The organism is Lactiplantibacillus sp. 7.2.4 (assembly GCF_018991185.1).
GTDB lineage: Bacteria > Bacillota > Bacilli > Lactobacillales > Lactobacillaceae > Lactiplantibacillus > Lactiplantibacillus pentosus.
This window is the reverse complement of the sequence record NZ_JAGYGS010000002.1, coordinates 57,672-150,182: the sequence shown is the minus strand read 5'-3', so window position 1 is coordinate 150,182 and position 92,511 is coordinate 57,672. Positions and strand designations below refer to the sequence as shown.

84 protein-coding genes, 1 tRNA gene and 2 pseudogenes (1 of these 87 cut by a window edge) are annotated in these 92,511 nt (G+C 47.3%); 57 read left to right on the top strand and 30 right to left on the bottom strand.

Annotation, left to right across the window (positions count from 1 at the left end; genetic code table 11):
* Window positions 1–99: 99 nt before the first annotated feature.
* Window positions 100–172, top strand: a tRNA-Thr gene (locus KGF70_RS01445).
* A gap of 331 nt (window positions 173–503) precedes the next feature.
* On the opposite strand, the gene KGF70_RS01440 is transcribed toward KGF70_RS01445, so the two are convergent.
* Window positions 504–1,400 (bottom strand): LysR family transcriptional regulator, encoded by an 897-nt coding sequence (locus KGF70_RS01440; protein ID WP_216767743.1) that lies wholly within the window; start codon window positions 1,398–1,400, stop codon window positions 504–506.
* 118 nt (window positions 1,401–1,518) lie between these two features.
* On the opposite strand from KGF70_RS01440, the gene KGF70_RS01435 reads away from it, so the two are divergent.
* Window positions 1,519–2,385, top strand: coding sequence for an aldo/keto reductase (locus KGF70_RS01435; protein WP_088770857.1), 867 nt, complete (start codon window positions 1,519–1,521; stop codon window positions 2,383–2,385).
* A 12-nt stretch (window positions 2,386–2,397) separates the two neighbouring features.
* Window positions 2,398–3,270: an aldo/keto reductase gene (locus KGF70_RS01430; RefSeq protein WP_120769143.1), complete on the top strand. Its 873-nt coding sequence runs from the start codon at window positions 2,398–2,400 to the stop codon at window positions 3,268–3,270.
* 179 nt (window positions 3,271–3,449) lie between these two features.
* On the opposite strand, the gene KGF70_RS01425 is transcribed toward KGF70_RS01430, so the two are convergent.
* Window positions 3,450–3,899 carry a MarR family winged helix-turn-helix transcriptional regulator gene (locus KGF70_RS01425; protein ID WP_050337678.1) on the bottom strand — a complete coding sequence of 150 codons (450 nt, stop codon included), beginning with the start codon at window positions 3,897–3,899 and terminating at the stop codon, window positions 3,450–3,452.
* Between the two features lie 329 nt (window positions 3,900–4,228).
* Window positions 4,229–5,662, bottom strand: a complete 1,434-nt coding sequence (locus KGF70_RS01420; protein ID WP_216767742.1) for an APC family permease — start codon at window positions 5,660–5,662, stop codon at window positions 4,229–4,231.
* Between the two features lie 196 nt (window positions 5,663–5,858).
* Between KGF70_RS01420 and KGF70_RS01415 the strand changes: the two genes are divergently transcribed.
* The 5 genes from KGF70_RS01415 to KGF70_RS01400 all read left to right on the top strand — a co-directional run bounded on the left by KGF70_RS01415 (window position 5,859) and on the right by KGF70_RS01400 (window position 13,625).
* Window positions 5,859–6,632 carry a type I 3-dehydroquinate dehydratase gene (locus KGF70_RS01415; protein WP_191982841.1) on the top strand — a complete coding sequence of 258 codons (774 nt, stop codon included), beginning with the start codon at window positions 5,859–5,861 and terminating at the stop codon, window positions 6,630–6,632.
* A 5-nt stretch (window positions 6,633–6,637) separates the two neighbouring features.
* Window positions 6,638–6,865: a hypothetical protein gene (locus KGF70_RS01410; protein ID WP_088770858.1), complete on the top strand. Its 228-nt coding sequence runs from the start codon at window positions 6,638–6,640 to the stop codon at window positions 6,863–6,865.
* Window positions 6,866–7,418: 553 nt separating this feature from the next.
* Window positions 7,419–8,492, top strand: coding sequence for a BspA family leucine-rich repeat surface protein (locus tag KGF70_RS17160; protein WP_253954697.1), 1,074 nt, complete (start codon window positions 7,419–7,421; stop codon window positions 8,490–8,492).
* Window positions 8,467–10,311, top strand: coding sequence for a bacterial Ig-like domain-containing protein (locus KGF70_RS17155; RefSeq protein WP_253954696.1), 1,845 nt, complete (start codon window positions 8,467–8,469; stop codon window positions 10,309–10,311). The genes KGF70_RS17160 and KGF70_RS17155 overlap by 26 nt, the downstream gene beginning before the upstream one ends.
* A gap of 23 nt (window positions 10,312–10,334) precedes the next feature.
* A complete protein-coding gene (locus tag KGF70_RS01400; protein ID WP_216767741.1) occupies window positions 10,335–13,625 on the top strand; it encodes a bacterial Ig-like domain-containing protein in 3,291 nt (1,096 codons plus the stop codon).
* Window positions 13,626–13,798: 173 nt separating this feature from the next.
* Here KGF70_RS01400 and KGF70_RS01395 read toward each other — a convergent pair whose 3' ends face one another.
* Window positions 13,799–14,245 (bottom strand): flavodoxin, encoded by a 447-nt coding sequence (locus KGF70_RS01395; protein ID WP_003639501.1) that lies wholly within the window; start codon window positions 14,243–14,245, stop codon window positions 13,799–13,801.
* A gap of 229 nt (window positions 14,246–14,474) precedes the next feature.
* Between KGF70_RS01395 and KGF70_RS01390 the strand changes: the two genes are divergently transcribed.
* The 3 genes from KGF70_RS01390 (at window position 14,475) to KGF70_RS01380 (ending at window position 19,190) form a co-directional block, all read left to right on the top strand.
* Window positions 14,475–16,922 carry a hypothetical protein gene (locus KGF70_RS01390; protein WP_253954695.1) on the top strand — a complete coding sequence of 816 codons (2,448 nt, stop codon included), beginning with the start codon at window positions 14,475–14,477 and terminating at the stop codon, window positions 16,920–16,922.
* Window positions 16,923–17,260: 338 nt separating this feature from the next.
* Window positions 17,261–17,833 (top strand): NADPH-dependent F420 reductase, encoded by a 573-nt coding sequence (locus KGF70_RS01385; protein WP_216767739.1) that lies wholly within the window; start codon window positions 17,261–17,263, stop codon window positions 17,831–17,833.
* A gap of 406 nt (window positions 17,834–18,239) precedes the next feature.
* On the top strand, window positions 18,240–19,190 hold the full coding sequence (locus tag KGF70_RS01380) for a phosphoglycerate dehydrogenase (protein WP_216767738.1): 951 nt from the start codon (window positions 18,240–18,242) through the stop codon (window positions 19,188–19,190).
* A gap of 136 nt (window positions 19,191–19,326) precedes the next feature.
* Here the strand turns inward: KGF70_RS01380 and KGF70_RS01375 are convergent.
* Together KGF70_RS01375 and KGF70_RS01370 are read right to left on the bottom strand one after the other, a co-directional pair.
* Window positions 19,327–20,183, bottom strand: a pseudogene (locus KGF70_RS01375) (DMT family transporter).
* Between the two features lie 429 nt (window positions 20,184–20,612).
* Window positions 20,613–21,632 (bottom strand): ketopantoate reductase family protein, encoded by a 1,020-nt coding sequence (locus KGF70_RS01370; RefSeq protein ID WP_105921555.1) that lies wholly within the window; start codon window positions 21,630–21,632, stop codon window positions 20,613–20,615.
* Window positions 21,633–22,337: 705 nt separating this feature from the next.
* Between KGF70_RS01370 and KGF70_RS01365 the strand changes: the two genes are divergently transcribed.
* Window positions 22,338–23,171, top strand: a complete 834-nt coding sequence (locus KGF70_RS01365) for an HAD family hydrolase (protein ID WP_216767737.1) — start codon at window positions 22,338–22,340, stop codon at window positions 23,169–23,171.
* 205 nt (window positions 23,172–23,376) lie between these two features.
* Window positions 23,377–23,859: a hypothetical protein gene (locus tag KGF70_RS01360; protein WP_216767736.1), complete on the top strand. Its 483-nt coding sequence runs from the start codon at window positions 23,377–23,379 to the stop codon at window positions 23,857–23,859.
* On the opposite strand, the gene KGF70_RS01355 is transcribed toward KGF70_RS01360, so the two are convergent.
* From KGF70_RS01355 to KGF70_RS01345, 3 genes are all read right to left on the bottom strand, one after another.
* The gene (locus KGF70_RS01355; RefSeq protein ID WP_050337660.1) at window positions 23,843–24,517 is read right to left on the bottom strand and encodes a histidine phosphatase family protein; all 675 of its coding nucleotides are present in this window, start codon (window positions 24,515–24,517) and stop codon (window positions 23,843–23,845) included. The genes KGF70_RS01360 and KGF70_RS01355 overlap by 17 nt on opposite strands.
* Before the next feature lie 1,133 nt (window positions 24,518–25,650).
* Window positions 25,651–26,385, bottom strand: coding sequence for a glycosyltransferase family A protein (locus KGF70_RS01350; RefSeq protein ID WP_050337658.1), 735 nt, complete (start codon window positions 26,383–26,385; stop codon window positions 25,651–25,653).
* Window positions 26,386–26,477: 92 nt separating this feature from the next.
* Entirely contained in the window at window positions 26,478–27,185 is a 708-nt protein-coding gene (locus tag KGF70_RS01345; protein WP_050337656.1) for a GntR family transcriptional regulator, read from the bottom strand.
* A gap of 191 nt (window positions 27,186–27,376) precedes the next feature.
* Here KGF70_RS01345 and KGF70_RS01340 point away from each other — a divergent pair, with 191 nt between their 5' ends.
* From KGF70_RS01340 to KGF70_RS01270, 15 genes are all read left to right on the top strand, one after another.
* Window positions 27,377–27,694, top strand: a complete 318-nt coding sequence (locus KGF70_RS01340; RefSeq protein ID WP_003639490.1) for a PTS sugar transporter subunit IIB — start codon at window positions 27,377–27,379, stop codon at window positions 27,692–27,694.
* 100 nt (window positions 27,695–27,794) lie between these two features.
* Window positions 27,795–28,142 (top strand): PTS lactose/cellobiose transporter subunit IIA, encoded by a 348-nt coding sequence (locus KGF70_RS01335; protein WP_003639489.1) that lies wholly within the window; start codon window positions 27,795–27,797, stop codon window positions 28,140–28,142.
* A 189-nt stretch (window positions 28,143–28,331) separates the two neighbouring features.
* Window positions 28,332–29,771 (top strand): 6-phospho-beta-glucosidase, encoded by a 1,440-nt coding sequence (locus tag KGF70_RS01330; RefSeq protein WP_216767735.1) that lies wholly within the window; start codon window positions 28,332–28,334, stop codon window positions 29,769–29,771.
* Window positions 29,772–29,788: 17 nt separating this feature from the next.
* The gene (locus KGF70_RS01325) at window positions 29,789–31,231 is read left to right on the top strand and encodes a 6-phospho-beta-glucosidase (protein WP_216767734.1); all 1,443 of its coding nucleotides are present in this window, start codon (window positions 29,789–29,791) and stop codon (window positions 31,229–31,231) included.
* A 1,290-nt stretch (window positions 31,232–32,521) separates the two neighbouring features.
* A complete protein-coding gene (locus KGF70_RS01320) occupies window positions 32,522–33,832 on the top strand; it encodes a D-serine ammonia-lyase (protein ID WP_216767733.1) in 1,311 nt (436 codons plus the stop codon).
* A gap of 261 nt (window positions 33,833–34,093) precedes the next feature.
* On the top strand, window positions 34,094–34,894 hold the full coding sequence (locus tag KGF70_RS01315) for an SDR family oxidoreductase (protein WP_050337647.1): 801 nt from the start codon (window positions 34,094–34,096) through the stop codon (window positions 34,892–34,894).
* A 17-nt stretch (window positions 34,895–34,911) separates the two neighbouring features.
* Window positions 34,912–36,777: an HTH domain-containing protein gene (locus KGF70_RS01310; RefSeq protein ID WP_216767732.1), complete on the top strand. Its 1,866-nt coding sequence runs from the start codon at window positions 34,912–34,914 to the stop codon at window positions 36,775–36,777.
* Window positions 36,777–37,274: a transcriptional regulator GutM gene (locus KGF70_RS01305; protein ID WP_050339746.1), complete on the top strand. Its 498-nt coding sequence runs from the start codon at window positions 36,777–36,779 to the stop codon at window positions 37,272–37,274. The genes KGF70_RS01310 and KGF70_RS01305 overlap by 1 nt, the downstream gene beginning before the upstream one ends.
* Before the next feature lie 10 nt (window positions 37,275–37,284).
* Complete coding sequence (locus tag KGF70_RS01300; protein WP_050339744.1) at window positions 37,285–37,836, top strand: PTS glucitol/sorbitol transporter subunit IIC; 552 nt, start codon at window positions 37,285–37,287, stop codon at window positions 37,834–37,836.
* A gap of 14 nt (window positions 37,837–37,850) precedes the next feature.
* Window positions 37,851–38,879 (top strand): PTS glucitol/sorbitol transporter subunit IIB, encoded by a 1,029-nt coding sequence (locus tag KGF70_RS01295; protein WP_216767731.1) that lies wholly within the window; start codon window positions 37,851–37,853, stop codon window positions 38,877–38,879.
* A gap of 23 nt (window positions 38,880–38,902) precedes the next feature.
* Window positions 38,903–39,280 carry a PTS glucitol/sorbitol transporter subunit IIA gene (locus KGF70_RS01290; protein WP_216767730.1) on the top strand — a complete coding sequence of 126 codons (378 nt, stop codon included), beginning with the start codon at window positions 38,903–38,905 and terminating at the stop codon, window positions 39,278–39,280.
* Window positions 39,281–39,652: 372 nt separating this feature from the next.
* Window positions 39,653–40,396: an ABC transporter ATP-binding protein gene (locus tag KGF70_RS01285; protein ID WP_216767729.1), complete on the top strand. Its 744-nt coding sequence runs from the start codon at window positions 39,653–39,655 to the stop codon at window positions 40,394–40,396.
* The gene (locus tag KGF70_RS01280) at window positions 40,374–41,621 is read left to right on the top strand and encodes an ABC transporter permease (protein WP_050339738.1); all 1,248 of its coding nucleotides are present in this window, start codon (window positions 40,374–40,376) and stop codon (window positions 41,619–41,621) included. The genes KGF70_RS01285 and KGF70_RS01280 overlap by 23 nt, the downstream gene beginning before the upstream one ends.
* A gap of 4 nt (window positions 41,622–41,625) precedes the next feature.
* Window positions 41,626–42,297, top strand: coding sequence for a TetR/AcrR family transcriptional regulator (locus KGF70_RS01275; protein ID WP_101873024.1), 672 nt, complete (start codon window positions 41,626–41,628; stop codon window positions 42,295–42,297).
* Window positions 42,298–42,591: 294 nt separating this feature from the next.
* On the top strand, window positions 42,592–43,812 hold the full coding sequence (locus KGF70_RS01270; protein ID WP_216767728.1) for an ATP/GTP-binding protein: 1,221 nt from the start codon (window positions 42,592–42,594) through the stop codon (window positions 43,810–43,812).
* Between the two features lie 292 nt (window positions 43,813–44,104).
* On the opposite strand, the gene KGF70_RS01265 is transcribed toward KGF70_RS01270, so the two are convergent.
* Window positions 44,105–45,541: a nicotinate phosphoribosyltransferase gene (locus KGF70_RS01265; RefSeq protein WP_216767744.1), complete on the bottom strand. Its 1,437-nt coding sequence runs from the start codon at window positions 45,539–45,541 to the stop codon at window positions 44,105–44,107.
* 142 nt (window positions 45,542–45,683) lie between these two features.
* Between KGF70_RS01265 and KGF70_RS01260 the strand changes: the two genes are divergently transcribed.
* Window positions 45,684–46,193, top strand: a complete 510-nt coding sequence (locus KGF70_RS01260) for a transcription repressor NadR (RefSeq protein ID WP_088770871.1) — start codon at window positions 45,684–45,686, stop codon at window positions 46,191–46,193.
* Between the two features lie 171 nt (window positions 46,194–46,364).
* On the opposite strand, the gene KGF70_RS01255 is transcribed toward KGF70_RS01260, so the two are convergent.
* The 4 genes from KGF70_RS01255 to KGF70_RS01240 all read right to left on the bottom strand — a co-directional run bounded on the left by KGF70_RS01255 (window position 46,365) and on the right by KGF70_RS01240 (window position 50,778).
* Window positions 46,365–46,757, bottom strand: a complete 393-nt coding sequence (locus KGF70_RS01255; protein WP_050339733.1) for a tautomerase family protein — start codon at window positions 46,755–46,757, stop codon at window positions 46,365–46,367.
* A gap of 125 nt (window positions 46,758–46,882) precedes the next feature.
* Window positions 46,883–48,184, bottom strand: coding sequence for an MFS transporter (locus tag KGF70_RS01250; protein WP_216767727.1), 1,302 nt, complete (start codon window positions 48,182–48,184; stop codon window positions 46,883–46,885).
* 279 nt (window positions 48,185–48,463) lie between these two features.
* Window positions 48,464–49,645, bottom strand: a complete 1,182-nt coding sequence (locus KGF70_RS01245; protein WP_216767726.1) for an enhanced intracellular survival protein Eis — start codon at window positions 49,643–49,645, stop codon at window positions 48,464–48,466.
* 41 nt (window positions 49,646–49,686) lie between these two features.
* The gene (locus tag KGF70_RS01240) at window positions 49,687–50,778 is read right to left on the bottom strand and encodes a DUF871 domain-containing protein (protein WP_216767725.1); all 1,092 of its coding nucleotides are present in this window, start codon (window positions 50,776–50,778) and stop codon (window positions 49,687–49,689) included.
* Between the two features lie 164 nt (window positions 50,779–50,942).
* Here KGF70_RS01240 and KGF70_RS01235 point away from each other — a divergent pair, with 164 nt between their 5' ends.
* The 5 genes from KGF70_RS01235 to KGF70_RS01215 all read left to right on the top strand — a co-directional run bounded on the left by KGF70_RS01235 (window position 50,943) and on the right by KGF70_RS01215 (window position 53,620).
* On the top strand, window positions 50,943–51,164 hold the full coding sequence (locus tag KGF70_RS01235) for a DUF2829 domain-containing protein (protein WP_003639475.1): 222 nt from the start codon (window positions 50,943–50,945) through the stop codon (window positions 51,162–51,164).
* Complete coding sequence (locus KGF70_RS01230) at window positions 51,164–51,910, top strand: 3-oxoacyl-ACP reductase (protein ID WP_216767724.1); 747 nt, start codon at window positions 51,164–51,166, stop codon at window positions 51,908–51,910. Before KGF70_RS01235 ends, KGF70_RS01230 begins: the two co-directional genes overlap by 1 nt.
* A gap of 12 nt (window positions 51,911–51,922) precedes the next feature.
* The gene (locus tag KGF70_RS01225) at window positions 51,923–52,282 is read left to right on the top strand and encodes an HIT family protein (RefSeq protein WP_088770876.1); all 360 of its coding nucleotides are present in this window, start codon (window positions 51,923–51,925) and stop codon (window positions 52,280–52,282) included.
* Between the two features lie 157 nt (window positions 52,283–52,439).
* Window positions 52,440–53,003, top strand: a complete 564-nt coding sequence (locus tag KGF70_RS01220; protein WP_050339727.1) for an NUDIX hydrolase — start codon at window positions 52,440–52,442, stop codon at window positions 53,001–53,003.
* Between the two features lie 14 nt (window positions 53,004–53,017).
* Window positions 53,018–53,620: a sugar O-acetyltransferase gene (locus KGF70_RS01215; protein WP_216767723.1), complete on the top strand. Its 603-nt coding sequence runs from the start codon at window positions 53,018–53,020 to the stop codon at window positions 53,618–53,620.
* A gap of 79 nt (window positions 53,621–53,699) precedes the next feature.
* On the opposite strand, the gene KGF70_RS01210 is transcribed toward KGF70_RS01215, so the two are convergent.
* From KGF70_RS01210 to thrC, 3 genes are all read right to left on the bottom strand, one after another.
* Complete coding sequence (locus KGF70_RS01210) at window positions 53,700–54,335, bottom strand: pentapeptide repeat-containing protein (protein ID WP_101873035.1); 636 nt, start codon at window positions 54,333–54,335, stop codon at window positions 53,700–53,702.
* Window positions 54,336–54,408: 73 nt separating this feature from the next.
* The gene (locus tag KGF70_RS01205; RefSeq protein WP_159258714.1) at window positions 54,409–55,206 is read right to left on the bottom strand and encodes a Cof-type HAD-IIB family hydrolase; all 798 of its coding nucleotides are present in this window, start codon (window positions 55,204–55,206) and stop codon (window positions 54,409–54,411) included.
* Between the two features lie 14 nt (window positions 55,207–55,220).
* Window positions 55,221–56,714 (bottom strand): threonine synthase, encoded by a 1,494-nt coding sequence (gene thrC, locus KGF70_RS01200; protein WP_216786385.1) that lies wholly within the window; start codon window positions 56,712–56,714, stop codon window positions 55,221–55,223.
* Between the two features lie 1,131 nt (window positions 56,715–57,845).
* Between thrC and KGF70_RS01195 the strand changes: the two genes are divergently transcribed.
* Window positions 57,846–59,570, top strand: a complete 1,725-nt coding sequence (locus KGF70_RS01195; protein WP_216767721.1) for a glycoside hydrolase family 13 protein — start codon at window positions 57,846–57,848, stop codon at window positions 59,568–59,570.
* A 374-nt stretch (window positions 59,571–59,944) separates the two neighbouring features.
* Here KGF70_RS01195 and KGF70_RS01190 read toward each other — a convergent pair whose 3' ends face one another.
* Window positions 59,945–60,262, bottom strand: coding sequence for a hypothetical protein (locus KGF70_RS01190; RefSeq protein ID WP_003639467.1), 318 nt, complete (start codon window positions 60,260–60,262; stop codon window positions 59,945–59,947).
* A 194-nt stretch (window positions 60,263–60,456) separates the two neighbouring features.
* Here KGF70_RS01190 and KGF70_RS01185 point away from each other — a divergent pair, with 194 nt between their 5' ends.
* The 3 genes from KGF70_RS01185 (at window position 60,457) to KGF70_RS01175 (ending at window position 63,330) form a co-directional block, all read left to right on the top strand.
* Window positions 60,457–61,095 (top strand): LVIS_2131 family protein, encoded by a 639-nt coding sequence (locus KGF70_RS01185; RefSeq protein WP_050339717.1) that lies wholly within the window; start codon window positions 60,457–60,459, stop codon window positions 61,093–61,095.
* A gap of 212 nt (window positions 61,096–61,307) precedes the next feature.
* Complete coding sequence (locus KGF70_RS01180) at window positions 61,308–61,820, top strand: hypothetical protein (protein ID WP_050339716.1); 513 nt, start codon at window positions 61,308–61,310, stop codon at window positions 61,818–61,820.
* Between the two features lie 325 nt (window positions 61,821–62,145).
* Window positions 62,146–63,330 (top strand): MalY/PatB family protein, encoded by a 1,185-nt coding sequence (locus tag KGF70_RS01175; protein WP_216767720.1) that lies wholly within the window; start codon window positions 62,146–62,148, stop codon window positions 63,328–63,330.
* A 42-nt stretch (window positions 63,331–63,372) separates the two neighbouring features.
* Here the strand turns inward: KGF70_RS01175 and KGF70_RS01170 are convergent, their stop codons facing one another.
* On the bottom strand, window positions 63,373–63,555 hold the full coding sequence (locus KGF70_RS01170; RefSeq protein WP_050339713.1) for a hypothetical protein: 183 nt from the start codon (window positions 63,553–63,555) through the stop codon (window positions 63,373–63,375).
* 238 nt (window positions 63,556–63,793) lie between these two features.
* On the bottom strand, window positions 63,794–64,120 hold the full coding sequence (locus KGF70_RS01165) for a hypothetical protein (protein ID WP_216767719.1): 327 nt from the start codon (window positions 64,118–64,120) through the stop codon (window positions 63,794–63,796).
* A gap of 170 nt (window positions 64,121–64,290) precedes the next feature.
* Here KGF70_RS01165 and KGF70_RS01160 point away from each other — a divergent pair, with 170 nt between their 5' ends.
* A complete protein-coding gene (locus KGF70_RS01160; RefSeq protein ID WP_225083285.1) occupies window positions 64,291–64,767 on the top strand; it encodes a hypothetical protein in 477 nt (158 codons plus the stop codon).
* 134 nt (window positions 64,768–64,901) lie between these two features.
* Here the strand turns inward: KGF70_RS01160 and KGF70_RS01155 are convergent, their stop codons facing one another.
* Both KGF70_RS01155 and KGF70_RS01150 read right to left on the bottom strand, forming a co-directional pair.
* Window positions 64,902–65,318 (bottom strand): GtrA family protein, encoded by a 417-nt coding sequence (locus KGF70_RS01155; protein ID WP_105921732.1) that lies wholly within the window; start codon window positions 65,316–65,318, stop codon window positions 64,902–64,904.
* A 78-nt stretch (window positions 65,319–65,396) separates the two neighbouring features.
* A complete protein-coding gene (locus KGF70_RS01150; protein WP_050339708.1) occupies window positions 65,397–65,633 on the bottom strand; it encodes a hypothetical protein in 237 nt (78 codons plus the stop codon).
* A gap of 582 nt (window positions 65,634–66,215) precedes the next feature.
* On the opposite strand from KGF70_RS01150, the gene KGF70_RS01145 reads away from it, so the two are divergent.
* Window positions 66,216–66,686 carry a universal stress protein gene (locus KGF70_RS01145; RefSeq protein ID WP_050339706.1) on the top strand — a complete coding sequence of 157 codons (471 nt, stop codon included), beginning with the start codon at window positions 66,216–66,218 and terminating at the stop codon, window positions 66,684–66,686.
* Window positions 66,687–66,814: 128 nt separating this feature from the next.
* Here the strand turns inward: KGF70_RS01145 and KGF70_RS01140 are convergent, their stop codons facing one another.
* The 6 genes from KGF70_RS01140 to KGF70_RS01115 are packed head-to-tail and all read right to left on the bottom strand — an operon-like array spanning window position 66,815 to window position 71,756.
* The gene (locus tag KGF70_RS01140; RefSeq protein WP_216767718.1) at window positions 66,815–67,624 is read right to left on the bottom strand and encodes an ABC transporter permease; all 810 of its coding nucleotides are present in this window, start codon (window positions 67,622–67,624) and stop codon (window positions 66,815–66,817) included.
* Window positions 67,614–68,492, bottom strand: coding sequence for an ABC transporter ATP-binding protein (locus KGF70_RS01135; protein ID WP_065674838.1), 879 nt, complete (start codon window positions 68,490–68,492; stop codon window positions 67,614–67,616). Before KGF70_RS01135 ends, KGF70_RS01140 begins: the two co-directional genes overlap by 11 nt.
* Entirely contained in the window at window positions 68,489–68,860 is a 372-nt protein-coding gene (locus KGF70_RS01130; RefSeq protein ID WP_003639455.1) for a GntR family transcriptional regulator, read from the bottom strand. The genes KGF70_RS01135 and KGF70_RS01130 overlap by 4 nt, the downstream gene beginning before the upstream one ends.
* Before the next feature lie 27 nt (window positions 68,861–68,887).
* Window positions 68,888–69,163, bottom strand: a complete 276-nt coding sequence (locus tag KGF70_RS01125; RefSeq protein ID WP_003639454.1) for a hypothetical protein — start codon at window positions 69,161–69,163, stop codon at window positions 68,888–68,890.
* 22 nt (window positions 69,164–69,185) lie between these two features.
* Entirely contained in the window at window positions 69,186–70,967 is a 1,782-nt protein-coding gene (locus KGF70_RS01120; protein WP_216767717.1) for an FtsX-like permease family protein, read from the bottom strand.
* A gap of 30 nt (window positions 70,968–70,997) precedes the next feature.
* The gene (locus tag KGF70_RS01115; protein ID WP_088770888.1) at window positions 70,998–71,756 is read right to left on the bottom strand and encodes an ABC transporter ATP-binding protein; all 759 of its coding nucleotides are present in this window, start codon (window positions 71,754–71,756) and stop codon (window positions 70,998–71,000) included.
* Window positions 71,757–72,193: 437 nt separating this feature from the next.
* Between KGF70_RS01115 and KGF70_RS01110 the strand changes: the two genes are divergently transcribed.
* Entirely contained in the window at window positions 72,194–73,168 is a 975-nt protein-coding gene (locus tag KGF70_RS01110; RefSeq protein WP_216767716.1) for an asparaginase, read from the top strand.
* A 1,210-nt stretch (window positions 73,169–74,378) separates the two neighbouring features.
* On the opposite strand, the gene KGF70_RS01105 is transcribed toward KGF70_RS01110, so the two are convergent.
* The gene (locus tag KGF70_RS01105) at window positions 74,379–75,188 is read right to left on the bottom strand and encodes an alpha/beta hydrolase (protein WP_105920722.1); all 810 of its coding nucleotides are present in this window, start codon (window positions 75,186–75,188) and stop codon (window positions 74,379–74,381) included.
* A 25-nt stretch (window positions 75,189–75,213) separates the two neighbouring features.
* The gene (locus KGF70_RS01100; protein WP_216767715.1) at window positions 75,214–75,849 is read right to left on the bottom strand and encodes a carbonic anhydrase family protein; all 636 of its coding nucleotides are present in this window, start codon (window positions 75,847–75,849) and stop codon (window positions 75,214–75,216) included.
* Window positions 75,850–76,107: 258 nt separating this feature from the next.
* Between KGF70_RS01100 and KGF70_RS01095 the strand changes: the two genes are divergently transcribed.
* From KGF70_RS01095 to KGF70_RS01020, 16 genes and pseudogenes are all read left to right on the top strand, one after another.
* Window positions 76,108–76,899, top strand: coding sequence for a tyrosine-protein phosphatase (locus KGF70_RS01095; RefSeq protein WP_003639448.1), 792 nt, complete (start codon window positions 76,108–76,110; stop codon window positions 76,897–76,899).
* 11 nt (window positions 76,900–76,910) lie between these two features.
* A pseudogene (locus tag KGF70_RS01090) lies at window positions 76,911–77,916 on the top strand (lipoate--protein ligase).
* Window positions 77,917–78,148: 232 nt separating this feature from the next.
* Entirely contained in the window at window positions 78,149–78,757 is a 609-nt protein-coding gene (locus tag KGF70_RS01085) for an NADPH-dependent FMN reductase (protein ID WP_050339692.1), read from the top strand.
* A 14-nt stretch (window positions 78,758–78,771) separates the two neighbouring features.
* Window positions 78,772–80,088 carry an NAD(P)H-dependent oxidoreductase gene (locus tag KGF70_RS01080; protein ID WP_050339690.1) on the top strand — a complete coding sequence of 439 codons (1,317 nt, stop codon included), beginning with the start codon at window positions 78,772–78,774 and terminating at the stop codon, window positions 80,086–80,088.
* 319 nt (window positions 80,089–80,407) lie between these two features.
* Window positions 80,408–80,890, top strand: a complete 483-nt coding sequence (gene purE / locus KGF70_RS01075; protein ID WP_216767714.1) for a 5-(carboxyamino)imidazole ribonucleotide mutase — start codon at window positions 80,408–80,410, stop codon at window positions 80,888–80,890.
* Window positions 80,874–82,004 (top strand): 5-(carboxyamino)imidazole ribonucleotide synthase, encoded by a 1,131-nt coding sequence (purK, locus tag KGF70_RS01070; RefSeq protein ID WP_216767713.1) that lies wholly within the window; start codon window positions 80,874–80,876, stop codon window positions 82,002–82,004. Before purE ends, purK begins: the two co-directional genes overlap by 17 nt.
* A gap of 2 nt (window positions 82,005–82,006) precedes the next feature.
* The gene (gene purC / locus KGF70_RS01065) at window positions 82,007–82,738 is read left to right on the top strand and encodes a phosphoribosylaminoimidazolesuccinocarboxamide synthase (protein ID WP_122211690.1); all 732 of its coding nucleotides are present in this window, start codon (window positions 82,007–82,009) and stop codon (window positions 82,736–82,738) included.
* A 1-nt stretch (window position 82,739) separates the two neighbouring features.
* Window positions 82,740–82,994, top strand: a complete 255-nt coding sequence (gene purS, locus KGF70_RS01060; RefSeq protein WP_021337683.1) for a phosphoribosylformylglycinamidine synthase subunit PurS — start codon at window positions 82,740–82,742, stop codon at window positions 82,992–82,994.
* Window positions 82,994–83,674 (top strand): phosphoribosylformylglycinamidine synthase subunit PurQ, encoded by a 681-nt coding sequence (gene purQ, locus KGF70_RS01055; protein WP_021337682.1) that lies wholly within the window; start codon window positions 82,994–82,996, stop codon window positions 83,672–83,674. The genes purS and purQ overlap by 1 nt, the downstream gene beginning before the upstream one ends.
* Window positions 83,667–85,886 carry a phosphoribosylformylglycinamidine synthase subunit PurL gene (gene purL, locus KGF70_RS01050; RefSeq protein WP_216767712.1) on the top strand — a complete coding sequence of 740 codons (2,220 nt, stop codon included), beginning with the start codon at window positions 83,667–83,669 and terminating at the stop codon, window positions 85,884–85,886. Before purQ ends, purL begins: the two co-directional genes overlap by 8 nt.
* Complete coding sequence (gene purF, locus KGF70_RS01045) at window positions 85,871–87,325, top strand: amidophosphoribosyltransferase (protein WP_050339682.1); 1,455 nt, start codon at window positions 85,871–85,873, stop codon at window positions 87,323–87,325. Before purL ends, purF begins: the two co-directional genes overlap by 16 nt.
* On the top strand, window positions 87,322–88,347 hold the full coding sequence (gene purM / locus KGF70_RS01040) for a phosphoribosylformylglycinamidine cyclo-ligase (RefSeq protein ID WP_216767711.1): 1,026 nt from the start codon (window positions 87,322–87,324) through the stop codon (window positions 88,345–88,347). Before purF ends, purM begins: the two co-directional genes overlap by 4 nt.
* Window positions 88,340–88,918, top strand: coding sequence for a phosphoribosylglycinamide formyltransferase (gene purN, locus KGF70_RS01035; protein WP_216767710.1), 579 nt, complete (start codon window positions 88,340–88,342; stop codon window positions 88,916–88,918). The genes purM and purN overlap by 8 nt, the downstream gene beginning before the upstream one ends.
* Before the next feature lies 1 nt (window position 88,919).
* Window positions 88,920–90,452, top strand: a complete 1,533-nt coding sequence (purH, locus tag KGF70_RS01030) for a bifunctional phosphoribosylaminoimidazolecarboxamide formyltransferase/IMP cyclohydrolase (protein WP_216767709.1) — start codon at window positions 88,920–88,922, stop codon at window positions 90,450–90,452.
* A gap of 17 nt (window positions 90,453–90,469) precedes the next feature.
* Window positions 90,470–91,711, top strand: coding sequence for a phosphoribosylamine--glycine ligase (purD, locus tag KGF70_RS01025; RefSeq protein ID WP_216767708.1), 1,242 nt, complete (start codon window positions 90,470–90,472; stop codon window positions 91,709–91,711).
* Window positions 91,712–91,885: 174 nt separating this feature from the next.
* Window positions 91,886–92,511 carry the 5' portion of a methionine synthase gene (locus KGF70_RS01020; RefSeq protein WP_122211696.1) on the top strand. It continues 40 nt past the right edge of the window, so 626 of the gene's 666 nt are visible here — the first part of the coding sequence; its start codon is at window positions 91,886–91,888; the stop codon falls past the right edge of the window.

The window sequence follows — 92,511 nt, the reverse complement described above, 5'->3', positions numbered from 1 at the left end:
GTGCAACCTAAGGAATCGTTAATTCGGTTCCTTTTTTTGTACCCAGAACCAAGGTTTGAATTTTGAATGGCTTTTGGTATACTGGAAAAGGTTCGTTATGCCGTTCTAGCTCAGCAGGTAGAGCACTTCCATGGTAAGGAAGAGGTCGGCAGTTCAAATCTGCTGAACGGCTTCAAGATATTTGTCGCCTGGCTAATCAAAAAGCGGAAGCACTGGTCGTTGCTGACTGAACAGCAACGCTCACAGTACTTCCGCTTTTTGAATTCATCATTTTTGACCACATTCTGAAGGCATCTGAAGACCCAGGTATACCAGACGTACACGGACTGGTGCAACGTTTATGGGGAACGGTGTATGGATCTTAGCCGTAACTAGCGACGTATAACTTGATCTTAGTAATCGTACAAGTTCATGTGTCGCCTTTTAACGAAGCACTGAAAACGGGTTAGTTATCATTTAACAGGGATGAGTGGTCTCCACCTGGACATACAGTCCTCGGCGCTTCATCGTTGTGGATGGCTGATGACAGCCGGCCAGGCCGCACTCAATTGGTTTAAGAGCGGTAACGCATTGGCACGTTGACTAGTCAAATAACTCACGTAGATTGGCATATGCGCGCTTGTGTCGCTGATGGGAATGCCGACGCGGTTGTCATCCTGTAAATCACGAACGGCAACGGTTGGATCCCACGGCGATAAATTCGTACTAAAATACGGGAAGTCTGAATATTTCGTAATTTCTGCAAACGCCATGCGTTCCGGTTGATATAGAAACTTGGCATTGGGAATGGCAGATTGAATCACTTGTTTCCAGGCGCCAATTGCACTTAGAACGATAAAGCTCATGCCTTCCAGTTCATGAAACGTGATGCGCGACTGATTGGCTTGATACATAAATTTTTGTAAGTTCACGATTAGATTTTCGGTACCAATAAAACGGGATTCAATGTCAGCGGTCAGCACTTCTTGATTAGAGAAAATCAGACTCGCTTGATGGTTGCGGAGATGGTCGGACAGTTGCGCCACCGTGATTAAATCTCGATTAACGGTTAAGTTGGCTGGCAATTGGTCGTTTAAGTGCGTCAGAAAAACCAGCGGGCCGGGGAGCGTCGTTTCAATCAGTAGGCGGTTCTGTGACTGTTCGTAATTCTGAATCTTGGTGATGAATGTTTGTTGATCCTGTAAGAGCTTTTCAGCTTCTTGCGCTGCCAGTTCGCCAGTTGCGGTGAGCGAGATGCGATTTGGCTGCCGAGCAAACAGTTGGACGTTTAAATCTTGTTCTAGCTTCTGCATGCCCCGGGTAATCGTCGGCTGAGTGACGTTCAATGCCGTTGCCGTTTTTGCTAAGGTCTGATGCTTAGCAAACGTGACGAGTTCTTCTAATAGAAAGGTTTCAATCATGGATTCAGGCCACCTTTAGTATACGCTACTTGTATACTAGTATGAATAAGTGGTAATTTTCAAGGATAATGTCTGCGTGTATGATAATTGATGTAATCAAGCGTAGAAAGGATGTATGATGATGATACCAACGACAACTTTGAATAACGGCGTTACAATGCCCCAACTAGGATTCGGTGTGTTTCAAGTGCCTGACTTAGACGACTGTGAAGCAGCAGTGACCGCTGCTTTGAAGGCCGGCTATCGACTGATTGATACAGCAACGGCTTATCAAAATGAAGAAGCAGTGGGACGAGCAATCAAAAAAAGTGGGCTCAAGCGCGAAGACCTGTTCATTACGTCCAAATTATGGGTTTCGGACTTCACTTATGAACGGGCGCAACGTGGGATTGACGCTTCACTAAAACGACTGGGGTTAGATTACATGGACCTCTATCTGCTACATCAACCCTATGGTGATACAATGGGGGCATGGCGGGCACTCGAAGAAGCTTATCATGCCGGTAAGATTCGTGCGATTGGTGTTTCTAATTTTTATGCCGACCAGCTCAAAAATCTTGAATTGACGATGACCGTCCAACCAGCGGTCAACCAAATTGAAGTTAACCCGTGGTATCAACAGACCGACGAAGTTAACTTTAATCAGCATGAACAAGTTCGCGTCGAAGCCTGGGCCCCGTTTGCAGAAGGTAAGCACGATATTTTCAACCAGCCAACCATTCAAGCTATTGCTGAAGCCCATCATAAGACGACGGGTCAAGTTATCTTGCGGTGGCTCTTACAACGGGGCATTACGGTGATTCCAAAGTCGGTGCATCCGGAGCGTATGGCTGAAAACATGGCCGTCTTTGATTTTGAACTATCAACTAGTGAAATGGCGACTTTGGCGAGTCTCGATAAGGGTGTCAGTCAATTCTTTGATCATCGGGATCCAGTGACAATTGAACAGATTTTTGGCGCTAGTCTCAAGCAATTACACGAATAGGAGTGTGGATTAATGACAACTGAACAAAACCCAACAATTAAGTTAAACGATGGACGGGCCATTCCTGCCATCGGATTTGGTACTTTTCAAATTCCGGACGACGGTTCAACTTATAATGCCGTCAAAGAGGCCCTCGAATTGGGCTACCGGCACATCGATACGGCCGTGGCTTACTTCAATGAAGATGAAGTTGGCCGCGCCATCAAGGATAGTGGGATTCCTCGTGATGAAATTTGGGTCACGAGTAAGCTATGGATTCAAGACTATGGCGAGGAGCCGGCTGCAAAAGCCATCGACCGGTCGCTTGAGAAATTAGGCTTGGATTATATCGACCTGTACTTGGTTCATCAACCTTATGGCGACGTTCCTGGCGCATGGCGGGCAATGGAAGCTGCCCAAAAAGCGGGTAAGTTGAAGTCGATTGGGGTTTCCAACATGACCCCCAAACTGTGGCAACAATTTGTCCCACAATTTGAGACGATTCCGGCGGTCAACCAAGTTGAATTTAACCCCTACACGCAGCAACGGCCGTTACGGGAATTATTGGCCAAACAAGATGTTAAAGTGGAAGCTTGGGCACCACTTGGTCAGGGAAATCAGGCGTTATTCAATGAACCAGTCATTCAACAGCTTGCACAGAAATACCACAAGGATGCTGGTCAAATTATTTTACGCTTTGAAAATCAAGAAGGCGTCATCGTCTTTCCGAAGTCTGTTCATGCAGCTCGTATTAAGAGCAATCGCGAGATCTTTGACTTTGAATTGACGGCTGCGGAGATGGATCAGTTGCGGGCGTTGGATACCGGCAAGGCCCAACATGACCCAGAGGCACCAGGTGTAGCAGAACGGTTGTTAGGAGCATTCGACGTGCACGCTGACGACTAACTCGAGCTAGTACCGATGACATCAAGATAAATGAATGGATGAGTCCTCATTTTCACGATGCTCGCAGGTTTAGCATTCTGTCTGAAAATCGTTTGAAAAGATAATTAATCAACAATCACTAAGCGGTGTCCACTGACTTTATTTCGAGTCAGTGGGCACCGCTTTAGTTGTGAGATTGCTTATTCGGTCGTGGCCTGATTGACGACCTGGTCATTGAAGTCTTCAAGAATGCCGAGCAGCGTCGTCACGCGCTGTGGTCCCAGCAGATTAGCCCATTGATTTGCGCTCTGACGCATCGTCGCGACGAGTTGTTGGTCGATTTCGCGACCACTGTCGGTGAGGAGGAGACTTTTCTGACGGCGGTCACTCGCATTGGCTTGCTGCTGAACGTAACCATAACTAAGTAACGCACTAATTTGGCGTGAGATGGCACTGCGTGAGACGTGGTGCCGGTGTGCAATATCCATTAAGAGCAGCGGCGCTTGGCTTTTGCCAATCTCATGCATAATTAAAAATGCGTCTAAGGTGAGGTGGTAGGTTGTCAGTAAAGCACTCAGCTCGGTGCTAAGGTAACGAGAAACGTTGGCGTAATCGCTGAGGAAGATGTCGAAAGAATCAGCGCTGGTCATCAATAAGGACCTCCTTTTGATCTGGATAATTGGTAAACGAAAATCAACTTGATGTCGTAATAATCATAACGCCAAATAGCCGAAAAGTGTTAAATTGTGAGCCGCAAATTGATTGGCACAAATTCAATTTGAGTTGTAATTGAAATTGGTTGCGTGGGGTGTCAGTTGATTGGTGGTGAACAGAAAATCCCAGTACTGGTCATTGTTGTGGACCATTACTGGGATTTTGATGGATTAATTATATGATGAAACGATGAATTACTGAGCATGTTAGTCGATAGAACGAGGCCTCATTTCGACCTGATAATCAATCAGATATTGACTGTCAGTTAAGCTTGGGTCCGGTGCCGCCGAGCAATCATCGGCAGGATCATGCCGAGCGCCACGAAGATGATTGGCGTCAAAATGTTGAGGGTCAACTGGAACAGCCAACTGCTGGGGTTGCTAGCATAGGAAGTCTTGGGAACCATCCCTAAGATACAAGCAAACGCGGTGAATAGGAAGCACCAGGCACCGACTAGTCTACCGGCAACCGGGTTCTTGAGAAACTTGTAGTCACTCTTGAACTTGCTCAATTGCTTGTTGAGCAACATGTAGGCCAGGAAGACCCACAGATAGCGCATTGGCATGACGACTGAGTTGAGGTTCAGTAGCCAGTTGAACAATTCGTTCATGTTACCGATACCCAGGGCTGGAATAATAATCAAAATGCTGACGAGGACCCCAGTTAGAATGTAACCATTGACTGGCACGTCCTTTTTATTCATTTTGCTCAATTTCTTGGGAATGAATTCTGGATCGGCATCACCAAGCAAAATCTTCAGTGGTGCGTCGATCGAGAAGGCTAACGCAGAAATCTGAGCCAGTACATTGGCAATCGCATAGAGAATCAAGAATAAGTTTCCAACGTGGTAGAAGGCACCCAACCGTTGAAAGGCGTAGTAGGCACCGTTGGCCATTAAGTCAGCTGGAATGTGCTTGGAGTTGAATAAAATCCCCATCGCAAACGACCCCAGTAGGGCACAAACGGCCACCATGCCAGCGAGCACTAACATACCGAGTGGAAATTCCCGTCCCGGATTTTTCGTCTTGTTGACGTAGGGTGAAATCTTTTCAGAACCCCCGACCGCAAAGACTAACATTGAAACGGTCGTGAAATACGTAAAGTCAAATTTAGGCAAGTAGGACTTGAATGAAAACATGTTTGGCGTTTGCACGGTTGCTTTGGTCATAAAGGGCGCTGACACGGCTAAAATAATGAACAGAATCGACATGATGAACATCCCGGTCCCAGCAACGCTCCCAATCCGTTTAAGCGTCGTTAAGCCTAATGAAGCAATCCATAGGAAGAATAAAAAGAGCACTAAACAGATGGCTTGAACGACTAACGCGGGTGTCGTATTGACAAAATTCCCGTTGCCACGGAATAGCCAGCTAAAGGCGATTAAGATGCCTTGGGGCTTTTGTGCCAAATATGGAATATGAACGATCCAATAGGTCCAGGCGGCATAGTACGCGAGCCGTTTGGTACTAGTCGCACGAATCCATGACGAAACGCCCCCCTCAGCGTCTTTGAAAGTTGAACCGAGTTGGCCCACAATCAGGGTATACGGAATAAAATAAATAATCATGATCAGAATCCAAGACGTGACGACTGAAAGTCCTTGTAAGGCGAAGTTATTGACAACGTTTCCAAGACCCCAGACCGCCACAAATGCAATTAGTGCAATGTTGGACCAACGAAGCTGTTTTTCATTTTCCATGATGAAACTCCTTTGCGGCTAAAGTATGCTTAATTGTAAGGCCAAATTGAAAACGATACCAGTATTAACAAGTTAATATTAAAAGCGCTTTACATTTTGGGATAAAAAATGAATTTTAGGTGTCAAAACGGGGAAAATTTGCTATTGTTAAGAGTGGATAATAAACTATTAACGACGGATGGCTCGAGCGGTCCGGATGATGATGAAAGCAGGAATAATCTTGAAAGAAGTTACGATTGGTGAGTTAGCGTTAACGACAGGCATGCCGAAAATTGGCGTAGTCCTGGCGGGTGCGACGCGGGAGGACTTGATTCGCAAGGCGGGGCAGATTTTGACGTCGGCCGCGCAAATCGTGGTGTGGCGATTGAATCCATATCAAGAGTTAGATAATCGTGCGGAACTCGTTAATACCGCCTCCCAGTTGCAACAAGTCTTAGGGACGATTCCACTAGTGGCGACGTTTACGATGGCAGCTGACGCGGATGAAATGGCTGAACATTATCAAACTTATCAAACGCTGGTCAATAATCGGAGCGTGGCAGCCGTTGACGTCGACATTGCAATGGTCAACCAACCTGATTTTATGACGCTGACTCAGCAGATGCGAGCCAATAAGATTCGCTTGATTACTAGCCAGACGGTAACGCGCGCATCGACTACGGAATTAGTGACGACTTATCAAACATTGGCGGCCACTGGTGCGGATGTCGTCCGCGTCACCGTTGAAAGTCAGGATGCGCAGGACGTTTTGGCTTTGATGGCAGCGACTGAACAAGCGCATCGCCAGTTGGCCGTACCCGTGATTGCCACGGCGAGCGGGAAAATGGGCCGTTACAACGGCATCTGTGGCCAGTTGACGGGTTCAGCGGTGACATTTGGACACGTCGGGCGCGTCGGTGACCAGAATCAGTTGACGGTCAGTCAAATCAAACAAGCATTACAGATACTAGTCCCAATTGAAGGAGCGTGAAAGGCATGCAGTGGCGGTCATTTTGGCGACATACGCGTACAATTGTTGAAACCTTACTGATTTATTTCTTATTGATTCAGGGGCCATATGATTTGTGGATCGGCAAAATTGGCTACCGGATTGGGTCTTATTTAATCGACATTGTCGGCATCACCGTGCTATTCATGGTGGTGGAACTCGGTTATAACGCGATTCGACAACACGTTTTGAAACGACGGTCGCAGAAGAAATAGCTGAGATTTGTGTTTAGTAGATGAAATAAACGTCGTCATCAGCAGGGAGCAAACTTGTTGGTGACGGCGTTTTTATGTGCCTTTTGACGGGTGACTAGCTGGGATTGCTGTGGGTGAAATCTAGGTCGATTGAGATGAGATGACGGCTTTTTGTTATGCAGTGGATGAGTGACACAAACGAATCGTTGCACGATGCAAAAATTGTTCAGGTGAACAAAATAGCGCCGATATGAGTGGTAGCGAGTGGAAAATCAGTGTGCGGCTGATTTTTAAGCCTGTCATTCTGTTGGTGAGATATTAAAATAGTTTTGCGATAAACAACAATATTAATCAAGTTAGTAACAGCTTAATTAGAAATCTAATAATTAGTTGAGCTTTCTGAGGACGCCATGCTATAGTTAAAAACCGTAAATCGTGTATTGATTAAACACGATAATTAAATACAGTAAAAACACTTTATTTAATGCGATTAATGGTTATGTCAGTCAGGTTTTTAACAGAGAAATGGGGAATTCCTATCAATCGTCGTGAAATGAAAGTTAGTCGTTATAAAATGTATAAAAGTGGTAAATTGTGGTTATTTGCTGGTGTGACCTTATTGGGTGTCAATATCCAGCTAGTCAGTGTCCATGCGGATGAGGCAGTTGTTCAGTCAACCACTGAACAGGTCACTACGGAAGTCGCGCACACTAATTCGAACGCTGAACAGCCGGCTTTAGCTGTGGTGAACCCCCAAGCGGCCAAAGATGATAACGCTGACATGCGCGTTAGCGAAGTCGCGGATGTCGAGGGCGGCACTGCAGATAATACCGCAGTTGTTGAGAACACAGCTGTGAATGACGAGGCGGATGTCAGCGCTTCTACTGATGTGGTGGCCAGTGCCGACAGTAGTGCCGAAAATGCCGCGACTAGCGAGTCAGACACCGACATTGTCGATAAGGCAGATGTGAATGGGACAGACAATATCAGTGATGCGGCTAGTGGCGACCTTGATGAAAATTCGGCTGCTGAGCGTGAACAGGTCGAAAACGTCCTGACTCCGGAAATAGATTCGCCGGTCAATCACCATCCTGAAGTGGTTGCTGAGACTGAACAAGTTCGAACGGACGCAGATGTCAACGATATGGCGACTGAACAACAAGCGGCGTTGACGATTGCCGATGCCGGACGAGCGGATAATCCAACGACTACCGGTAACTTTGGCGTCGATTGGGAGTTTGATGTGGCGACAGGCACGCTGACTCTGCACGGCGGCACGTTGAAGAACAGTTACGGTGACAATCCTTGGAAGCGCCAGACTTGGGCCTCGTCGATTAAAAAAATCTTCATTGCCGATCGGATTATCGCCGGAACGAATATGAATGGCCTGTTTTCGGAACTGACAACTGTTGAGAGCTATGAAGGTTTGGAAAAAATCGATACTAGTGCCGTGACAAATATGCAGTCGGTATTTAAGGGGAACTATGCAGTCAAATGGCTAGATCTCACTGCTTGGGATGTGAGCAATGTCACCACGATGGCCAACATGTTTATGGGTAGTTTCATGGGTACTGAACTTAATTATCTAAATTTAAGCGGTTGGCAGACCCATAACGTGACTGATGCGTCTAATCCACGGCTTAACTGATTGGGATACCAGTCAAGTTGTCACGATGACCAATATGTTCGCTCACAGCGGTGTTCAGCACTTGAATCTATCTAATTTTGATTCAAGCAGTCTGGTTGAAATGGATGGCGCTTTTGGACAAATGGCCAACTTAGAAAGTATCGAGTTCGGAAGTAAGTTCACCACTGAACACGTCACCGATATGAACGGGCTGTTTGCGGACGATGAAAAGCTCAAATCGTTGGACCTATCTTATTTTAATATGAAAAACGTCGAAGCTAATTGGCAAATGTTAGCTGGTTTGACAAGTTTACAAACACTGGTGCTCGGACCGGGACTTGATTTCAGTCGCCACGGCAATCAACCGCTCGTCGATTTACCGGATGTTCCCAAGAATAACACCTATACGGGAAAGTGGGTCAATATTGATGATCCATCGCAAACACTAACGAGTACTGAATTGTTGGCTTTGTACGCTGGTAAATCAGCGCCAAAAGCAACCTTTGTTTGGGAGACGAAATCCGCAGCGTCGATTACGGCCAAAGATAGCGAAATTTTTGTTAATCAGTCCTGGGACTGGTCGCAAAATGTGACACAGCTAATCGATGCGAATGGTCAAACTGTCGATGTTAGCACGTTATTTAGCACCAATCCACAGGCGGTGTCAGTCAGTGGCGATACCGTCGACACGAGCAAACCGGGGACTTATCAGGTGACGCTGACCTATGCTGGCCATCAAACGACTGTAACGGTCACCGTTAAAGAGAATCAAAGTCAACTGAATCTTCAAGCAAGTGACGTGACAGTTGAAATCGATTCGTCAACGGAAACCGCTGTGTGGCAACCACAAGATAATTTTACCAATGCCACCGATTCGGATGGCCAGTCGGTTGATTGGTCAGGCATCACGGTCATTGGAACCCCAGACCTAACCACAGCCGGCAGCTATGAAGTGATCTACCAATTCACGGATATGACTGGACAATTGGTCAGTGCCACGGTGACCGTGACGGTGGTTGAAAATGAGGCTGATACGGGTGATGGGGACGGCGAGGTGCCTGGTGAACCAGAAGTGCCAGGAGAACCCGAGGAACCGGAAGTACCTGGTGAACCCGAGGAGCCAGAAGTACCTGGTGAACCAGAAGTACTGGGAGAACCAGAAGAGCCAGAAACGCCGGGAGAACCGGAAGAGCCAGAAACGCCGGGAGAACCGGAAGAACCGGAAGTACCGGGGGAACCAGAAGAGCCAGAAACGCCGGGAGAACCTGGAGAACCAGAGCAACCAGGGCAACCGGAAGAACCGAAAGAACCGAAAGAACCGGAAGAGCCAGAAGTACCTGGAAAACCAGAGCAACCGGGAGAACCAGGAACACCAGAACATCCCGAAGCTCCGGAACACCCAGAAGTACCAGAGTGTCCTGAAATGCCAGAACATCCCGAAGTTCCAGAACGACCAGAAGCACCAAAGCAGCCGTCCCAACCAAGTGGCCCAACTGCTGACACCGATGCGGGACATCAAGAATCAATACGGCAACGACCGAGCGTTACTGGACCTAGTTTAACGACTGCAAGCAGTCTGAACCGGGATGCTAGTCAGAAGGTTTCGTCCGAACAAGTTGAACAGCAACGGACAAAATCTGCTTTGGTACGTTCAGACCAGGAGACTGCAGCCGTAATCCCGCTACAGGAACGGGTTACAACGGATGCAATTCGAACAACTGCGAGTGAAACCTTGCCGCAAACAGGTGAACAGTCTAACCACCTTGGATTGATGGGATTAATGATCTTGATGGCGACGGGTTTGGCGAGTGTACTGGGAATTAAACGTCGGCGAGGCTAATTAGATTAAGGAGTGGATGACAAATGAGAGAACAAGCAAAACGGTATAAAATGTACAAGAGTGGTAAAATTTGGGTATTTGCTGGAATAACGCTGATGACCTTAAACCTGACCATGATTAATGGGCGCGCGGATGACACTGATGCGGCCCCGGTGACGAATGCTGCAGCCCAAGTTTTACCAGCTAATCAGCAACCCGAGCTGACACTGAACAAGACTGAACAAATAGCTGGCGATAATGCAGCCAGAGCAGAAATCAGTGATGCACCGGCAAGTGCTGAAGCAGTGGTGGCGACCGATTCGCAAGCAGCGGACACTGTCCAAGAATCCACGGTGACAGCGCCCAATGAAAGTCATGCTGATTCTTCAGAGCAAGTTTCTACTGAACAACCAAATCAGTCAGTGGTTTCCGACCAAACCGCTGAAAGCCCGATTGCAGATGGGCAACTGCCTGTTGAGCCAGCGCCGGATGTTGTGGGCAATCATGATAGTTCATCAGTACACTCTGATTCAGAACAAGCTGCAGATCGTGAGGCTAATGAAATCACCGAAGCACCAGAAAGTTTGCTTGTCGGCCCTGATGTCAGCGGAACAGACACTGAACAACCTGTGCTAACGGAATCAAAAGACATGGTGCGCCGCCAGGAACTGCGTGCTAATGAATTAGGACGAGACGAGGAATACCCGCAGCGTACAGAAGTGACTGGTAATTTTGGTGTCGATTGGTGGTTTGATGCGCAGACTGGTACGTTATCTCTAGGTGGCGGTAATTTAGAAATGCAATGGGTTCCTGATCCATACTATAATCCATGGTGGAATTATATATGGATTGAGCAAGTTACTAAAGTTATGATCGTGGATAATATTTTTGTCGGAAAGAGAATGGATGGCCTCTTCGCAAATTTTAAAAATGTCGAACAATATATTGGCTTGGAGAAAATTGATACTAGCCAAGTACGGATGATGGACAGGGTCTTTTATAACAATATTAGTCTGACGACACTAGATCTTAGCGGCTGGGACACGAGCAGCGTTGTGTGGATGAATAATTTGTTTGGGGTAGCTGTACCGCTGTCTTCGAAACTGGTGACGTTAAATTTAAACGGATGGAATACTAGTAAAGTTACCGACATGACTAACATGTTTATCTATACTAGCAGTCTTAAAACAGTGATTGGGCTAGATAAATTTAATACAGAAAAAGTAACTCGCATGTTCAATATGTTTTGTGGCGCAGGTTTCACGGTTCTAGACATATCCAATTTTTCGAGTGCAAGTTTGGTCGACATGGGTGCGATGTTCGCTGTGATGCCTAATGTGACTAATATTATATTTGGGTCTCAGTTTGATACTAAACGAGTAGAAGAGTTTCGACTAGCCTTTGCGTATAGTCCCAAGTTAGAAACATTGGACTTATCTGGGTTTGATATGACATCCAACAAAAATGGCATTGCTGGGATGTTTTTCGGCGCAATTAATCTTAAAAAATTAACACTTGGTCCGCATGTCAATTTAGCTAAATTTCCGGACGAGCTTTCCCCAAGTGGTTTATCCGGTCCCTATCTGTCCGAAAAATATAGCGGCCGCTGGGTCAACCTTGACGACCCAAATGACACTTTGACCACTCAAGAGCTGATTGCGCGCTACTCCGGCAACGGTGCCGCTATGGCGACGTATATTTGGGAGGCCAATCAAGCCGTTATCGACTTACATGACGTGACTATCGATGCCGGTGACGACTGGAATTGGTCTCACAGTATCGACGGGCTAGTTGACCAGTTTGGCAATCCAGTCGATGTGCAAGCGTTATATGCCGCCAATCCCAAGGCGGTCAAACTGCGCGGGGACCGCGTGAATACGAAACGTCCAGGAACTTATCAAGTGACGTTTAAGTACGCGGGGAAAACGGTGACGGCTTTGGTGATCGTCAAAGCCGACCAGACTAGTCTGAACGTTCATGATACCGATTTGCACGCCGGTGGGACTTGGCAACCACAGGATGCGTTTGACGGCGCAACGGACAAGGATGGTCAGCCGATTGATTTTAGCAACGTCACGGTGACTGGCGACGTCAACCCGGCAGTACCCGGGGAGTATCAAGTGACCTACACGGTTGGCAATCAGAGTCAGACCATCACGGTGACAGTCAAAGAAAATCAGGCAAGTTTGAATCTTCACCAACACCACGTGACGGTGCATACTGATGGGCAGGGTGGCAGTACTTGGCAGCCACAAACCAACTTTCATAATGCGACGGATGTTGACGGACACCCCGTTGACTGGTCCGCAATCGAAGTTATCGGGATGCCTGATTGGACGACTGCTGGCGACTATCAAGTCACATATCAGTTTAAAAATCAGCATGGCAAATTAGTTGCGGCAACGGTAACGATTACCGTCGTGATTGAAGAAGATGATGAACAGGGCGAGTCACAGAGCGCACTCCAAGTTCAAGATTCAACGCTGCAAGTTGGCGATGCCTGGCAGCCGGAAGCAAACGTCGTCGTTGTGACGGACGTCAATGGCGACACCGTACCGTTTGATGAACTGCTGGTGACCGGAACCGTGGATACCACGAAGGCCGGCGTCTACGAAATCACCTACCAATATACCGATGCGAGCGGTAAAGTATTTACCGAAGTCGTGACGGTGACGGTCGTCGAGGCTGACGATGGTGATGCGAACGGTGAGCAGCCGGATGCCGGTGATGACACGGATGAAGCCGAACAACCTGGTGATGGATCGAATACTGAACAACCTGGCGACGGTGATGCCAACGAACCGGATGAATCGGAACAGCCGGATGCCGGAGAACAGCCAGCTCAGCCGGACGATGGTGATGATACTGACGGTTCTAATGAACAGGGACAATCTGGTAATGGCAGTCAGACTGAACAACCACAAACTGGTGACACGGGTAGCCATGGTAAGCCGGGCGTAGGTAATACCGGCAAACCGGGTACTTTAGGCGCTAACAATCAGGGGACTAATGGTAAGGTCCCAGGCGAAACTGGCGTCAATCATGGTTCAAACGATCATTCGAGTGATGTTAACGGGGTGACTCAAGCGGTTCTTGCTGATTTATCAACGGGGACGGATGGGCAATCGCGTGCTGGCCTGAATGCTAGCAACCAAACAGCGAAGCAACTTGGCCAAGCTTCACTATCCAGCTCTGTTCAGCCAGCTTCAGCCAAAATCGGGGCGACACACTTGCCACAAACGGGTGAACAAGCAAGTCATTCCGGTATCTTGGGTGCCTTGCTACTGGGCTTGACGGTATGTGGTGGCTGGTTGGGATTACGCCGCAAGCAGTAGGACGCATCACTAACTTGGCCGTAATCACGTTCGAATTTTCAAATGGGTCAGCTAGTAAGGGGACTAACTGTGCACGGACAGTCTTCGTGAGTACCAGGTGACAATTCCCAATCCACACAAAAACAGGTCGCAGTTTCCAATCGGAAGCTGCGGCCTGTTTCGTTTGTTAAAAATTATTGCACCTTGGCAACTAGTTGTTCAGTGAACGCATCCAGTGCCTTGACGTCATCCGCTTCAGGAGCAAGGTTAACGAACACATCCTTGGCCCCTTGAGTCGCGCCTGCTTTTTTGAACGCCTGACTGAAATCGGTGACAGCTTTACAGTAATCGTCATCGTAGAACGTATCTCCGGAACCAGCGCAACCGTAGATTTTACCGGTCAAATCGAGATCTTGTAAGTCTTCGTAGAAATCGAGCCCTTCTTCTGGGAGCGCACCTTCATCGTACGTATAAGGGACTACGACGCAAATATCGACATCGTTGAATTCCGTGGCGTCGGCTTGCGAGATTTCTTCTTTGGCAACATCGACTCCAAGTTTTTCAAATTTTTCAGTAATAATATCGGCAACGTCCTCATTATTACCGGTAATTGTGGCAAAAATAACTTTAGCAGTGGCCATGTGAACTCCTCGCTTTCAAATATCTTGATAAGCTGATTATAGCAGAGTTTTCATGTGAAATTAAGGTATTGCGGCGTTATTCACAAAACCAGTTGGTCGAGTGTTTCTCAGCAGTGAATTCCATGCTATAATTTAACTATTAATGGTTATTTTACCGAAAATAAATTAATTTTTGGTCGGCGCTTAACCAGAGACTGAATAAATTATAAATTGGCGAGGAGCGTTGGTTTTGTCTAAAAAGAAGAAAAAAGAAGGGTTGGGTAGACGGCTGTGGAATTCCATTACGAAGCCGATTCCTGACGACGATAACGATGAACAAGATAGTGAACAAATTCCTTTAGCCTACGATCTAAAGGATTCAGCGGCGGCAAAATCAGATGATCCCGAAGCAAAATCAACGGTCAATATCCCTCGTTCCAAGGCGGATGCCGAGGATAGTAAACAACCCGTTGATGCAGTGATCGAACCTGAAAAAGTGGCTAAAAAAGCACAGCAGCATGAGGACACTAAAGCGGCCGCTACAAACAAAGCAAGTTCGACAGCCGCTAAGTCAGACAAGGCCGACAAAGTGGACACGGCCAAGCATGCAGCAACTAGCGCGACCATGTCGAAGGATGCGCAACGGCGGGCACAAGCGGCCAAACAAGCTGCGAGTCAGACCAAGCAAGGCGCTAAATCAGCCGGATCAGCCAAAACAGCGGGTTCGGCTGCGAAGGCGACCACTAAACATGCTAAGGACGAAACGTCGCAAGCAACTAAGGCGACGCAATCGCAATCGGCTACAGCGAAGAATGCCCAATCAGCAAAAGCTGCCACTAGCCAGGCAACATCCGCGGACCAGCATTCGGCAGAACCGACGACCCGAACGGCTAAGCACGCGGCACAAGCCAAGTCTGCGGCTCAGGGGAGTCAATCAGCGGCTGCGGAGACACCAGCTAGCCAAGCAACGAATCAGCAAGCGACGGGCAGCCAATCAGGCTTACAAGCCGGCGATACGACGGCAGAACCGATGACCCGGACAGCTCGACATGCACGACAGGCTGCGGCTAAACGGAGCCAACAAAAGATAGAAAATTCGGCAACCAGCCAAGCTGTTACTAGTTCGGCAACCGCTAAGTCAACCAGTGACTCAGCAGCAACTTCTACGAACGCAACTAAGCAAAGCGCGAAGGCGGCTGCGGCTCAATCAGCCACTGCTCAGGGTGCTGCTGCCAAATCGGCTGCCAAATCAACTGCGGCCAAGGCGACTGGTTCACAGGCCCAGACTTCGGCGGCAACTAAGGCGAACTCGGCAGCTTCAGCCAAAGCCAAGGGGCAATCGTCCCAGGCGAACAAGGCTAAGTCGGCGGCAACGCAATCGACAACCGCTAACACGACACAAGCGAAGTCTGAAGCCCCACAACAGCCAAAAGTTGCACGGCGGATTCCTGCCGATCACATTCCACCGGTTGCGCGTAAGCAACAGCCGAAGATTGCGGTCAAGGGGACGGAACAGCCTGAAGATGAGGCACAACCAGAATTACCACTGTCACGTGAAGAATTATATGGGGACCAACAACCAAATGGCGGCAAGCAACCTAAAAAGACGAGTATGTCGCGGGTCGCTCGTCATGAAGAACGCGTCACGGCCGATGACTTGGAAGCTGAAGATCAGGACGCATCCAGACTTGAAAACGATGACCAAAATCCACATCTGAAGCGGAAATCCCGGCATTACAACTGGAAACTGATGCTGACCGGGGTGGCTATCTTAGTGGTCGCTGCAGGTGGTGCCTTATTCATGTGGAACCATGCGCAAACGACGCAGGCCGAAGCACGGACTAGTGCCGAACGGATCGTCGACCAAGTTTACACGTCATCAGCGCAACGCGATTTACGCAGTAGCGCAACGGGTGCGACATTGGCGAAGTTACAAACTAATATTGATAATATGAAGGATTCGAGCGAGAAGACGAGCTTGCAGAAGCAACATGACACTGCAGCCAAAATGCTCAAGGTCCGGACGAACTATCAAGATTTGCGTAATACTCAAGGGCGTATCAAGGCGGATGTCACCATGGATACGATCACCAAGAATCAGCAACGGTTAACCAGTACTGGTTTGACGACAAACAAGGCTTATTTTGCTAAGAAGTATGATAAGTTGTTTGAAAAGACCGGTAAGACCGTCAAAAAGGTGGTCAGCTATGACACGGCCTTCCAGAAACTCTATAACAAGAAGAACAAGTTGAAGGCCTCGACCCCGTCAACGACGGTTGATAAAGTGGCCGCAAACTTAAAGGCCTACCGCAAAAAATCACAGTTAGCCGAAAACGACTACGTGAAGTTAGTGGCTGATCGTAAGAAGTTGGCGAAGGCTAACAAGGCATCCGCATCATCTTCAAGCTCCAGCACCTATAGCTACAGTTACAGCGAACCAGAATCATCCTCGAGTTCTTCGTCGTCAGTTTATAGCGACAGTAGCTCATCGGACGATACTTATAGTTATAGTAATGATACGGATACGAGTTCGGCAACTTCCAGCTCAAAGGCTTCTAGTTATAGCTATAGTTATAGTGCGGCCGATAATAGCAGTTCGACGACTGACTATGGCACCACGTCGTCATCATCGACCACTACTGGAACGAGTTCAAGTACCGCTTCGACCACGTATGGTGATGGAACGGGCACTAATTAAGTTGACTAGTTCGATCCACAATTAAACACGCACGACTGAGACACTTGTCTTTAGTCATCAGTTACGTTGATTAAACGTCTCGTGACCACCCGTAAACAATTTTGTGATGGGCGGTCGCGAGGCGTTTTTGTTTTAATGATGACGACTGTTCATTTTGACTGCTGATACTTATCTGGGTGCGCAATGACGCCTGAACTACTGCAGAAATGATTCAACCAACTAAGCAGCTATCCAGGTGATTGGAACGGCAGAAGCATGATTCCCCTATCGGAAGATAATTAATGCTATGATAATCGTACTGAAATATTTATTAAAAATAATATTGGAGTGGATAGACGATGCAAATTACAATTTTTGGTAAGGGTAATATGGGACAAGCTATTGGGCACAACTTTGAAGCAGCTGGTCAAACGGTGACTTATTACAGTTCTAAAGATCAAGCGACGACATTTGGTGACCTGATCGTAATGGCAGTGCCATACCCAGCCCTAGCAGCCCTTGCAAAGCAGTATGCGACTGAATTGAAGGGTAAAATCGTCATTGATATTACGAATCCATTGAACTTTGATACTTGGGACAGCCTGGTGGTGCCTGCCGATAGTTCTGCGGCGCAGGAGCTACAGCAGCAATTACCTGAGAGCAAGGTGCTCAAAGCGTTCAACACGACCTTCGCTGCCACCTTGCAAAGTGGACAGGTCAATGGCAAAGAACCCACGACCGTGCTAGTTGCCGGTGATGATGACGATACCAAACACCAATTAGCACAAGCGTTAGCCGGAAGCCCGCTACAAGTCAAGGACGCCGGTAAGCTCAAGCGCGCTCGTGAATTGGAAGCAGTTGGCTTCTTACAGATGACGTTAGCAGCTAGTGAACAAATTGGCTGGGACGGTGGCTTGGCGGTCATCAAGTAGCATCAGTGCATCAGCGACGACCAGGTCGAACGGTGTTGGACGTGTTAAATCAGCCGTTCAGCTTTGGGCACGTGGTCTAAATGAGCTTTAAATTTGATTAGGTCAAGGGCTGACCTTTGAGATGCTTTAACAGGTAGTGGGGCGGTAATCCGGACCTAGCTACCTGTTTTTTGATGCTCAAAATGGTGGCGAAATTAGTGTGCTAGCCATGAATATGAGGCAAACACGGTATTAGATACAATAAGTCGTGTTCAGTTTGAACTACCGGGTGACTGAACAAAGCCACGGCACAACTGAACAAAACTGAACAGCCGACAGCTTGCTGCTTTAAGCGAATTAGGACGGTTTTCAGATCAAGTAGTGGTATCATTGAGCATGAGAATAAAGAAGAAATGGGGTCATGAGTATGCCAATCGTTTTAATGGCGCAGGCAACGAAACCAGAGCAACGGCAACAGTTACAGGAACAGTATCCGGGGTGGCAATTTAAGGATGCCGACGCGATAACGCCAGCGGACTATGATGAAGTGGAAGTGTTGTACGGCAATCACCCGCTACTCAAGACATTATTAGCGCGGCCCACCAATCAGCTGAAATTCGTGCAAGTGATTTCCGCTGGCGTGGACTACCTGCCACTGAAAGATTTACAAGCGGCCGGAGTCTTGGTTGCGAACACCAGCGGCATTCATGCGGATGCCATCAGTGAATCCGTTTTGGCAGCGATGCTAACAGTCGTTCGTGGCTACCATGCGGCCTGGCTGAATCAACAAGGGCAGCGTGCTTGGCAATTACCAATGACGACCTCGACATTGACTGGTCAACAGTTATTGATATATGGGACTGGTCAAATTGGACAATCCTTGGCAGCTAAGGCCAGTGCACTGGGTATGCATGTGATTGGCGTGAATACGACCGGTCATCCAGCTGAACATTTTCATGAAACGGTTGCTTTTACGGCGACGGAACCAGTGTTGGCGACGGCTAATTTTATCGTTAACGCCTTGCCATTGACGCCGACGACGCATCACCTATTTAATGCCGCGCTCTTTGCACAGACGAAACAGGCGCCGATGTTGATCAATATTGGTCGTGGACCCGCAGTCGATACGACTGATTTAATGGCGGCCTTGGACCAGCACCAGTTAAGCATGGCGGCCCTTGATGTGACGGAACCCGAACCATTACCGGCGGATCATCCGCTCTGGCAACGCGATGACGTGTTGGTTACACCACATATTTCCGGCCAGATTGCCCATTTTCGTGCGACAGTCTTTCCAATTTTTGCCGCAAACTTTGCGCAGTTCGTTAAGGATGGCACGCTTGTCCGCAACCAAGTTGATCTTGACCGTGGTTATTAGCCCAGTTATTGCTGGCTAGTCAGACGCAGGGCCATTACTGAACGGCGCGTTCAGTTTGAATGAAAAATGCAAAAAATCCGATAATACGCAATTCATTATTGAAATGCGCGTTATCGGATTTTTGAGCTTAAATAAGTCAGTGTTCAGATTCTTTGAAATTTTCAGCGGTACGGTCATTGGGACCCTGCCCAATTGCGAGAATGAAGACGGTGCTAATGATGAGTACGCTGCCAAGAATGTCGAGCCAGCCAAAGCTGACGCCCAGTAGGACGACGGCAATGACGGTCGCTGACAGTGGCTCGAAAGCATCAAGTAAACTCACGACGGTTGGTCGGATGTATTGCAGACTTTGCAGGAAGAATAGAAAAGCCAGCAACGTTCCAAACAAAATAACAAAGACCAGTTTACTGATGTTTAGCGCCGTCAACGGTATATGGATCGACCAGACTGGTTGAACGAGGTTAAATAGAATCCCGCCCAGTAGCATCGACCGGATAACAGCCCCCAAATCAAGGCCCAGACGGAGATGACCAGCGTGCCAGGATTGCCGTGGGTCACCAGTAAAAATGACCCTAATAAGGCGCAAATAATGGCGAGTCCCTCGGCACGGGTCGGCAATTGACGGTGCGCCACTAACATCCAGAGGGCGATGAATACTGGCCCCATGAACTGTAAAATGGTTCCCGTAGCGGCGTTACTCGCTTCGACCGCCAAGAAATACGTGAACTGTACTGGCATCAGCCCGAGCAACGTGTAAGCTGCGATTTGTAGCAAGTCACGGGGCTGTCGCCAAATTGACCACAAATCAACGTGTGTCACTAAACTGACGAGGAACAACGCAATTCCGGCTCCCAGCATGCGAATTCCAGTGAGCCAAATCGAGTTAATATCGGTCGTGTCGAAAAGGGTCTGCGCCACGGCACCAGAAACGCCCCAAAAGGTCGCGCTGATACTGGCCAGAAAAATCCCCTTAAATTCCCGACTGAACTGCATGATATACCGCCTCCCTGTATCAATCACTTAACTTCCATTGTACATGATTTTACCCTGAAAAGGGGCGGGGGAGTTTAGTTGTTCAGGAATTAGCATGCCGCTAGTAACTAAACGCGCGTGTTCAGCATGTCGCCAACTGCAATGCGGTTCTAGATTTTGGGTGGCCTGTTCACCAATACAGGTCATCTACGAATTAAGGATGACCAGTCTCACAAGATTCAAACAAAACGGCTTCCCGATACTTACGCGGTATTGACCATCGTGCGCAAGTGTTAGGAAGCCGAAGTAATCGAACCCTATTAATCACCAACAACCATTAGTCGCCAGCAACTATCAGCCACCGACAATCATTAATAATTGACCATCGTTAGGATCTGGGTATCAGCGGTAATCGGCCCTATTAGCGACGTTTGACGCCCTGACGACAGCTTAAGCGCTCGCTTGTTCTGTCGCTGAAGTTGTCGCCGTTGTGTTTGCCTGTTCAGTCGTTTGTTCAGTCTTTTCAGCTGCTTGACGCGTCGTTTCAGCCAAGTGAACGAGGTGAGTCAGGAATGCGTGGGTTTTGGCCTGATACTGGTGCTTTTGGCCTAATTTAACTAAGTAGCCATTGATGTAATCCACTTCGGTTGGCCGGTTGTGCGACATATCTTGGTACATCGATGGGTAGTGGAGCGGATTGGCGACTTTACTGACGTAGTTGACCGAGGCTAATTCTTCAGCCCGCGTATTGAGCATCGTAATGCCGTCGCGTTCACAGACATCGTACGCTTCATCGATGAGCTGGCGGCTAAGTTCATCGGCGCCAGGATAAGCGGCAAATTCGCCCATCGTGATTTCGAATAACGTGCAGAGGGTGTTGACTACGGAATTGAAGACAACTTTAGCCAAGAGGGTGCCGCGGAAATTAGTGGTTAAGTTCGGATGGAACTGACATTTGTCCAATTCAGCAACGATTTTGTGGGTCATCTCGTCTGGCTGTTCCGTATAATTAGCTAGATTCATCGTGCCAGCACCGCGCGCCCCAATAAAGTCGACGTCGCCAGGGCCGTTTAAGACCGTTGCGACTAATGCGGTTCCTGCTAATAATTTGTCAGGCTTGAAGTATTGTAATAATTTTTCAACGTGTCCCATGCCGTTCATACAAGTGAGGACGTACTGTTGGTCGTTGAACGCGTGAGCGGTGCGAGTCAAAAAGTCGGCAAGTTGCATCTGTTTAGTGAAAACGACCCAGACATCCGGATTATCATGATAGTCTTCTGGTGTCGAGACCTTAACGGGAACTAAGTGGCGATTTTGATGGTCGCGGGAGACGTACACGCCACCTTGCCGATGAATTTGATCCACATTTTTCTGCCAGGTATCCACAAAATCGACCTGATTGCCTGCTTCTTGTAATAACACACCGTAACGTAATCCCATGGCGCCTGCGCCGAGTACTGTAAAATGCATATGTATGACCATCCTTTAATATGATTTAATTAATAAATGAAAAATAAAACGTCCGACAGACTCGTAAGCCTGCCGGACGCAAATGCGTGTTACCACCGGTATTCATCAGCAATTCACATTCCTGACCTTCAGCACATCGTTGTCAATGTGCGACACGTTAATGAGTGTCAAACCAGCACGAGTTACTTCGATTCACTCGCACGCTCACAGTTGATGTTCATTGTCCGTTGACAGGTCTGCTTACACCATCTCAGACTCGCTTGGGCTGCATAACGGCAATTACTGGACTGTTCAAAGCTTTTATCATCGTTTATTAATTGTTCTCTAATTTAGTGGTTTGGCGGTAGAAAGTCAAGTGATGGTGGAAAGACTTTGGGATATTAGGTCATAGGTCGGAAAATAGGAACCATCCTGGTATCTAAACTTAAGATTATTTAGTCAGTTGAATCAGTCGCAACCCAAAAATGTTGGTGCTTAAGGCCGCGTATTGGCATTTCTAGCCCGAGAAGTGTTCCGGAATGGTGCAGAAGGAAAAATTTGGCGTGAATCATGGTGTCAGGTGAGACGTGTTGATGCGTCGGCAATGATTGAATCTGCTGTCTTAATCATGAAAATGCGGTATGTTCAGTAATTTTGAAAGCGATTTCCATTCTGTGAAAGAATAGCGTACAATTGTAAGTGTAAATTACGTAGGAGGAGTCACTTATGCCAAAATATTTAGTTTTTATGGATATTGACGGGACGCTCTTGACTGAACATCAATACGTTTCAGAGCGGACCAGAGCGACGATTGAACGCTTGCAGAAGCAGGACGTGCTATTTTATATTGCCACGGGGCGGATGTATGAATTGGCCAAAATCGTCCGTAACAAACTCAATCCGGATGTGCGGTTAGTTACCTCGAATGGGGCGGTCTTTGACGGTGCTCAGGGTCGTGAGCTGACTAAACTGGGGGGCGCTGCCGTGGAGTTGGCCTATCTGATTGCGCGGCGTGATAATTTGCCAATGATGTTATTTACACCTGATATGGCTTATTACACCGAACAGATTCCGCGGTTTGTTGCCCGCAACGCGGCCAATTTTGATGCGGATGAAGTTTCAATCGGCTATGAAGAAGTTAAGAGTTTTACACAACTGGCGACCATCGAGGACCAGATCACGAATGGCGTAATCCTCAGTCGCGAGGATATGTCACGTTTAGATTCTGCACGTGAAAAGTTGACCAACAGTAAGTTATTGCGGTTGTCCTCATCTAATCCGAATAACATTGAAATGATTCCGCTCAACACGGATAAGGGGACGGCCGTTAAACAAATCCAATGGGAACAGCACGTTGATGCCGCCCATACCTTCGTCTTTGGCGATGGGTTAAATGACGTGGGCATGATGGCCGAAGCTGATTTATCAGTCGCGATGGGCAACGCGTTACCACAAGTGAAAACCATTGCAAACTACGTGACGGATACCAACTATAACGATGGGTTGGCGCTGTTCCTAGAACGCTATTTTGCCGAGCATCCGTTAGCAGACGTTAAGTAAAGATAGTTTACAATCGGCCGGTTAGTGACCTAGTCGCAATGATTGATAGCGTCAAACGACATTCAAGGCGATCTCCAGAAATATCCCCGGAGGTCGCCTTTTTGTGGTAAGATTAATATTTCACAAAGACTCAAGTAGTGTTGTTTGACATTTGCGTCAAATTTGGCACACTTAGTAATGAAGTGTTTTTAGGAAGTGATAACTGTTGAAAATTGAAATTTTACCGACGACCACCGCGGAGATTCCGCTAGCCATTTTGTCGATGACCAACCTTGATAACCGTGAGCTGAACCCGGCAATTGAAAAACAATTAACGACTCAGCAGATTCCTGTCGCGCAACCACAGAGTGCCTTAGCCGACCTGATTCAAGTGATTCATGCGCATCATCCGGTGGCGATCAACGCGTGGGATATGAATGCGTTGGGCACTGATGAAGTGCAGCTACAAGTGACGGCGCAGGGGGCTCAGCTTGCCACGACGAGCGCGTTAGTACCCAATCTTGATAGTAAGAGTAGTCGAATTCTGGTCGTGATTGGTGATACGACGGCCAGTGCAGAATCGGTGCACGCGACCGGTCAAGAACTCCAACGTAAAATCAAGGCCTTCTTCGGCATTCAAGCTCGGTTGCAATTCCCAAGTTGTACTGCGGAACCGGTCAGCCTAGAAACGACTAGGCCCGCTTCTTAGGGGTGACGTTGATGTCGATTAAGTCAAACTGACGGTCTTGGTAGTCGACGCGACTTACGCTGGTGTTTTTGAGCAAGCGTGTCGGTAGTTCACCGGGACTGATTTGATATAAAAAGGCACTCAGGACGAGTCCGTGCGAGACGATTAAAATATTTTTATCGTGGTCGCCATGCTGTGATTCGTATAAACAAATGCGTCGCAGGGTCCGACTGATCCGGTCCGTAACACCGACGAGGGTCTCAGCTGCCCGTGTCTGGTCAAGAGAATTGAAGACCCAGAGCAGCGTCGCAAACCGTTCACGGCTCAGCATGAGCTTGATGAAGGTCCCAATGCCCAATTGTTTGCGGACTTGCTTAACGATCCACATGTTACGGGTGCCTTCTAGTCCACCAAAATTAAATTCGCGTAAGCCGACGTCGATCGTCGGCTTTTTAATTTCGGGATGGTGCGCCAGAATAATGCGACTGGTTTGTTGGGCTCGACCCAGATCACTCGTATAGGCGGCGTCAAAATGGGTATCGGCGAGCATCCGTGCTAACCGTTCTGCATCGCGCACGCCGTTATGTGTCAATTCTGAATCGTAAATGCCTTGTAGGCGGCCGGCCGCGTTGAGTTTTGTTTGGCCGTGTCGAACTAAGTATAAGTGAATCGTTGCCATTGCTGACCCTCCCTTGCAGTTTGATGAACATAATCCAATTGTAAGGCCTGGCCTAAGATTCAACAAGCCTTTAATTGTTAATGGAAACTTTATTTTGATACAAGCCGTGTACCAATCGAGCGATAAAGCTGTTGGCCCTGTCTTGACAACCTTTTGATTTCAAATCTAACGCGGCAGGTAACAAACATATTGTGTGAGTCAATTTGTCACGAATTATGATTAAATCATGCTATTTTTAAGTTCAAGAGCTGCCAGCTGAGACCCGCTGGAAACAGTGCGAGTTACCGTGAACTTGCTGTGGTGGATGCTTCCTAATCCGGCTTCCAGGCATTTCTGACAACGCTGGAACGCGATGGACATAGATTTAAGCCGAAAGCCCACGTCTTAAATACTGGTCTTCCACTAACCAAGCACACAACGCTTGCTAAGTGGAATTTCATCGCTGAGCATTGTCAGAAACACCTTCCAGCCGGGATGGTATTCGAAAGGCAGACATGTGCGGACCCAACTTTTTGTTGAATTGGTCGTTGGTTCATTGATCCACGAGAATTTTGATATTGAACCGTCAGACTGTTTTCTAACAATCGCTAACCTTTCTTACTCATATTTTCAGGACTCTGATAAGCGAAGGTCGTTTTATCGACTGAATACAAGACTAGTGTCCGTTGACATTGGTGAATTATATTCAGTAATCTTCTCAGTACTCAAATGTCATAAAGCATCAGCGATACCAATTCAAAGCTTGCTTGAAGGACAAGGCCCTAATATTCAGTGGTCAATTGCACCCAAATAGGTGGCCGTTCATCCGCCATTCGAACGGCTTCCCGACTGGAGGGGCTGGCTGACAATGCTCAAGGGCGAAGTTCTTCTTGTCCGGGCGGGTTTCCCGGGCTAGAAGAAGACTCGTATTTGAAATTGCGCAGTGGGGTTCTGCGTGAGTTCAAATCGATGTCCGCCCTGTTCCAGCGTTGTCAGCCAGCCCCGGAGGTCGGAATAGGGCGCGGCTCCGCTGACGAACAGTAATCCAACTTGGCATTTTTTAATCATGATTCATGCCAGAAAATAACGGCGATTATCATACATATAGTGATCAGCTAAAACAAAAGACGTCCCAAATAAGGGACGTCTTAAGCTTATTGATTATTCCAATCTTCATTCAGAACTTGCTTTTTTTCCTGCTTGAGAATCTTCATCATTTTGCGACGGGCAACGAAGAACGGAATGCCGATATGTGCGAGGTTGCTCCGGAAGCGCCAACGGTAATGGTAAGTCCGATCCGGTACGTATTCGGAGGACTGTACGTAGTTGGCGTAGCGGAAGGCAAACAGTTGGTCTTCCAGAAAGTTGATATCTTCGTTGAAGGTCAGGTGGTGGGTGGTAATAATCTCGCGAATGAATGCTTTATTCCACGAAAAACCGCCGACGGTCCCAAAATTGATGTTGGCAATCAAATCTTTTTGACTGTAAGTTTTAGCGGGACTAGGAACAGCTAAGTAACCATAGTGCCCACAGACAACGAGTTGCGTATTCGGGGCTGCTTGATAGGCGGCTAGGAAGGTGGCCAGAAAATCTGGTTCGACCCAGTCGTCGCCGTCAACAAAACAAAGGTACTTGCCCTTGGCAGCAGCCATACCGGAATTACGAGCTGCGGAGACGCCCCGGTTAGTCGTGTGGGTAATCACGTGGAACCGGTCATCACCTTTGATTAACGCGGCAATTTGTTCGCCAGTGTCGTCAGTCGAGCAATCATCAACCACGTAGACTTCGAAGTCGGTCAGGGTTTGGCGTTGCAGACTAGTCAAGCAGCTGTCTATAAATTTATGCTGGTTGTAAGCTGGTACAACCACTGAAAAAAGGGGTGCTGACACGCTAATTCCTCCATCGTAAATTTGAATACTATTACTAGTATACCCATAAATTGTGATGAATTTGTAGTGAAATCCCCTTTTTTAGCCATAAATTAATTATTTGCCAGATTGGTGGTATGGAAATAGAGCGCTAAGTCGGGATAAACGAAGACGGTGTGTGAGAAATCAAGCAATCCATTATTTTTATAATAATTGGATGAATCGAGGGCCAAATAAGTATCACCGTGCCCGAGGTCCATCAGCTCGGCCTCTTCCTTACTCAAGTTGGTGAGAGACAGGTAGTCATCACTATTGGCGATGCCGATGCCGTATGCTTCGTTGATGAAATCCCAAATCGAGCTATTGACGGCCTCCGTGGAGAGGTAGGGGACGACCGAACGTAGATAGTACGCTTTTTCCAGGCAGTAGAGTTGGTCGTGCCAGTAGCGCAGACGAATGATGCGATACAGTTCTTCGTCGATTGGAATTCCCAGTTGGTGACTCAATGCACTGTCACCCTTGACGGTATCAAAGGTGAGCACTTTGGACTTCAGGTTGCGTGGATGCAGATTACTATTGAAGAGTGAGCGAGCCGACAAGTTGACGACCGTTTTATGTTGTAACTGGATATTGGTAATGTAATAGCCACTCCCTTGAACCCGGCGGAGTAAGCCCTGTTGGTAGATTAAATCGATGGCTTTACGAATCGTATTCCGACTCGCATGGTAGCGTTCCATTAATTGTGCTTCGGTGGGTAATTTGACAGTAAAAACACCGTCTTGAATGGCGGCGACGAGCTTGGTCGCAATCTCACGATACATAGAAACCACTTCTTTCAAAGTTAATGTCATAGCATAATTTGTAGGTACAAATTAAATAAATTGCAGATATCTGATTAATAACGCTTGTCAAATTTGTACCCATGACTTATAATTCTAATTGTAATGAAAGCGGTTTATTAAAGCAACCGCTGTAACATATAAATTTAAAACGATCTAGGAGCGTGTTTATTATGGCTGAAAGAACAATTATGTTGGTATGTGCCGCTGGGATGTCAACGTCATTATTAGTATCCAAGATGCAAAAGGCTGCTGAAGCAGAAGGTATCGATGCAGATATTTTTGCAACCGCTGCCAGTGACGCTGATGCTAAGTTGGCTGAAAAAAATCCTGACATTTTAATGCTTGGACCACAAGTTCGTTACATGTTAAGTGATTTCCAGAAGCGCGTGGATATTCCAGTTGAAGTAATCAACATGCAAGACTACGGGATGATGAACGGCGAAAAAGTTTTGAAGGAAGCCGAAGCATCAATTGCAAAAGCTAACTAATCAATGAATTATCGATGCGACCATGCCACGGTAGTTTTACCGGGCGTGGTGGCATTTTGATTGTCACGCACACGAAAAAAACGCTAAAAGGATGAGGGCAATGGCAGAAGAACAAACTAAAGAAGTTGAAGCAAGTCTTGAAACTATCATGGGACTGATCGTTAATGGTGGTAATGCAAAGAGTTCCGCTTTCGAAGCAATTAAAGCTGCTAAGGAAGGCGATTTTGAAACTGCGGATGCGAAGTTGAAGGAAGCCGATAACTTCTTGACGGAAGCACACAATTCACAAACTTCGATGTTGACCGCAGAAGCACAGGGTGAACATACCCACGTCTCATTATTACTCGTACATTCACAAGATCATATCATGAATGCCATTACTTTCCGGGATTTAGCTGGTGAAGTCGTGGACGTTTATCGTCGCTTAGCTGCTGACGAAGCAAAGTAATTAATTAATTGGAGCCTAGGCAAATACCTGCTGGTGTTGGTCTGGGCTTGTTTTTTCATTCATGCCGTAGTCAAAGATGATGACGGGTGCTTAACGCGTGGACGTGGCGGTTACGCGGCCAATGTTTGTTAAGCTTACGAAGACTGTAACTCAGGCTAACTGAGCAGCATTAATGGAGGAAATTAGTTCATGACAAAAGGATACAAAATGCCGAAAGATTTTCTGTGGGGTGGCGCGGTCGCGGCCCATCAATTAGAGGGTGGCTGGCAAGCTGGCGGTAAAGGGGTCAGCATTGCTGATGTCATGACTGCTGGTCGCAATGGCGTTCCCCGCAAGGTCACGGATGGCGTCAAGGAAGGGGAAGTCTACCCGAACCATTGGGGCAATGACTTCTACCACCGTTACCCAGAAGATGACCAATTATTTGCCGAAATGGGTTTTAAATGTTTCCGGACATCGATTGCCTGGACCCGAATCTTCCCGAATGGTGATGAAGCTGAGCCAAATGAAGCAGGGTTGAAATTCTATGACGACTTATTTGATGACTTGCTCTCACATGGCATTCAGCCGGTCGTGACGCTATCCCACTTTGAAATGCCTTATCACCTCGTTAAGGCGTATGGTGGCTTTAGCAATCGGAAGATGATCGACTTCTTCTTGCACTTTGCGAAGGTCGTATTTGAACGTTATCAAGATAAGGTCAAGTATTGGATGACCTTTAATGAAATCAATAATCAGACGGCGTGGAGCGACCCCCATCCGTTATTACAAAACTCCGGGTTACAACTCGGTAAGGATGACAACTGGGAACAAGCGATGTATCAAGCTGCCCACTATGAACTCGTGGCGAGCGCGCTGGCCGTTCAGGCGGGACATGCGATTAATCCGGACTTCCAGATTGGTTGTATGGTGGCGATGTGCCCAATCTATCCACTGACGGCCAAACCAGCGGATATCATGATGGCCGAACGGGCAATGCAGAAACGTTACTGGTTCGGCGATGTCCACTGCTTAGGCGAGTATCCAAAGTGGTTACCGAAGTATTTTGAACGTAAAGGCTTTGATATGGATATTACGGCGGCTGATTTGGCAACGTTGAAAGCCGGCACGGTCGATTACGTTGGCTTCAGCTACTACATGTCGTTTGTGACCAAGGGCCATGATGGTGACTCGGACTACGACTTCAAGGAACCGGATGATTTTGTTGACAATCCGTACGTTGAAAAGTCGGACTGGGGCTGGCAGATCGACCCAACTGGGCTGCGCTACGCGATGAACTGGATGCAGGATCGTTGGCACTTGCCACAAGTCATCGTTGAAAATGGTTTTGGGGCATATGACAAGAAGGAAGCCGATGGCAGTGTCCACGATGATTATCGTATCAGCTACTTCCGTGACCACATTTTAGCGATGGAAGAAGCGGTTGCCTTAGACGGCGTCGACCTGATTGGTTACACGCCATGGGGCTGCATTGATTTGGTCTCGGCAAGTACCGGTGAAATGGCCAAACGCTATGGTTTCATCTACGTTGACGCGGATGACGATGGCCATGGTAGTTTTGACCGCTCGAAGAAGGACTCCTTTGACTGGTTCCAGAAGGTCATTGCGAGTGATGGTGAAGATTTATAGCGAAAGGATGAAGTAGTATGGCAGAGACAAGTGGATTACGTTCGGACTTTTTATGGGGTGGCGCGGTTGCCGCCCATCAATTAGAAGGCGGTTGGCAAGCTGGCGGTAAAGGGGTCAGTGTCGCTGACGTCATGACCGCTGGTGCCAATGGGGTGCCACGTGAAATTACTGATGGCGTGATTGCCGGTAAAAATTATCCCAACCATGAAGGCATTGATTTTTATCATCACTATAAGGAAGATATTAAGTTATTTGCCGAAATGGGCTTTAAGTGTTTCCGGACATCGATTGCCTGGACGCGGATTTTCCCGAATGGCGACGAAACGGAACCCAATGAGGAAGGTTTGAAGTTTTATGACGACATGTTTGATACTTGTCACCAATACGGCATCGAACCGGTCATCACCTTAGCGCACTTCGAAATGCCATACCACTTAGTCAAAAAATACGGTGGTTGGCGTTCGCGCAAGGTCATCGACTTCTTCGTACACTACGCTGAAACGGTCTTCAAGCGTTACAAGAACAAAGTGAAGTACTGGATGACGTTTAACGAAATCAACAATCAAACGACCTATACCAATCAATTCTTGATGGCAACTGACTCTGGTTTGGTCCTCAAACCAGATGACCCTGATGCAGAAGCGTTGATGTATCAAGCCGCCCATTACGAAGTGGTTGCGAGTGCCTTGGCAGTTAAAATCGGGCATGCAATCAACCCGGATTTCCAGATTGGGAACATGATCAACATGACGCCAATTTACCCGGCAACGGCTAAGCCACAAGATATCATGCAAGCTGAAAAAGCCATGCAACGGCGCTACTGGTTTGCGGATGTGCAATCATGGGGTTACTATCCAAATAACATGGAAGCCTACTTCAAGCGGACTGGCTTCCGGCCTGACATCACGGCTGAAGACCGGCAAGTCTTGAAGGAAGGCACCGTGGATTATATTGGGTTCAGTTACTACAACTCCAACACGGTCGCTGCTCAAGATGACAACCCAGATTATCGCTACGTCGGTCCAGAAGCAGTCGATAATCCATATCTGAAGACGAGTGAATGGGATTGGCCAATTGACCCAGAAGGCCTACGCTATTCCTTGAACTGGTTGCAAGACCGTTACAACAAGCCAATGATGATCGTTGAAAACGGGCTGGGTGCTCGCGATAAGGTCGAAGCCGATGGCAGTATCCACGATCCATACCGGATTGACTATCTACGCGCGCACATCAGTGAAATGATCAAAGCGGTCAATGAAGACGGTGTCGACCTGATTGGCTACACGCCATGGGGTTGCATTGACTTGGTCTCCGCTGGGACTGGTCAGATGTCGAAACGTTACGGCTTCATTTACGTCGACAAAGACGATGAAGGCCAGGGGACACTAGACCGTTCCAAGAAGGACTCATTCTACTGGTATCAAAAAGTCATCCGGACTAACGGCGCAGACTTGAAATAGGGTTCACGGATGCGGTGTCCCGGTTATACTCAACTGAGCAGTTAGTTTACCAAAGTTAACAATGAATCAGCAAACGGTGTTTAAAGCGAATGGGCTTTGAACGCCGTTTTTGAATTTGGGATTAAAAAGGATTAAGTACATGCCAATTTCTCGTTCAAAGAAAGCCAGCTAAGACCCGCTGGAAACAAAGCAAGTTAGTATAAAATTGCAGTGATAGACACATCCTACTACGGCTTCCAGGCATTCTGGACAATGGCCGTGACGTGGTGGACACAGATTTAAGCCGACAAACCACGTCTTAAATACTGGTCTTTCATGTTAACTGTGATATGGATAAAACGTGCTCGGGTCAGACTGGGACTTCCGGTTAGCTACGCCAGAACGCCAAGCGGAAGTTCACCGCTTAACGCTCCAGCTAGGCTAATCCTCAGTCCAAACCTGTCTGAACCTCACAGGCTGAAAGACACTGGGCCTTGCCCAGAATACCTTCCAGCCGGGATGGTATTCGAAAGGCAAATATATGCGAACTCAATATTTAATGGACTGATCGCTAAGTTTGAATTAACAGTCGTTTTGACATTCAACGTAAGCCTAGTTATTGGTAATATTTTAGCTACTTGCCCATATTTTGAGACTATGAATCATGAGCATCGGCGAACATTGGTGAATTTTCTCACGTCAACTCAGATACTAGAGCCTTGAATTTTACATGAATGGTAATTTTATCGTCTGTTCGTAAGCCTAAGAATCATACAATAATCATTAGGCAGTCTTGCCAGAGTACGAATACTATAGATGTTGATTCGCAGTTCGCATGAAGGGTCAGTCGCTTAATGTTTAGCGGTCAATTGCACCCAGATAGGTGGCCGGTCATCTGCCATTCGAGTGGCTTCCCGACTGTCCGGCCCGCCGGACAATGCTCAGTAGCCAAATTATTCTTAGTCGGAAGTGGTCTTCTTCCGGCTTAGAATAAGACTCGTATTTGAAATTGCGCAGTGATTTTCTGCGTGAGTTCAAATCGACGTCGGCTTACGTTCCAGCAATTGTCAGCCTGCCCTGGAAGTCGGAATAGGAAGCTCACCGGCTGACGAACAGGAATCCACTAACTAGCACAATGTGTATACGGTCATTCCTTTTGCAGGCTTCCCCGCATGTTGGGTCGCTCAACCAACAATTCAGGTGAATTTGGCGCCAAGGATTGTTAAAGCGGGCTAAGTGTGGTTAAATGATGAACGAAAGTGGTGTCATGTTATCTAACATGAATCAATTAAACGAAAAGGACCTGAAAGTATGGATACAACGGTAATGATTGAAAAGCACCCACAAATCAAGGATTTAATGGCAGAACGGCCAATCGTTTGGCGTAACCCGGATTATGGCGAATCGGCTGAGTTGCCATTGACGCGGGCAGATATTTTTGATGCGGTGGCGCGCTGGGAGCGTTTTGCACCTTTCTTAGCCGTCGCCTTTCCGGAAACAGCGGCGATGAATGGCGTGATTGAATCGCCACTATTGAAGCTCCAGCATATGCAACCGGCGTGGGAGGCCATTAATCATCAATCTTTGGCAGGGCAATTGTATCTCAAGGCGGACAGTCAGTTACCGATTTCAGGGTCGATCAAGTCACGTGGTGGTATTTATGAAGTGCTGAAATTCGCCGAACAGGTCGCCATGACGCATACTGATTTAACGTACATGGACGATTATAGCGTACTGGCCACGCCCAAGTATCATGACTTGTTCGCACAATATGGTGTGATTGTAGCGTCGACTGGTAATTTAGCACTCAGCGTGGGTATCATGGCCGCAACCTTTGGCTTTAAAACGACGGTGTACATGTCACACGACGCTCGGCAGTGGAAGAAAGATAAGTTACGTGCTAATGGCGTCACAGTTGAAGAACTGAACACGGACTTTTCCAGTGTGATTCCAGTTGCACGAGCGGCGGCAGCTAAAGATCCGCATACCCATTTTGTCGATGATGAGGGCTCCCGTGACCTGTTCTTAGGCTATGCGGTGGCCGGTGTGCGGTTGCAGCACCGATTAAAGACGCAGGGCATTCCGTTAGACGACCAACATCCAGCCGTCGTTTATCTGCCAGCCGGCGTCGGTGGTAGTCCGAGTGGCGTGGCGTTCGGGCTGAAGATGATTATGGGCGACGCCATCTATCCGGTCTTTTGCGAACCGACCCACGTCCCATCCGTCACCCTGGGCATGATGACCAAGCTCAATGAAAAAATCGCTGTTCAGGATATCGGCTTGGATGGCTTAACGGCAGCGGATGGGCTCGCGGTTAGTCGCCCATCCCGGTTAGCGGGCAAAATCATGCGGACCTTACTATTAGGAACCGCCACCTTTGAAGACAATGAGCTTTATAAGTATTTGACTAAGTTGTTGGACACGGAGCAAGTGATGGTCGAACCATCTGCAGCCGCTGGGTTTACCGCCATCGCACCCATCACTAATCAATTTCCTGAACTCGCTGGCAAAAATGTGACCCACATCGTCTGGGCAACTGGTGGCGATATGATGCCGGAATCCGAACGACAATTGGATTATGATTTAGGGCGGAAATTGCTGTTGGCGGTTGAGGGCGAGTAGGTAGTTCGTTATTACATGAAAATAGTAGAAACTAAATCGGCGGACAACATGTATTAATAATGTGCCTGTTAATAGAGATGTATTGAGACGCAGTAATCAAACGATGCTACGTCTTTTTTGTTGTGTAAGAATAGATTGAAACAATTAAGCTAATAATTTGAACTCAGTGGTCGTAAAATGTTGGCTTAATGGTGAATGCGCTTTCATCTATGATGTATTTGTAAACAAAAGCAAGTCACATTATACGAGGAGTGTCATTTTATGAATAATTGGATTAATTTAACTGGTCGCGTCTACGTGGTAACGGGTGGATCATCAGGTATCGGTGCAGCCATTGTGACGGAATTGTTGAATAACGAAGCAATTGTCTATGATGCTGATTTGAATCAGCCAGAATTAAATCATCCTAATTTACATTTTGTTGAAACGGATGTTACGAATCAGGATGCGGTGACATCACTAGTAAAACAGGTCGTCACGGATCAAGGTAAGCTCGATGGCTTGGTCAATAATGCCGGGATTAATTTACCACGGCTGTTGGCAGACGCGCAAGAACCGTTTGGAAAATATGAGTTTACCCAACAAGATTTTCAAAAAATGTTTGCGGTAAATGTGCAAAGCGTCTTTCTGATGTCACAAGCGGCAACGCATCAATTTGAGAAGCAACAGTATGGTGTCATCGTAAATATGTCCTCCGAAGCGGGACTTGAAGGTTCTCAGGGTCAAAGTGTATACTCTGCAACTAAGGGGGCTATTAATGGTTTCACGCGTTCATGGGCAAAAGAATTAGGTGAGCATCATATCAGAGTTGTTGGTGTGGCACCAGGTATCATGGAAGCAACGGGATTGCGCACCTCAAGTTATGAAGAAGCGCTGGCCTATACTCGGCACAAGACAGTGGCTGATATTCGGGCCGGCTACAAGAGTACAACAACGACGCCATTAGGACGTAGCGGCAAATTATCTGAAGTTGCAGATGCAGTTAATTACTTATTATCTGATCGGGCCAGCTACATTACAGGCGTTACAATCAATGTTGCGGGTGGAAAGAGCCGCGGCTAGAATAGCGTGGTGATAAAATGAACAGACAAAATTTTGAAATGCTAAATTTTTTTATCAATAATGATGCATTAACGCTCAGAGAAATTCGCAATCAGTTCGCGCTTTCGCGGTCAACAATCATTAAGAATGTTCGTGATATTAACGAGTATTTGAATGGGATTGCCAAAATAAATATGAACGGGTCAAAGTTTTATCTGATCATTAACAATTATGCCGAAGTCGCAAAAGTTCAAACCTTCTTTTTGAAGCGTGATTTGGATTTTAATGATCCAGATAAGCGGCAGGTGACTATTTTAAAAGAATTAATCAAACACTTATCAAACTATCTTGTGATTGACGATTTGGCAGATTCTTTGGCGGTTAGCCATGGAACATTGACCAATGACCTGAAAGAATTGAAAGCTAAACTAACGCCGTATGGTATTACGATTCAGGCCAAAACTAATCGGGGTATCCGGTTGGCGGCTGCTCGCGATTATGAATTAGCTGCTGTGACCAGAAATTTGGTTGGTAAGTACTATGAATTGGAGTTGACTTGGAAACAACAAACTGATGTGAAATTGGTTAACCTGATCAAGCAGCTTGATGCGAGTGACAATACGGTTAGTATGATTAAACGAAATATTGCGGTGGTCAAGTGGTTACAACAATGCGATATCCGTATTGATGATCAGATCAAACATTATACGGTGGTCGTTAATGATTCACAAACCCAACCGCTTCGTGAATTAGTAACGACGATTGTCGGACAGTCACTGACGACTACTGAATGGGCCTTTATCGCTTATCCGCTTAGTATTAAGAAGCTGGGGATTGATGATCCACAATTAATTACAAGTGGTCTCAGTCAAATAGGCACACTAATGCAAGCTATTTTTCCAAAAATAAAGGCTTATCTCGACGTTCAGCTAGATTTTCAACGATTATTGACCGAATTGCAATATCATTTACTGTTCTTAATCAATCGCGCGGTCTTCCATGTGGAAACTGAAAATTTCATTTCTAATGATATGCTGAATAAATATCCAGTTGCTGCTGAACTGGCTAGTGAGACTGTGGCCGCTTTATCGACGCGATTACAGTTACAAATTAAGCAACAAGAAGTCGGTTATCTAGCCGTCTACTTCCAAATGGAACTGGAAGAATATATGACGACACCAATTATTCATCGCATTGCGTTAGTGAAGCCTTTCAGTGAGAGCATGAAGAAGTTCTTGAGTGAGCAGTTGACTACCATTGTTGATGAAGACTTACAAATTGATGTTTTTAACTCTGAAGAAGCCTTACGGAAGAGTCCTGAAAAATATTTGCTGATTTTCTCCAATCAATTGATTACCGAAAATGAGTTGATCCAGCGTGCGCCGGTCATTCACTTTAATTCAATCCTTAATCAGGGGATTCTCAGACAGCGATTGCAGATTTCGTTGGTCGCAGATGCCATCAGTCAAGGATTATGTCAGTTCACAGTGACGCATTTTAACAAGGCAATCAAGTATATGAATGCCGTTGAACAACTCATTGAGACCGAAATTGATAAAGGCCAATTGCTGCATTCTTTTATTGCCGATTGGAAAGCTCGAGAGCGTAAGTCGAGTAACATTTTCGGTGATGGGGTTGCTTTACCACATGTTATTGATAACTCGGGCTTGAAACGAATTCTAGTGACAGTGGGACTATTCAAGATGCCAACGAGTTTTGATGGTCAGAAGGTTAGGGTTGTCTTTTTAGTCGCAATTCCGAAGCAACTGGATGCAAATTTGAGTCGCGTGTTGTCTCAAGTTTATGATTTAATAAGAAGTATTGCAGCGAATGGCAATATTTATAATAATTTGAAGAATTATGATAGTACGCGCTCAATTATTCAGTTAATGGAGGCAATATAATGTTAATTTATTTCGGGATATTATTAGTTGGGGCATTTTTATTGCAGGGATTGTTAGGATTACATCAGATTAATAGTTTTTCACGAACTTTTCACCACCTGCGAACCTTAGCACCGGTCGCAATTGGTAAAAAGCCCAAAAAGTTTCGTTCTGGCACATTGATCTTAATTGCTGTGAACTCACAAGGGACCATTTTGGAAGCGCAGATGATGAAGGGTGTGACTATTTTTGCCACGTTCAAAGAGATTAAATCTCTGAAAAATCAGAATTTAGCAGAAGTTGCGGCATCCTATTCAACATTACGTGAATTTGATAAATTGACTCGTGCTTGTATTTTAGATGCCTATAAGAATTTCATCAACTATCGGACGAAGCAATTGGCGCCAAGTGAATTCGATTCGTCAATCAAGATTTGGAGCCTACCAATGGTTGAAAAAGCGAAGTCGATTTTTTATAAACTGACGATGGCTCGTCGGCATAAACAAATGAATGATTGAGGTGAACATAATGAAAATAATTACTGATCTCGCATCCGGTTTTATGGGACTTTTTCAGAGTGGTGGTAAGACGTTCGTTGGCTGGATGTCCTCCATCATTCCAGTTGTCCTGTTACTGTTAGTCTTAATGAATGCCATCATTGCCTTCATCGGGGATAAACGAATGGCTAAGTTGGCGAAAGCGTCATCCAAGAATCCAGTGACACGATATTTGATTTTACCATTTGTTTCAGCGTTCATGTTAGGAAATCCAATGGCCCACTCAATGGGACGCTTCTTACCGGAATATTATAAGCCAAGTTGGTATGCAGCAATTGCGCAATTCTGTCATACCAGTAATGGTGTTTTTCCACACATTAATCCCTCAGAATATTTTATTTGGTTAGGAATTGCACAGGGGGTTCAAAAACTAGGCTTAAATACGATGGACTTAGCTGTTCGGTATTTGTTGGTCGGGCTTGTGATGAACTTTATTGGTGGATGGATCACCGACTTTACAACGGCCTATGTTTGTAAACAACAAGGGATTACACTGTCTAAGACTGTCGATTTAGATGGATAAGTGAGGGATAGATGATGAGTAAAGAATATCATAGCATTCGAGTTGTTAAAGGTGCAGGTGGCTGGGGCGGCCCACTTACGATCACACCAACTGCTGACAAAAACAAATTTATTTATGTTACCGGTGGTAATCGACCTGCAATCGTCGATAAAATTGCCAAATTGACTGGGATGGAAGCAATCGATGGCTTTAAAACGGCGATTCCAGATGAAGAGACCGCGCTGGCAATTGTTGATTGTGGTGGGACCCTGCGTTGTGGCATCTATCCTAAAAAAGGAATTCCGACGATCAACGTCTTACCAACTGGGAAAAGTGGCCCATTAGCACAGTTTATGCGTGAAGATAATTATGTTTCGAACGTGGACGTGGACCAAATCACGTTGTTAGGGACCGAAGATGATGTTCCGGTTCAAACCGTGAAATCAGCTGAACCTGTAGTTGCGGATACTGAGTCACAAACAGCAACAGAAGGTATTGATCAATCAAAAACGTTAACGCAACAGGCTCAGAATCCGGGAGTCTTAACTAAAATCGGGATTGGTGCTGGACGAGTGGTTTCGACGTTCAACCAAGCGGCTAAGGATGCGGTGCAGACCGTTATCAACACGATTATCCCGTTCATGGCGTTTGTGGCACTACTAGTTGGGATTATCAACGGTTCAGGTATTGGGAAAGTATTTGCCAAAGTGATGGAGCCGTTAGCAGGTAACGTGTGGGGCCTTATGATTTTAGGATTGATTTGTTCACTGCCATTCTTATCCCCACTATTAGGCCCTGGCGGCGTTATCGGACAAGTGGTCGGCACTTTGATTGGTGTTGAGATTGGAAAAGGTAATATTCCACCACAATATGCCTTGCCTGCATTGTTTGCGATTAATACTCAAAACGGTTGTGACTTTATTCCCGTTGGATTGGGGTTAGCTGAAGCGGATGCAAAGACGGTTGAAGTTGGGGTTCCATCAGTTTTGTATAGTCGGTTTATTAATGGGGTTCCACGGGTGTTTGTTGCTTGGATCGCTAGTTTTGGACTATATACAAAATAGTATTATTTTTTGAGGTGATTATCATGATGACGAAGAATCAAACGATTTTTGAGACACAAGTATTAGAAGTTGGTGCCGAGACACCAGATTTTAAATCGATTGGCATGGCAATTTTATTTGGTAATGAAGCACCGGACGCGTTGCGACCATCTTGCTTTATTATCAATGTCAAGCCCTTGCAAGACACGATTGAACCGGGCATGAGCTTGATAATCGATAATCAGACATATCAGATTACGGCGGTTGGTAATGAGGTCCAAACCAATCTTGGGCGTCTGGGACATACGGCGGTTTGTTTTACAGGTGAAACGGCTGCTAAACTGCCAGGCTCATTGTATGTTGAACAAGCAGACTATCCTGATATCAAGGTTGGCAGCCAAATCAAAATTGTGAAGGCTTAAATGATAGCGCTTGCTATGAGCGACCTATCAACTGTGAAAAAGTGTATTAGTTAGAAAAGACTTTGTCGGCAAGGCAGCTGCAAAGTCTTTTATGCTTTTCGTAATCATTGGATAGATCTGCTACTTCGGCATGCTTGACTTGTCATTCGCGCCTCTCAGCGGAAAGACGCGACCTCTAAAAATGGATAATAGTGGCTACAATTAATTTAGGAAACAAAAGCGTTTTTTCTAGTGAGATGAACTTAGAATGTTGTTGCGATACATAAAAATGAGTGTTCACTCATATTTTCATTGACAGCAAGCTTTAGCGGTTTTATACTAAAGTCAATAAATGAGTGAGTGAACACTCACTTTTGAAAGAAGGGGCTTGAGATGACAACGAATTATGTGGTTGCTGAGCAAGTTAGCAAGAGTTTTGGGCGACAACAAGTTTTGAATCAAATTGACTTAACACTGCCATCCGGGATGATTTACGGCTTGATTGGGCCATCTGGTGCTGGGAAGACAACCTTGATTAAAAGTATTTTAGGCATGGAAGCGGTGGATTCGGGCACCGTGGATGTGATGGGCACGCGGATGCCTAATCGGGCGGTGATGGCGCAAGTTGGTTATATGGCGCAAAGTGATGCGTTGTATGAAACGCTAACTGCCCGTGAGAATCTGAAGTTCTTCGGCCAGTTGATGTCAGTGCCTAAGCAGAAGTTAGTCCAAATGATTGATTATGCAGCAGGATTGGTCGATTTAACGAGCCAATTGGATCAGCGGGTCAGTGGTTATTCTGGTGGGATGAAACGCCGGTTATCATTAGCAATCGCACTGATTCAGGATCCGCGATTGCTGATTTTGGATGAACCGACCGTCGGAATCGATCCGGAATTACGGCAACAAATTTGGGCCGAACTGAATAAGTTAAAAGCTACGGGCAAGTCCATGTTGGTGACGACCCACGTAATGGATGAAGCGGAACGGTGCGACTATTTAATGTTGATTCGTGGTGGGATCGCGTTAGCTCAAGGGACGCCGCATGATTTGAAACAACAGTATGATGTGGGCACAATCGAACAAGTCTTTTTGAAAGCGGGGCGGATGCAAGATGCGAACAATGGCAATCGTTAGACGAGTTTTTAAGCAACTGTTACGAGATAAGCGGACGTTAGCCTTAATGTTTTTGGCACCATTACTGATTATGACACTGATGTATTTCTTATTTCAAAACAACACGACGCAAGTAGCGAGCTTGGGTGTTCATCATGTTGACCAATCCGTGGTTAACGTGATCGATACCAAAAACGTGACGATTCATCATTATGATAGTTCACAGGCACGGAAAATGATTAAGCAGCATGATTTAGATGGCTATCTGACTCAGAAAAATGGTCAATTGACGATTACTTATTCAAATAGCAATCCAACCAACACGTCTTTAATTAAAGCGAGTTTACAATCAGGATTAGTTAAGTTGAAAATGAAGACGCTGGTGACCGTTACTAAGAAACAGCGCGCGGCCCTCGAATCGCAACAAGCCGCTTTGAAGAAGCTGACAGCAGCTCAGACACAAGCAACGGTGACCAAGCTTAAAACTGCCATTGCACAAGCCCAGGCACGCGGTGACCAGGCAACTGCTGAGAAATTACAAAAGCAACTCAAGCAGGCCACAGCCACGACGTCTAGTTCGACTCAGTCAGCTAAAGCAACAAATTATACGACTAAGTCTCATTATATTTATGGCAGTAGTGATTCGACCTTTTTTGAAAATTTCCTCCCAATCTTTCTGGGGTTCTTCGTCTTCTTCTTTGTTTTCCTGATCTCGGGAATTTCGCTACTGAACGAACGGACTACTGGCACGCTCAGTCGGTTGTTAGCGACGCCAATTCGGCGCAGTGAGATTATTTGTGGCTATTTGATTGGTTACGGCTGTTTTGCCATCATCCAAACGCTAGTGACGGTCCTATTTGCCATCACGGTCTTTAAGATTCATCTAGTGGGGAGCCTGGGATTGGTCTTCCTGACGAATCTGTTGTTGGCGTTAGTCGCATTGACTTTGGGTATTTTTATTTCGACGTTTGCCAATTCAGAATTTCAGATGATTCAATTCATTCCGTTGGTGGTGGTCCCTCAGATTTTCTTTGCGGGATTAATTCCTGTTGACGGCATGGCCAACTGGTTACAAGTGATCGCCCACATTATGCCACTGTACTATGGCGCTGATGCGTTAACGGCAGTCGCAACTAAGGGGGCTGGATTTGCAGACATCGGCCTTGATTTGTTAGTATTAGTAGGATTCATGGTTGTTCTGACGATGTTAAATATCGTTGGAATGAAACGTTATCGAAAGGTGTGAGCGCATGGCACGACCACGGATACGAGATTATTTTCAACAAGACTTAGATCAAAATCAGAATATCACACCTAAGCAACGGGCCATCTTACAAGCTAGCCTGGACTTGTTTGCGGAAAAGGGCTTCGACCAGACGAGCACGAGTGACATCGCACAGCGAGCCGGCGTCGCAGAGGGAACGGTCTATCGCCGTTACAAAACGAAGGCGGCGTTGCGTGATGCGGTGTTAGCACCGATTGCAGCTAAGATTGTACCGATCTTGGCGAGTGATTTTTCTGAAGATGAATTGCATCGGCGCTATCCGAGCTTGCAGGCCTTTTTAACGGCAGTCGTCAACGACCGGATGCAGTTTGTCCAAAATAATCTTAAAGAACTAAAAGTGATTTTTGAGATGGCGGCGTTTGATGCGACACGGCGTGAGCGTATTTTAAGTCAGATTGCGCCGCAAATGGTCCAGCAAGTCGGCAGTGTGCTCGACCAACTCAAAGCTGACAAATTGATGGTTGATTGGCCTAACGACTTAATCATTCAAACACTATTGTCCCAGGTGTTTGGCTATATTGCACGGCTGATGATGGGGTTTCCTGGAACGTCTTTTGACCGCGAACGAACTTACTTGATTGCGGTGCTAACGAAAGTATTGACGCCTGGTGAAAACGACCAGTTAGAAATTGACTAGTGTTTTTGTAACCATCAGCAGATAAAAATTTGAACAAGCGTTGGCGTGCGGACTGTGTTCGAGCGCCAACGCTTGTTTTGTGCTGGTTGGGGTGACAGGTACTAGAGAAGAGGAAAGCATACTAAATGTTAGATTTAAACGTAACACACGTTTATAAAAACAGGGCCAAAAGATATGTTTTGAATAATTTCATATTTGAGGCCAATAGATTGTATTCACAAGACAAACAACATATAATTTAACCGTAGAATACGTTTATAAAATACTTGCAGTGTTTAAGGACGGAGGTGCTTTATGCGACTTTTAAGAATAAAAATCGAGGGACTAACGTTATTTACCAAATCTTTTGATTTTAGTTTAGTCACATCACAACGGATGACAGAGCGTAATGATGAGAGTGTGACCAGATTGTTTAATCGCATTTATATTAACAATGTGGTCGCCTTGGTCGGCAAAAATGCTTCAGGAAAAACGATGACTTTGAATTTAATTAATTTTGTGAATCACGTTTTTTTACAAAATGAACCGTTAAACCATGCGGAAGGCAGGATTGCACTAATCGGCCAGCAATTTAAATTCACAACGTATTATTATGATGAGCTCGAAAATCAGCTATACAGAGTTGTCTCGACCATTAATAAAAGCGCTGATCCGAAGGCGACCTTATCTTTCGGAGAAGAAGTGCTCTATGCTAAGCCGGTTACATTGGGAATTACTAGAAGCAATTTGTTTGATTTCTCAAATGCTGAATCCGTCGACAAACGGATTGATGATCCGTTGTTACCTGAAGATAATACGTATTTTCGCAAAGTGACCAAACGTAAGGCTGAGCCGCCAGTCATTGCGCCCATCAATGATTTTATTGCTTTTACTCGTAGTAATTTATTGATGGCACCACTGATGGACAAGTTCCCAGAACTTCAAGGTGCAATTATTGCTTACTTAGATCCAACAGTTGAGTATATTCGAACTAAGAAGGATTTGGATCCAGACACTGATAGTGATTTATTCATCCTCAAATTCAAGGGTAAGTCCAAAATTTTAGTGGTTAATGCCTATGAACTATTCAGCTATTTGTCTGCAGGAACAATCAAAGGCCTGAATCTATTTGCTTTTGTCTTTTCAACGTTAGCAACGGGCGGAACGTTCATCGTGGATGAAATCGAAAATCATTTTCACAGAGCAATCGTCCAGACGATCCTCTCCTTTTTCACTGATCCTGAAGTGAACACTAACCGCGCAACACTAATATTTACAACTCATTATCCACAACTATTGGATCAGTTCAGCCGAAGCGACGATATTTATTTTACAACCAGAAAGACTGACCTGATTGAATTGGAACGTTTTAGTAATCGGGTCAAACGTTCAGATATTAAGAAAAGTGATATTTACGAAAGCGATTTCTTGGATGGTACTGCTCCAGAATACGCGGCATATGACCAGTTACGTGGTTTGTTGGCGCAAGCAACGCTCACCCGGTCTGAAAAGTCGAATACAGCCAATGAGGTATAACGCACTGATTGCAGAGGGAACGGCTGAGCAGTCGATTTATAGCTTGATTAACCCAACAGCCCTTAAATGAATTTATGCAGGCTTACGGCTAGTCGTCAACGATATGCTCAATGGTCATAAAGTCTAATTGTTATTGGCCAACAATTTAAAATAGTGAGTATTGTTGATTCGAACAGTATTGCCATTACTTTATATTGTGAAGGACTATTAACAAAATCAACAGCCGAGATACTTCAGTTTTCCATACTGAAGTATCTCGGCTATTTTGAGCAAAAATATAAGCCGCAGTCCGCTAGTCCGAACCCACCGTCAATTGCGTCAACAACTCAGATTGTAAATGGCTGAGGGTCGTCGTCATGTAGACCGGATAAGTGTCCGGATTGACCAATCGCTGGGTCGCACGTGGTAGTTCGGCAAGTTGGGCCTGCATGTTTGCTTGAATGGTTTGGACTGAGACGGCCGATGTTGTCGTCAGGTCAACGGGTTCAAGCAACGGCCGAGCCTCGAAGTTAGTCAACTGTTGTTCACGTTCGACACTGACTGGGTCACTATTGACGACCGTTAGTTCAGTTTGTCCGACGATTGCTTCCGAAGTTAGGGCAATCAAGTCCGCGAAGGCTTGCTGGGTGCCACGATGGTAGAGTCGGTAGACTTGTTTTTGACCCGGAATCGTCAGCTTTTCACGACTGGCACTGACCTTGATTTTGGGTGCGATGTTGCCGTCCTGCTCGGTTGCAGCGAGTTTGTAAACACCGCTGAGCACGGGTGAGGAGGCGCTAGTAATCAGTTTTTCACCGATACCAAAATTATCGATTGGCGCACCTTCGTGTCGTAATGACGTCAGAATCGCTTCATCGAGGGCGTTAGAAATGGTGATTTTAGCGTCTGGAAAGCCCGCTTCATCTAATTGGGTGCGAGCAGCCTGAGAGAGTCTGGTGACATCACCAGAGTCGATTCGAATACCGACGGGTTCATGGCCAGCGGCACGGAGCTCTTTAAAGACGGTGATGGCGTTTGGAAGCCCGGAATTCAAGACATCGTAAGTATCGACGAGTAGCGCGCTATTATCTGGATAACGGTTGGCCCATTGCCGAAAAGCGGTCAATTCATCAGGAAAGGCTTCAATCCAACTATGCGCCATCGTACCGGCTACTGGAATGCCGAATTGTTTGGCGGCCAGAACGTTGGATGTACTACTGGCGCCACCAATCACAGCCGCACGTGTGCCATAAATGGCACTATCAGGGCCTTGTGCACGGCGGGCGCCGAATTCCATAATCGGTCGTCCGGCTGCTGCTTCGCTCAAACGACGGGCCTTGGTCGTAATCAAGGATTGGTGATTGACAATGTTGAGCAGTAAAGTCTCTAACAACTGGGCTTGATACAGTGGGCCGGTCACGGTGAGTAGTGGCTCGCGTGGAAAGACGGGTGTGCCTTCAGGTAACGCCTGTAGTTCGCAAGTCAGTTTGAAATTTGCTAATTCCGTTAAGAATTGCTCATCCCACAGGCCTAATTGGCGGAAGTAGGCTAAGTCAGCATCAGAAAATTGACCATTTTGAAGTGCCTCTATCACTTGCTGTAAGCCGGCAGCAATCACAAAACTACCGTTATCAGGCACCCGACGATAAAAGAGGTCGAAGGTGGCGTTGGTGGTTGGCAAATCGTGATAAAATCCATTGGCCATCGAAAACTCATATAAGTCAGTTAATAAAGATAAATTGCGCATTATGCATCGATCCCGTTGTTTGAATTTAGGTGTCTTGACACCTATGTGAAGTGAACCTAGTTTAGCATAGTTTGTTAATTGATGAAAGCTATTCTGCAAGTTTTCTGTTAGAATAAGCCTATCGAAATAGTGAGAAGGGTGAGTCATGACAGGAGCAGAACGGCGAGAACAAATTCGCGCAAAATTATCACAAGCACAGTCCCCAATCAGTGCCACGACGTTAGCAAAACAATTCGCAGTTAGCCGGCAGACAATCGTCGGGGATATTTCATTGTTACGGGCTCATGGTGCGGCAATTGCTGCAACCTTGCAGGGTTACCAGTTGGAAGCAACCAATCAGCCCACTGCCGTCCTCGTTTGTCGTCATTTTCCGAACGAGGCGACCAAAGAAATGGCACTGATTATTGAAGCCGGTGGCGTTATTAAAGACGTCGAAGTGGAACATCCGTTGTATGGTCGCTTACGGGGTGAATTAGAGATTCGTGAAATTGGCGACATTAATTTATTTATGGGGCGACTCAAACAACTACAGGGGCATTTACTGTCTGAATTGACGGATGGTGTGCACAGCCATACGGTTGCTTATCAGACCCCGGAACAGTTAGCGGCCATCAAAAAGGCGTTACGCGATGCTGGATATTTATATGAAAATTAATGTCAAGACAAGGTCGATATTACATTGATAATTAAGCTGCGGTGCTCAATTTATTTTTGCAAATAAGTCTGCCATTATTCAACTGGTTCTGACTCATGACAAAAGCCACCCTGGAAATTCAATTTTGAATTTCCAGGGTGGCTTTTTCGTATCCGCTAAGTGGCGTCGTAACTAAGCTAAATCGCCGTTGAGAAACTGAGCTTGACCATCGCCAAAGGACCAATCTTCATAGCTATTCGTTGTAATATTAATCATCACATCTGCTGGCGCAATCCCAAGTTGCTGGTGTAAGTCGTGAACCAGAAGTTGGTAAAACTGCTGCTTATCTTCCACCTTGCGCGGGCTAGAAGTGAGACTGAACATTAAGAAAGCCGAGGTTCGTTCAAAACCTAGGCCGACGTCTTCAATAATCATTTCATCTGGGTCATGTTGCGTGACGATTTGATAACGGTCACGGGGCCGTAAGTGAAGCGCGGTACTAGCTGCGTGGTAAGCAATATCTAAGATTTGTTTGATTTCAGACTGTGAGCGTCCGCGAATCATATCAATGCGCATTAAGGGCATGGTGAGACCTCCTAAAAGTTGATACATCAAGTATACTGCTGATTGGATCGCTGACGTAGTATCAAAGTGCGATTAGGACCATCTTGAATCACGATATCTGAACTGGGAACAGCCCAAGGCACGACTCAAATTGAGGATGATTGGTCAGTGCGAATCGCCTGATGCAATGGCTTTAGGAGTAGTAACGTGTATCCAATCAACAACATGCTATTGACGATGAGTACCAGTCCGCCGTGGTGGGTGTTTTGGAAAATAATGGTGAATAATAGCGTCCCAATTGGCATAATCGAGCTATTGACGGTTGTCATGGTTGCCACGACTCGACCCAAGAGCTGGGTAGGGACCGTTTGCTGTAAATAAACTTGAAAGGTGATGTTTAAAATCACGAGTGCTAAAGCTAAGATGCCCATGATGAGACTACCAATAATGGCATAGTTGGCCGCTGATTGTGACGTGCTGAATAGTAATCCTAGTAGACCGATTTGGATATCGATGACTAACACTGGCATCATTAACTTCCAAAAGAGCCGTTTTTGATTGCCCGTCGGAAATATGCTCAGCATCAAGCTGCCGAGTAGCATTCCAATGGCACTACCAGTCTCGAGAACACCCACGGGGCCGTTGCTGGTATGCAGTTGGGCTTTGAGAATATAGGGCGTCCCAATCGTGACAGCGGTATAAAAGAAGTTCAGGATAACGCTGAGCAGAATCGTGAGTTTGATCATGGTTCGTGATTGCATGTAGGTAATGCCTAAACGAAAGCTTTTCAGTTGATCATGGTGTGATTGCGGTGCGATTTGCTGATTACGTGGTTGATAGTGGAAATGCATCGTCAACATCACCCCGAAAGCTGCAATCGTTGCGATAATTTCCAAGCCAATAAATCCTGTAAAGCCAACGAAACTATACAGGCCGACGCCCAGCGCCGGTGAAAGAATTGAAGATAAAGAAATGGCGCTTTGTGTCAGTGAGCTCAGCCGCTGAACACTGTGGCGGTTCACAAGCTCGTGGATGGCAGCTGAGTAACACGTATCGTTGAGATTGGTCGAGATGGCGTCGACAATTAAGAATAAGACAATCGGAATTAATTTGCTATTTCCGATAAAAAAATTAATACTAATGGCAAATAAAAACAGTGCTGTGATGCGCGCCAACAAACTTCCCGTCAGCACCGCTTTATGTGGGTAGGTATCTACCAAGTTACCGATGGGCACTAGACAGAGTAGACCAATGATGGGGGTGATCAGCATGTTGAGACCGAAGCTGATGGCAGAGTGGGTCTCGTCAAGTAACATCAGTCCGAGGCCAAAGGAAAACATCTTACCACTCAAGGAGCTGATGAAATTACTGATAAAGGCTTTGATAATTTGGGCGTTAGATTGGCGATTACTAATCATTGGCACTGATTCGGGACTAGGATTAGACATAGGGACTTCCTTTCAGCCTATTGCGACAATTGCAGACCAGCAAGTTATAGTTTTAATCTAATTATAATGTTTTTAATCTGATTGCCAATTCTAGTCCTAAAGCGTCGTCCAATCAAAACAATCCGCAACAGTCAGAATACGAACTTCCGACTGTTGCGGATTGTGAATAAAGCTTATTGGATACCGTTTAGTTCAGTCTCACCTTGATGTAGTCATACGCTCCAGCAACAAACTAAGCAACGATGGCCGAGTTTCGCGCCAACAGCTCAGAACAGCTACCTAAAAGTAATCGATCAAAGCTGGTCGCGTCTTAACTAAGCTCGCGTCCAACCGGTCGATGGCGTTTAGGTCGCCCGTCAGTTGGCCATGCAGATAAGCCCGCCGCAGTGATTGCGACCCGAACAAGGCGGTGGTGAGTTGTTGAATTGAGAGTTTAATGTCAGCAGTTCCGGTCAGTTCAGTGCTGACGCGATTGAGCGTCACTTGGCCGTTTGCCCGTTGTAGTTCCCAGATGCCTTGATTAGCGGGCAACGTGGTGTCAGTTACGGCAAGGCGAATCAAGGATACGTCGGCGGTAAACGGATAGCGTTTGATGAAGTCATATAAATCAACGATTCGCGCCATCATGTAAGGCTTGATCGTGACCTGCAAGGTATAGGGGTCAGCCAACAAGTCGAGGCCGTTCGTCGCACTGGGATCGTCATAACTAAACGTTTCAAAAGTCGTACCGTGTTTCGTGATAAAGTCGGCGAGTCGCTCGAAAGCGGTGGGGGTACTCGTCGACCACTCCTGAATGGCGAAATTAGTGGCTTGGCGTTCGTAAATCAAATAACCCTCAATCTTGGCGTCGGCATTCCGGTAAATCGCGACTGACCAATCATGCTTCAAGGTCAGATAGTGTTGCCACCAAGTTGGACGAATCAAGCCCCCGCGCTGATTTTGCGCTTGGGCCGCGTAAAAATCATTAATTAAGGCGAGGCCGTCATTGCCGTAGCGCGTCACCGTACCGGTCCAGTCGGTCGGTTTGATACGCGGCAGGTCATGTGCGGCCATGACTTGGTGGGCGTGGTCGAAGACGTGCTCGTAGCCAAATCGGCGATAGTAGCCGTATGCGAACGGTGCCAAGTAGGACAGGGTCACGTGCTCAGCCGCCATTTCGTTTAACGCAGCGGTCAATAACTGGCCTGCGCCACCTTGCCCGGCGTATTCGGGGGCACTCATGACGTCGCCAATGCCATTCATCTTGTAGGTCACGCCATGAAAATTAACGGCGAGGGGCAAGCTGTATAAGCCACTGACCAGTTGTCCGTGGTCGTGACGGCCATAAATCCAGCCATGTTGATAACGATCCATGAAGAAGCGCCGCCGTTGTGGTGAATCTTGATTATTAAACGCATATTGATAAAGCTGGTAGAACGCTTCCCGGTCGGCATCACTTGTTAAACGGTAGTCAGTTGTCATTTGAGCACCTCCATCAAAGTTTACGCTAGTTTCAAAGTGGGCTATTCAGCTGCAACAAATTTGAAGTCCGCCCATGGTTGGAGCAACTTCAAACATGGTAAATCACTCGCAACGACGTGACCGACCACGTTGATACGGCCGGTATTTTCAAGGTCGCGACGGGCAATCTGTAATTCACCCTTGTATTGGCCGAATTCATCGTTGTCGATCAAGACGTCGCCGGCATGGATGGCTTCCAAATGATGAGCGGGGAAGTCTTCGTCTTTATAAATCACACGCGTTTGTGAAGACCGAATCACGTAATCTGAAAAGTCACCGCGATACGTTTGTGGTTGCGCAAAGAGCACTTTTTCTTCGACCGCTGATAAGTCGCTGACCGTATCGACGTGTAATAGTGGGTAAGGGCTGAAGAAGACTTCAGCTGCTGCTTTTAATTCGGCGTCGCTAGCGTAGGCGTTCCCAATCAAAACGTCGTCAATTAAGCCGGTCATCTTCAAATGTTGAACTTGAGCGGCAATGGGTAAGCCACGGTGGTCTTCAAGTGTGCACAGCCCATCTTGCATCGGCCATGGCCCATATGTGGCGGCATTCGATGAAACGAAGGCGGCGGTGTTCAGACCGTATTGCCGGTATTGTTCAGAAGTCTGAACAAAGTAATCGTAACCGAGGCCAGTATATTGTTGTGGATAGAAGTTGTGTGACCCCAATAAGTTATCTTTGGCTGGGGAGTAGTCCATAATCGTATCGACATAGTGTGTCCCCTTAGACATGTTCACTTCAATCTTGATGCCATATTCATTATGCGTCATCCGGGCTTCTTCTTGACCCGTAAAGCCGAGGTCGAGCCGGACGCCCCAAGCACCTAAGTCGTGGAAGAATGAGAGGTCATCATAGGAGACACCGAGTTGTTTGAACAAGTCGGGATTGACGTCGACCATCACTTGCAAGCCCAGTTGGTTCGCATAGGAAATCACTTTTTTGAAGTTGGCAACGACCGCGGCTTGATCCCCTTTGATTTCAAGTAGCGACGTGAAGACCCGCTGATAACCGTATTTAGCTGCCAAGTCCAGGTATGCGGCATCCTTTTCAAAAGTTGAACGTTCGGGATAAACCGAAACACCGAGTTTACTCATTTAAAATTCCTCCAAGTATTAATTAATTTCTGTATTCGCTTACATTATCGCACAAATAATTGGTCTGTACCATCAAAACAGACAATTTGTTGGTACCAATTTTTGCCTGTCACTTGCTGCGGGATTATGATACGATTTGGGTATTAATAATTGGAGGCAACATGATGACATTTGAAGCAATTTTACCAGAGTTAAAAGCGGGTAAACGGGCAGTACGGACAGGCTGGGAAGGCACGGAATTATTTGTTGAATTGCAAGCGACGACGACCTTTAAAGGCGATCCGTTGAATCCCTACTTTTTGATTAAAACGGCGGATGAAGCCTATAGTATGTGGTCACCAACGGATTGTGATATTTTGGCCACTGACTGGCAATTGGTCGACTAATGCAATTTGAAGAATACGTGGGGCAAACGGTCCTGGTGACGGGCGCGGCATCTGGCATCGGTCTCGCACAGACCCAAAGTTTTCTAGCGCAGGGCGCACGGGTGATTGCGATTGACCGCCAACCCCAGCCCGCAGCTTTAGCAACGACGACAGCCTTGCATTACCAAGTTGCTGACGTGACGGACGCTGACGGTTTGACGGCGGCGATTGCTGCTGGAATTCAAGCCTTGGGTACACCATCAATCGTTTGCAATACTGCCGGCAAGTTGGATGGTTATCAACCAACACTCGCGACGGATTTAGCGACCTGGCAAGAAATCATTGCCACCGACTTGACCAGTCAGTTCATTGTGACTAATGCGGTGTTACCGGAGATGTTGGCAAAGCACCACGGTGTCTTTGTGAACATGGCCTCGATTGCTGGTTTGGTCGGTGGTGGCGGTGGGGCAGCTTACACCGCTGCGAAACACGCCGTGATTGGCTACACCAAACAGCTCGATTTAGATTATGCGAGTCAGGGAATCCGGGCCAATTGTTTGGCACCAGGCGCCATTGAGACACCGATGAACGCTGCTGATTTTGCTGGTGATGGCAAGATGGCGAAGTGGGTGGCGGATGAGACCCCTGCCAAACGGTGGGCCCAGCCGCAAGAAGTTGCGGACTTAACGTTATTTTTAGCGAGTGCCCACGCCGATTATATTCACGGCACCGTCGTTCCGATTGACGGTGGGTGGCTCGCAAAGTAGGGGGTGAACGCGATGGCCTGTATTTTTTGTCAGCCACAACCGTATATCTTAGAAAATGACTTAGCGGCGGCCTTTTATGACCTGCATCCGGTGAGCCCGGGACACCTATTGATCATCCCTAAGGCGCACTACGCGACGTATTTTGATGTTCCTGAAACGACACGGACGGCGATGTTAACGTTACTCGACCAAGCGAAAGTCATGCTCGATGAAGCACGGCATCCGGATGGTTATAATATTGGCATCAATGTCGATGCGGCTGCTGGACAAACCGTGATGCACTGCCATATTCATTTGATTCCACGCTACCACGGTGACGTGCCGAATCCAGCTGGGGGCATTCGCAAGATGCTGCCTCACGAGGCGCAGTAACATTAAAACGCTGATTGGATTTTAGTCATTGGTGCGGATGCGGCCTGGTCAAAATTTATCATGAAGTAGCAAGTTTTCAATTAAGAAATTTTTGATTAAGAAGTTTCCAAATTAAGAAGTTTCCACTTTAAGAAGTCAAACAAAGGAGCCACAACAAATGGCAGATATATTTGAAAAGGTCGGTCGGCCCGGCAAAGTCTTGTCGACGACACCGGTCTATCATGGGCCAATTTTTGATTTGGTCAAACAGACGATTGAAACGCCGGATGGCTTGGAAGTCAAACGTGACTTGATTCAACACGGAAATGCCGTGACGATTTTGGCGATTACGGCGGATGACCAGGTCGTGTTAGGCTCAGAATACCGGGTTGGCCGCAACGCGGAGACGATTAGCTTGCCGGCTGGATTAATCAATCCGGGCGAAGATCCTTTAACGGCGGCGAAACGTGAGCTGCAGGAAGAGACGGGCTACGTGGCCCATGATCCGCAAGTGATGACCGAAATCAGTTCTTCAGAAGGCTTCACCAATGAGACGGTCAGTCTGATTTTGACCCACATCGACCCGAATGAACGGGCAGAACGGCATTTTGACGCGGATGAGTACGTCAACACGCAGCTCGTGCCACTGGACAAGGTCATTGACTTACTTCGGCAAGGTCAGATTCACTCGGCCCAAGGCATCTGTGCCTTGACTTGGTATTTGAACTTTATCCGTAAATAGGAGTGTGAACGCGCATGGACTTAGATGAAAAATTTGCTTATATGGCGACTGGCCAACCGTACCGGGATACCGATGATGAGTTGACGGCCATCCGCGACCAAGCGACCTTGACCACGAATGCGGTCAATGCGACGGCTGACTTAGCAACCAAAGAAACGCTGCTGCGCCAACTGGTCGGTTCGGCTGGCAAACGACCCTTCGTCAATCCTAATTTTCGGGTGGAGTTTGGGCGCAACATTCATTTAGGCGATGACTTCTACGCCAACTATGACTGTGTCATGCTGGATGGCGCACCGATTACGATTGGCGACCACGTCTTGTTGGGACCTAAAGTCGGGTTGTACACTAGTAACCATCTATTTGATGCGACAGAGCGGGTCAATGGCGGCTGCATCGCAAAGCCAATCACGATTGGCAATGATTGTTGGTTAGCCGCCAATGTGACCGTTTTACCAGGGGTCACGATTGGCGACCATACGATTATTGGTGGCGGTAGTGTGGTCACCCACGATATTCCAGCGAATGTGATTGCGGCCGGTAATCCGTGTCAGGTGATTCGTCCGATTACGGCCGCTGACAAGACCGGTTATACTGGGGAACAATTTAAATTATCATGATGAAGTCAAAAACAGCCACATTCTTAGGCATGTTCAATGCAGAGAATGGGGCTATTTTTATACAGCTATGACCATAAAATCAAGGCTTGACCTTAATCCCAATCAGAGCAGCGGCCAGATAAGCGGCTTGTGAAGAATTGACGATCATACCGCGGGCTGCGGCAGCGTCAAGTTCGAGACGCTCAAACTTGCAAGTGCTCAGATCGATATTTTTGAGGGCAGTATCGTTGAAGGCAACTTGGTCCAGGTCGCATTCGTTAAATTTGACGCTCGCCAACCGATTGTTCATAAAGCTGGTACCGTTCAGGCGACAGTTCGTAAAGGTCACGGTTTTGAACCGCATATCGCATAACATGGCTAAGTCGAGTTGGCAGTGGTCGAAGGTGACATTATTGAGTGCGGCCTCGTTCAAATCGATGCCGACTAGCTTGCAATCCTTGAACTGAACACGCAGCCAGCTCGCTTTTTCAAACTGACCATTAGAAAAGTCGCAGTTGGTAAAGATGGAATCAGTCAGGTCAAGCCGTTCAAAGCGGCTCGCCGTAAACCGAACTTTTTCAAAGCTGACATGGTCCAGCATCGGGTGCTCGATGCGCTGTTGGCTAACATCTTCTTCACTGACTTGAATATTGCTCAAGCTGCGGTCTTCATCTTGTAACAGATCAAAAAAGGAGCCACGCGTTAAGTCTGCTGGAATAATGCGGGGAGCTTGCATAAAGGACACCTCATTCGTTTGATTTTAGGTATTTTCGCTAAAAAAGAAGCCTGCAAGAGGCTCCTTTTGCGTGTTATTCAAAGTAGTTCTCGAGAAAGACAGCGACCCCGTCTTCGTCATTCGACAACGTGTCAAAATCAGTCGCAGCTTTGACTGCCGGAATTGCATTTGCCATCGCCACGCCAACTTTAGCAGCGGTTAGCATCCCTAAGTCGTTTTCTTCATCACCAAAAGCCATGAGATTATCATAGTTTTCATCAAAGTGACCAAGGAGCTGCTTCAACCCACTGGCTTTATCAGTATGTGGTGGCAGAAATTCCAACAACGTTCGCCGCGAAGGGACCACGTGGAAGAAGTCAGTGATTTGACTTGGCAATTGGGCTTGGACGGTTTTGGCATCCTTACCAGCGCTAACGACTTTGCCGAATAAATCATCATCGGGCAGGTCCGCAAAAGTAACGTTTTGAAACGGCATCAGGCCCTTCAAGAAGTCTTCGTACGGTGATTTACCGAGGTCGGTGATGGAATAGACTTGCTTTAAATCGATCACATCTAAGTAGAAATGGTCGCGTTGGGCTTGTTCAAACAGCGGTTGTAGGTCCTTCTTGGTAACGCTCGTCCGTGCCAACACATCGCCGGTCGTGTTCTGTTGCACGAGCCCACCATTAAAAGTGATGGCGTAGTCGCTCGGTTGCGTCAGTTCCAGTTGGGCCAAGTAGGGCTGAATCGCCTTAATTGGCCGGCCAGTACACAGTACGATGCGTTTGCCAGCCGTGTGGAGTTGTTTCAGGACGGCCTCGGTGCGTGGCGAAATCGTCTTGTCAGAAGTGAGCAACGTGTTATCTAAGTCTAAAGCAATTGTCGTAATCATTCTAGTCACACTTTCTAATTGAGATTTAAAATTGATTCGATTGTCGCACCCATTTTATCGACGGCAGCGACCCGATTATGACGAACGGGAGCCGTACGTAACGCGGTGACCGTTGGTGGAATCGGCGTTTGAATCAGGTCATGCAGTTGGTCGACCGCAGTCAGGCCATCGACCGTCGTGGGTTCTCCCGTAATCGCGGTCAAAACGGCCTGCGGGAACTTATACGGACTGGCCGTTGAAACGACCACCATTGGCCGCTGATCCTTAGTCGCATTGCGATACTGCTTGGCAACTGCGGAAGCGACGGCCGTGTGTGGGTCAATCGTATAGTGATGGGCGTGATTTAAGTGGTGAATTTCGTCCTGATCCTGATTTTCAGTTACGAAGCCTGCCCAGAAGTCGGCTAAGTTGGTGCGCATTTCCGGCGTAATCGTATAGCTGCCCTTAGTTTGTAAGTCTTGCATGAGTTGGGCCGTTGCCAGTGGATCCTCACCTGTCAGATAGAAAATCAAGCGTTCCAGATTACTGGAAACCAGGATGTCCATTGAAGGCGAACTCGTCAAATAAAACTCACGATTTTTATCATAAGTCCCGGTGTTGAAAAAGTCTGTCAGGACATTATTACGGTTTGAGGCACACACTAATTTGTGAATTGGCGTGCCCAGTTGTTTGGCATAGTAGCCAGCTAAAATGTCCCCAAAATTCCCAGTCGGTACACTGAAATTGACGGCGTCGCCATTTTTGATGTGTCCCTGGTGAATCAATTGGACGTAAGTGTAGACGTAGTACGCCACTTGCGGGAAGAGCCGGCCGATGTTGATCGAATTTGCACTAGAGAATTGATACTGTTGGTCGGCTAAACGTTGGCGTAATTGCGGGTCGTTCAGTAACTGTTTGACCGTCGTTTGCGCTTCATCAAAATTACCATTGATGGCAACAACGTTCGTATTGTCACCAGTTTGGGTAATCATTTGTTGCTTCTGAATCGCGCTGACCCCGTCCTTAGGATAGAAGACGATGATCTTCGTCTGGTCAACATCCGCAAAACCAGCCATGGCCGCTTTACCAGTATCCCCAGAAGTCGCTGCTAAAATAACGATTTCGGATTCCAAGTGGTTCTTTTTGACGGCAGTCGTCATTAAATGCGGTAAAATCTGCAGTGCCAGGTCCTTGAAGGCAATCGTTGGTCCATGAAACAATTCAAGGTAATACTGGTTGCCGTGCTTCGTGACCGGCGCGATGGCGGGGTCATCAAATTGATCGCCGTACGCAGCATCGATGCAGGCGTGCAGTTCTTCAGCGGTATAGTCGGTGAAAAAGAGCTTTAGGACCTCGTAAGCCACTTCTTGATAACTCATATTGGCAAGTTGCTCGAAGTCAAAGTCGGCGGTCGGAAGGGTGACCGGAACGAACAAACCACCATCTGGCGTGAGGCCTTGCAAGACGGCCTGTGATGACGTCATAGTGTGGCTTGCAGTTTCCCGGGTACTGCGATAAAGTGTGTTCATAGATAACGTCCTTTCAACTGATTTTGACTAAATCATACACTAAAAATACGACGAACGGGGACGTTTTCACCAAAATCATCAGGATAATTTTAGTGAATTGGTTACAAAATCAGACGTGTTGTGCTGGTTAACTTGTCATGAATTATGATTAAAACGTGCTATTTTACAAGTTCAAGTGCTGCCAGCTGGGACCCGCTGGAAACAGTGCGAGCTAGCGTAAATTTTCTGTTGTGGCTGCGTCCTATTCCGGCTTCCAGGCATTTCTGACAACGCTGGAACGCGATGGACACAGATTTAAGCCGACAACCCACGTCTTAAATGCTGGTCTTCCACTAACCAAGCCAAAGACGCTTGCTAAGTGGAATTTCATCGCTGAGCATTGTCAGAAACGCCTTCCAGCCGGGGATAGTATTCGAAAGGCAGACATGTGCGAAATCAACTTTTTGTCGAATTAGTCGTTGGTTCCTTGATACATGGAAATTTTGATATTCAACTGTTAGACTGGCTCTAACAATAACTAAACTTTTTACCAGCACTTAAAGACTTCCGACAAGCGGTTTTACTGAATTTACCAGTATCTTCTCTAGTCGTCTGAGATAACCAAGTCTTGAATTCTAAACGAAGGTATTTTGTCGACTAAGTTCAACACCAGTTGCCATTGAAACTAATATCGTTAAGCTAAGTGACTTATATTTAAGTAATCTTCACAGAATTCAACTGCCTTAAAGCATCAATGATACCGATTAAAAGTTTGTCTGAAGGACCAGGCGCCTAATATTCAGTGGTCAATTGCACCCAGATAGGTGGCCGTTCATCTGTCATTCGAGCGGGTTCCCGACTGGAGGGGCTGGCTGACAATGCTCAAGGGCGAAATTCTTCTTGTCCGGGTGGTCTTCCCGGGCTAGAAGAAGACTCGTATTTGAAATTGCGCAGTGCTTTTCTGCGTGAGTTCAAATCGATGTCCGCCCTGTTCCAGCGTTGTCAGCCAGCCCCGGAGGTCGTAATAGGGCGCGCCTCCGCCGACGAACAGCAATCCAACTTAGCACGTTTCAATCATCATTAATGCTAAAGAATAACCAACACAACGCGTAAAATAATGTAAACGATTACAGAAAAGGAGCTTTATTCAATATGCAACTAGCTGGAATTAGTCATCGTCCTGAAAGCGAAGATACCGCGGTACTGGCGGACCATCAGTTACAGGTCCGGATTCAAACGGCGCGTGATGACATCGCTCAGGTCGAACTTTTATTTGCGGATTCCTATTTATGGCAGGAAGGAACCACCGACTTGCAACGGGTGGCCTTAGCGCCTGGATTGGCAACGCAGAGCAATCAATATTGGCAAGCCACATTGACCGTTCCGACGAATCGGGTCGTGTATGCCTTCCTATTGACGGATACGGCCGGTCGGACAATCGGTTACGGGGAGGGCGGCTTCTTTGCGGATGATCCCACCAATTGGCAGACGGTCGCCAATTATTTCCACATGCCTTATTTACATGTGAGCGACGCGGAATTACCGCCTGCCTGGGTCAAGGATACTGTCTGGTACCAAATCTTTCCAGAACGCTTCGCGAATGGTGACGCCCACAATGATCCCGCTGGCGTTCAACCATGGGGCGCGGGGACGGTCAAACGGGACTCGTTTTACGGTGGCGACTTAGCCGGTATTATTGCACACTTGGATGATTTAGCCGCACTGGGTGTCAATGGCCTCTATTTATGCCCGATTTTTGCCTCACCGTCAAATCATAAGTACGATACGATCGACCACTTTGAAATCGACCCGCATTTTGGGACGAAGGCCGACTTTCAAGCACTGGTCGACGGGGCCCACGCCCGCGGTATGCGCGTGATGCTAGACGCCGTGTTCAATCATTTTGGCGAACAATCACCACAGTGGCAAGATGTCATCAAACACGGGCAACAGTCGCGCTTTGCTGACTGGTTCCATATTCATGGCTGGCCAGTGGGACGTGATCCGCAGACCCACCAATTGAATTATGAAACGTTTGCAACGGGTGCTGCCATGCCAAAGGTGAACACCCAAAATCCGGCCGTTCAGGCTTATCTAATTGATGTGACCAAGTACTGGGTCGAACAGTTTGGCATCGATGCTTGGCGCTTTGATGTCGCGGATGAGGTCGACCATGGCTTTTGGCGTCAACTGTGTGGGGCCTTACGGGCAGTCAAACCTGATATTTATCTCTTGGGCGAATCGTGGCACAGCAGTCAAGCGTTGGTCGGCAACGGTCAATTCAATGCGGTGATGAACTATCCGTTGACCCAGCCAATTTTGGCGCTATTTAATGGTAAGTTGAGCTTGGCGGACTATGTTGGCAAGACTAATCTGGAGCTGATGATGTATCGCCAACCCAACCAGCAAGCAATGTTCAACGCACTGGATACGCATGATACGCCGCGGTTGCTGACGACGTTACATGATGATCTCACGAAGTTTAAATCCGCATTGGCACTACTGATGTTATTGCCTGGGAGTCCCTGTGTCTATTATGGGACCGAAGTAGCAATGGCTGGTGGTGCTGATCCGGACAATCGGCGGTGCATGAACTGGCATCCGGATGACCAAGCGCAACAAGTTCGTGAGTTTGTGACCGCACTGATCAAGTTCCGGCGGCAACAGGCGGATTTTTTAGCAACTAGTACGTTAATCTGGTCGATTGAAGACCAGTGCTTGACGTTGACCCGCACGGACGCTGAACAAACGATTACCGGCCACTTTAATCTGGGCACAACGGCCGTGGCCGCAACCACGACGCCTGCATCACTAATGGCGGCGGGCGTCGTTGGTGGTCAGTTGACGGCAGGCGGATTTGAGCTGACTTTGGCCTAAGGTTTGGACTGAGTCGGCTGATTAAAAAACGAGTTGAAAATGGTTTTGTAGGCTGAATTAAGGGCCTCAAGACCATTTTTTTGCCTTCAACGAGGATAGTTAAGGCTTGGCGGGTGACTGCACTTTAAGACGTAATGGCGAAGCAGATGGTGCCTAATGTTGGGGTGTCACGCCCTTTGGTCAAGTTGACTAAAATTATCTGGTCAGTAGCATGAGCGGTTAAAGGCTGATTAGCACATTTTTGCACAAACCGGTCACTGAAGGGTACGTCTTGCTGATGAGCGCAAAATCGTGTTGAACCAGAGCGGGGTGGGGGTAAAAGTTGGCAATAAAAAACGCCTAGAATGACTTCTAGACGTGACCTGAGTTAACCTTTATTTGGCAGCTTCAGGCTTGATACCGCGGCCTTGAATGAACTCGATGACAATCAAGACCACGTAGCAGATTAAGACGATGCCTAACAGATTAGTCGTCTTAACGGTGCTGGATAACCAGTAATATTGCCAGTCTTGATTATTAAAGACCCACCAAACTAACAGCCCGGCTAAGGCACCTAAGGTATTCATAATTGCAATAAAGAAAATGTTGCCGTTTTGTTTTTGGCTTGCCCAGTAAGCGGAGAGGATGGCCATCCAGACACCCCAGACGATCAGACCAACCACAACGACCCAATAAATCAGTGATGCGATCATGTGTACGCCTTCTTTCTACAAGTTAATAACTTTATTTTACCATGAATCCGTTAACATTGGCACCGTTTCCAGTGATTATTTTCACAATCTACTCTGTGAAGATTAGGGGTGAATTTGTTGGATTACTTGTTATTTGGGAGCGGATTATTTACAATTAGAACATAATAATGTAATTGAGAAAGGGTTGGCAATCAATGACTTCTGCATGGAATTGGATTGGAATCATTGCTTGGATCATCGTGTTGGCGTTAGTTGTGTGGGTCTTTCACCATATTCGCGTCCGGCGCATCAAAATGATCGTAGAGCGTAAGCACACATTTGAATGGGGAAATCTTCTTATTACCGCTGTCGAATTAGTCGTCAGTCTAGGATTGCTAGTTGGGATGGGCTACGTGACGTTCAGTAATCAAGTCAACCTCACCGATTCAAAGGATGTCAAAGTTTCATATTCGGTCGAACCACTCGTGTTGCGTGTCGGGACAAACGGCTCGTATTACGTCACGGTTGACCGTGGCACGACCAAGAAGCCGGTTCATATTTACAATTACTGGGTCGATGGCGCCAAGTACACCGTTTCTAGCAATAAAGCAACGGTCGTGACGAATCTGTCACAGGTTAAAGTGGCCGATGCGGGGATTCCGTGGTCGCAGAAGCAATTGGCCAAAGAAGACCGGAAGCATGAAAAAGCCTATGCCATGAAATTGACGGCGACCTATCAACCGTCGTTCTGGAACGGTCTCGGCATGCACGTTGGCCATCAAGCCATGACGCGCTGGTTGATTCGAGTCCCTGCACAGTCGTTCATCAATACCGCGGATGTGCAAACTAATTAATAATCTGATTGAGAAAATGAATCGAACCTTGTGCTTTTTGGTAGCCAAGATTCGATTTTTTTCATACACTTATTAAAAGTTGTTAAATATTCACAACACCACGCTTTTTTTTGGATTCTTATCATAAATGTAGGGTAAAATGAAATTGTTATATTTTTATAGACTAATTAATTTATCTGCTTAATCATATGACTGAGAGAAGGAAAAATTTGATGATTAACGAACCAACAAGTAGTCCACTATTTGTTTGCGGTATTATTGGTGATTCAACGGCCATGGTTCTTAACAAATGCCTAACCGGACCGTTTAAAAATCGTTATGACCTGGTAACGGCGCCAGTGACGACGCGGGCCACATTGAGTGAGTCCGTTAGTCAAATCGCACAATTACAAACTGGATTAAAAACCATTATTTCCAAGCAATTGGGGACCATCCAATTGACGATTCCAGCACTCGCAGCATTAGAACTACCAACAAGCTTGATTAATATTTATTATTTACTAGAACCCGTGGGTGGGCAATTATTGACCAAACGGCCCGCTTATACCGAGGCTGTCTCGGACGGTGCAGTTCGCGTTCCCTTAACAGAATTGACTTGGGCGAATAGTTCGCCGCGGGTCATGCAAGCCAAGCGCTTTTTGCAAACGGGGGCGTTCCCAACTGCTGAACAGCGCTTGGATGGATACGAAGTTGCGAGTGAACCGCAGTTTGAAATCGTCGGTTGACATTTCAGTGGCGACGTTGTAATTTAGTACCAATGTAAAAATGAAATGTTGATGAGAAGAGTAGCCGGTCATGGATGTTCAGCGAGTCAAAGAAGTGGTGAGATTTGACGATCAGTGGCTGGTGAAGATGAACTCGGAGTTGGCTAGCGGTTGACGCTGTTAGTCCGGATTGACCACCGGTACCCTGGTTGAACGTGACGATTAAGTTGCGCGAGTGACAGGCAGCTGTAATGTAGGTGGTACCGCGGAGTATAAACTTCGTCCTTAGAAGATAAACTAAGGGCGAAGTTTTTTTGATGCATGTTAATGAAAGAAGGACGATGGAATGGATAAGACAGCATTTATTAAGCAATATGCAACGACTCGGCAACATACGGATTCACTCAAATGGGACGCGCTACAAACGCGTTATGGGGATGCGGATCTGTTACCAATGTGGGTCGCAGATATGGAGTTCAAGGTACCCGAAGCAGTCACGCAGGCCTTGCAGGAACGGGTCGCGCACGGTGTCTACGGGTACTCGATTACCCCGGATTCATATTATCAAGCCTTGATTGACTGGCAGAAGACCCGCCACGGCGTTACGCTCAAACGGGACTGGATCCGTTTCGGCAGTGGGGTCGTTAATTCACTGTATGCACTGGTCAATATCTTGACACAACCGGGTGATGGCGTCTTGATTTTGACGCCGGTCTACTATCCATTCTTCAACGCTGTCCGGGATAATCATCGTCAACTCGTCACGTCTGAATTACGCAATGACCAGGGCCATTACACGATTAATTTTGACGATGTGGAACGCAAAATCAAAGCCAATGAGGTCCGACTGTTTATTCAGTGCTCACCGCATAATCCGGTCGGCCGCATCTGGACGGAAGCGGAACAGACACGCTTGTTAGCGTTATGCGAACAATACCACGTCCTCGTCATTTCTGATGAGATTCATCAGGACTTAGAAATTGACCGGGCAGCCCATCCGTTCCAGTCGGCACTGTCCGTTGCGGATGGGCGCTTCAATGACCGGCTAATCGTGGTCAACGCGCCATCAAAGACGTTCAATATTGCGGCACTGTTAAACTCGCACATCATTATTCCAAATTCTGAGTTACGGCAGCGCTACGATGATCAGATTGGCCGTTTCAGTCAGACAGAAATTAGTGTGTTGGGGCAGGTCGCCGGTAAAGCCGCCTACCAGTCTGGCGCCGAGTGGCTAGACCAAGTGTTGGCCATCATCCGCGATAACTATCATTATTTGCAAACGACTTTTGCCGCTCAGGCGCCGAAGTTGGTATTGTCGGAGTTGCAAGGCACCTATCTGACGTGGCTGGATTTACGAGCTTATGTCCAGCCAGAAAATGCTAAAGCCTTTATTCAAGATCGATGTCATATCGCAGTTGATTTTGGGGAATGGTTCAGCCCAGCTGATAAAGGCTTTGTGCGGCTCAATCTGGCCACTGACCCTAAGAACGTTCAGGAAGCGGCCAAACGGATTGTTGCTTGTTTAGTTTAAAGCTTATCAAAAAAATTCCGACACCAGCGTGTTGGAATTTTTTTAGCGACTTTTATTAGTGACGGTACGTCGTTTGAGCAATCGGCGTCGATTGATTTCTCGGCGGATGAAGGAGTAAGCAATCAAGCCCAGTGCCAATACGCCGATAATAATTGCAGTCTTCACGAATCCGAAAATCCAGAAAAACACCGCAATAGCAAAGGTACAGTATACGATTAAGAACATGGGAGCCCTCCTTCGATCGAATGGTTAAGTTATTTTATAAAACCATTGTATCGAGAAAAAATAGCTATCCCGTGATTGAAATTTGAATTTTCTGTTAAGGATTGCAAGATTGTCCCTAAATTGGCTTGATTTGTGCTGACCATGAGTGATTAGTTAGAATTCTAGTCGAAATGTGAACAAGTCGAGCACACGTGAGCCAGTTAATTGGTCATGAATTATGACCGAGGTAAACCCATAATCAGTCCCGGAAGTGCCGATGCAGCCGCCGTTCGTTGGCCTGGGCTAATTGATCAGTCGTCAGTTGATAGGTGGTGGCAGCTTGAAGTTTTGCTAGGCCGACCTGAATTGCGCCTAACTGGGCGGTATCACTAGCTTGAGGGCCTAACTTTTCCGTGAGGGTCGATAATAGCGTCAGTTCAGGTTGGAGCGTTTCTGCAACTTGCTGGTCGTATTGCGATTGGCTCAGACTGTGGGTTTGCCAACGCGTCACCCGGCTCAGTAAGTTCAGCATTTGATTGGTTAGTAAGTTCAGTAAATAGTCCGTTTCTTGATTCGTTAGGGTCATCAGCAGGACCTCCAATAATAAAGTAAGCTCACTCAAATATTAGCATGAGTAAGGTCAATTTAATTACTATTTTAATAATTTCGGCCGAAATGTGCTGATTTTGAGTTTCAATCGTCTTTTAGTTTGTGAAGCGTGCTACATTATCAGTAATTGAATGAAAGGAGTGAACAATGATGATTGGGCATATTACAGCAATGCGACCCGATTATGATGTCGGCATCTTGACTGATTTTCACGGTCGGCACTTTAAATTTCGACTCACGGCGGTTCAACCCGCGAGCGCCTTGCATATTGGTGCGGAGTTTTTCTTTGATCCGCAGTTGACAGCAGCCGGTTTAGTTGCGGTGCAATTACGGTACCAGCACCACGATGGCACTTGCTTGTCAGTGCGGCCACCGACTGAAGTGGACCAGCCAGTCGTCGTCAGAATCGGTGAGTTAGTCTTGAACGTTGATGATATTCAGTACTATGCCTTGACGACTGATCAGGCTGAGATTCGAAACGGATACGCGTCATCTGCTCGGCATCTCGTCATCAAGATGCGGGGCGGCCGCCAATTCATCTTCTATAATTGGGATGGTGTCAATATTGATGATGTGGTCACAAAGCTAGCGACGTTACATACTGTGCAACGCCAATTTGGTTGAAAGGCAGAAATCAAAAAAGACGTCCGTTTCATACAGCCAGGGCTGGTGAAATGGGCGTCTTTTGGCGATTCAAGCGTCTCGGCTGCTGGCAACGGTGTGAGCAGTTGATTGCTAGCGAGCAAGACTTTAAACGGCTAATGTTGGCGGTCTTTAAAAATAAAGAGCTTGCTGAAGAACCAGTTGAGTAACACGATAATAATTTGGTCGATTAATTTCACAAGCAGACTGTTGCCGTGCAGGACGGAAATCCCGACGATCATAATTCCTTGGTCAACAAAGTAGCTGAGTAGCCGAAAGCCGAAAAACGAGGTCATTTCGGCTAATACCGCACGAAACGTAGGTGTGTGTGATTCAAAGACCCACCGTTTGTTGGTCACGTAGGCGAAGAGGACTGATAGTAACCAGGCAATCGTATTGGCAATCCAATACGGCCAGAATTGGTCGAAGATGCCAAACACGATAAAGTTGATAACGGTGGTTAAGCCCCCGAAAATTAAATAGGACAGCACACTTTGATAGCGCCGCCAGAGTTGTATGATAAATTGCACCACTAGTAAATTACCCTCACTTTAGCTAATTAATAACTAGCTACCATCCTATCATATAATCCGGTCTGGCGTTGGATAAATTTAGTGTTGAGTGAGCTGGTGGCAGCGCGCTTCAAAGGCGTCATGGGCGGCTGCGAAGTTCGTAAATTGAATCCGTTCAACCGTCAGTGTTCCTAGAGTGGTTGTGGCGCTGACTTTTAATAGAAATAAATGTTGACCAAAGCGCTGCTTGATCAGTTGTAGTTGATATGAAAGGTCATTATTGATCACGATCGTGTGATTTGCCATTAAACCTGGTTGCATTCCCAAAGCAATCATTCAACCCACCCCCAGTGATTAATTTTTATTGTAAGCAGCGATTGTAAATATCGAATGTTGTTGCTGTAAATTTTGTGTAAAGTTGGGGTGAGGGAATCAAAGGTTTCTCAGAGTGCGAGGTTCAGACGGGTTGGGACTGAGGATTAGCCTAGCTAGAGCGTTAAGCGGCGAACTTCCGCTTGGCGTTCTGGCGTAGCTAACCGGAAGTCCCAGTCTGACCCGAACACGTTTCATCCATATCGCAGGCAACGTGGAAGACCAGTATTTAAGACGCGGGGGTCTCGGCTTAAATCTGTGTCCACCATGTTCCGACCATTACCCAGAATACTTGCAAGCCGGAGTAGGATGTGACTAGCCATCAGTTTTATGCTAGCTCGCTTTGTTTTCAGCGGGTCTCGGCTGGCTGCTTTTGAACTTAAGAACTAGTGTGTTTTAATCATGATTCACGATAAATAATAACGAGCACAATGCGTAACCGATGAAAAAAACATAGCCAAACACCACCCGCTTTTGAAAATGACAACGCATTCAATGGCGATAAATGTTAAAATAAGGTTAGTAGATGGAAAGGGCGTGACGTAAATGTTACAAGAATATTCGAATATTTTAGTTCCCCTAGATGGTTCAGAGCAAGCGGAAATCGCACTGGATAAAGCGGTGGCGGTTGCTAAGCGGAATGACGCGCACATTGACGTGTTAGCTGTCATTGATCCTGGACAGTTTGGCTATAATTTGGCCGGGCTAGCTGATGGCGATATTACGTATCAGCTCGTCCAAGATTCAGAAGCCTATTTGAAAGAAACGGTCGGTCAAATTAAGAAGGATGGCTTCGATGACATTGACTTTCACATTCGGATGGGTAGCCCCAAGCCAATTATTTCACAGGACTTCGTCAAGGATCATCATAACGATTTGATTATGATGGGTGCGACTGGCCTGAACGCGGTTGAACGGGTGCTTGAAGGTTCTGTGACGACCTATGTGCAACGTAACGCACTGACTGACGTGATCGTCGTTAAAACGGATTTGGAAAACACGCAAGTTGAAAAGTAACCGCTACGTCAATCCGTCATCACTGACTGATAAATCAGCGGTTTACGACCAAAAACAATACTTTGAATAAATCAAAAAATACCTGAGCTGACTTTTAACAAGTCGTGCTCAGGTATTTTGCGTAGCATTTAGTTTCTAATCCGTAATTTACGATTGAACAGGTAAGCCAGTGTTCCGATAACGCCACAACCAACTAACATGGTAATCAATGGCATAACCGGGTTGAAATAGCCGGCGTCGGCTGGCCCATGACTGGGGTAACCCACTAGGAATTTCAGGAAGGCTTCTAAACCAGTGTAGCTAAAACTGGATTGACTGCGAACTATCACCACCGCGAGTAACCAAATTGCGATGACGCCTAGAATGGGCGCCCCAACAATCAAGATGGTTTTGGCCCATTTGCCGAATAGGGCGAGCAGGGTGCCACAAGCCATGCCGGTCAAACCAGTTCCAATGTAGAAAATCCAATTAAAGATGAGATTCAGGGCAACGTTAAGCGTGACATTGGATCCAAAAGCGTAGGCGTAAAGCGAGGTCCCCGTCTTTAATAGGGCCTGTTGCGTGCTCCAATGCATGTAAGGGGCGTGAATGGCGAAGTAATAAATTCCGCCGACAATCACGCACAGGGCACTGAATAAAATCAATGATAGCAGGCGCGCACTGAAGTACGTGCGCCGCGAAATCCCGTTTTGAATGAACAGCTTGAAGTTATCGTAGGTCAAAGCGCCGAAGATAAAAATCAATAGGAAGAATAGGGCCCCTGGATTCAGATTAGCAATATCTCGTAAGAACTGGTAATGACCAATATTACCGGTCAGCAAGGACACCAACAACGGAAGAACGATAAACAATCCAATCAGAGTGAGAATCGACCAACCAGCCAGTTTTAACTGGTCCAACAACAAATAACGGGTGGTCCGTTGTACTTTAGTTGACATGAGTGGCGGCCTCCTCCTTGGTGTTAGTCAGGTTGATAAAAAGTTTTTGCAGGTCGAGATGTTCAATCTTGACGGTGTCTGGAATTGGCCGATTATCATCTAAACCGCCATAGACATAGTGGGCCGTGATTCCACCCAGTGCGTCTTGACCGATAACGTTGAGGCCGTTCGTGTAGGCGACGACATCCGCCTGTGGCCCCGTGACGGCGTACGATTGCGCGAGGATATCGGAGACATCGCCATCAATCACGATCTGATGCTGGTCGAGCACGAAGACGTGTTCAACGATGTTGGCGATTTCGTCGATCAGATGGGTCGAAATGACGAAGGTCCGCGGATGCTCACTGTACGTTTCGATAAGTTCTTGGTAGAAGATCTCACGATGATTGGCATCCAGACCGAGGACGGGTTCGTCCAAGAAGATGTAGTCGGCCGGCACACAGAGCGCCACGATCAATTTAAAAATCGTACGGTATCCCGTCGACAATTTACCGAAGCGGGTGTTTAGGTCGAGTCCAAATGTCTGGGCTAATTTTTCAGCGTAGGCGAAATCAAAACTACCGTACAAATAAGCGGTCGTTTTGAAAAGTTGCTTGACGCGTGCTCGGTCAGAATAGAGGTTCACTTCACTCATCAAGTATAGTCTGCCCAAGGTCCGGTCGTTGTCCCGCATGGATTCGTCATCCATCGTCACGGTACCGCTATCGGCAAAGATGCGATTACTGATAATGTTCAGCAAGGTGCTTTTCCCCGCGCCATTGCGGCCCAACAGTCCGTAAATCGTGTTAGGTTCGATGGTCAGGTTAAGTTCATCCAGAACGACCTGACTGTGAAAGGCCTGTTTGACGGCCTGAACTTGAATACTCATGATTCAGAAAACCCCCGTTCAATTAATTTTGCTAGTTCAGTCTGAGTGATGTGCAATTTCTGCGCTTCACTGACTAATTTTTTGACGTAATCCGCATAAAATTGGTCGCGCCGTTTGTCAACAATGCGTTGTTGCGCACCACTGATGACGAACATCCCGACCCCCCGACGTTTTTCAATCAATTGGGCGTCGACTAGGATGTTCATGCCTTTTAAAACGGTCGCAGGATTGATATGAAATTCTTTAGAAATCTCGGTTGTCGAAGGAATTTGCTCACCTTCAGCGAAGGTTTCAGTAAAGATAGCTTCTTCAATTTGGTCGGCAACCTGCAAGTAAATTGGTTCCGTACTATTAAAGTTGAACTGCATTCTATTCACCTCATTGCAGTGATTGCCCTATTTCGTTGTGACCTTATGCTGCGGCTGGTGCAGTTGTCGTTCGGTACGGTCGATGCGAGCAGCGATCCAACTAGAACCTAGGAGGAGGGTGCCCAGAACGGCTAAGAGCACGTCTTGGTGTTCAAAGACGACCTGGGAGGCAAGTCCGAGGTTGACGCCCAGCCACAAGAGCGGCATGAGCGCGCCTAACCAGAATTGACGACGATTTGCGAGCGCGTAACGGTGTAATGGTGTAATAACGATTAATAAAGCGACTAATCCAAAGTATACCATGATTGTTCCCTCCTCTAAAAGGTTATTCTAAAACGATGCGCCGGTAGATGGTGATGGTTATCAGATAGTACAACAGGTACAGGCCAGCGAAGATTAAGAACGGTAGCCAGATGCCCGTGTAAGGTGACGTGACCATGATGACTTTAAACATTTGTAAGCCGAACAAGACGTGAACGATCCCCACGATACCGGGTAAGATGAACAGTACGGCGATTTCCTTGTTGATGGCATCGGTCAATTGACGACGGGTCGTACCGACTTTATCAAGCATGGCATACCGATGTTGGTCAGCGGCGGCCCCAGATAAAATTTTGAACATCAGACAACTAGCTAACATGGCTAAGAAGGCGATTCCGAGGAACATCCCTATGAATTCAAGGCCGGAATACATACTATTGACGAGTTGATACATCGCATAGCGACCACCGTATTGCTCAGGATTCGTGGTGTGGAAGTGTTCCTTTGCTAATTTGGCAAGTGCGCTGCGGTGTTCAAGGACACTGTTGGTCGTGAAAACGGTCAGGCGTTGTTCAGGCTGGGCGAGCTTCGCGTAAGCCGTTTCGGACAAGAAGACTGGTGTCGTTGCGGCCATGGTACCGCCTTGAAGCTGGGTCAGTTGATAGTTGTCAAACGACTTTTGTAACTTAGCGGCATTATTTTGAACTGGTTGGTAGTCCAATTGATGCTTGTTTTGCATTTTGATGGTCGTGAAGGGCTGTTGGTTGAATTCAGCCGCACGATAGTAAGTCACTTTTTTAGTCGCTTTAAAATGATAAGTGTGGGTCGTCTTTGGCTTCATAGCCGCGATTTGTTGACGCTCAGACTTGGTCGTGTTAACGAGGCCCATATCATAGGCGTTGTTGGCGTTGGCCATCAGTGGGATCTGGCTGTGAAAGCCCATCCCGACTGTGATGGCACCCAGTGCCAGTGCGAATAACATGGCGACGATCGATAGCATCTTAGTGTAATTACGGATGCGAAAACTCAGCTGAGAAAGCGTGAAGCCGTTTAAGCCCCGTTGTGCGAACTTGAACCGTTTCAGGGCGACCATTAGCCAAACGAAGATGGCGTTAAATAGCAGGTACGTGCCTAAAACGATGGTGACTAGGGCAATACCGATACCAGCCAGCACGAGTGTTTCCAAGTTAGCCATAGCCCAGTAACCAATCGCAATGGAAATCAAGCCTACGATGACTTCGAGCAATTGCCGCATTGGTTTGAGTTGCGGTCGGTTGGGTTGATCGTTACTATGGAGCAGCTTCAAAGCAGGGGTCCGAGTCAGGGCAATCAGGTTGAAGACGCCGGCAATCAGGAATAAACCGACGTACAAGAGAATCGTGACGAGTGCGGCGGGTGCGTACCAAGCGGCAAAGCGGTGTAGCGTCAGGCCTAAACTGTTGATTAGGATTTGACTTACGCCGGCAGTCAGGGCAGTTCCGACTAGGATACCGACAATTGTCGCAGTAACGCCGACCAGTAAGGTTTCCAACCAAATCAGCTGCCCAATTTTACTTTTACGCGCACCGACCATCATAAAGAGGCCGTAGTCGCGTTTGCGCATGCTGAGTAAAAATGAGTTGGCATAGCCGATATAGACTAACGTGATAATCGTCAGTAAGACTGAGCCGAATTGGAAGATAAAGCCGACCATACCGATGCTGGTGTTTTGTTTTAAGAACGCGTTGTTGGTGGCGAGGGCTTCAAACATGTAGAAGATAGCACTGGACATGATCAGTCCTGAAAATAGGACCAGATAATCGCGCCAGCGGTGTTTGAACCCGGTCATGGTAAGTTTAGTTAACATCGTGATAAAACTCCTTTTGATTAATTTCGCTTATTGTTCAAACGTCCCGAGGTTATCAAGCACTTGTTGATAAAAGTCGCTCCGACTGGCCGTTCCCCGTTTCAGTTCTTGTCCAATCTGTCCGTCTTTGATGAACAGGATCCGTTGGCAGAAGCTAGCTGAGAAGGGGTCGTGAGTTACCAACAGGATTGAGACGGCCCGTTCCTGGTTGATTTTGGTAAATAAATCAAGCAATTCCCGCGCGGACTTGGAATCTAGTGCGCCGGTCGGTTCATCACCAAAGAGAATTGCAGGATCATTGATGAGGGCCCGTGCCGCTGCGACCCGTTGCTTTTGACCACCAGAGAGTTCGTTTGGATAATTCGTGAGGAATTCTTGAATACCTAACTGTTGGGCTACTTTTTCGACGGCCGGTTTGATTTGCTTGCTAGGTGTATTTTGCAATGACAGCGGCAAGGCGATGTTTTCATAAGCCGTCATCGTTTCTAATAAGTTGAAGTCTTGGAAGATGAACCCAATCTCCTTGGCACGAAAATCGGCCAGTTGGTTGCCTTTTAAACGGGTGATGGGTTGCTGGCGAATCGTGACTTCACCACTAGTTGGTTGGTCTAAAGTGGCTAGCATGTTCAGTAGCGTGGTCTTCCCAGAACCAGAGGCCCCCATGATGCCGACAAATTCGCCGGGTTGGACATTGAAGTCGATGCCCTTCAAGGCTTCGTATTGTTTGCTGCCGGCCTTACCATACGTTTTGTGCAGGTCGTTGACAGTCATAATCGGTGTCGTTGTCATTTTGTAAAACTCCTTTTGGGTTGTTAGTTTGTTATTTGGTTAATTACTTATGTAACTAACTATAAAGGTGACTAGCTATTCTGTCAAACATAATTTGTCTTTTGATAGCCGCTTGCGGGTGAAAAGTCAGCTATGACGGGGGATTAGCACGATAAAATAATTAGCGGAATTTAGCGATTGGTTGATGATTTGGCCAACTTGAGGTTAGTTAGTTCGGTCAAAAGTGAGTCACCAAGTAACTAAGTAACTAACTGACTAACGAATCAGTGGCGATCTTTTTTAGGTGGTGTTCGTTGTGAGGATACGTTGTATGAGAATCTAAGGAAGTTGACATGAAGAAGCGGTGAGGGCGGATTGCAATTCTAAGATGGCAGGCCTAAAATAATTTTTACTGAAGATGCGGATGATCCGCACATGATAAGACAGGAGGAGCTAACGTGAAAAAGATTTTGGTACTACATACCGGTGGTACGATTGCCATGTCGGCGGATGAAGCTGGCAACGTGACGCCCGGTGCAGAAAATCCGTTGGACAATTATCAATCGTCATTCGGTGCCGATATTGAGTTGGAAACTGAAGATGTCTTCAATGTTCCTTCACCCCACATTACGCCTGAACGGATGTTGCAACTGAAGCAACGCATCGATAAAGCGGCCCACGAAGGTGTTGATGGCGTGGTGGTCACCCATGGAACGGATACATTAGAAGAAACGGCTTATTTTTTGGATTTAACGTTACCGAATGAGCTACCAGTCGTGATTACCGGTGCGATGCGCTCGGCCAATGAAATCGGGTCGGACGGGTTGCATAATTTAGAAACAGCGATTCAGACAGCTAGCACGCCAGATGCGGCCGAAAAGGGCGTGCTCGTCGTGATGAACGATGAGATTCACTCGGCCCGTTACGTGACGAAGACCCACACGACCAACGTGGCCACTTTCCGGACACCCACTTTTGGGCCAATCGGATTAGTTGCCAATAAAGGCGTGGTCTTCTTCGAATCACTACTGCGTTCAACGGTCTGCCCGATTCAAAGCGTCACTGACAATGTCTTCTTAATTAAAGCCTATGCCGGGATGGGGCCAGAATTATTTGATGCCATCGCACAATCAACGACGCACGGGGTCGTGATTGAGGCGCTAGGCGCGGGTAACTTACCACCGGCAACCTTGCCAGCGGTTCAAAAACTTTTGGATATGCAGATTCCAGTCGTGCTCGTTTCACGGTGCTTTAACGGAATTGCGCAAGACGTTTACGCTTATGAGGGTGGCGGTGTGCAATTGAAGCAGATGGGTGTGATTTTCTGCCAAGGCTTGAATGGTCAAAAAGCACGGATCAAACTACTAGTCGGCGTAAGTGCCGGCATGTCAACAGACGAACTAGCACGCTTTGTGGCGACGGCGAACTCTTAAATCGGGAGCTAGTGCCTTGAAGCGCGTTGTGCTAGTTATTCTTTAGCATCAAAGATGGTTAAATCATGACATTTCTTAAGTTCAAAAGCCGCCAGCCTAGACCCGCTGGAAACAGTGCGAGTTAGCGTGAACCTGCTGTTGTAGCGACGTCCTACGCCGGCTTCCAGGCATTCTAGGCAATGGCCGTGACGTGGTGGACACAGATTTAAGCCGACAAACCACGTCTTAAATACTGGTCTTTCACGCTGGCTGCGATATGGACGAAACGTGTTCAGGTCAGACTGGGACTTCCGGTTAGCTACGCCAGAACGCCAAGCGGAAATGCACCGCTTAACGCTCTAGCTAGGCTAATCCTCAGTCCCAACCCGTCTGAACCTCACACTCTGAGAAGCACTTGGCCTTGCCCAGAATACCTTCCAGCCGGGATGGTATTCGAAAGGCAGACATGTGCGAACTCAACTTTTTGTTGGATTAGTCGTTGGTTCCTTGGTACACGGGGACTTTGATATTGAACTGTCAGATTAGTTTCTAATGATAACTAAGCTTCCTAACCCATGCTTTAACTTTTCGAATCAACAGTTTCACTGAATTTGTCAAAACTTTCCCTAGTCGTTTGAGATAGCAAAGTTTCAAATTATAAACGAAGGTAATTTATCAACTAAATTCAAGACTAATGTCCGTTGAATCTTGCGAATAAAATTCAACTGTTTTTTCAATGATTAAGTGTGATAAAGCATTATTGAGGCCAATTAAAAGTTTGCCTGAAGGACCAGTCACTTAATATTCAGTGGTCAATTGTACCCAGATAGGTGGTCGTTCATCCGCCATTCGAACGGCTTCCCGACTGGAGGGGCTGGCTGACAATGCTCAAGGGCGAAATTCTTCTTGTCCGGGTGGGTTCCCCGGGCTAGAAGAAGACTCGTATTTGAAATTGCGCAGTGGGGTTCTGCGTGAGTTCAAATCGATGTCCGCCCTGTTCCAGCGTTGTCAGCCAGCCCCGGAGGTCGGACTAAGACGTCCATTGGCTGACGAACAGGACGCCAACTTGGTATGATTTAACCATGATTCATGACAAGTTACCTAGCACATGCGTAATAATGGTTGTGTCTCTAAAACAAAACAAGCCGAACATGGATGTCAACTTTAGCTGAAGTTGACTAACCGTGTTCGGCTTGTTTTTTAGTTGATACTGAATGTGATGAGCGACGATTTATTGGTTAATGAGGTTTTGCCGAATGAGACGCGCCACGTAGGCTTCATGTAATAAGTCGCCGTGACTGATGGATTTTTGGTTGACGGTCATGGCGGTGTAGCGCGTGACGTTATTCATGAACAACTTGCCACCCGCGTTAACACTGCTGAGTGGGACGATGTCGTCGTTGCCATCCCCAGTATCGCCAGCGACATTAATGACGGCGTGTAATTTTTTGAAGGCGGCTTTATGGTCGAGCAACGGGTCATACAGCGTTTTATCCGGATTTTCCGCATCGGTACCCAAAAACGGGGTGCCGATAACCATCAAGTCGTGTACGCTTAACGGATTATCAGTGCTCAACCCAGCGAGGTAGCGGCTCCAAATCAGGCCACCATTCGAGTAGCCCAGCGCATTGGCAGTCGTCAGGTGCTGGTGGCGCTTGAGGTAGCGGACTGCCTTAGCTAACCCCGTCGTTTGCGTTTTGATATTGTCGTTGGAATCGGTACTGTTCTCGAAAAAAATCACGATTAACGCATCGTTGATGGTCGTGTTTTTGACGCGGGTTTCGGTCACTTTCAGTTGTTGATCAGCAGTAATGGTTACCCGAATCAACGGATGCCGATCCGTTTTGTTGAGAGAACGAATAATGTCATCAAAATCCGTCAGGCTACTACTACTGCCGCCAATCATGATCAGCGGTCGTTTTTGTTTGGTCACCACGTGGTTCGTCTGATCCTGATGAATCTGGGTCGTCAAGCCTAACCCAATAATCATTAGCAGGAATAAGCCACAGGCAATTAATCCCCAGATTACCTTTTTTGGCATATGCTCACCCCATTAAGCATTTATTTTAGAAGCGTTCGGCAATAGTTGGTCGGTCATTGAGTGGTTGAACTGCCCGGTTATTTGCGGCAAATAGGTGTTGATAAACTGCCAGCTGTTTTTCACCAATCATGACCGTGTCGGCACAAACGTACCATTCGACCGTTTCGCTAAGTGGTGGTGTCGTCAATGAACCGAGGTAGTGATAGACCGTCCCGGTGTCTGGGAGTAGTTCGGTCAGATTGACTGGTTCAGTGAGGTCATGGCTTGCTTCAGGCGTAAATTGGTCTAATAAGCCCTGAAATGACTGGTTAGGCTTGCCAATGCGGCCAAAGACGGCGACCACGGCTAACTGACCGGTAGCGCTTCGGTGAACCAAATGCCATTCGATGGGCGCAGCTTGGCCGTCAATCAGGTGTTCGGCTGGCGTGTGGAAATGCAGCTGTTGGAAGGTGAAATCGCGGTCATTCAAGTAGGCCGCACCAATCCCGTGCGCTTTGAGTGTCGTTGCTTCGCCAGTAATCGATTGTGCTTGGTATAAACCACGCCAGCTAATGGCTGAAAGTTGTGAATCCTGCGTTTTGCTGGTTTGAATATCAATTGGTGATTGGTGCTGACCACTAGTCATCGGCCAGTCGGTTTGGTGTGCGTAGTCAAATGTCATCGTAAATCCTCCGTTAATAGAACCCGTGATAAATTTTAGCGCGCTGTGACCCGGTCTAACTTGAACCAAACAGCCACGAACGTCTGAATCTGTAAACATTATAACACCCAATCATAATCGGTGGTGAATCAGCTGCAACCTGCAAATTCAACCGCACATCGGGTGTTAAAAAACAACAATCAGACAATTGGCACCCGATTGAGGGGAAGACAATGTTAGAATAGAAGTTGAAATGACAACAGATAGGTGGCTTCAACAATGACAAATCAACGTGTATTAACGGTACCAGGTGGTATCAACTTTCGCGAACTCGGTGGTTACGCGACTAAAGACGGACGCACGGTCAAGTGGCATAAAGTGATTCGGACGGGTGGCCTCGACCAACTCACGCCGGCTGGCCAAGCGCAATTGGACGACTATGGTGTTCGCTATGACATCGACTTTCGTTCACCAAAAGAAGTATTAGATGCGCCTGACCGGGTGCCAGCTAATGCTAAGTACGTCTATGCACCGGTCTTTAACGTCGATGAGACGCGTAATTCAGATGGCACGGACAAGATGACTGCGAACTTGGAGAAACATCCGGATAGTGGCTTCAAACACATGCTCAAGGTTTATCGGATGGTCGCAGATGAACAGCACGCTAAGGATGAGTATCGCCGGTTCTTCGATAACTTACTAGCGAATGACCAACCTGATTCAACGCTGTTATTCCATTGTACAGCCGGTAAGGACCGGACTGGCATGGGCGCCGTGTACTTATTAACGGCGCTGGGTGTCGATTTCGCGACCATCAAACAAGATTATTTACTGACCAACCAAGCGTCGATTGGCCGAATCAACGGCGCGATGGCAGCTGCCAAGGCTCAAGGTGCTTCAGCGGAAACGATTGAAAGTATTCGTGCGCTGTGGTCAGTTGATCCGGCTTATTTAGATGCTGCAATGACCGAAATTAAGCGCCAATCTGGTAATTTGACGCACTATTTGCATACTGAGTTGAAGCTGACCAATAATGAAATCAAGGATTTGCAACGAATCTATTTGGAATAGGAAGTGTGACGATGCGCTATTTAGCAAGTTCTAGTCATGATATTCGGACGAATCTCGCGATTGAGACCTATTTGATGACTCACGCAGATTTGACCGAACCAATTCTGTATTTTTATATTAATTCGCCATGCATTATCGTGGGTCGATACCAAAACGTTGTTGCGGAGATCAATCAGGACTATGTGAAACAGCAGCATATTATTTTGACGCGCCGGACGTCTGGCGGTGGCGCGGTCTATGATGATTTAGGCAATGTTAGCTTTAGTTTTATTACCAAAGACGACGGTGACGGGTTCGGTAATTTCAAACGCTTTACCGCACCTCAACGCCTTGCACGCAATGGGGGCGACCGGTGCGACGATGAGCGGCCGCAATGACTTGTTGATTGACGGTAAGAAATTCTCTGGCAACGCGATGCACGTTGAAAATGGCCGGATGTTCTCACACGGCACATTGATGTATGATGTCGACCAAAGCCAGATTGCGAAGGCGCTGACGGTACCTAAGGACAAGCTCGCATCGAAAGGTATTAAGTCCGTTCGCAGTCGGGTCACTAATTTGAAGCCGTACATGGCACCCGAGTACCAGCAGCTGACCATCGAAGAATTCCGGGATACGCTGGCACGTGAAATCCTCGGGGTGACTGATTTGAAGCAGGCGAAGACCTACCAGCTTGATGATGAGGCTCGTGCGGGCATCGCTGAACTCAATCAGCAGTATTTCAAAAATTGGGACTGGATCTACGGGCAATCACCGGCCTTTACGATCAAACAACGGCGCCATTTTGATGCGGGGACGGTCGAGTTTCAACTCAACGTGGATGCGGGCCGAATCAAAACCGTCACGATTTACGGTGACTTCTTTGGTGCGCAACCGGTTGACCCCGTCATTGACCACCTAATTGGCGTCAAATACGAACGGCAGGCGATTGCGACCGCGCTGGCACCCCTCGATTTGAGCCAATATTTTGGTAACATTGACCGCGACCAATTGATTGACTTATTGGTTGCACCCTAATACTTTGTGAAAAATCCGGTTAAATGGCGATTTTTGTCAGCAGCCGCGTAGAAGACTGAATCGACTTAAACAAGCGCAAAGACTTGAGATAAGTTAATTCAGTTATTTATTAAATTTAACTGAAAGCGCTTAAAATTGTTTTGCTTTCTTTAGTGAAATCCATTACAATATAATTGTTAATTTAGAAAATATATAATATTTGACTATTTGAGTATAGAAGGAGTTGTTTTCGATGCATAAATTTATCGCAATGGTTGGTACCAATTCAGATGAATCGACGAACCGCAAGTTATTGCAATACATGCAGGCCCACTATGCGGATCAAGCAGAAATCGAATTAATGGAAATTAAGGGGCTACCGATTTTTAACAAGCCAGAGAACCGGCAGATTCCAGAACAAGCTCAGGGGATGGCCGCTAAAATCGACGCCGCTGATGGGGTTATCATCAGTACGCCTGAATATGACCATTCGGCACCAGCTGTGCTGTTAAATGCATTGGAATGGCTTTCATTCCATATTCAACCATTTGTGGACAAGCCAGTGATGATTCTAGGGGCTTCTTATGGGGCACTAGGGACTTCACGGGCGCAAGCGCATTTGCGGCAAGTGTTGGACTCACCTGAATTACGCGCGCGCATCATGCCAAGTTCTGAATTTATGCTCGGCCATTCATTACAAGCATTTGATGATGACGGCGACTTGGTAGATGACCAACAGGTGGCTAAGTTAGACGGGTTATTCGCTGACTTCCAGATGTTTGTCGAAATCACGAAAAAGCTTAAGAACGCGAACGCAACGACGTACCAAGAAGTTCGCGACATGGATTGGGAAAAACTATAGAGAGGGCGAGACGTATGAAATTAGTTGGAATTGCAGGGTCAATTGAAGATAAGTCTTATAATCGGTTATTGTTGAAGTTTATCGCTAATCATTTTAGTGACATGGTGGACGTTGAAATCTTGGACATTCAAGACGTGCCGATGTTTAACCAAAGTGATGACCAGACGGAAGGCGAAGCCGTTCAATATCTGAAGCGGAAAATTATGCAAGCAGATGGGGTCATTATTGCGACGCCTGAACACAACCACACGATTACCGCTGCCTTGAAGAGTGTCATCGAATGGTTATCATTCAAGATTCATCCAATGTCCGGCAAACCAGTCTTGATTGTGGGTGCTTCATATTATGACCAAGGCTCTTCACGGGCACAGTTGAACTTACGGCAGATCTTGGAATCTCCTGGTGTGGACGCAGTGGTCATGCCTGGTAATGAATTCTTGTTGGGTGAAGTCAAGCAAGCCTTTGATGATCAAAACAATTTGAAAGACGCCCGCACCGTTTCATTTTTACAAGAAACGTTAGGTAAGTTCCTCAAGTTTGTTAAGATGGTCAACGCGATGGACAAAGAAGCACATGCGGATGACTGGAAGAATGAAGACCTCGAAGCGAAGGGCGAAGTTGAGACGACCATTAAAGGCGTCAACATGCATGCCGCTGACTGGGTCGAACAAGCAGCAGCTAAGACCCACGCCGCTGAAGGTGACGACTACGTTAAGTTAGACCGTGGGGTATTGACGGTCAACCAGTTGAACTGGTTCTTAAACTCGATGCCGATGGAATTAACTTATGCCGATGCCAACAACCAGTTCCTCTACTATAACCACCAGATGGACGGCGACAAGATGTTAGCCTCACGGACGCCAGCACAAGCCGGTAACCCGTTAGCAGACTGTCATCCTAAGCGGGCCGTGCCTGGGGTTAAACGTGCGGTTCACATGCTGCGGACCGGTGAGACCGACCTCTTCAAGTTACCGGTACCCGGGATTCCAAATAAGTATGTCATGCATTACTATCAAGCCTTACATGACGACAAGGGCGAATACAAAGGCATCAACGAATTTGTCCTCGACTTATTACCAATCGTGAAGTATTACTTGAAGCAGACTGGACAGATGTTAGCACCTGATCCAGATGCGAAGACTGACGCGGTTTCTGGTGCTTCTTCTAAAGCCAAGGAAACTAAACCAGATGATGTATCCGGTGCTTCTGCGGATACGGAAGAACAACCCGCTGTCGATGACGTTTCCGGCGCTTCAGCCGATACGGCAGCAGAACCAACTAAGCCTGAAGAACCAGCCGTTGATGATGTATCCGGTGCTTCAGCCAAATAATCGAATGTGTTTTAAGAAGCTTTCAAGTCCACCAATGCTTGAAAGCTTCTTTTTTTGTGCAATCAGGGATTGTTCGGTAATTATAATATTAATATTATTATGGCGAGCCCTGAGAAGGGGTGGAAGATGATTCGCTAAAATAGCTGTAAATTAACTAAAATAGCGGTTTGTGTTGGAAAATGAAGAAATATTAGCAAAATTGTGTCGGATAATAACACGAACATTAAAACGTTAATTAATCAATAAAGTTAAGAAATTCGTTGACAGCGGACCGGCTGGTTGCTAAACTAATGGTGAAAACAGAGAAAGAGGGATCGTGATGGCAAAAGTTGGGTTAGTGATGGGATCAATTTCGGATTGGCCAACGATGCAATTGGCCGCCGAACGGTTAACAGCAATGGGTGTTTCGTACGAACGCCACGTCATTTCGGCACATCGGATGCCGCAGACGTTGCAGACGTATGGCGAACAGGCTGCTGAGCGGGGACTACAAGTCATTATTGCGGGTGCCGGTGGAGCGGCTCATCTTCCTGGAATGTTGGCTGCCAATACCGTCCTTCCAGTTATCGGGGTGCCAATTAAGACGAAGGCGTTGAGCGGGGTCGATTCATTACTCTCAATCGTTCAAATGCCAGCGGGGGTTCCCGTAGCCACGATGGCAATCGGAGAGGCTGGTGCCAAAAACGCCGCTTTGATGGCCGCTCAAATTATTGGGCTACGCGAGCCAGCAGTCCAACAAGCAATCAGTGATTTTCGAGACAAACAACGTCAGGAGGCTGAGCAAAGTGAACGCCAGTTTTAAACAGCCGATTTTACCACCAGCCACCATTGGCATCGTCGGTGGGGGGCAGCTTGGACAGATGATGACACTAAGCGCCAAAGCGATGGGCTATCAAGTTGGTGTCTTAGATCCGACGCCCAAAGCGCCAGCCGCTCAAGTCGCGGACTTTCAAATTGTTGCGGCTTATGATAACGAGGCCGCCTTACTCGATTTAGCGCGGCGGAGTGATGTGTTGACCTATGAATTCGAGAACGTTGATGAGACGGCCTTGAAGGCGGCTCAAGCATACGCCCAATTACCACAGGGAACCGAATTACTGCATGTTACGGGTGACCGGCTGAACGAAAAACAATTCTTACATGACCATGGCATTCCAGTCACACTATTTGCACCAGTCAATGACCGTCAATCCTTGAATTACGCGTTAAACCGGGTCGGCACCCCGGCCATCCTCAAAACGGCGGCGGGCGGTTACGACGGCCACGGCCAAGCTGATTTAGCATCAACGACCATTACGCCGGAAGCGGAAGCACTGCTCGCCCATCCTTGTATTTTGGAAGCACGCCAGGAATTTCAGACGGAAGTTTCGATGATGGTGACGCGCAGTGCAGCGGATGTCGTGACGACCTTCCCACTCGTTGAAAACCAACATCAACATCATATTCTGCACACCACGATTGCCCCGGCGAACGTGCAAGCGAGTGTCCACGCCGCTGCGCGTAAAATCGCGGTTTCAATTGCTGAGGCGCTTGAATTAAGAGGGGTTCTCGGCATCGAATTCTTTGTCTTACCAGATGACACTTTAATTGTGAATGAGTTAGCGCCGCGGCCCCATAACTCGGGCCACTATACGATTGAAGCTTGCAACATTTCCCAATTTGAAGCACATATTCGTAGCATTTGTGGGTTACCGATTCCCGCTGTGGTCCAGACTAGTCCGGCAGTGATGCGTAACTTACTGGGCGATGATTTGACACTTGCTCGGCAGCAGTTGATCAACCATCCCGAATGGCATTTTCATGATTACGGCAAGGCGGCGATCAAGTCGCAACGGAAGATGGGCCACGTCACCGTGTTAAATCACAATATTGACGCAGCATTGGCATCAGTTTCAATTCTGAAAGGGGAACAATGAGTATGACGGCAGCGATTGAAAAAGAAACGTTATTATACGCGGGTAAAGCGAAGGAAATGTATACCACTAACGATCCAGAAATCCTCTGGGTCGAATACTTAGATCAGGCGACGGCATTGAATGGCAAACGGAAGGTCCCCATCGATCAAAAAGGTCGTTTGAATAATCGAATCTCCAGCTTAATTTTCAAAGATTTAGCTGCGCATGGAATTCCCAATCACTTTATTGATCAACCAACTGATTACGTTCAGCTAGTTAAACGGGTCACGATGATTCCGTTAGAGACCGTCGTTCGTAATGCGGCTTCAGGTAGTTTTGAACGGAAATTTGCCGTGGCCCACTTGACGAAATTCCCTGAACCGGTGTTGGAATTCTTCTACAAGAGTGACGCGCTCGATGATCCCTTTATCAATGACTCACAAATTCACGCGTTAAATATTGCCACTCCAGAAGTGGTCGCGGAAATCAAGCGTCAAGCCTTGCAGGTCAATCAGCGGTTAACGACTATTTTTGCGGCGATGGGCGTTCAATTGGTTGATTTTAAAATCGAATTTGGTTTAACAGCAGCGGGTGACGTGTTGCTCGCAGACGAAATTTCACCAGATAGTTGTCGACTAGTTGATCTGAAGACCGGTGCTTCGTTGGACAAGGATGTCTTTCGTAAGAACTTAGGCGACTTAACGTCGGTATATCAGGAAGTATTAGCACGGTTAGCGACCGTCGAGGAGGATTAACATGTACTTAGTAAAAATCTATGTCACCTACAAACAATCAATCTTGGACCCCAAAGGCGAAGCGATTCACGATGCCTTGCACCGGCTGGGGTATACGAATGTTGCGGATGTCGAGCTCGGTAAATATTTCGAAGTCAAACTTGAAGCTGACGAACGGCCAATCGAAGCTGAAGTCGATGAAATGTGTGACCGGTTGTTAGCTAACGTCAATATGGAGACGTACCGTTACGAAATCACCGAGATGGAGGCCCTGTAATGATGAAATTTGCCGTACCAGTCTTTCCTGGTTCGAACTGTGACCACGATATGGTCAACGCTTTGCGTGATGTCTTAAAGGTTTCGGCGGATTTGATCCCAGCAACTGCGACTTCGCTAGCAGGTTACGATGCCGTCGTTTTACCCGGGGGCTTCTCGTACGGTGATTACTTGCGTAGCGGTGCGATCGCCCGCTTTGCGCCAATCATGGCAGCGGTGATTGAATTCGCTAACGCCGGCAAGCCGGTTATTGGTATTTGCAATGGTTTTCAAGTGCTGACTGAAGCGGGCTTATTGCCGGGCGCACTCCAGTCTAACCGCTCCGCCAAGTTTATTTGTCAAGATAGTACCCTAAAAATCGTTAATGGGGATACGGCCTTTACGCGGGCGTATGGCGCAACAACTGAAATTACGCTGCCGATTGCCCATGGCGAAGGCAACTATTATTGCGATGAGGACACATTGGCACAATTGCGCGCTAATCACCAAATCGTCTTTGAATACGTCGATAACCCGAATGGAAGTACTGCGAACATCGCCGGCATCACCAATCAGGCCGGTAACGTGCTCGGTATGATGCCGCATCCAGAACGGGCAGTTGAAATGATTTTAGGGTCAACGGATGGTTTAGGACTATTCCAATCAATTATCGCGAGTCAAGAGGAGGTCGCCCATGCTTAAGAAGCAACCATTATCACCCACGGATGTCCGTGATTCAAAAGTCTATCGGGACTGGGGATTGACTGATGCGGAATATCAGATGCTGACCGATGACGTGCTGGGGCGGTTGCCTAACGAAACTGAAACGGGACTGTTTTCTGGCATGTGGAGTGAACATTGTTCTTATAAAAATTCCAAGCCGGTCCTGAAAAAATTCTGGACGCAAGGTGAACAAGTTTTGGAAGGCCCTGGTGAAGGTGCCGGAATCATCGACATTGGTGACGGTCAAGCCGTGGTGTTCAAAGCAGAAAGTCACAATCATCCGTCCGCAGTCGAGCCTTATGAAGGTGCAGCTACCGGTGTCGGTGGGATCATTCGCGACATCTTCTCGATGGGCGCGCGTCCAATTGCCTTACTCGATAGCTTGCGTTTTGGTGAACCGACTGATGCACACACGAAATATTTGATCTCACAGGTCGTTGCCGGAATTGGCGGTTATGGCAACTGTATCGGGATTCCAACGATTGGTGGCGACACGGTCTTTGATTCGAGTTACCAGAAAAATCCGTTAGTGAACGCGATGTGTGTCGGTATTCTTAATCAGGCTGATATTCAAAAGGGACAAGCAACTGGGATTGGCAACGCCGTAATTTATGTCGGCGCCAAGACCGGCCGCGACGGTATCAATGGGGCGTCTTTTGCTTCTGCGGAATTCAATGATGCCAATGAAACCCAACGTTCAGCGGTCCAGGTCGGTGATCCGTTCATGGAAAAACTGTTGATGGAAGCTTGTCTGGAAGTGATTCATGACCACGCCGACGTGTTGATTGGCATTCAAGATATGGGTGCTGCTGGATTAGTTTCATCTTCGGCTGAAATGGCGTCGAAGGCCGGCAGTGGGTTAACGCTTAACCTGGATTTAGTGCCGCAACGTGAAACGGGTATGACGCCGTTTGAATTGATGCTCTCTGAATCACAGGAACGGATGCTGTTGTGTGTGAAGGCTGGGGCCGAAGCGGAGATCTATCAAGTCTTTGAAAAATATGGTCTGGACGCGGTCACAATCGGTAAAGTGACGGATGGTCATCAGTATCAATTATTCCACCATGGTAAGTTAGTAGCGGATGTGCCCGTCGATGCACTCGCAACCAAGGCCCCCGTTTATCAACGAGAAAAGAAGCGGCCGACACGCTTGAACCATCAGAGTCATCATCAATTTATGCCTCGAATCGTTGACGCGACGGGGACGCTGAAGAAGATGCTCCAGCAACCCACGATTGCCTCCAAAGCGGTGCTGTATAACACTTATGACTCACAAGTGCAGACCAATACCGTTGTTAAGCCTGGCTCAGATGCCGGTGTGATTCGGATTCGTCATACGGATAAGGCGTTAGCCATCACCACCGACGTGAATGGCCGTTACTTGTACTTGAACCCACGGGTCGGCGGCGAGATTGCGGTGGCGGAAGCTGCTCGTAATATCGTGGCTTCCGGTGGTCAACCATTAGGGATTACCGATTGTTTGAATTACGGTAATCCGGAAAAGCCCGAACAATTTTACGATCTGGATGAATCTGCGATGGGAATCGCCCGGGCTTGCCAATTATTTAATACACCGGTGATTTCCGGTAACGTGTCACTGAATAACGAGTCGAATGGGGAAGCCATCTATCCAACGCCGATGATTGGGATGGTCGGACTGATCAAGCACCAACGTGACATTACGACCAGTGACTTCAAGCACGCTGGCGATGCCGTCTACGTGCTTGGAACGACCGCCGCTGATTTTAACGGTAGTGAATTGCAAAAGATGCTAACTGGAACGATCAAAGGCGAGCTGTTCGACTTTGACCTGGTCACTGAGAATCGCAACCAGCGCTTGTTATTGACGGCCATCCAAAAGGGCTTAGTCGCCAGTGCTCACGATGTCTCAGAAGGTGGTTTGATCGTCACCATTGCGGAATCTTGCTTTGGCCAGAATCTGGGGGTCGATTTAACGAGTAGTGAACCGGCAGCCAACTTCTTTGCCGAAACGCAATCGCGGTTTGTGATTTCAGTGACGTCTGATGATCAAGCGGCGTTTGAACAATTAATGGAACCCTACGTCACGTATCTTGGGAAAACGACGGACGCGGACCGGTTACTGGTCAAGACGGCCGACCAAGCATTTGATTTGAAAGTTAGTTTTGCCAAACAGTTGTGGGAAGGGGCTTTACCATGCCTACTGAAGTAAAAAGTTTGAATGAAGAGTGTGGGGTCTTCGGTGTCTGGGGTTCACCAGATGCCGCCCAGCTCACGTATTTTGGCCTCCATGCCTTGCAACATCGTGGTCAGGAAGGTGCCGGCATTACGGCTAATGACCATGGCAAGTTACGTACAGAGCGGGGCCTCGGATTATTAGCGGATGTTTTCCGTGATCCGCGGCGCCTCGAACAGTTGACCGGACAAGCTGCTGTGGGCCACGTCCGTTACGCGACGGCCGGCAATCACGGATTAGAAAACATACAGCCGCTGAGTTTTAATTTTAGTGATTCGCAGTTTGCGCTTGCCCATAACGGTAATTTGACGAATGCGGTCACGTTGCGGCGGAACTTGGAACAAAACGGTGCAATCTTCCACGCTAGCTCTGACAGTGAGATTCTAATGCATTTGATTCGACGCAGTCCCGCAGCAACTTTGACCGAACAAGTCAAGGATGCGTTACGTCAGATTCATGGGGGCTTTGCCTACTTACTATTGACAAACGACCGTTTGATTGCGGCACTCGACCCGAATGGTTTGCGACCGTTGGTAGTTGGACAGCTGCCAACCGGGGGCTACGTGGTTTGTAGTGAAACATGCGCGTTAGATACGATTGGGGCAACTTTCGTGCAGGATGTGCAACCTGGTGAACTCCTGACGATCGACGATAATGGCCTCACCATCGACCATTACACGACCGATACGCAGTTAGCGATTTGCTCGATGGAATTTATTTATTTTGCGCGTCCGGATTCCGATATTCACGGCGTCAACGTGCATTCCGCCCGCAAACGAATGGGTGCTCGCCTGGCAGCAGAACAGCCCGTCGACGCGGACATTGTCGTCGGGGTGCCGAACTCGTCACTATCGGCCGCAACGGGCTACGCGGAAGCGAGTGGTTTGCCTTATGAAATGGGCCTGATCAAGAATCAATATTCAGCGCGGACGTTTATTCAGCCGACCCAAGCGTTGCGTGAACAAGGCGTGCGGATGAAACTCTCGGCGGTTAAAGGGGTCGTCGCGGGCAAACGGGTCGTCTTGATCGACGATTCGATCGTTCGTGGCACAACGAGTCGTCGCATCGTTAAATTATTGAAAGACGCCGGCGCCAAGTCAGTCCACTTACGGATTGCGTCGCCACCATTACGCTACCCTTGTTTTTATGGCATCGATATTCAGTCGACTAACGAACTGATTGCGGCTCAACAGACGATTGATCAAATGTGTACGACGTTTGGCGCGGATTCCCTGGGCTTTCTAAGTGAACAGGGTGTGATCGATGCCGTGGGGTTGGACACGACTGAACCATACGGTGGGCTGTGCATGGCCTACTTCAATGGCGATTATCCAACGGCACTGTATGATTACCAAGCCGAATATGATGCGGAGATTGCGCAATTACAAGCCAATCATGAAGGGGTGATCAAGTGAGTGATGCGTATAAGCGCGCTGGTGTGGATATTAACGCGGGCTATGAAGTCTTAAAGACGGTCAAGCAAATGAGTGGGAATGCACAATTGGGGGCTTTTGGGGGCTTATTCCCGTTAGATGCGAAGACAACTGGCAATGAACCAGTGCTGGTTGCGGGCACGGATGGCGTTGGGACCAAGTTACTAGTGGCGATTGCTGCTAATCAGCATACGACGATCGGTATTGACTTGGTGGCAATGTGCGTAAACGATATTTTGGCACAGGGCGCCACGCCGCAGTTCTTCTTGGACTATTTAGGTCTGGGACATACCGACCAGGCGCGCGTCAAAGCAATTCTTTCAGGCGTTGTCACGGGGTGTCAGCAGGCACATACCGCATTAATTGGGGGCGAAACTGCTGAGATGCCGGATATGTATGGCGAACAACACTACGACTTAGCGGGGTTTGCTGTTGGTGTCGCGAATCGGGCAGACTTGTTGTCACCGACGAATGTCACTGCTGGCGACGTGTTGATTGGGTTACCATCCAACGGTTTGCATTCCAATGGTTTCAGCCTGGTCCGTGACATCTTATTCAAACAGCATGACTATCAACTAACGACGGTCTTTGAAGAATTGGGACATGATTTGCAGACTGAACTACTACGGCCAACCACGATTTATGTCGATGCTGTTCAACCGTTATTGCAGCAAAAGCTCATCGCAAGTATCGCGCACATCACGGGTGGTGGCTTGATTGAAAACGTGGCGCGGGCGTTACCAGCAGGTTTGAGTGCCCACTTGAAACCAGAGACATGGCCGGTTCCACCAATCATGCCGTTACTGGCGAAATTAGGTGATTTGACGACATCAGATCTGCGGTCGACCTTTAATTTGGGCCTCGGGATGGTACTCATCGTTCATCCCGAGCAGGTGAATACCGTGACGGCGAATTTGACGGCTAACCACCAAGCCTACTATCAGGTTGGAACGGTTCAAGCAGGGGATACTCCGGTCGTTTTCGAGGAGGCTAAGCATGCGTAAACAGATTGCCGTCTTTGCTTCTGGCAACGGCACGAATTTCGTCGCCCTGCATCAAGCGATTGCTGCGCGACAACTACCGGCAACGATTGCGTTACTCGTTTGTGACCAACCGCAGGCACCGGTGATTGCCAAGGCGCGTGCGTTGCAAGTGCCAGTCCTCATCGTTGATTTTCATGACTATGCGAATAAGGCTGCAGCTGAGGAAATCATCCTCACGGCACTGCAAGCGCGCCAAATCGACGCGGTTTTACTGGCCGGTTACATGCGGATTATCGGCTCGACCCTATTGACCGCGTATCCGCATAAAATTATTAATCTTCACCCAGCGTTACTGCCTAAATTTCCTGGTCGTCATGGCATTGAAGACGCCTTTGCAGCCGGTGTCAGTGAGACTGGTGTGACGATTCATTATATTGATGCGAACATCGATACCGGTCAAATCATCGCACAACGGACAGTTCCCGTTAAAAGTGATGATACGTTAGCGACTTTGGCAACTAGAATCCATGATTGTGAGCACCAATTTTATCCAGACGTTCTACAGACACTCATTAATGAAGGAGCAATTTAAAATGACAAAACGTGCGTTGTTAAGTGTTTCTGATAAGCAAGGATTAACTGATTTTGCGAAGGGGCTGGTCGCCTTAGACTATGACCTCATTTCGACCGGTGGGACTAAAAAAGCGCTTGAAGCTGCTGGTATCCCGGTTACTGGCATCGAAGCAGTTACCGGCTTTCCAGAAATGCTTGACGGTCGAGTTAAGACGCTCCATCCCAAGGTTCACGCCGGCTTGCTAGCGCGCCGCGATGTGCCCGCTCACATGGCCCAACTCGCTGAAGCAGGGATTGAACCGATCGACATGGTCGTTGTTAATCTATATCCATTTAAGGCAACGATTCAACGGCCAGATGTGACTCAAGCCGAAGCTATCGAGCAGATTGATATCGGCGGTCCGTCCATGTTACGTTCAGCTGCTAAAAACTTTGCGGCAGTACTACCGATCGTTGATCCACGGGATTATGACCAAATTTTGGCAGCACTGCAAGCAGATGAAGTGACGCCAGAATTACGGCAGCGACTAGCGGCAAAAGTCTTCCAGCACACTGCGGCGTATGATGCTTTAATTGCGCAATATTTGACGACTGAAGAATTTCCAGAGAAACTGACGTTGACTTATGATAAAAAGCAGGCGCTACGGTATGGTGAAAACAGTCATCAACAAGCGGCCTTTTATGAAAATGCATTGCCAACCAACTTCTCGATTACTGGCGCGCAACAACTTCATGGTAAGGAGTTATCCTACAACAATATTAAGGATGCTGATGCCGCGTTGCGGATGGTCAGCGAGTATCAACAGCCAGCCGTCGTCGCGATGAAACACATGAATCCATGCGGTGTTGGTCTCGGGACGACCATTGAAGAAGCGTGGGACAAAGCTTATGAAGCCGACTCCATCTCGATTTTCGGTGGCATTATTGCTTTAAACCGTCCCGTGGACTTAGCAACTGCTGAAAAAATGCACGCGCTCTTCTTAGAAATCATCATCGCACCAAGCTTCGATGACGATGCCTTTGCGGTCTTGGCGAAGAAGAAAAATCTGCGGTTAATGATGGTCGATTTTGACCAAGCCCACACCGCTGATAGGTTCGAAACGATTTCAGTCGGTGGCGGCTTACTCCGTCAAGAAGTGGATGCTGCTTTTGAAACACTAGCTGATTTTACTGTCGTGACCAAGACCCAACCAACCGAAGCGCAACTGCAAGCGTTGGCGTTTGGCCAACAAGTGGTCAAGCACGTGAAGAGTAATGCGGTCGTGGTGACAACTGCGGACCGGACGCTCGGGATTGGATCCGGTCAAATGAACCGGATCGATTCGACTAAGATTGCGATTGAAAAAGCGATGTCTAAAGCTGGCTATGAAAATGCCATTTTAGCCTCGGACGCCTTCTTCCCGATGGATGACTGCGTGGAATATGCAGCCCAACACGGTATCCGGGCCATCGTTCAACCTGGTGGTAGTATTCGGGATAAAGATTCAGTAGCAATGGCAGACCGGTATGGCATCGCGATGGTCACAACTGGTGTGCGGCACTTCCGGCATTAATGAAAGGGGTGGCAAGGATGGCGAAAGTATTAGTTGTTGGCGGTGGTGGTCGTGAACACGCGATTGCTAAGGCGATGTTAGCAAGTCCACAAGTGGGTACGGTCTATTGTGCGCCCGGTAATCCCGGCATGGTCGCGGATGGGATTCAAACGCTTGCGATTGATGAACTCGATTTCGCCGGATTGGCCGATTTTGCCCGCGCCAATCTAGTGGCAGTGACGTTTGTTGGTCCAGAAGTGCCCTTGGCAGCCGGTATCGTGGATTATTTTCAGGCAGCCGGGCTAGCCATTTTTGGCCCGAATCAAGCCGCGGCCCAACTAGAAAGTTCGAAAGTTTTTGCCAAAGGCTTCATGCAACGGCACCAAATTCCGACAGCCGCTTATCAGCAATTCCACGAGCTCGCGCCAGCATTGGCCTACAGCCAGCAACAATCATTACCTCAAGTTATCAAGGTCGATGGTCTGGCGGCTGGCAAGGGTGTAACGGTAGCGACGAGTTACGAGCAAGCTGCGACTGCACTCACTAACGCTTTTGAAAACAGTTCGACGGTGTTGATTGAAGATTACGTCGATGGGTTTGAATTCTCACAGATGGTCTTGGTCGGCGGGGACCGTTATGTCTTATTACCGACGGCGCAAGACCATAAACGACTACAGGACCATGACCGCGGCCCCAATACGGGCGGCATGGGCGCTTATTCGCCAGTGCCCCAAATTACGCCGGCCATTATCCAGCAGACGGTTACCACGATCGTCGAACCGACGATTGCTGGTTTGAAGGCAGACGGGTTGAGTTTTGAAGGCGTGATTTACGTCGGTGGCATTTTGACGGCTGACGGTGTTCAAGTGATTGAATATAATCTGCGGCTCGGTGACCCGGAGACTCAAATCCTCTTACCACAATTACAAAGCGATTTCTATCAAGTCATCGTTGATTTGCTTCAGCATCGGCAACCACATGCTGAATGGCAAACGGTATCCAGTTACCTTGGTGTCGTGTTGGCGGCACCAGGTTATCCTGGAAAAGCCCAAGCCGGTGTGCCAGTCCCCACTTTAGCCGGGGCGGATTACGCGAGTGTCGCCGGTACGCCTGACCAACTAGTGAGTGCGGGTGGCCGGGTCATGATGGTGACGGCCAGTGCCGCTAGTCTGGCAGGCGCACAAAAGGCTGTTTATCGACAAATTGATCAACTGGCTGTCGGTGACCTGATTTATCGCCATGATATTGGGGCTAAGGGGATTGCGGCAACCACTGATTAGTGCTTGACAATCACGGCGTTCCATTCTATGCTTAACCCATTACTTAAATTCGACAGTAAATTAAGGGTTGGGTGCGTCATGCCAATCTTGAAATCATCCTTTTTTAAGCAGAATTAAAAGGGATGATTTGTTATTTTTGAACGATCGACAACCAGTTTTGGAGGCTAGGCTTGCATGGAAATTGGAACCTTGATGGCAATGGTAAAGCGACACGTCCGGCAACGGCAAGCGACAGTCAGAAGGCGGGGACAGTTGCGCCGTCACATCACCATGTCCACGATCAGTGCAGCTGGATTTACTAAGATTGAGGATGCCATTTTTATTGAGCAACTGAAAAAGCCGAATAATAACGCTAGAATTTGCCCTAATAATTGGTGGCATCTCAACTTTTTCTGGGAATTACAAGGGATCAGTCGAACGTCGGCCGCCCAGGTGCCCGCGTTGTCTTTGAATGGCAAAATCAGTGGCATCAATCATCCAGCCGTCGCACATTTTGAATTCATGCGTGAGCAAGTGAGTGATGGCGACGCCGATAAACAAATTTTGCCAGCACCAGCCCTATGTTTGGCTGAGCTCAAACGTCCGGATAATGCGGTGGCCGTTAGTCGCGTCTATCAATCAGATACCGAGCTCGTTCATGACTTAGCCAGCGCGTACCATCAAATTATGACTGACTTATATCACGCCGGTGCCCGTCGGATTCAGCTGAACAACGGGCACCAGTCTTCGGATAAAATTACCGAACTCAGTGCGCAAGTCAGTCGTGAAGCTGTTCAGAATTTACCGGCCGATTTATGTGT

Coding starts and splice junctions, on each gene's coding strand:
- KGF70_RS01440 (WP_216767743.1), bottom strand. CDS start 1,400: ATGATTGAAACCTTTCTATTAGAAGAACTCGTCACGTTTGCTAAGCAT.
- KGF70_RS01435 (WP_088770857.1), top strand. CDS start 1,519: ATGATGATACCAACGACAACTTTGAATAACGGCGTTACAATGCCCCAA.
- KGF70_RS01430 (WP_120769143.1), top strand. CDS start 2,398: ATGACAACTGAACAAAACCCAACAATTAAGTTAAACGATGGACGGGCC.
- KGF70_RS01425 (WP_050337678.1), bottom strand. CDS start 3,899: ATGACCAGCGCTGATTCTTTCGACATCTTCCTCAGCGATTACGCCAAC.
- KGF70_RS01420 (WP_216767742.1), bottom strand. CDS start 5,662: ATGGAAAATGAAAAACAGCTTCGTTGGTCCAACATTGCACTAATTGCA.
- KGF70_RS01415 (WP_191982841.1), top strand. CDS start 5,859: ATGATGATGAAAGCAGGAATAATCTTGAAAGAAGTTACGATTGGTGAG.
- KGF70_RS01410 (WP_088770858.1), top strand. CDS start 6,638: ATGCAGTGGCGGTCATTTTGGCGACATACGCGTACAATTGTTGAAACC.
- KGF70_RS17160 (WP_253954697.1), top strand. CDS start 7,419: ATGTATAAAAGTGGTAAATTGTGGTTATTTGCTGGTGTGACCTTATTG.
- KGF70_RS17155 (WP_253954696.1), top strand. CDS start 8,467: ATGCGTCTAATCCACGGCTTAACTGATTGGGATACCAGTCAAGTTGTC.
- KGF70_RS01400 (WP_216767741.1), top strand. CDS start 10,335: ATGAGAGAACAAGCAAAACGGTATAAAATGTACAAGAGTGGTAAAATT.
- KGF70_RS01395 (WP_003639501.1), bottom strand. CDS start 14,245: ATGGCCACTGCTAAAGTTATTTTTGCCACAATTACCGGTAATAATGAG.
- KGF70_RS01385 (WP_216767739.1), top strand. CDS start 17,261: ATGCAAATTACAATTTTTGGTAAGGGTAATATGGGACAAGCTATTGGG.
- KGF70_RS01380 (WP_216767738.1), top strand. CDS start 18,240: ATGCCAATCGTTTTAATGGCGCAGGCAACGAAACCAGAGCAACGGCAA.
- KGF70_RS01370 (WP_105921555.1), bottom strand. CDS start 21,632: ATGCATTTTACAGTACTCGGCGCAGGCGCCATGGGATTACGTTACGGT.
- KGF70_RS01365 (WP_216767737.1), top strand. CDS start 22,338: ATGCCAAAATATTTAGTTTTTATGGATATTGACGGGACGCTCTTGACT.
- KGF70_RS01355 (WP_050337660.1), bottom strand. CDS start 24,517: ATGGCAACGATTCACTTATACTTAGTTCGACACGGCCAAACAAAACTC.
- KGF70_RS01345 (WP_050337656.1), bottom strand. CDS start 27,185: ATGTATCGTGAGATTGCGACCAAGCTCGTCGCCGCCATTCAAGACGGT.
- KGF70_RS01340 (WP_003639490.1), top strand. CDS start 27,377: ATGGCTGAAAGAACAATTATGTTGGTATGTGCCGCTGGGATGTCAACG.
- KGF70_RS01335 (WP_003639489.1), top strand. CDS start 27,795: ATGGCAGAAGAACAAACTAAAGAAGTTGAAGCAAGTCTTGAAACTATC.
- KGF70_RS01330 (WP_216767735.1), top strand. CDS start 28,332: ATGACAAAAGGATACAAAATGCCGAAAGATTTTCTGTGGGGTGGCGCG.
- KGF70_RS01325 (WP_216767734.1), top strand. CDS start 29,789: ATGGCAGAGACAAGTGGATTACGTTCGGACTTTTTATGGGGTGGCGCG.
- KGF70_RS01320 (WP_216767733.1), top strand. CDS start 32,522: ATGGATACAACGGTAATGATTGAAAAGCACCCACAAATCAAGGATTTA.
- KGF70_RS01315 (WP_050337647.1), top strand. CDS start 34,094: ATGAATAATTGGATTAATTTAACTGGTCGCGTCTACGTGGTAACGGGT.
- KGF70_RS01310 (WP_216767732.1), top strand. CDS start 34,912: ATGAACAGACAAAATTTTGAAATGCTAAATTTTTTTATCAATAATGAT.
- KGF70_RS01305 (WP_050339746.1), top strand. CDS start 36,777: ATGTTAATTTATTTCGGGATATTATTAGTTGGGGCATTTTTATTGCAG.
- KGF70_RS01300 (WP_050339744.1), top strand. CDS start 37,285: ATGAAAATAATTACTGATCTCGCATCCGGTTTTATGGGACTTTTTCAG.
- KGF70_RS01295 (WP_216767731.1), top strand. CDS start 37,851: ATGAGTAAAGAATATCATAGCATTCGAGTTGTTAAAGGTGCAGGTGGC.
- KGF70_RS01290 (WP_216767730.1), top strand. CDS start 38,903: ATGATGACGAAGAATCAAACGATTTTTGAGACACAAGTATTAGAAGTT.
- KGF70_RS01285 (WP_216767729.1), top strand. CDS start 39,653: ATGACAACGAATTATGTGGTTGCTGAGCAAGTTAGCAAGAGTTTTGGG.
- KGF70_RS01280 (WP_050339738.1), top strand. CDS start 40,374: ATGCGAACAATGGCAATCGTTAGACGAGTTTTTAAGCAACTGTTACGA.
- KGF70_RS01275 (WP_101873024.1), top strand. CDS start 41,626: ATGGCACGACCACGGATACGAGATTATTTTCAACAAGACTTAGATCAA.
- KGF70_RS01270 (WP_216767728.1), top strand. CDS start 42,592: ATGCGACTTTTAAGAATAAAAATCGAGGGACTAACGTTATTTACCAAA.
- KGF70_RS01260 (WP_088770871.1), top strand. CDS start 45,684: ATGACAGGAGCAGAACGGCGAGAACAAATTCGCGCAAAATTATCACAA.
- KGF70_RS01255 (WP_050339733.1), bottom strand. CDS start 46,757: ATGCCCTTAATGCGCATTGATATGATTCGCGGACGCTCACAGTCTGAA.
- KGF70_RS01250 (WP_216767727.1), bottom strand. CDS start 48,184: ATGTCTAATCCTAGTCCCGAATCAGTGCCAATGATTAGTAATCGCCAA.
- KGF70_RS01245 (WP_216767726.1), bottom strand. CDS start 49,645: ATGACAACTGACTACCGTTTAACAAGTGATGCCGACCGGGAAGCGTTC.
- KGF70_RS01240 (WP_216767725.1), bottom strand. CDS start 50,778: ATGAGTAAACTCGGTGTTTCGGTTTATCCCGAACGTTCAACTTTTGAA.
- KGF70_RS01235 (WP_003639475.1), top strand. CDS start 50,943: ATGACATTTGAAGCAATTTTACCAGAGTTAAAAGCGGGTAAACGGGCA.
- KGF70_RS01230 (WP_216767724.1), top strand. CDS start 51,164: ATGCAATTTGAAGAATACGTGGGGCAAACGGTCCTGGTGACGGGCGCG.
- KGF70_RS01225 (WP_088770876.1), top strand. CDS start 51,923: ATGGCCTGTATTTTTTGTCAGCCACAACCGTATATCTTAGAAAATGAC.
- KGF70_RS01220 (WP_050339727.1), top strand. CDS start 52,440: ATGGCAGATATATTTGAAAAGGTCGGTCGGCCCGGCAAAGTCTTGTCG.
- KGF70_RS01215 (WP_216767723.1), top strand. CDS start 53,018: ATGGACTTAGATGAAAAATTTGCTTATATGGCGACTGGCCAACCGTAC.
- KGF70_RS01210 (WP_101873035.1), bottom strand. CDS start 54,335: ATGCAAGCTCCCCGCATTATTCCAGCAGACTTAACGCGTGGCTCCTTT.
- KGF70_RS01205 (WP_159258714.1), bottom strand. CDS start 55,206: ATGATTACGACAATTGCTTTAGACTTAGATAACACGTTGCTCACTTCT.
- thrC (WP_216786385.1), bottom strand. CDS start 56,714: ATGAACACACTTTATCGCAGTACCCGGGAAACTGCAAGCCACACTATG.
- KGF70_RS01195 (WP_216767721.1), top strand. CDS start 57,846: ATGCAACTAGCTGGAATTAGTCATCGTCCTGAAAGCGAAGATACCGCG.
- KGF70_RS01190 (WP_003639467.1), bottom strand. CDS start 60,262: ATGATCGCATCACTGATTTATTGGGTCGTTGTGGTTGGTCTGATCGTC.
- KGF70_RS01185 (WP_050339717.1), top strand. CDS start 60,457: ATGACTTCTGCATGGAATTGGATTGGAATCATTGCTTGGATCATCGTG.
- KGF70_RS01180 (WP_050339716.1), top strand. CDS start 61,308: ATGATTAACGAACCAACAAGTAGTCCACTATTTGTTTGCGGTATTATT.
- KGF70_RS01175 (WP_216767720.1), top strand. CDS start 62,146: ATGGATAAGACAGCATTTATTAAGCAATATGCAACGACTCGGCAACAT.
- KGF70_RS01170 (WP_050339713.1), bottom strand. CDS start 63,555: ATGTTCTTAATCGTATACTGTACCTTTGCTATTGCGGTGTTTTTCTGG.
- KGF70_RS01165 (WP_216767719.1), bottom strand. CDS start 64,120: ATGACCCTAACGAATCAAGAAACGGACTATTTACTGAACTTACTAACC.
- KGF70_RS01160 (WP_225083285.1), top strand. CDS start 64,291: ATGATGATTGGGCATATTACAGCAATGCGACCCGATTATGATGTCGGC.
- KGF70_RS01150 (WP_050339708.1), bottom strand. CDS start 65,633: ATGATTGCTTTGGGAATGCAACCAGGTTTAATGGCAAATCACACGATC.
- KGF70_RS01145 (WP_050339706.1), top strand. CDS start 66,216: ATGTTACAAGAATATTCGAATATTTTAGTTCCCCTAGATGGTTCAGAG.
- KGF70_RS01140 (WP_216767718.1), bottom strand. CDS start 67,624: ATGTCAACTAAAGTACAACGGACCACCCGTTATTTGTTGTTGGACCAG.
- KGF70_RS01135 (WP_065674838.1), bottom strand. CDS start 68,492: ATGAGTATTCAAGTTCAGGCCGTCAAACAGGCCTTTCACAGTCAGGTC.
- KGF70_RS01130 (WP_003639455.1), bottom strand. CDS start 68,860: ATGCAGTTCAACTTTAATAGTACGGAACCAATTTACTTGCAGGTTGCC.
- KGF70_RS01125 (WP_003639454.1), bottom strand. CDS start 69,163: ATGGTATACTTTGGATTAGTCGCTTTATTAATCGTTATTACACCATTA.
- KGF70_RS01120 (WP_216767717.1), bottom strand. CDS start 70,967: ATGTTAACTAAACTTACCATGACCGGGTTCAAACACCGCTGGCGCGAT.
- KGF70_RS01115 (WP_088770888.1), bottom strand. CDS start 71,756: ATGACAACGACACCGATTATGACTGTCAACGACCTGCACAAAACGTAT.
- KGF70_RS01105 (WP_105920722.1), bottom strand. CDS start 75,188: ATGCCAAAAAAGGTAATCTGGGGATTAATTGCCTGTGGCTTATTCCTG.
- KGF70_RS01100 (WP_216767715.1), bottom strand. CDS start 75,849: ATGACATTTGACTACGCACACCAAACCGACTGGCCGATGACTAGTGGT.
- KGF70_RS01095 (WP_003639448.1), top strand. CDS start 76,108: ATGACAAATCAACGTGTATTAACGGTACCAGGTGGTATCAACTTTCGC.
- KGF70_RS01085 (WP_050339692.1), top strand. CDS start 78,149: ATGCATAAATTTATCGCAATGGTTGGTACCAATTCAGATGAATCGACG.
- KGF70_RS01080 (WP_050339690.1), top strand. CDS start 78,772: ATGAAATTAGTTGGAATTGCAGGGTCAATTGAAGATAAGTCTTATAAT.
- purE (WP_216767714.1), top strand. CDS start 80,408: ATGGCAAAAGTTGGGTTAGTGATGGGATCAATTTCGGATTGGCCAACG.
- purC (WP_122211690.1), top strand. CDS start 82,007: ATGACGGCAGCGATTGAAAAAGAAACGTTATTATACGCGGGTAAAGCG.
- purS (WP_021337683.1), top strand. CDS start 82,740: ATGTACTTAGTAAAAATCTATGTCACCTACAAACAATCAATCTTGGAC.
- purQ (WP_021337682.1), top strand. CDS start 82,994: ATGATGAAATTTGCCGTACCAGTCTTTCCTGGTTCGAACTGTGACCAC.
- purL (WP_216767712.1), top strand. CDS start 83,667: ATGCTTAAGAAGCAACCATTATCACCCACGGATGTCCGTGATTCAAAA.
- purF (WP_050339682.1), top strand. CDS start 85,871: ATGCCTACTGAAGTAAAAAGTTTGAATGAAGAGTGTGGGGTCTTCGGT.
- purN (WP_216767710.1), top strand. CDS start 88,340: ATGCGTAAACAGATTGCCGTCTTTGCTTCTGGCAACGGCACGAATTTC.
- purH (WP_216767709.1), top strand. CDS start 88,920: ATGACAAAACGTGCGTTGTTAAGTGTTTCTGATAAGCAAGGATTAACT.
- purD (WP_216767708.1), top strand. CDS start 90,470: ATGGCGAAAGTATTAGTTGTTGGCGGTGGTGGTCGTGAACACGCGATT.